General features: G+C 31.6%; 99 protein-coding genes (2 of these 99 running past the window's edge). 58 read left to right on the top strand and 41 right to left on the bottom strand.

Annotated elements, in window-relative coordinates; all coding sequences use genetic code 11:
• The 4 genes from Q0975_RS12330 to speB all read left to right on the top strand — a co-directional run.
• A protein-coding gene (locus Q0975_RS12330; RefSeq protein WP_299437042.1) for a proline dehydrogenase family protein crosses the window boundary here: on the top strand, nt 1-359 show its end. Its footprint begins 817 nt before the window's first position; 359 of the gene's 1,176 nt are visible here — the last part of the coding sequence; its start codon lies off the left edge, out of view; its stop codon occupies nt 357-359.
• A 68-nt stretch (nt 360-427) separates the two neighbouring features.
• Nucleotides 428-805 (top strand): VOC family protein, encoded by a 378-nt coding sequence (locus Q0975_RS12325; RefSeq protein WP_299437040.1) that lies wholly within the window; start codon nt 428-430, stop codon nt 803-805.
• A 60-nt stretch (nt 806-865) separates the two neighbouring features.
• Nucleotides 866-1,438, top strand: a complete 573-nt coding sequence (locus Q0975_RS12320) for a pentapeptide repeat-containing protein (RefSeq protein ID WP_299437038.1) — start codon at nt 866-868, stop codon at nt 1,436-1,438.
• A gap of 40 nt (nt 1,439-1,478) precedes the next feature.
• On the top strand, nt 1,479-2,255 hold the full coding sequence (gene speB, locus Q0975_RS12315; RefSeq protein WP_299437036.1) for an agmatinase: 777 nt from the start codon (nt 1,479-1,481) through the stop codon (nt 2,253-2,255).
• Between the two features lie 3 nt (nt 2,256-2,258).
• Here speB and Q0975_RS12310 read toward each other — a convergent pair whose 3' ends face one another.
• Nucleotides 2,259-3,758, bottom strand: coding sequence for a PLP-dependent aminotransferase family protein (locus tag Q0975_RS12310; protein WP_299437034.1), 1,500 nt, complete (start codon nt 3,756-3,758; stop codon nt 2,259-2,261).
• A gap of 246 nt (nt 3,759-4,004) precedes the next feature.
• Here Q0975_RS12310 and Q0975_RS12305 point away from each other — a divergent pair, with 246 nt between their 5' ends.
• Both Q0975_RS12305 and Q0975_RS12300 read left to right on the top strand, forming a co-directional pair.
• The gene (locus tag Q0975_RS12305) at nt 4,005-4,664 is read left to right on the top strand and encodes a pyridoxamine 5'-phosphate oxidase family protein (protein WP_299437032.1); all 660 of its coding nucleotides are present in this window, start codon (nt 4,005-4,007) and stop codon (nt 4,662-4,664) included.
• A gap of 30 nt (nt 4,665-4,694) precedes the next feature.
• Complete coding sequence (locus Q0975_RS12300) at nt 4,695-4,985, top strand: DUF1272 domain-containing protein (RefSeq protein WP_299437030.1); 291 nt, start codon at nt 4,695-4,697, stop codon at nt 4,983-4,985.
• Nucleotides 4,986-4,994: 9 nt separating this feature from the next.
• Here the strand turns inward: Q0975_RS12300 and Q0975_RS12295 are convergent, their stop codons facing one another.
• Nucleotides 4,995-5,177 carry a hypothetical protein gene (locus Q0975_RS12295; RefSeq protein ID WP_299437028.1) on the bottom strand — a complete coding sequence of 61 codons (183 nt, stop codon included), beginning with the start codon at nt 5,175-5,177 and terminating at the stop codon, nt 4,995-4,997.
• A 75-nt stretch (nt 5,178-5,252) separates the two neighbouring features.
• On the opposite strand from Q0975_RS12295, the gene Q0975_RS12290 reads away from it, so the two are divergent.
• Complete coding sequence (locus Q0975_RS12290) at nt 5,253-5,774, top strand: GNAT family N-acetyltransferase (protein WP_299437026.1); 522 nt, start codon at nt 5,253-5,255, stop codon at nt 5,772-5,774.
• Here the strand turns inward: Q0975_RS12290 and Q0975_RS12285 are convergent, their stop codons facing one another.
• The 5 genes from Q0975_RS12285 to Q0975_RS12265 form a co-directional block, all read right to left on the bottom strand.
• A complete protein-coding gene (locus tag Q0975_RS12285) occupies nt 5,775-6,149 on the bottom strand; it encodes a DUF4258 domain-containing protein (protein ID WP_299437024.1) in 375 nt (124 codons plus the stop codon).
• A 194-nt stretch (nt 6,150-6,343) separates the two neighbouring features.
• Entirely contained in the window at nt 6,344-7,543 is a 1,200-nt protein-coding gene (locus Q0975_RS12280; RefSeq protein ID WP_299437022.1) for an alanine dehydrogenase, read from the bottom strand.
• A gap of 162 nt (nt 7,544-7,705) precedes the next feature.
• Nucleotides 7,706-8,230: a hypothetical protein gene (locus tag Q0975_RS12275; RefSeq protein WP_299437020.1), complete on the bottom strand. Its 525-nt coding sequence runs from the start codon at nt 8,228-8,230 to the stop codon at nt 7,706-7,708.
• A gap of 376 nt (nt 8,231-8,606) precedes the next feature.
• Nucleotides 8,607-9,011 (bottom strand): tRNA (adenosine(37)-N6)-threonylcarbamoyltransferase complex ATPase subunit type 1 TsaE, encoded by a 405-nt coding sequence (tsaE, locus tag Q0975_RS12270; protein ID WP_299437018.1) that lies wholly within the window; start codon nt 9,009-9,011, stop codon nt 8,607-8,609.
• Between the two features lie 108 nt (nt 9,012-9,119).
• Nucleotides 9,120-10,670, bottom strand: coding sequence for a bifunctional response regulator/alkaline phosphatase family protein (locus Q0975_RS12265; protein WP_299437016.1), 1,551 nt, complete (start codon nt 10,668-10,670; stop codon nt 9,120-9,122).
• A 223-nt stretch (nt 10,671-10,893) separates the two neighbouring features.
• Here Q0975_RS12265 and Q0975_RS12260 point away from each other — a divergent pair, with 223 nt between their 5' ends.
• From Q0975_RS12260 to sucD, 8 genes are all read left to right on the top strand, one after another.
• Nucleotides 10,894-12,123, top strand: coding sequence for an HD domain-containing protein (locus Q0975_RS12260; RefSeq protein ID WP_299437014.1), 1,230 nt, complete (start codon nt 10,894-10,896; stop codon nt 12,121-12,123).
• A gap of 25 nt (nt 12,124-12,148) precedes the next feature.
• On the top strand, nt 12,149-13,177 hold the full coding sequence (gene lpxD, locus Q0975_RS12255) for a UDP-3-O-(3-hydroxymyristoyl)glucosamine N-acyltransferase (RefSeq protein WP_299437012.1): 1,029 nt from the start codon (nt 12,149-12,151) through the stop codon (nt 13,175-13,177).
• Entirely contained in the window at nt 13,170-14,573 is a 1,404-nt protein-coding gene (locus Q0975_RS12250) for a bifunctional UDP-3-O-[3-hydroxymyristoyl] N-acetylglucosamine deacetylase/3-hydroxyacyl-ACP dehydratase (protein ID WP_299437010.1), read from the top strand. Before lpxD ends, Q0975_RS12250 begins: the two co-directional genes overlap by 8 nt.
• A gap of 57 nt (nt 14,574-14,630) precedes the next feature.
• Nucleotides 14,631-15,413 carry an acyl-ACP--UDP-N-acetylglucosamine O-acyltransferase gene (lpxA, locus tag Q0975_RS12245; RefSeq protein WP_299252341.1) on the top strand — a complete coding sequence of 261 codons (783 nt, stop codon included), beginning with the start codon at nt 14,631-14,633 and terminating at the stop codon, nt 15,411-15,413.
• Nucleotides 15,414-15,461: 48 nt separating this feature from the next.
• Entirely contained in the window at nt 15,462-16,028 is a 567-nt protein-coding gene (efp, locus tag Q0975_RS12240) for an elongation factor P (protein WP_299437008.1), read from the top strand.
• A 34-nt stretch (nt 16,029-16,062) separates the two neighbouring features.
• A complete protein-coding gene (locus Q0975_RS12235) occupies nt 16,063-17,001 on the top strand; it encodes a UDP-3-O-(3-hydroxymyristoyl)glucosamine N-acyltransferase (RefSeq protein ID WP_299437006.1) in 939 nt (312 codons plus the stop codon).
• Entirely contained in the window at nt 16,994-17,401 is a 408-nt protein-coding gene (locus Q0975_RS12230; protein ID WP_299437004.1) for a nuclear transport factor 2 family protein, read from the top strand. Before Q0975_RS12235 ends, Q0975_RS12230 begins: the two co-directional genes overlap by 8 nt.
• A 168-nt stretch (nt 17,402-17,569) precedes the next feature.
• Nucleotides 17,570-18,442 carry a succinate--CoA ligase subunit alpha gene (gene sucD / locus Q0975_RS12225; protein WP_299437002.1) on the top strand — a complete coding sequence of 291 codons (873 nt, stop codon included), beginning with the start codon at nt 17,570-17,572 and terminating at the stop codon, nt 18,440-18,442.
• A gap of 88 nt (nt 18,443-18,530) precedes the next feature.
• Here sucD and Q0975_RS12220 read toward each other — a convergent pair whose 3' ends face one another.
• The gene (locus tag Q0975_RS12220) at nt 18,531-19,322 is read right to left on the bottom strand and encodes a hypothetical protein (RefSeq protein ID WP_299437000.1); all 792 of its coding nucleotides are present in this window, start codon (nt 19,320-19,322) and stop codon (nt 18,531-18,533) included.
• A gap of 2 nt (nt 19,323-19,324) precedes the next feature.
• On the bottom strand, nt 19,325-19,888 hold the full coding sequence (locus tag Q0975_RS12215; RefSeq protein WP_299436998.1) for a sigma-70 family RNA polymerase sigma factor: 564 nt from the start codon (nt 19,886-19,888) through the stop codon (nt 19,325-19,327).
• A gap of 113 nt (nt 19,889-20,001) precedes the next feature.
• Here Q0975_RS12215 and Q0975_RS12210 point away from each other — a divergent pair, with 113 nt between their 5' ends.
• The 10 genes from Q0975_RS12210 (at nt 20,002) to Q0975_RS12165 (ending at nt 40,622) form a co-directional block, all read left to right on the top strand.
• Nucleotides 20,002-20,397, top strand: coding sequence for a hypothetical protein (locus tag Q0975_RS12210; protein WP_299436996.1), 396 nt, complete (start codon nt 20,002-20,004; stop codon nt 20,395-20,397).
• 50 nt (nt 20,398-20,447) lie between these two features.
• Nucleotides 20,448-23,156, top strand: coding sequence for a CHAT domain-containing protein (locus Q0975_RS12205; RefSeq protein WP_299436994.1), 2,709 nt, complete (start codon nt 20,448-20,450; stop codon nt 23,154-23,156).
• A 292-nt stretch (nt 23,157-23,448) separates the two neighbouring features.
• Entirely contained in the window at nt 23,449-23,982 is a 534-nt protein-coding gene (locus tag Q0975_RS12200; RefSeq protein ID WP_299436992.1) for an OmpH family outer membrane protein, read from the top strand.
• A 13-nt stretch (nt 23,983-23,995) separates the two neighbouring features.
• Entirely contained in the window at nt 23,996-24,607 is a 612-nt protein-coding gene (locus tag Q0975_RS12195; protein ID WP_299436990.1) for a hypothetical protein, read from the top strand.
• A 4-nt stretch (nt 24,608-24,611) separates the two neighbouring features.
• Entirely contained in the window at nt 24,612-29,903 is a 5,292-nt protein-coding gene (locus Q0975_RS12190) for a hypothetical protein (protein WP_299436988.1), read from the top strand.
• Nucleotides 29,904-29,923: 20 nt separating this feature from the next.
• Nucleotides 29,924-35,236 (top strand): RHS repeat-associated core domain-containing protein, encoded by a 5,313-nt coding sequence (locus Q0975_RS12185; RefSeq protein ID WP_299436986.1) that lies wholly within the window; start codon nt 29,924-29,926, stop codon nt 35,234-35,236.
• Nucleotides 35,237-35,243: 7 nt separating this feature from the next.
• On the top strand, nt 35,244-35,915 hold the full coding sequence (locus Q0975_RS12180) for a hypothetical protein (protein ID WP_299436984.1): 672 nt from the start codon (nt 35,244-35,246) through the stop codon (nt 35,913-35,915).
• A gap of 382 nt (nt 35,916-36,297) precedes the next feature.
• Nucleotides 36,298-36,498, top strand: a complete 201-nt coding sequence (locus tag Q0975_RS12175) for a hypothetical protein (RefSeq protein ID WP_299436982.1) — start codon at nt 36,298-36,300, stop codon at nt 36,496-36,498.
• Nucleotides 36,499-36,555: 57 nt separating this feature from the next.
• Nucleotides 36,556-37,191, top strand: a complete 636-nt coding sequence (locus Q0975_RS12170; RefSeq protein WP_299436981.1) for a hypothetical protein — start codon at nt 36,556-36,558, stop codon at nt 37,189-37,191.
• A gap of 446 nt (nt 37,192-37,637) precedes the next feature.
• Nucleotides 37,638-40,622 carry a M16 family metallopeptidase gene (locus Q0975_RS12165; protein WP_299436979.1) on the top strand — a complete coding sequence of 995 codons (2,985 nt, stop codon included), beginning with the start codon at nt 37,638-37,640 and terminating at the stop codon, nt 40,620-40,622.
• Nucleotides 40,623-41,208: 586 nt separating this feature from the next.
• On the opposite strand, the gene Q0975_RS12160 is transcribed toward Q0975_RS12165, so the two are convergent.
• The 4 genes from Q0975_RS12160 to Q0975_RS12145 form a co-directional block, all read right to left on the bottom strand.
• A complete protein-coding gene (locus tag Q0975_RS12160) occupies nt 41,209-42,906 on the bottom strand; it encodes a sodium:solute symporter (RefSeq protein WP_299436977.1) in 1,698 nt (565 codons plus the stop codon).
• A gap of 184 nt (nt 42,907-43,090) precedes the next feature.
• Entirely contained in the window at nt 43,091-45,589 is a 2,499-nt protein-coding gene (locus Q0975_RS12155; protein ID WP_299436976.1) for a PIG-L family deacetylase, read from the bottom strand.
• An 89-nt stretch (nt 45,590-45,678) separates the two neighbouring features.
• Complete coding sequence (locus tag Q0975_RS12150) at nt 45,679-46,980, bottom strand: hypothetical protein (protein WP_299436974.1); 1,302 nt, start codon at nt 46,978-46,980, stop codon at nt 45,679-45,681.
• A 117-nt stretch (nt 46,981-47,097) separates the two neighbouring features.
• Entirely contained in the window at nt 47,098-47,307 is a 210-nt protein-coding gene (locus tag Q0975_RS12145) for a helix-turn-helix domain-containing protein (RefSeq protein WP_299436972.1), read from the bottom strand.
• Nucleotides 47,308-47,419: 112 nt separating this feature from the next.
• Here Q0975_RS12145 and Q0975_RS12140 point away from each other — a divergent pair, with 112 nt between their 5' ends.
• A complete protein-coding gene (locus tag Q0975_RS12140; RefSeq protein ID WP_299436970.1) occupies nt 47,420-47,779 on the top strand; it encodes a hypothetical protein in 360 nt (119 codons plus the stop codon).
• Nucleotides 47,780-47,880: 101 nt separating this feature from the next.
• Here the strand turns inward: Q0975_RS12140 and Q0975_RS12135 are convergent, their stop codons facing one another.
• Nucleotides 47,881-50,052, bottom strand: coding sequence for a DNA mismatch repair protein MutS (locus Q0975_RS12135; RefSeq protein WP_299436968.1), 2,172 nt, complete (start codon nt 50,050-50,052; stop codon nt 47,881-47,883).
• A gap of 145 nt (nt 50,053-50,197) precedes the next feature.
• Between Q0975_RS12135 and Q0975_RS12130 the strand changes: the two genes are divergently transcribed.
• Nucleotides 50,198-50,863: a uracil-DNA glycosylase gene (locus Q0975_RS12130; RefSeq protein ID WP_299436966.1), complete on the top strand. Its 666-nt coding sequence runs from the start codon at nt 50,198-50,200 to the stop codon at nt 50,861-50,863.
• 5 nt (nt 50,864-50,868) lie between these two features.
• Here Q0975_RS12130 and Q0975_RS12125 read toward each other — a convergent pair whose 3' ends face one another.
• The 3 genes from Q0975_RS12125 to Q0975_RS12115 all read right to left on the bottom strand — a co-directional run bounded on the left by Q0975_RS12125 (nt 50,869) and on the right by Q0975_RS12115 (nt 53,539).
• Nucleotides 50,869-51,042: a hypothetical protein gene (locus tag Q0975_RS12125; RefSeq protein WP_299436964.1), complete on the bottom strand. Its 174-nt coding sequence runs from the start codon at nt 51,040-51,042 to the stop codon at nt 50,869-50,871.
• Between the two features lie 1,000 nt (nt 51,043-52,042).
• On the bottom strand, nt 52,043-52,633 hold the full coding sequence (locus Q0975_RS12120; protein WP_299436962.1) for a hypothetical protein: 591 nt from the start codon (nt 52,631-52,633) through the stop codon (nt 52,043-52,045).
• Between the two features lie 54 nt (nt 52,634-52,687).
• On the bottom strand, nt 52,688-53,539 hold the full coding sequence (locus Q0975_RS12115; RefSeq protein WP_299436960.1) for a substrate-binding domain-containing protein: 852 nt from the start codon (nt 53,537-53,539) through the stop codon (nt 52,688-52,690).
• A 156-nt stretch (nt 53,540-53,695) separates the two neighbouring features.
• On the opposite strand from Q0975_RS12115, the gene Q0975_RS12110 reads away from it, so the two are divergent.
• Nucleotides 53,696-53,842, top strand: a complete 147-nt coding sequence (locus Q0975_RS12110; RefSeq protein ID WP_158597073.1) for a hypothetical protein — start codon at nt 53,696-53,698, stop codon at nt 53,840-53,842.
• Here Q0975_RS12110 and ppk1 read toward each other — a convergent pair.
• From ppk1 to Q0975_RS12085, 5 genes are read right to left on the bottom strand one after another with little or no spacing between them, the layout of a single operon-like run.
• Nucleotides 53,831-55,900, bottom strand: a complete 2,070-nt coding sequence (gene ppk1 / locus Q0975_RS12105; RefSeq protein WP_299436958.1) for a polyphosphate kinase 1 — start codon at nt 55,898-55,900, stop codon at nt 53,831-53,833. The genes Q0975_RS12110 and ppk1 overlap by 12 nt on opposite strands.
• A 44-nt stretch (nt 55,901-55,944) precedes the next feature.
• Nucleotides 55,945-56,829 carry a nucleoside phosphorylase gene (locus Q0975_RS12100; RefSeq protein WP_299436956.1) on the bottom strand — a complete coding sequence of 295 codons (885 nt, stop codon included), beginning with the start codon at nt 56,827-56,829 and terminating at the stop codon, nt 55,945-55,947.
• Between the two features lies 1 nt (nt 56,830).
• On the bottom strand, nt 56,831-57,784 hold the full coding sequence (locus tag Q0975_RS12095; protein WP_299436954.1) for a DUF1835 domain-containing protein: 954 nt from the start codon (nt 57,782-57,784) through the stop codon (nt 56,831-56,833).
• 16 nt (nt 57,785-57,800) lie between these two features.
• Entirely contained in the window at nt 57,801-58,130 is a 330-nt protein-coding gene (locus Q0975_RS12090) for a translation initiation factor (protein WP_299436952.1), read from the bottom strand.
• 8 nt (nt 58,131-58,138) lie between these two features.
• Nucleotides 58,139-59,089 (bottom strand): 2-oxoglutarate and iron-dependent oxygenase domain-containing protein, encoded by a 951-nt coding sequence (locus Q0975_RS12085; protein ID WP_299436950.1) that lies wholly within the window; start codon nt 59,087-59,089, stop codon nt 58,139-58,141.
• A gap of 292 nt (nt 59,090-59,381) precedes the next feature.
• Here Q0975_RS12085 and Q0975_RS12080 point away from each other — a divergent pair, with 292 nt between their 5' ends.
• The 14 genes from Q0975_RS12080 (at nt 59,382) to Q0975_RS12015 (ending at nt 76,285) form a co-directional block, all read left to right on the top strand.
• Entirely contained in the window at nt 59,382-61,379 is a 1,998-nt protein-coding gene (locus Q0975_RS12080) for a dehydrogenase E1 component subunit alpha/beta (protein ID WP_299436948.1), read from the top strand.
• Nucleotides 61,380-61,635: 256 nt separating this feature from the next.
• Entirely contained in the window at nt 61,636-62,634 is a 999-nt protein-coding gene (locus tag Q0975_RS12075) for an SDR family oxidoreductase (RefSeq protein ID WP_299436946.1), read from the top strand.
• 38 nt (nt 62,635-62,672) lie between these two features.
• Nucleotides 62,673-63,953, top strand: coding sequence for a nucleotide sugar dehydrogenase (locus Q0975_RS12070; RefSeq protein ID WP_299436944.1), 1,281 nt, complete (start codon nt 62,673-62,675; stop codon nt 63,951-63,953).
• A gap of 50 nt (nt 63,954-64,003) precedes the next feature.
• On the top strand, nt 64,004-65,545 hold the full coding sequence (locus Q0975_RS12065; protein ID WP_299436942.1) for an oligosaccharide flippase family protein: 1,542 nt from the start codon (nt 64,004-64,006) through the stop codon (nt 65,543-65,545).
• A gap of 9 nt (nt 65,546-65,554) precedes the next feature.
• Complete coding sequence (locus Q0975_RS12060; RefSeq protein ID WP_299436940.1) at nt 65,555-66,835, top strand: hypothetical protein; 1,281 nt, start codon at nt 65,555-65,557, stop codon at nt 66,833-66,835.
• A gap of 29 nt (nt 66,836-66,864) precedes the next feature.
• Nucleotides 66,865-67,830 carry a polysaccharide pyruvyl transferase family protein gene (locus Q0975_RS12055; protein ID WP_299436938.1) on the top strand — a complete coding sequence of 322 codons (966 nt, stop codon included), beginning with the start codon at nt 66,865-66,867 and terminating at the stop codon, nt 67,828-67,830.
• 15 nt (nt 67,831-67,845) lie between these two features.
• Nucleotides 67,846-68,805 carry a class I SAM-dependent methyltransferase gene (locus Q0975_RS12050; RefSeq protein WP_299436936.1) on the top strand — a complete coding sequence of 320 codons (960 nt, stop codon included), beginning with the start codon at nt 67,846-67,848 and terminating at the stop codon, nt 68,803-68,805.
• Between the two features lie 42 nt (nt 68,806-68,847).
• Entirely contained in the window at nt 68,848-69,957 is a 1,110-nt protein-coding gene (locus tag Q0975_RS12045; RefSeq protein ID WP_299436935.1) for a glycosyltransferase family 4 protein, read from the top strand.
• Complete coding sequence (locus Q0975_RS12040) at nt 69,954-71,069, top strand: glycosyltransferase family 4 protein (RefSeq protein WP_299436933.1); 1,116 nt, start codon at nt 69,954-69,956, stop codon at nt 71,067-71,069. The genes Q0975_RS12045 and Q0975_RS12040 overlap by 4 nt, the downstream gene beginning before the upstream one ends.
• Before the next feature lie 2 nt (nt 71,070-71,071).
• Nucleotides 71,072-71,644: a serine O-acetyltransferase gene (locus Q0975_RS12035; protein WP_299436931.1), complete on the top strand. Its 573-nt coding sequence runs from the start codon at nt 71,072-71,074 to the stop codon at nt 71,642-71,644.
• Between the two features lie 86 nt (nt 71,645-71,730).
• Nucleotides 71,731-72,825, top strand: a complete 1,095-nt coding sequence (locus Q0975_RS12030) for an EpsG family protein (protein WP_299436929.1) — start codon at nt 71,731-71,733, stop codon at nt 72,823-72,825.
• A 21-nt stretch (nt 72,826-72,846) separates the two neighbouring features.
• Nucleotides 72,847-73,737: a glycosyltransferase family 2 protein gene (locus tag Q0975_RS12025; RefSeq protein ID WP_299436927.1), complete on the top strand. Its 891-nt coding sequence runs from the start codon at nt 72,847-72,849 to the stop codon at nt 73,735-73,737.
• A complete protein-coding gene (locus tag Q0975_RS12020) occupies nt 73,737-74,879 on the top strand; it encodes a glycosyltransferase family 1 protein (RefSeq protein ID WP_299436925.1) in 1,143 nt (380 codons plus the stop codon). Before Q0975_RS12025 ends, Q0975_RS12020 begins: the two co-directional genes overlap by 1 nt.
• Before the next feature lie 2 nt (nt 74,880-74,881).
• The gene (locus Q0975_RS12015) at nt 74,882-76,285 is read left to right on the top strand and encodes a hypothetical protein (protein ID WP_299436924.1); all 1,404 of its coding nucleotides are present in this window, start codon (nt 74,882-74,884) and stop codon (nt 76,283-76,285) included.
• 71 nt (nt 76,286-76,356) lie between these two features.
• On the opposite strand, the gene Q0975_RS12010 is transcribed toward Q0975_RS12015, so the two are convergent.
• The gene (locus Q0975_RS12010; RefSeq protein WP_299436922.1) at nt 76,357-78,342 is read right to left on the bottom strand and encodes a right-handed parallel beta-helix repeat-containing protein; all 1,986 of its coding nucleotides are present in this window, start codon (nt 78,340-78,342) and stop codon (nt 76,357-76,359) included.
• A 463-nt stretch (nt 78,343-78,805) separates the two neighbouring features.
• Here Q0975_RS12010 and Q0975_RS12005 point away from each other — a divergent pair, with 463 nt between their 5' ends.
• The 10 genes from Q0975_RS12005 (at nt 78,806) to Q0975_RS11960 (ending at nt 89,060) form a co-directional block, all read left to right on the top strand.
• Entirely contained in the window at nt 78,806-79,960 is a 1,155-nt protein-coding gene (locus Q0975_RS12005) for a glycosyltransferase family 4 protein (RefSeq protein WP_299436920.1), read from the top strand.
• Between the two features lie 409 nt (nt 79,961-80,369).
• The gene (locus Q0975_RS12000) at nt 80,370-80,975 is read left to right on the top strand and encodes a sugar transferase (RefSeq protein ID WP_299436918.1); all 606 of its coding nucleotides are present in this window, start codon (nt 80,370-80,372) and stop codon (nt 80,973-80,975) included.
• Between the two features lie 23 nt (nt 80,976-80,998).
• Entirely contained in the window at nt 80,999-82,096 is a 1,098-nt protein-coding gene (locus tag Q0975_RS11995; RefSeq protein ID WP_299436917.1) for a hypothetical protein, read from the top strand.
• 24 nt (nt 82,097-82,120) lie between these two features.
• Nucleotides 82,121-83,617, top strand: a complete 1,497-nt coding sequence (locus tag Q0975_RS11990; RefSeq protein ID WP_299436915.1) for an AMP-binding protein — start codon at nt 82,121-82,123, stop codon at nt 83,615-83,617.
• 20 nt (nt 83,618-83,637) lie between these two features.
• Entirely contained in the window at nt 83,638-83,883 is a 246-nt protein-coding gene (locus Q0975_RS11985; protein ID WP_299436913.1) for an acyl carrier protein, read from the top strand.
• Nucleotides 83,884-83,888: 5 nt separating this feature from the next.
• Nucleotides 83,889-84,494: a sugar transferase gene (locus tag Q0975_RS11980; RefSeq protein ID WP_299436911.1), complete on the top strand. Its 606-nt coding sequence runs from the start codon at nt 83,889-83,891 to the stop codon at nt 84,492-84,494.
• Nucleotides 84,495-84,536: 42 nt separating this feature from the next.
• The gene (locus Q0975_RS11975; protein WP_299436909.1) at nt 84,537-85,181 is read left to right on the top strand and encodes a NeuD/PglB/VioB family sugar acetyltransferase; all 645 of its coding nucleotides are present in this window, start codon (nt 84,537-84,539) and stop codon (nt 85,179-85,181) included.
• A gap of 3 nt (nt 85,182-85,184) precedes the next feature.
• The gene (locus Q0975_RS11970; RefSeq protein ID WP_299436907.1) at nt 85,185-86,765 is read left to right on the top strand and encodes an FAD/NAD(P)-binding protein; all 1,581 of its coding nucleotides are present in this window, start codon (nt 85,185-85,187) and stop codon (nt 86,763-86,765) included.
• A 49-nt stretch (nt 86,766-86,814) separates the two neighbouring features.
• The gene (locus Q0975_RS11965) at nt 86,815-87,906 is read left to right on the top strand and encodes a GNAT family N-acetyltransferase (protein WP_299436906.1); all 1,092 of its coding nucleotides are present in this window, start codon (nt 86,815-86,817) and stop codon (nt 87,904-87,906) included.
• A complete protein-coding gene (locus tag Q0975_RS11960) occupies nt 87,903-89,060 on the top strand; it encodes a GNAT family N-acetyltransferase (protein ID WP_299436904.1) in 1,158 nt (385 codons plus the stop codon). Before Q0975_RS11965 ends, Q0975_RS11960 begins: the two co-directional genes overlap by 4 nt.
• A gap of 3 nt (nt 89,061-89,063) precedes the next feature.
• Here Q0975_RS11960 and Q0975_RS11955 read toward each other — a convergent pair whose 3' ends face one another.
• Together Q0975_RS11955 and Q0975_RS11950 are read right to left on the bottom strand one after the other, a co-directional pair.
• Nucleotides 89,064-90,032 (bottom strand): hypothetical protein, encoded by a 969-nt coding sequence (locus Q0975_RS11955; protein WP_299436902.1) that lies wholly within the window; start codon nt 90,030-90,032, stop codon nt 89,064-89,066.
• Nucleotides 90,033-90,067: 35 nt separating this feature from the next.
• On the bottom strand, nt 90,068-91,519 hold the full coding sequence (locus tag Q0975_RS11950; protein WP_299436900.1) for an MBOAT family O-acyltransferase: 1,452 nt from the start codon (nt 91,517-91,519) through the stop codon (nt 90,068-90,070).
• 674 nt (nt 91,520-92,193) lie between these two features.
• Here Q0975_RS11950 and Q0975_RS11945 point away from each other — a divergent pair.
• The 4 genes from Q0975_RS11945 to Q0975_RS11930 all read left to right on the top strand — a co-directional run bounded on the left by Q0975_RS11945 (nt 92,194) and on the right by Q0975_RS11930 (nt 98,486).
• Entirely contained in the window at nt 92,194-93,327 is a 1,134-nt protein-coding gene (locus Q0975_RS11945) for a DegT/DnrJ/EryC1/StrS family aminotransferase (RefSeq protein WP_299436898.1), read from the top strand.
• Nucleotides 93,324-95,252: a nucleoside-diphosphate sugar epimerase/dehydratase gene (locus Q0975_RS11940; protein WP_299436896.1), complete on the top strand. Its 1,929-nt coding sequence runs from the start codon at nt 93,324-93,326 to the stop codon at nt 95,250-95,252. The genes Q0975_RS11945 and Q0975_RS11940 overlap by 4 nt, the downstream gene beginning before the upstream one ends.
• Nucleotides 95,253-95,335: 83 nt before the next feature.
• The gene (locus Q0975_RS11935) at nt 95,336-96,127 is read left to right on the top strand and encodes a polysaccharide biosynthesis/export family protein (RefSeq protein WP_299436895.1); all 792 of its coding nucleotides are present in this window, start codon (nt 95,336-95,338) and stop codon (nt 96,125-96,127) included.
• Nucleotides 96,128-96,134: 7 nt separating this feature from the next.
• Nucleotides 96,135-98,486 (top strand): tyrosine-protein kinase, encoded by a 2,352-nt coding sequence (locus Q0975_RS11930; protein WP_299436893.1) that lies wholly within the window; start codon nt 96,135-96,137, stop codon nt 98,484-98,486.
• Here Q0975_RS11930 and Q0975_RS11925 read toward each other — a convergent pair.
• From Q0975_RS11925 to Q0975_RS11905, 5 genes are all read right to left on the bottom strand, one after another.
• A complete protein-coding gene (locus Q0975_RS11925; protein WP_299436892.1) occupies nt 98,483-99,217 on the bottom strand; it encodes a CpsB/CapC family capsule biosynthesis tyrosine phosphatase in 735 nt (244 codons plus the stop codon). The two genes, Q0975_RS11930 and Q0975_RS11925, sit on opposite strands and share 4 nt — an antisense overlap.
• A gap of 173 nt (nt 99,218-99,390) precedes the next feature.
• Nucleotides 99,391-100,125 carry a head GIN domain-containing protein gene (locus Q0975_RS11920; RefSeq protein ID WP_299436890.1) on the bottom strand — a complete coding sequence of 245 codons (735 nt, stop codon included), beginning with the start codon at nt 100,123-100,125 and terminating at the stop codon, nt 99,391-99,393.
• Nucleotides 100,126-100,146: 21 nt separating this feature from the next.
• Nucleotides 100,147-101,247 (bottom strand): hypothetical protein, encoded by a 1,101-nt coding sequence (locus tag Q0975_RS11915; protein ID WP_299436888.1) that lies wholly within the window; start codon nt 101,245-101,247, stop codon nt 100,147-100,149.
• Nucleotides 101,228-101,791, bottom strand: coding sequence for a hypothetical protein (locus Q0975_RS11910; RefSeq protein WP_299436886.1), 564 nt, complete (start codon nt 101,789-101,791; stop codon nt 101,228-101,230). Before Q0975_RS11910 ends, Q0975_RS11915 begins: the two co-directional genes overlap by 20 nt.
• A complete protein-coding gene (locus Q0975_RS11905) occupies nt 101,788-102,339 on the bottom strand; it encodes an RNA polymerase sigma factor (protein WP_299436884.1) in 552 nt (183 codons plus the stop codon). The genes Q0975_RS11910 and Q0975_RS11905 overlap by 4 nt, the downstream gene beginning before the upstream one ends.
• A 218-nt stretch (nt 102,340-102,557) precedes the next feature.
• Between Q0975_RS11905 and lon the strand changes: the two genes are divergently transcribed.
• Both lon and Q0975_RS11895 read left to right on the top strand, forming a co-directional pair.
• Nucleotides 102,558-105,008 (top strand): endopeptidase La, encoded by a 2,451-nt coding sequence (gene lon, locus Q0975_RS11900; RefSeq protein WP_299436882.1) that lies wholly within the window; start codon nt 102,558-102,560, stop codon nt 105,006-105,008.
• A 719-nt stretch (nt 105,009-105,727) separates the two neighbouring features.
• A complete protein-coding gene (locus Q0975_RS11895; RefSeq protein WP_299436880.1) occupies nt 105,728-106,942 on the top strand; it encodes a class I SAM-dependent rRNA methyltransferase in 1,215 nt (404 codons plus the stop codon).
• A 104-nt stretch (nt 106,943-107,046) separates the two neighbouring features.
• On the opposite strand, the gene Q0975_RS11890 is transcribed toward Q0975_RS11895, so the two are convergent.
• From Q0975_RS11890 to pulA, 11 genes are all read right to left on the bottom strand, one after another.
• Nucleotides 107,047-107,454, bottom strand: coding sequence for a DUF2541 family protein (locus tag Q0975_RS11890; RefSeq protein WP_299436878.1), 408 nt, complete (start codon nt 107,452-107,454; stop codon nt 107,047-107,049).
• A gap of 273 nt (nt 107,455-107,727) precedes the next feature.
• The gene (locus Q0975_RS11885; protein WP_299436876.1) at nt 107,728-108,888 is read right to left on the bottom strand and encodes a serine hydrolase domain-containing protein; all 1,161 of its coding nucleotides are present in this window, start codon (nt 108,886-108,888) and stop codon (nt 107,728-107,730) included.
• 150 nt (nt 108,889-109,038) lie between these two features.
• On the bottom strand, nt 109,039-109,491 hold the full coding sequence (locus Q0975_RS11880; RefSeq protein ID WP_299436874.1) for a DUF1801 domain-containing protein: 453 nt from the start codon (nt 109,489-109,491) through the stop codon (nt 109,039-109,041).
• 7 nt (nt 109,492-109,498) lie between these two features.
• Nucleotides 109,499-109,921, bottom strand: coding sequence for a hypothetical protein (locus Q0975_RS11875; protein ID WP_299436872.1), 423 nt, complete (start codon nt 109,919-109,921; stop codon nt 109,499-109,501).
• 9 nt (nt 109,922-109,930) lie between these two features.
• Nucleotides 109,931-110,539, bottom strand: coding sequence for an RDD family protein (locus Q0975_RS11870; RefSeq protein WP_299436870.1), 609 nt, complete (start codon nt 110,537-110,539; stop codon nt 109,931-109,933).
• A gap of 594 nt (nt 110,540-111,133) precedes the next feature.
• Nucleotides 111,134-111,886 (bottom strand): methyltransferase domain-containing protein, encoded by a 753-nt coding sequence (locus Q0975_RS11860; protein WP_299436866.1) that lies wholly within the window; start codon nt 111,884-111,886, stop codon nt 111,134-111,136.
• On the bottom strand, nt 111,877-112,614 hold the full coding sequence (locus tag Q0975_RS11855; protein ID WP_299436864.1) for a DUF2071 domain-containing protein: 738 nt from the start codon (nt 112,612-112,614) through the stop codon (nt 111,877-111,879). The genes Q0975_RS11860 and Q0975_RS11855 overlap by 10 nt, the downstream gene beginning before the upstream one ends.
• Before the next feature lies 1 nt (nt 112,615).
• Nucleotides 112,616-113,005, bottom strand: a complete 390-nt coding sequence (locus tag Q0975_RS11850; RefSeq protein WP_299436862.1) for a DoxX-like family protein — start codon at nt 113,003-113,005, stop codon at nt 112,616-112,618.
• Nucleotides 113,006-113,146: 141 nt separating this feature from the next.
• Nucleotides 113,147-113,692, bottom strand: a complete 546-nt coding sequence (locus tag Q0975_RS11845; protein WP_299436860.1) for a hypothetical protein — start codon at nt 113,690-113,692, stop codon at nt 113,147-113,149.
• A gap of 155 nt (nt 113,693-113,847) precedes the next feature.
• Nucleotides 113,848-114,297 (bottom strand): GNAT family N-acetyltransferase, encoded by a 450-nt coding sequence (locus Q0975_RS11840; RefSeq protein ID WP_299436858.1) that lies wholly within the window; start codon nt 114,295-114,297, stop codon nt 113,848-113,850.
• Nucleotides 114,298-114,368: 71 nt separating this feature from the next.
• Nucleotides 114,369-115,343: the final stretch of a type I pullulanase gene (gene pulA / locus Q0975_RS11835; protein ID WP_299436856.1), read on the bottom strand. Its footprint extends 1,011 nt past the window's final position; only the last 975 of its 1,986 coding nucleotides appear in the window; the start codon falls outside the window, past its right edge — the gene reads right to left on this strand; the stop codon is at nt 114,369-114,371.

Raw genomic sequence — 115,343 nt, 5'->3', positions numbered from 1 at the left:
CTGATCTTAATTTTAATACGACTCTAGAATACATATTACAGAATCTAGATGATATTTCGGTGTTTATTGGAACTCATAATGAAGAAAGCTCTTACCAAGCCATAGAACTAATGAGAAAGCAACAAATAGTTAAGAGTGATCCCAGAGTATGGTTAGGACAGCTTTATGGTATGAGTGATCATATTAGTTTTAATCTAGCTGCAGAAGGGTATAATGTTGCTAAATATTTGCCTTTTGGACCGGTTAAAGATGTGATGCCTTATTTGATAAGAAGAGCAGAAGAAAATACTTCTGTGGCAGGACAAACTACTAGAGAATTAGATTTATTGTCTAAAGAAAGAAAAAGAAGAAAGTTATAATAGTTGGCAGTTTTAAGTAAGCAGTTTTTTTCTGCTGACTGCATACTGCTAATTGCGAACCAAAAACCATGAACCTAAACCAAGTAACTGTTCCATCTGTAAATGTAGAACGATCTATTTCTTTCTATGAGAAGCTTGGTTTACAACTTATAGTAAAAGCTTTGCCGCATTATGCACGTTTTGAGTGTATGGAAGGAGATGCTACTTTTTCTGTTCATCAAGTAGAGAAATTACCGGAAGGTGATGGTGTTTACGTATACTTTGAAACGAAACGGTTAGAAGAAGAAGTAGAACGGTTAATAGCGGACGGAATTCACTTTGATCAATTACCGAAAGATCAAAGTTGGTTATGGAAAGAAGCCAGACTAAAGGATCCTGACGGAAATCAAATCATTTTATATTATGCAGGAGATAATCGTAAGAATCCGCCTTGGAGGGTTAATTAATACTTTCTCTTGCCATTTTAGTGTAAATGGAAATTCATAATAATACATATTCTCTATTTAATGAATAACTCAATAGTCGACCAAACTTTTACTGATCAAGACTTTTCGAATAAGAAATTAACTAATAAAGAATACGATAGCTGTACGTTTACCAATTGTGATTTTACGGAAGCAGATATATCGGTAGTTACATTTTTAGAATGTACGTTTACAGATTGTAATTTTACGAAAGTAATGATGAAACAAGCAGCATTCAGAGATGAATGTGTTTTTGAAAATTGTAAGTTATTGGGGGCAAATTTTAGTGGTTGTGACGATTTTATGTTTTCTGTAGAATATAATGGATGTATGCTGGATTATGCCTCTTTTTATGGGTTCGAACTTAAGAATACTCGATTTATTGATTGTAAACTTACTGGAGCAGATTTTACTGAGGCTATTCTTACCGGATCAAGTTTTAAAAATTGTGATTTTACCAATGCAGTTTTTGAACGAACGAATGCGGAAAAAGTAGACTTTAGTACAGCATTTAATTTTGATATAGATCCTACTCAGAATAGACTAAAGAAAGCTACGTTTTCTAAAGAAGGACTAATCGGGTTGTTAAGGAAGTATGATTTGGTTATAAAATAGATATAGCGCGTTAAGTTTAATTATAAAACTGATATAATAGATGAATAAAATAGTTGTACAAGGAATACAGTTTGATGATAAGTCTTCATTTCAGAAAGGTCCAAAACTAGCGCCACCTATAATCAGAGAGATTTTACATTGTGGATCTCTTAATTTATGTGCTGAAAACGGAGTTAGTATAGATATTCCAAGTATTGAGGATAAAGGTGATTTCGAAATTACTGAGTATTTTGATATTGAAAAAATCACGAAAAAACATCTAGATACCCACGATAAGATTCTTACGCTAGGTGGAGATCATTCAATTATATTCCCTGTTATTAAGGCGTATCACGATAAATATAAGAAGTTTGATATTTTACAGATCGATGCACATGCAGATCTTTATCATGAATATGAAGGGGATAAATATTCTCACGCTTGTCCTTTTGCAAGAATTATGGAAAATGGGTTTGCTGCCAGATTAGTGCAGGTTGGTATTAGAACATTGAATCCACATCAAGCAGCTCAAGCAGAAAAATTCAACGTAGAGATTCATCAGATGAAAGATTATGATATATCATTGATACCGAAATTTGAAAATCCATTATATATTTCTTTGGATATGGATGGGTTTGATCCTGCTTTTGCACCAGGAGTGTCACATCATGAGCCTGGAGGATTATCATCACGACAAGTAATCGACTTAATACAAAGTATAGAAACTGAAGTAATCGGCGCTGATATTGTAGAATATAATCCTACTAGAGATTCCCAAAATATGACCGCATTTTTAGCTGCAAAAATGATGAAAGAGATTCTGGTAAAAATGATGTAAAATTTATGTTTTAATACTATTCATTGCACGTACCAATTTTTCCACTACTTCCTCAATTTCCTCTTCGTTTAATGCGGCAAACCCCATTCTGAAGCCATTATGACCGGAATTGTCATTGTCATAGCGTCTCCAATCATTTATGAATGTCAAATTTTGTTTCTGCGATGCTACCATTACTAAGTCCCAATGATATGGTTTCTTTAATTTTACCCAAAAAGCCATTCCGCCCTTTGGGATTTCAAATTCAAAAAAGTCAGTAAGTTTTTCCATTAATAGCTGGCAAAACAAATCTCGGCGTGTTTTATAAATCCTTCGTACTTTATTACTATGTCGTTGTACATCTCCGTTTTGAATCATTCTTGCTAATGTCTGTTCTAATAAAGTATCTCCTTGTCTATCTAAGATACGTCTTAATCTTGCAGCTTCATCAACAACCTCTTTTGGAGCAATAAAATACCCAACTCGCAATGCAGGAGCAATAATCTTTGTGAAACCACCAATATATATTACATTTCCCTGAGAGTCATTACAAGCTAATGGTAGGATAGGAGCATTGTTGTAGTGAAAGTCATAATCGTAATCATCTTCTATGATTGCAAAATTATATTGCTGTGCTAAATCCAATAAATGCATACGTCGTTCTGCAGATAATGTCACTGTAGTAGGATGGTGATGATGAGAAGTCACGTATACAGCACTAATTTGATTTTTTTTGCAAACCTTTTCAATTTCATTAGTGTCAAGCCCTTGTTTATCAACAGCAACTCGTTTTATAATGCCGTCAGCTTCTATAAAAGTATTGTCGGCAGTCATATAGTTAGTATTCCCTGTAATAATAATTTTTTTATTGTTTAGTAATAATTGACTGGCTAGGTAAATACCCATTTGACTTCCTCTGGTAATCAAAACATTGTCTATGTTTATTTTTAAACCTCTGGTTTGATTTAGATAGGTAACTAATGCTTTGCGTAGTTCTATATTGCCATAGATGTCGCCATAGATAAGTAGTTTTTTGTGATGTGCTTTTTTAGTAATATTTCTATAGATTTTGGCAATATCATCAATGGGAGCTAATCGATGATCAGGAACTCCATCATCTACTTTTAGTGTGGCTTGAATAGTTTCTATCCCTTTTCTGATAAGATGTCTTCGCTTTTTAAACGTAAAACCTGCAGTATCTTTTGCTTCCAGAAGAATAGAAGAATCCTGAAGTTTTTTAGGTTTAATAATTGGCAAATCCTGACTTACAAAAGTTCCTTTTGCAGGAATACTTTCTATCCAACCTTGTGATATTAGTTCGTCATAAGCGGAGACTACCGTTTTACGATGAATAGCAAGATCGTCTGATAGTTTACGTGATCCAGGAAGTTTTGTGGAAGGAGCTAGCTTACCGGATTTAATAAACCCAATCATCTGATCACATAGTTGTAGATAGAGGTGTCTATTGGATTTTCTGTCTAAATTAATATTGCTTTTAAAAGGAAATATAACTGGACTACTCATAATGTAAAAACTGGATTAGTATAGCACGCCATAAAACTACTAATTTTGAATTTAATCGAGAGTATGTATTGGAACTTCGTTATGAAACTGAAAAATGCTATAAATACAGACATTTTATAAGTTTTAGCATAGCATCGCTATGGTTAAATTTAAAAACGTAGCGTAGCGACTTTATTTGAAGTAGTTTTAAGTTATAATAGATTTTCTAATACATAATCTCGGTTTTAATCAAAAAACGAACAAGTAATGTCAGAATATCAAGTTACAGCACTCAATAAAGTAATTCGGGGTTCCAAGCGAGCAAATTATGATGTAGAAGAAATTAATAAAATTCTGGATGATGCTTTTTTATGTCACGTTGGGTACGCTTGGCAAAATACCGCGATTGTAATACCAACTGCTTATGGTAGAGAAGGAGATACTATCTATATTCATGGATCTCTAAAAAACAGGATGATAACTAATTTATTAGAAGCAGGAAATGCTAGTATTTCTGTTACTCACCTTGATGGTTTAGTATTAGCTCGTTCTGCTTTTCATCATTCGGCTAATTATCGCTCGGTGAATGTTTTCGGAGAAGTTCGTAAAGTAGAAGATCCCAAAGAAAAGATGAATGCTCTAGAATGCATCCTAAATCATATGGTTCCGGGACACTGGGATAATGTTAGACAACCCAATGATAAAGAGTTTAGTGCTACATTAGTGATGGCAATCAAAATTGATACAGCTTCTGCTAAGGTAAGGGCAGAAGGGGTTGTTGATGAAAAAGAGGATCATAGTTTACCTATTTGGGCAGGTGTAATACCAATTAAACAAACTGTTAGTGATCCAATTTCTGAATCTGATTTGATAGAAGGAGTTCAGGTTCCTGATGCAGTATTGAAGTATATAAAAAGTAGAAGTTGATTTTAATTCAAGAATAGTAACTTTATAACTATGTTAGAAATAAGACCTACCTGTGAAAATTGTAATACATCATTGCCTAATGAAAGTAAGGATGCGATGATATGTACGTTTGAATGTACTTTTTGTAAAGATTGTGTGGATACCGTTTTGTATAATGTATGCCCTAATTGTGAAGGAGGCTTTACCAAAAGACCTACACGACCTTCTCATCTATTGGAGAAATATCCTGTTAGCACTAAAGTAATTTATAAACCGGTTGATCAGGATACATTTAAAGAGCTACTTGAAAGACTTAGAGATACAAACCCGAGGGAGCGATAGTAAAATGTATTAGGATTGAGACTTCTTTTTTTCTTTAGCTTTTTGTTCTAGATAGACACCAATGATTGCAAGAATAAGACCTAAACCTAAAGCAATAAACTTAATAATATGAAAATCACTTAAAATAGTCATTCCTAATATTGTGAGTAATCCTCCGAGTGATGCTATAGTAGTTCCAGTGCCGTCTTTCATTTAATTTGATTTTAATGTAGTGTAATGTATATGTGTTTAGTTTTTCTTTTTTGTTACAAATATGATATATAAAATATGAGCGATATTAGCATACGTATAGCGACAATAGATGATGTCTCTAATATTTCTTTTTTAGGAAAGAAGACTTTTGATCAAGCTTTTGGGCATCTTTTTAGAGATCGAAATGATCTAATAACTTATCTGGAAAAGACATTTTCTATAGAAAAATTAAAAAACAGTATTACAAAGTCGCATAATGTGTATTGGATTGCTTTTTATGGAGAAATAGCTGTTGGTTATGCTAAAATCCAATTAGGGACACAATCAGAATTTATTGATTCTAAGCAAGTATGTAAGCTTCAGAAACTTTATATTCTAAAAGAATATTTATCTAATGGAATCGGAGCTCAATTAAATCAATTAATATTTGATAAAGCGATACGTAATACTAGTGAATACATCTGGTTATCCGTTTTAAAATCTAATGAACGTGCAGTAGCTTTTTATAAACGAGATGACTATAAAATTGTTGGAGATCATCCTTTTAGTATAGGTAAAGAGGATTTTGAGTTTTGGGTGATGAGTAAGAAGCTTTGATTACTTCATGATTTCTAAAGTATTCACTCTAGCTATAGAATCACAATTAGCAATAAGTAATCCAATAGTTTTTTCTTTAGCTTCACCTTCTATAAAATACGTGTTACAAGAATCTAATTCAGTATTGCTTTTACCAAAATCTACATCTCCTGATTTTAGAATATTAGAGATATCCGCAGTATCTATACTATAGTTTTGCATAGCAGTTAATGCTTCTTCAGAAAATACGCGCTCCTTAATCCTGATGTTTTTAAGTACTCTAGCGGTAGGAGTGTAGTCACAAGAGGCTTTTTTTCCTCCTAGAAAAAAGAATAATAAAAATAATCCAATGATAAACCCAAAAAAGTAAAATCCCAGTCGATGCGCTAGTTTCATGTGCTATAAAAATTCAGTGCTCAAAAGTAAATAAAGTTTTTTAGTTTGATAGTATAGTAGGTGAGTTTTTGAGTTAGTGAGTGTGTGAGATTTAGATTGTTAAATATAAAATATATACAGTATTGTATTGTTGGGTTTTATGGGAATACAAGACCCTTTGTTTCTTTGATACTTAGTAAGTTTGTAACTCCTTTTTACAAAATAAGCAAATTAATATCTCTATATGATAAGTCAAACCAATCCGCGATAGATTTACTGGTTAGAATTCCGTGATAGAAATACAAGCCACTTTTTAGCCCGCGATCAAAACGTACCGCATTTTCTATACCACCTTCATCTCCAATCTGTAATAAATAAGGAGTAAAGATGTTGCTAATTGATAAAGAAGATGTTTTAGCGTAGCGAGATGGAATATTGGGTACACAGTAGTGAACTACTCCATGTTTTTCAAAAGTAGGATGATCATGTGATGTCACCTCACTGGTTTCAAAACAACCACCCATATCAATACTAACATCAATAATTACGGAGTCGGTTTTCATACGTTCCACCATCGTTTCTGATACAATAATCGGTGATCGATTCTTTCCTCTAACCGCACCAATTACAACATCAGAACGTCTTAGCGCTTTTAATAAGTTTTTGGGTTGTATCGTAGACGTGTATAAAGGTCTGCCTACATTAGTCTGCAAACAACGTAGTTTGGTAATAGAATTATCAAACACTTTTACATTAGCACCTAAGCCGATTGCTGATCTTGCAGCAAATTCTCCAACGGTACCTGCACCAATAATAACTACTTCCACAGGTGGTACACCACTGATATTACCCATCATTAATCCAGAACCATGGGTAGCACTGCTCATGAGTTCTGAAGCAATTAATACGGCAGCAGTACCAGCAATTTCACTTAATGCACGCACTGCAGGATACGCTCCATCAGCGTCTCTAATAAACTCAAATCCTAAGGCAGTAATTCTTTTTTTAGCGAGCTCCTGAAAATAGTTTTTGGATTGTGTTTTGAGCTGTAACGCAGAGATTAATACAGTTTGTGGGTTGATATGTGCTAATTCTTCTATAGAAGGTGGCTCTACTTTAAGGATGATAGGACAACCAAAAACCTTAGTTGTATCATTTGTTATTTCTGCTCCAGCCTCGCTATACTCTTGATCTGTAAAACTAGCTCCGATTCCTGCATTGGTTTCAATCAATACTCTATGACCGTGGGCTGTTAAGGCAGCCACAGCATCAGGAGTAAGACAAACACGTTTTTCCTGATAACTGGTTTCTTTTGGGATACCTATAAAAAGTTTGCCTTTTTTACGTGCTACTTCTAACATTTCCTCCTGTGGCAGGAGTTGCTCTTTGGTAAAAGGAGAGGTTGGGTTGCTCATTTGTGTGATATTCTGTATCTCAAATTACGAATAAAAAAGAATAGCATGCAAATTATGTAGCAGGTGAGTTACTGAGTTTATGAACAAATGGATAAGAGCAATATGTTTAAAACTTTCTTTCTCTTAATATTTTAAATATAAACCTTAATAACTCTTTGTTAACTATCGAAATCGGTTCCACCAGTATTTTTTATTTGATTTACTAAATGTGGTTAATTCAGATAAATCAATACCATGAATTTTATCAAAAACCTTAGTTCGAATTGTATATACAATACTTAATATAATTATTACAACTGGGATTAAATAATAAAAATGGTTACTATCTATTTGTTCGGAATCTTCCAAAATAATAAATACTAGTTGAAAAGAATACAATGAAATCGGGATAAGAATGACCAAATACCACCAATGCCTGCAGGTAAAAAACCAAATAATAAATAGAGTTAATGGGATAAACTTACCAAGTACAATCCATACAAATACATTAACACTTTCATAATATTTGCTTTGGTACGTGAAAAATGAATTTTCCCAGATGGCTCCATCTGGGAAAATATCATTAATATAAAATAAAAAAGGTATTGTTGCTATAAAAAAGACTAATAAACTACTTGCTCCCAGGTATTTTAATTTTTTTCTTTGGGGCTGACTTTGGGGGTGTTTTTCCTTGGATGATGTTGTCATTTTGTGTGGTTGAGGTAATGGGTTGTGTCTGGTTTTTTTCATCTACATCGGAGATCATGTAGGTTGCTAGGGTAAAGAAAAAGCTAAAAATGATAGTTGTTGTGATTTTCATCGTTATAGGGTTTAAATTAGTTATGGCCCCAAACATAGATGAAATTCATCTGGATGTTCCAATCAAAAAAATTGTAATTTTGCAAGCTGTAAGGCGCCACTTTTGTTACTGTTAAAAAGTATAGCTGGTACGTGATTTCTGTCAAAATTCATATTTTCATCGATTAAGTACTAGTAAAAATCAACAATAAAAATAACTTATTATTGTTGTAAGAAAAAGAGTAAATCTGTTAAATTTTGCCAAAACTCTGTTTTTAACATATTTTTACCCTAATGTAAGTACTCTTTTACCATCGTCGAGGAGCTCGATTTTAATTTTAACACTATTTTCTGGTAATAAATTAGCTATTTTTTCTGGCCATTCTATGAATATCCAAGCATCCGTATCTAGGTATTCTTCGAATCCAATATCATAAGCTTCTTCTTCATGCTGTATTCTGTAAAAATCAAAATGATAGATAAGATCTGTTTCTCCTTTATATTCATTGACTAAAGAGTAGGTAGGGCTAGATATTATATCGGTTACACCTAATTGTTTGCAGATTTCTTTGATTAAAGTTGTTTTACCAACACCCATTTCTGCATTAAACAGTAAGGTTTTGTTACTAGCGTTATCGATGAGTTTTTGTGCAGTCTGTGCTAGATCTTCTAAGCTATATGTGATGTTCACTACAATATGATTTAAAATGACTTAAAACTATAAATGAGTAGGAGTATATAGCTTACAATAAATTTGTTACCACATACTCCTTATGACTCTATTTCTTATTTAAGATATTTACCTCGGTTTTAATACTACAAAAGGGATTATCATTTCTTCCAAAGATACGCCTCCATGCTGATACGTATTTCTGTAATAACTTACATAATGATTATAGTTATTAGGATATGCAAAGAAATAATCTCCTTTTGCAAAGATAAAGGAACTACTCATATTTATAGAGGGTAGGTGTATTGTTTTGGGATTCGTTGCAGCTAGTACCTCTTTATTTTCATAAGTAAGACTTTTACCTGTTTTGTATCTTAAATTTAAGCTGGTATTCTTATCACCAATTACTTTAGAAGGATTTTTTACATTAATGGTTCCATGATCTGTTGTAATTATTAATTTGAAACCCATCTGCTGGGCTTGCTGAATCATATCTAATAGCGGAGAGTTTTTAAACCAACTCTGAGTTAAGGATCTATAAGATTTGTCATTAGAAGCAAGCTCTTTGATCACTTCCATTTCTGTTTTACTATGCGATAGCATATCTACAAAATTGTAAACAACCACAGTTAGATCGTTGTCTTTTAGTCCTTTAAAGTTTGCTGCTAATGTTTTACCAGATCTTTCATTAGTGATTTTATAATATTCGTGCTTGATATTTAAACCTAGTCGTTGTAATTGAGCAGTAAGAAAATCATTTTCATACATGTTTTTACCACCTTCATCCACATCATCCAACCAAAGGTCTGGATGTCTTTTTTTCATGTCTGCTGGCATAAGCCCAGAAAAAATGGCATTACGAGCATATTGAGTAGCTGTTGGCAGAATACTACAATATGATATTTCTTCTTCCTTTTTGTAATAATTATTTACAATAGGTTCAAAAGCTTTCCATTGATCATATCTTAGATTATCAATAACAATGAATAGTGTAGGCTGATCTTTACTGATTTCAGGAACCACTTTTTGTTTGAACAATGTGTGAGACATGATCGGTGTATCCTCATCACCATTAAACCAATCTGGATAATTCTTATCTATGTATTTACAGAACTGCGAATTAGCTTCTACTTTCTGAGACTCTAGAATCTCAAACATACCTGTATCTTCAATATCTTCTAGTTGAATTTCCCAATATACCAATTTTTGATATAACTCTACCCATTCCTCATATGAGTTTACCATAGCCATATCCATTGCTATTTTTCTAAACTCCTGTTGATAGTTAGATGTAGTTTTTTCAGAAATTAACCTCGAGTGATCTAAATTTTTCTTTAAACTTAGTAAAATCTGATTTGGATTTACTGGTTTAATAAGGTAGTCGGCAATTTTACTTCCAATGGCCTCTTCCATAATATATTCTTCTTCACTCTTAGTAATCATTACTACAGGAAGGCTATCATTTTTCTCCTTTATTTCTGCTAAAGTATCAATACCTGAAAGCCCAGGCATATTTTCATCAAGAAATACAATGTCAAAGTTCTCGTCTTCTAAAGTCTCTAAAGCTTCAGTACCGCTCTGACATTTGGTCACTTCATAGTTTTTCTTTTCTAAGAATAATATATGGGGTTTCAGTAAATCAATTTCATCATCTACCCAAAGTATTTTTATATTGCTCATTATGCGCTATTTTTTTTATTCGTTATTATAGATGATTATGATAGTTATGTATAACACCGGTTATTAATCGTATAATCATCAATTATCTCTTTTAATTGACTGTTTCTTTTCTTAGTTATTGCAGTTTCTTTTATAAAACATACAAGATATAGTATAATTCATATTGCTTAATTCGTAATTCTGAATTCATACGTATATATTTGTTAACAAAAGTATAGTAAACTTGAAAAAAAGAAATAAACTTAAAATATTAAACGATCCAATTTACGGTTTTATTACCATACCTAATGAACTAATTTTTGATCTTATAGAGCATCGATATTTTCAAAGGTTACGAAGGATATCCCAAATGGGGCTTTCGTACTTAGTATATCCAGGTGCCCATCATACCAGGTTTCATCATGCATTGGGATGTATGCACTTAATGCAGAATGCTGTGCGAGTCCTTCGTTTTAAGGGAGTTAGTATTTCTTCGGAAGAAGAGGATGCTTTGTGTATTGCTATATTATTGCACGATATTGGACATGGGCCTTTTTCTCATGCTATGGAACATAGTATTGTGAATGAAGTAACCCACGAATCCATTTCTTTAATGTTCATGGAGAAAATCAATAAAGAATTTAACGGTAGTTTAACGCTTGCCATACAAATTTTTAAGGGTGAGTATCATCGTAATTTTCTTTATCAGCTAATTTCTGGTCAATTAGATATGGATCGATTGGATTATCTAAAGAGAGATAGTTTTTATACTGGTGTTGCAGAAGGAAATATAAATAGTGAACGTTTAATTACCATGCTTAATGTAGTAGATGATGAGTTGGTGGTAGAAGAAAAAGGAATATACTCTGTAGAGAAATTTTTGTTAGCAAGACGTCTTATGTATTGGCAGGTATACTTGCATAAAACAAGTCTGGTGGCAGAAAGTTTATTGATACGAGTATTGAAAAGGGCAAAAGAATTAGTTGATCGTGGTGTGCATCTAAATGCTAGTAAGGCACTAAAGTTCTTTTTAGAAAATAAGATAACAGCAGATAATTTCACCATTGAGGTTTTAGAAACTTTTTCAAAGTTGGATGATTATGATATTATATCGGCAATGAAAGAATGGACAACATCAGAAGATTTCGTTTTGCGAAATCTATCTAATATGATTATTGATAGAGATTTATTAAAAATAAAGATAAAAAAGAAAAGTTTTGGTGAAGAAAAAATAAGAAAACGTGTTGATGAATTTAAGACAAAGTATGAAATTTCTGAAGAAGAAGCTCGTTATTTTGTTTTTACAGGAACGATTTCTAACCAAGCATATCATCAAAATAAGCAGAATATAAATATTTTATATAAATCGAGCAAAATAGTTGATATTGTGAGTGCTACGGATCAATTTAATTTAAAGGCGCTGTCAAAACCTGTAACTAAATATTTTATATGTTACCCAAAGCACATAGATTAACACATTTTTTATACTTTTGTCGCTAATGATTTTTACAGCCACACAAATTGCAGGTATTCTAAATGGTGAAGTCGAAGGAGATGAAACCGTAGAAGTATCAAAACTAGCAAAGATAGAAGAAGGGACACAAGGCTCGTTAACGTTCTTGTCTAATCCCAAATATACCCCATACATATATTCTACGGATGCGTCAATTACGATTGTAGATAAAACATTTGAAGCAGAATCTAATATTAAGACTACTTTAATAAGGGTAGAAGATGCTTATAAAGCATTCTCTCAATTATTAGACTACTATAATATGGTGAAGCTTAATAAAACGGGCGTTGAACAACCTAGTTTTATTTCCGAAACAGCTAAATATGGTGAGAATTTGTATTTAGGTGCATTTTCTTATTTAGGAGATAATGTAAATATTGGTAAAAATGCAAAAATTTATCCAAACGTATATATAGGAGACAATGTAACGTTAGGAGATAATGTTGTTGTTTTTGCTGGAGCCAAGATATATTCAGAATCAATTATTGGTGATAATTGTGTTATTCATAGTGGAGTTATTGTAGGAGCAGATGGATTTGGGTTCACACCTAATGAAAAAGGAGAATATAGTAAAGTTCCACAAACAGGAAATGTTATTATCGAGTCTAATGTAGATGTTGGAGCAGGAACTACTATTGATAGAGCTACGCTTGGGTCAACGATTATTCGTAGAGGAGTAAAGCTTGATAATCAAATTCAGATAGCTCATAATGTCGAGATTGGGGAACATACCGCAATAGCTGCTCAGACAGGTATAGCCGGATCTACCAAAATAGGAAAGCATTGCTTAATTGGAGGTCAGGTAGGTATTGCAGGACACCTTACAATAGGTAATGGAGTTAGAATCCAAGCACAATCCGGTATTGGAAGAAATATAAAAGACGGAGAGGCTATTCAAGGATCTCCGGCATTAGGGTACTCTGATTATAATAAATCTTATGTACATTTTAAAAATTTGCCCAAAATTGTAGATAGAGTATACAAACTTGAGAAAAAGATAGATGACAATGATTAGTGCCGTTGCAAATAAACAAAGAACCATTCAAAAAGAAGTCGAACTCAAAGGAGTAGGGCTTCATACTGGAAAAGAAGTTACACTTACTTTTAAACCTGCACCCGAGAATCATGGATATTCTTTTTGTCGTGTAGATTTAGAAGGAAATCCGATTATAGAGGCGGATGCTAATTATGTAGTAAATACACAAAGAGGCACAAATCTAGAAAAGAATGGTGTAAGTATTCAGACATCAGAGCATGTACTTGCAGCTTGTGTTGGTTTAGAAATCGATAACCTTTTAATAGAACTGAATGCTTCAGAACCACCTATTATGGATGGTTCCAGTAAGTTTTTTATAAAAGCTTTAGAAGAAGCTGGTATTGAAGAACAAGAAGCAGAAAGAGATGAATATATTGTAAAAGATGTGATCTCTTATACAGATGAGGAATCTGGAAGTGAAATTATAGTGATGCCATCAGATGAATATCAGGTTACAACTATGGTTGATTTTGGGACTAAGGTGTTAGGAACCCAAAACGCGTCGTTAAAACATCTTTCAGAATTTAAAGAAGAAATAGCGGATGCCAGAACATTTAGTTTTTTGCACGAACTAGAAATGTTGCTTGAACACGGTTTGATTAAAGGAGGAGATTTAAATAATGCTATAGTTTATGTAGATAAGGAATTAAGTCCTGATACTATGGAGAAACTAAAAGTTGCATTTGGTAAAGAATCCATTGCGATAAAACCTAATGGGATATTAGATAATCTAACACTTCATTATCCTAATGAAGCGGCAAGGCATAAACTACTAGATGTAATAGGTGACCTTGCGCTTATAGGTACTCGTATTAGAGGGAAAATTATAGCGAATAAACCTGGACATTATGTAAACACTCAGTTCGCCAAAAAACTTTCTAAGATTATAAAAATCGAAAAACGAAATAAGGTTCCGCAGTTTGATTTGAATCAAGAGCCTTTGATGGATATTAATAAGATTATGTCTATGCTTCCGCATAGACCACCATTTTTGTTGATTGATAGAATCTTAGAAATGTCTGATAGTCATGTAGTAGGAATGAAAAACGTGACAATGAATGAACCGTTTTTTGTTGGTCATTTTCCAGGAGCACCTGTGATGCCTGGAGTAATGCAGGTAGAAGCAATGGCACAGACAGGAGGAATATTAGCATTAAGTACTGTTCCTGATCCAGAAAACTATTTGACTTATTTTATGAAAATAGATAAAGTTAAATTTAAGCAACAAGTATTGCCTGGAGATACACTAATATTCAAACTAGAATTACTAACCCCAATAAGAAGAGGGATTTGTCATATGCAAGCTTTTGCTTATGCTAATGGAAAATTAGTTACAGAAGCAGAACTTATGGCACAAATTGTTAAATCAAAATAATTGTTTAGTATACTATATAAAAACTATATTGTATCTGAAAACATCAAAATATAATACATGAATCAGCCTTTAGCATACGTTCATCCTGGAGCAAAGATTGCAAAAAATGTAGTGATCGAACCTTTCACTACCATACATAATAATGTAGTTATAGGAGAAGGAACCTGGATTGGTTCTAATGTTACTATTATGGAAGGTGCTCGTATCGGTAAAAATTGTAGTATTTTTCCCGGAGCAGTAATTTCTGCTACTCCGCAAGATAAAAAATTCAATGATGAAGATACGACCACAGAAATAGGAGATAACACTACTATACGAGAGTGTGTAACTATCAATAGGGGTACTACAGACAGAATGAAAACCAAAATCGGTAAAAATTGTTGGATAATGGCGTATTGTCATATCGCACATGATTGTATCGTAGGAGATAATTGCATCTTTTCTAATAACAGTACACTTGCTGGACATATCAATGTAGGAGATTATGTGGTTTTAGCTGGTATGGCTGCGGTTCAGCAATTTTGTAGTATCGGTAATCATGCTTTTGTAACTGGTGGTTCTTTAGTTCGTAAAGATGTACCTCCTTATGCAAAAGCGGCTCGTGAACCACTTTCATATGTAGGAATAAATTCGATAGGATTACGAAGAAGAGGATTTACGACAGAAAAAATAAGAGAAATACAGTCGATTTATAGAATATTATACCAAAGTAATTATAACAACTCTCAGGCTGTTGCGATTATAGAGGCAGAGATGGAAGCTACTCCAGAACGAGATGAAGTATTGGAGTTTATAAAAAACTCTCAGAGAGGTATTATGAAGGGATATTTTTCTAATTAGATACTATTATTAGAAAAAAGACATAACAATAAGTAATAAAAAATAACAATGGCAAGTACTAGTGATATTAGAAACGGATTGTGTATTAAGTACAATCACGATATATTTAAGATTATAGAATTTTTACATGTAAAACCAGGAAAAGGCCCTGCTTTTGTTCGTACAAAATTGAAAAGTGTAACCACTGGAAAAGTAATTGATAATACATTTTCTGCCGGACATAAAATTGATGAAGTTAGAGTAGAGACTCATAAGTTTCAGTTTCTTTATGCAGAAGGTGATACATATCATTTTATGAATACTGAAGATTATAATCAGATTACATTAGAGAAATCTTCTCTTGATGCACCGGGATTGTTAAAAGAAGGAGCTGTGGTTACTGTAATAATAAACTCTGAAGATCAAATGCCACTTTCTGTAGATATGCCAGCAAGTGTAATCTTAGAAGTAGCCTCTACAGAACCTGGAGTAAAAGGAAACACAGCTACCAATGCTACAAAACCTGCTATTGTCGAAACTGGAGCTGAAGTAATGGTTCCTCTTTTTATAAATGAAGGAGATAAGATTAAAGTAGAGACTGAAAAAGGAACATATAAGGAACGTATTAAAGAATAATTCAGGAATTATATGCTGAATTTGTAATTATAAAATGAAATTTCCTCAAGCACACACGCTTAAACAAATAGCTACCATAATATCTTCAGAATTTGTGGGTAGCCCTGATTTTCCTGTACTAGGAATGAACGAGATTCACGTGGTAACTCCAGGTGATATAGTTTTTGTTGATCATCCTAAGTATTATGACAAAGCTTTAGAAAGTCCAGCAACCGTTATACTAATAAATAAAAAGGTGGATTGCCCTGATGGAAAAGCTTTACTTATTTCTGATGATCCTTTTAGGGATTTTAATACGTTAACTACGTATTTTAAACCTTTTGAAAAGGCAACTTCAATAATATCAGAAACATCTCAGATAGGAAACAATACTGTTGTCCAACCTGGTGCCTTTGTTGGAAATAATGTGGTCATTGGTGATAATTGTTTGATTCATTCTAATGTAAGCTTATATGATGGAACTGTTATCGGAAATAATGTAACCATACACGCGGGAACTGTATTAGGAGCGGATGCTTTTTATTATAAGAAAAGGCCAGAAGGTTTTGATAAGTTAATTTCCGGAGGTAGAGTTGTTATAGAAGATAATGTTGATTTAGGATCTTTGTGCACCATTGATAGAGGAGTAACCGGAGATACAACAATCAAAGAAGGATCAAAAATAGACAATCAAGTACATATAGGCCATGATACTGTCGTAGGAAAAAAATGTTTGATCGCTTCCCAAGTTGGAATTGCTGGTTGTGTCGTGATAGAAGATGAAGTTACCTTATGGGGACAAGTAGGAGTGACAAGTGGTATAACTATAGGAACAAAAGCGGTTGTTTCTGCGCAATCCGGAATAAGTAAATCATTGGAAGGAAATAAAAGTTATTTTGGTACGCCTGCGGATGATTTTAGAAAAAAATATAAAGAAATTGCTGCCATTAGGCAAATACCCGAAATAATAGAAAAATTAAAGAATAATGAGTAAAACAGCAAAAGAGGTAGTTCAATCCTTTTATCAAACGGATTTGATTCACAATATAGAAGCCTTTTCTGAATATTTACATCCGGAAGTTGAGTTAAACTGGAATAGTAGTTTTGGTTACAATAAAAAAAGTTTTGAAGACATCAAGATGATGTTTAAAGAAATGTCTCGTTCTTTTGAGACTTTTAGATGTGAAATAAGCCATCTTTTAGAAGAAAACGGAATGGTAACCATCCGATATACATATGTTGCTAAAACTATAGAAAGACCTGATAAAGAAGAAGCTATCGCCCATTTTATTGCTATATGGGAATTAAAAGATGGTAAATTATATAGAGGGTATCAGATTAGCCAACAAGGAGATAATACTCCAGAAAACATAAAATCATTTCTTAATAAGTAGTTTTTTATAATAAAGAAATTAACTTAATTTTTTTCTAAGAGGAATAGAACTTATGTAATGAGAAATTAAAAAATTAAAAAATAGATTTTTTTTGATTTTTCATTTTAACTATCGTGTTCAAAAGCGTACTTTTGAAACTGCTAAAAAAAATTAAAAAATCATAACGCAATGAGTGTTCTAGTAAATAAGGATTCTAAAATAATAGTTCAAGGTTTTACAGGTAGTGAAGGTACTTTTCATGCAGGTCAAATGATTGAGTATGGTACTAATGTTGTTGGAGGTGTAACTCCAGGTAAAGGAGGACAAAAACATCTTGATAAGCCAGTTTTTAATACTGTAGCAGAAGCAGTTAAAGAAGTTGGTGCTGATACTACTATTATTTTTGTGCCACCTGCATTTGCTGCAGATGCTATTATGGAAGCTGCTGATGCAGGAATTAAAGTAATAATAACAATTACTGAAGGTATTCCTGTAGCAGATATGATTACGGCTTCTAGTTACATAAAGGATAAAGGATGTCGTTTGATTGGTCCTAATTGCCCAGGAGTAATTACTCCAGGTGAAGCAAAGGTTGGAATTATGCCAGGTTTTGTATTCAAAAAAGGAAATGTAGGTATTGTTTCTAAATCAGGAACATTAACATATGAAGCTGCTGATCAGGTTGTAAAACAAGGATTAGGTATTACTACTGCTATCGGTATTGGAGGAGATCCAATTATTGGAACTACTACAAAAGAAGCTGTAGAATTATTAATTAACGATCCAGAAACAAGTTGTGTTGTAATGATTGGAGAAATTGGCGGACAGTTGGAAGCCGATGCTGCAAGATGGATTAAAGAAAGTGGTACTTCTAAACCTGTTGTTGGATTTATTGCTGGAGAAACTGCTCCTGCAGGACGTACTATGGGACATGCTGGTGCAATTGTAGGTGGAAGTGAAGATACTGCAGAAGCTAAGAAAGCAATTATGAGAGAATGTGGAATTCACGTAGTGGATTCTCCTGCAGAAATTGGTAAAAAAGTAGCTGAAGTATTAGGCTAAAAAAGTAAATAGCGTTTTTCAAGAAATAACGCATGAACTTAATAAAACTAAAAAATCCATTCACCTAAAGACGAATGGATTTTTTAGTTTATAATTGTTCTAAAAGCTCTAAAGCTTCTTTAGATTTATAGTTGTTAGGTATCTGTGCTATTTCGGATAGAAGTTCCTTCGCTTTTTCTACCTTATTTTGTTTGATATATAATAATGCCTTAAACCATTTTCCTTTGGGAGCATCCATAAGTCCGCTATTGATAAGATTATCAAAAGTCTTTTCTGCGTTATCAAATTCGTCTAATTCCATTTGGGAAATTCCCATATAAAGATATAAGGTTGCTTTGTTTTTTTGAATAGTAGGAAGTTTTTTCTCTAAAATATCTAATGATTGATCATACTCCTTAGCTTCAAATAATTTTTGCGCTTGGATAAGTGATTTTTGGTCATTATTTCCTCGGTCTACCAAAGAAGGTAGTTCTGATACATCTAGGAAATGTACATAAAGCTCATCAGATGATGTCTTAAAAGGCGAAAGTACCGTAAGGCCAATAATAACCAAAACGACTGCAATACCAGTATATAAAAGCCAAGATTGACTTCCTCTATTTTGTTTTAGTTGATATTCATGATTTACAGCGCTTATTGTATCGGTTAATACCTTAGTAGATTCATTTTTAAGTAGTTTTTCGTATTCTTCTACTTCTTTATGATTGGTGTTTTTACTAATGCTCCATTCAGTATCATTTAAATTTAGAAAAAGTTGTTCTTCAAAATTTACTTTTTCACGGAACCTTTCATCATGCTCCATTTTTTGCAACACCTCATTTCTTTCTTCTTCAGAAAGTGTATGCCTGAGAAAATTATGAATTACTATATCTTCTTCCATACTCATAATTTTTTGAGTGAATTAAAGCGTTGATCATCTTTAATTGTATTTGATAATTTTGTTTTGCATTTAAAAACACGTTGTCTTGCAACGGTTTCAGAACTATACTCCATGTTCTTTACGATTTCTTCATAAGAAGTGTTGTTGAAAAACATGGTAAGCACTTTTTTACAGTTTTCAGATAGTTTATTTAATTTTTCATTAAACAATTCCCATCTTTCCTGCTCTAAAATACTGAGTGCCATATCTCGTTCTTCAGTTACTAGTTCTATAATTTCGCTATTTGTTACCCTGTTTTTTCGGATTTTTAATTCTTTACGCCATAAATTTTTGCAAGAAGTAAATAAATAGGCTTCAAAGCTGCTGTTTATTTCAAATCTTTCCTTTCTGTATCTAACAGTAATTTGGATCAATGCTTTTTGAAAAATGTCTTCTGCATCTTGCTGATTACCTTTGTTTTGTACTACAAATTTTTTAACTCTTGGAAAAACTATAGTATATATTTTCATGATGCCTTTAGCATCATTGTTTAATAAACTGGTTAAGTATTGTGTTTTTTCCGTCATTAATTGGGTGTAAATCCGTAGCAAAAATAATTTTTTTATCTTCGCCTGGGTAACAAAAATCGTATTTTGGTAACCAATAGGGTGAAATTAAATTAATTTAAAAAAGTAAGATAATGATTAGACAATTTTTTTTGAATAAAGTTACAATTATTTGTACGATGATTTGTATGATTGGTTGCAGCACTGATTCAGTTACAGATGACTCTAGCCTTGAAGAATTAAATGAAGAAAAGCGTAGACCAACTGTAATAGTTGATAAAACAATGGAAGTTCTAATTATTTATGTTAGAGGAACGGACGAAGATACTAAAAGGGAACTAAGAGAAAAGTATAGAAAATCTAGACTTTTATTAGATGTTCAACTTTGTGATTTAGATGGTGTTGAGACCTGGACACTAGATCCAATAGAGTATGATAAGAAAAGACCAAAACCAGATTTAGATACCGATAATGAACCTGTAGATAAAGCTTTGTTGAGTGTAAATTGTTACACTTATAAAAGGGAATAATTTTGCTATACAATAAACAGCTGTTTATTAATATACTTTTCTTATGCTTTTTGCAGTCGATCGAGGCGCAGAATACATATGAATACTATGTATCATTATTTGATGATGATAGCATTGATATGTCCAAAATTCAGAAAACAGTTGATAGTATCATCAATGTGTATGATAAAAATGATGAGCAATTAGAAATAATTAAGATTGCTCATCATTTTTCTATAGAATATTATAAACGTCGGTCATATGACGAAGCTATTATATATGCAAAAAAAGAAATAGCTATATATGAGAAACTAGGTATATTAGACTATAAATATGCAAAAGCATTGTATAATCTTGCTCTTTATTATTCTAGATTGGATAAGTATAAGGATTCATTTGTCTATCATAAAAAAGTAATCGCATTAGATAAAGATGAATATAGTACTGCAAAATCCTTTTGTGAAATAGGAAGGTATTATAGAGAGATTGGTGATTTTTTTAAATCTAAAGATTATTATTTGCGTGGGATTTATCTATTAGAAAAATTGGATAAAAAACAACTTTTAGTTAGAAAATATATCGATTACTCTCAAGTATTAAGTGAAATTGATACTGGAAGTAGTTTAGATTTACAATTAAAAGTTTTGGATAAAGCAAATAAACTTTTTGAAGAAGCTCCATCTAATTCATTCTATGGGTTACGAAATTATATGAGTATGAATAATGGCTATGCACATTATTATAATTCCTATGCAAGATTTAATTTTAGTAAAGCAAAAGAATATTATTACAAAAATCTAAAAGAAGCAATAGAAGTTGAAGATTCTTCTGCAGTAAACACCCTGTATACCAATTTGGGAAATTTATATATTGAATCAAAAAATGAGATTCAAAAAGATAGCGCACTCTATTTTTTGAATACGGGTTTAAGATATTGTACTGATGAAGAGGAAAAAGCTGATATCTATCATAACTTAAGCAATTATTACTTGGTAAAGAAAAAGTATCTAAAGGCATTAGATAATATTCAAAAAACTTTTACAGCAAGTATTCATATTGATTCGAATATTACTACTTTACCCAGTTTGAAGGACTTAGAAACTTCAAGTAATAAGGACAATGTCTTGTCTGCATTGATTCAGAAAGCAACTATTTTTATAGAATTATATCAAAAAGAAAATAATAGGAATCATATTGAACTTGCGCTTGCTAATTTGTTGTCTGCTGATGAATTGGTTAATATTCTTCTAAAAGATAGTGCAGAAGAAGGATCAAGATTATATTGGAGAGAAGAAGCTTCAGAAATATATTTAAAAGGAATGTTGGTTTGTGAAATTCTTAATGATCGAGAAAAAGGATTCTATTTTTCAGAAAAAAAGAAAGCACTACTCTTAACGGAAGATATTCTTGAGAATACAGAAAAAGTACAATTACCTAATGACGTTTTAGATAAGGAAAATGAACTTAAAAGACAGATCTTGGATCTGGAAAAACGTATTGAAAATCAAAAATACCAAGATAGCTTAAGATTTTTAGAGAATAAACGATTTGAATTGAAACAACAATATCAAGAACAAGAAGATTCTTTGAAGATTTTGTTTCCAGAATATTACAAAGAAAAAGAAACTACAAGTATTGTTGGTTTAAAGAAAGTTCAAGAAACTTTAGATGACGAGAGTGTTATTATATCTTATGTTTGTAATCAGGACGAAGATGATGATTCTTATAGTGTTTTGTATGCAGTTTTTACTTCTAAAACCCAAACAGAAATCATTAGAATAGGAGCGTTAAGTGAGATGAAAAAACTGATTAGAAACTATAGAAGTCAATTATCCAAGCCTTTTGAGACTGAAGAAGACCGATTAAGATTTCAGGAAATAGCTTCAGAGCTATATACTTTATTGATTCCAAAGGACAAAATTACCATGTCTTTGGATCAAAAACATCTAGTGATTATTCCTGATGGGACATTACAATACATTCCCTTCGAATCCTTAATAGTGGATAAAAATACAAATAGATACCTCATTGAAGACAACGAAGTAAGTTATGCGTATTCTATGTCTTTTTTGGAGCATAATGCTACTGTGAAGCGAGCATCTTCGAAGGATTTAGTAAGTTTTGCTCCTGTAAATTTTACGCACGATGATCTTGAAGATATTAGCAATAGTAGTAATGAGATAGAAGGTATCACTAAGCATGTATTAGGAGATAATTATAGAGAAAAAGAAGCTTCTAAACAGAATTTTTTGTCTAATACAGAAGATTACAAAATAATTCATTTGGCTACACATGCCAATTTTTCTGATAACCTTCAGATAGCTTTTCATGATACTAATTTGGAATATCATGAGCTGTATACTTCAAGAAATCAAGCAGAATTGGTAGTGCTAAGTGCTTGTAATACATCTTTGGGAGAAATAGCAGAGGGTGAAGGAGTAATGAGCCTGGCAAGAGGTTTTTTCTATGCGGGTGCGAATACAGTAATCTCATCGTTATGGAATGCCAATGATAAATCTACCGCTCAGATCATGGAGAGTTTCTATAATAATTTAGAAGAAGGTCAGACCAAATCCAAAGCACTGCATAATGCCAAAATAAACTATCTAAAATCTGCATCTTTATCAGACGCATCTCCACATTATTGGGCAACATTTGTGCTGATTGGTGATTCAGAGACTGAGTTGTTTCCTTCAAACATGCTCTTGTATGGAATTCTTTTATCTCTTCTTTTAGTGCTGATAATCAGTTTTCTAGTATTCTTTCTTAAAAAAAGATAATTTTCATGTGGGTAGTAAAAGTTAGTCACTTTTCTTTTCTTTTTGTGTCATAAATATATCAGATAAAATAAATTATTTAAAAAGCTTTTACAAAAATGTAAAGGCTTTTTTTAATTGTAAATATTTGATTTATAGTTATTTGGTTATTGTTAAAAAAAATATAATTTTTTTGGGTAACAAATTATGGGTTATGGTAACAAGACAGCATAATTAGTAAAAGTTGTCTTTTGGCAGTAGCAATACTTTCTATAAAGACAATATATAACAGTGTGATTTACCTTAAAATAAAACTATGAATAAGTTGTCATTACCCATTTCTGTTTTAGCATTAGCTTTCGGAATTTTCTCATTTTTTCACTTTCAATCATCTTCAGAACAGGTGTATGTAGATGTCAATAAGTTACTTGACGGATATAAAAGAACCAAAATAGTGCGTGCAACTTTTGAAGAAAAAGCAAAAACGCTTAATGCTAATGTAGATAGTTTGATGACCGACTGGCAAAACGAAATTAAAACGTATGAAAAAGAACGTTCTCAGTTATCTAAAAAAGAACTAGAGCTTAAACAGCAATTGTTAGGAAACAAACAACAACAAATTAATAATTACCAACAAGCTATTCAAAAACAAATCCAGGAAGAGGATAAAAAATCTACGCAAACAGTGATTAATGATATTAATGACTATGTAAAAGAATACGGAAAGAAAAATGGATACAAGATCATTTTTGGGGCGAGTGGCTCAGGAAATGTTATGTATGCCTCTGAAGCTGCGGATTTAACTCCAGAAGTATTGGAGGGTTTAAATACGGAGTTTGATGGTAAATAAAAAGGTACTCATCATGTATATGAAATTAGGAATTCTATTATTTCTGGGAGTGTTTTTATATGGTTGTACAAGTGGAACCTTCACTACTGAAAAAGAGCTACTAGAGTATATAATGGTTGAAGAAAATGGGTTTACTCAAAATAAGACGGTTAACGGGTATGATTTTCAGTTAATCTATAAACCAACAGATCTTTTAGTAGAGCAAGAAATAGGAAATCTTATTACAGATGCTAAAGTCAAAACATTAAGAGAGAAATATAATAAACACCTCTATTTTATTTTGAGCATGAGTAAAAATAACCAAGAATTACTTAATGAAAAGGCTGGAGATAGAAACGAGTTTGGAGCTATGGTAAACCAGCTAGCATTTGGGATGAATGAAAAAGTTCATTTATATACGAAAAGTAAAGATACAATAGCGCTGGTAGATTTCGTATACCCAAGGCTGTATGGCATGAGTAGGAGTACAAGTATACTATTTATCTATCCAAAAGAAGATAATAAATTAAAAGAAGAAACTTTGAGTTTTACGATAGAAGATTTAGGGTTGTACACAGGAGAAGTCAAGTTTAAAGTTGACACTAACATTATAAAAAATGAACCACAATTATCATTTAAAAATTAGGTTAATGGGAATATTACAGAAGTTTAAAAAGGTATTATTGACAGTTATAGTAATGATTTTTTTCATTTATAGTATAACTGGATATGCTCAAGGAATAACATCTCCGGATGCTAGAGGTTTTGAACCCATAGATGTTAATGGAGTAGTAAATCTATTATCTGGTGATATGTCATATTCTATACCTGTATTATCTATTGGTGGTTATCCTGTTTCACTTTCTTATCATTCAGGAGTTACTACTGACCTTGATGCATCATGGGTTGGTTTAGGTTGGTATTTAACACCAGGAGCAATTAACAGAAGTGTTCAAGGTATTCCAGATGATTGGAAATCAGGTGTAGGAATTAACTTTACATCTTATCATACAGAACAAGAATATCATTCTATTGGAGTAAGTTATGGTGGTTTTGATGGTATAGTTTCTTCTGGGACTGAGTTTAGTTGGGGTGAAGGAAAAGGATTAACCGTAACAATGTGGGATAGATTTTTTGATAAAGCATATGTAAGAGATTCCAGAGGAAGAGGTGATCAGGTTAAAACAGGTTATGGTATTAATGGAGGGTATTCTCAGAATATAACGAAAAGTACTTCCGTAGGGTTAGGCGCTAGTTATAACACACATACAGGTGACACTTCGTACAACATAAATGTAGGAGGAAAAACGGATACAGGAGCTGCATGGAGTGTTGGGGCATCGTTTAATGACAACGGTTATACTATTGGTGGAAGTTACGCTGGTTATGGTGGAAGTTATGGCCAATCTTCAGATTCCTTTTCTCAAGGAGATTATAGCATTGATACACAATCAGATTCATTTGGAGCTAGTGCAGTGTTAGGTGTTGGTGTTTTAGGTGTTGCGTATACAAAGAAGAAGGTTGATATTCATTTAAGAAAGGGTCAAGAGAATAGAGAATGGGGGGTGTTATATGGTTGGGATTATAACAATCTTGCTAATATTGATATAATAGCTGATGAACAAGGAAGTTTAAATGATTATCAAAATAGACAATTTGGTTATGATGCGTATTCCACAGAAATTCCTCAGGCTGAAGAAACGTTTTTGGCAGATTATTCAAAATTAATCGAAAAACCAAATTTTACTTTCGCAGGATATGATAATTATGGAGTAAGCGCTCAAGGAATTAGCGGTAAAATTACACCTAGAATATTAGATAATATATCCATTTTTTCTAAGGGAGTGAAGACACAAAATGCAAATGGACAAGATATTCATGCGTTTTGGCATCATGGGAATGTTTCTGATGCTTCTCAACGTCATTTTGGACAATCACATAATAGTGTCAACACATTAAATTTTTATTTTGATGGTCACTTTTCTAGTAAAGAATTAGTGGAGCCAAGTACAATATTAGGCTCAGGAAATAATCTTTCAGATCATGTGACTCAAGGTGGCTTAAATTTAAGTAATTCTTATACAGATGATAATGTATCAGGTAGAGCAAAGTCTCCAAATTTCATTGAAACATTTACTAATAACCAAATAACTAGTAATTATGCAACTAATGTTAGAGGTTTGATAATCCCCTCAAATTTAAATAATACAGATAGAGAAAATGATATTCATTTTTCTCCAAATGGAATAGGTGCATATAAAATAACTTCAACAGATGGTAAAACCTATCATTATTCATTACCTGTTTATCATTTTGAAAGAATACAACGAAATTTAATTGAGACCAGTGATGCTGCCAATGTTAAAGAGAACAGGCAATATACTCCTTTTGCAACACACTGGTTATTAACAGCTGTTACGGGTCCAGACTATATTGATTTTAATAATAATAACAGAGTAGATGAAGAGGATTATGGGTTTTGGATTGAATTTGAATATGGTAAATGGTCTGATGGATTTGTCTGGAGATCACCATATGAAGATGGTGTTATGGATTATTACACAAATTTAAAAGGCGAAGTTGAAACAAAAGATAAAGGGCATTACCAATTTGGTAGAAAACAATTGTATTATCTAGATAAAATAAAGTCAAAAGAACACACAGCTATTTTTGTTAAAGATATACGTTATGATGCTGTTGGAAAAAATTTAGGCTTTTGGTTTAATAGTAATGTTACTTCTTCAGGGTATTTAAGTACTACTGGGGAAAATTCTGGTATGAATCATACTTCAAATATTCATGTTAGAGAAAGGTCTGTAAATTATGCACGAGAATATTCTCTTAAACTTGATAAAATAATCGTTTTAAAAACCGAAGACGCTAATTATTTAGTCAAAAATGGTTCTGGATCTCTAGGGAGTGGTTTGTCAAACTATACAAGAGATAGTTGGCATTCCCCACAATGGGAATCACCATATTTTGCTGAAGCATATGGAAGTAGTTATAGTTACCGTATTCATAATGAATCACTTGTATTTGATGTTAATGATCTGTCAAATACCTTTATTTCAGAAAACGCATTAAATGTAATTGACTTCTCATATAATTATGATTTGGCACCCAATTCACCATCTTCAAAAGGGCTTCCTGCTGGTTTAACAAATGTAAGTCACCCTTATGGTAAACTAACATTAAATGAGATAAGAATGAATGGGAAAGGCAATAGTGAAATAATGCCTCCTTATAAGTTTGAGTATTACTTAGAAACAATGGAGAATTTATCTTTAGATGGAGCACATGGTAATAATACAGTTCCTGAATTTGTGGATTACAAAAATAGTGTCATTGACAATTGGGGCTTCTTAAAAGGAGAAGAAGCAGGAATACCAAAAATTAAGGCATGGAACCTTAAAGAAATAACGTCTCCAATAGGAAGTACTGTGGAATTTGATTATGAAGAGGATGATTATTGGACTGAAGCGTTTTCCCGTCGCTATTGGAAAGAGGGTTTAAAGTTTACATTCTATAATACTAATAATTTATACTGTGATCAAAATGGTGAAATTGAAATTAAAATAGAAAAAGATAATACGCTTTTGGGTAATAATGATTTTGACTTTAGAGATTATTTCTATTCTAATGAAAAGTTCTTTATAGATGTTTGGTATTCTAAAATGAGAAACTATCCAGGTAATGGTTATAGAAGAGCAGCAATAGATATTTTAAAGCAGAAAGCTCAGATACTAGAATTGTCTAGCGATGAAATGAGAATAAAAGTTACGGCTAGAATAAGAAATTGTGCAGATGGTTGGGAAGGTGTAAATAATATTTTTAATACTCCTATAGTAAAAAATGATATTGAATATTCACTAGGACAAAACAAAAATCGTTATGAATTAGCTTGGGTAGATGAAAATATAGCTAATAATGATAATGCTCATTCAATTATATATAATCTATTAGCTAGTAAAGTTCCAGAAGATGAAACAGGCGGGGGGTTAAGAGTAAAAGAAATAAAGGTGTCAGATGGTAATACAAGCTATAGAACACAATACGATTACTCAAATCCATATGAAATCAATAATAATAACCAGCCTAGATCTTCAGGAATTACTTCATTTGCTCCTGTTAAAGGACTTAAATATGTGCCTTATAGATCGGAACTTACACCACCTGGAGTTATGTACGAGTATGTAACCGTAAAATCTACAGCAGAAGACGGTTCCTATTATACAAAAAATAGATATCAGCATCATGTTCTAAAACCAGTGTTCAATATTTTTAATCCTGAAATAACAATGGAAACCAATGAGGCACAGTCTCCTCAGGAGGATAAATTATTTTGGGCAAAAGTAAATGAACAAGACATTACAAATGGAAAAGCTAAAACTGTAGACATACATGTAAATACAGCAATATTAGGACAACTTAAATCAATGGAGGTATATAATAGTAAGAATCATTTGATGTATAAAGTTTCTAATGAATTCACCAATGGAACCAATTTGGGTAATGAACCTGATAAAGGTCATATTAAAGAGTCCTTTAATTCTATGAAAACCATATTTACCACTAATTCAAATGGTACAGCTGTTTTAAATAGTAAAAAACTATTAAGTGTTTCTTCAAGGACAGAATATAATAATATGCTTAAGAAAACTGTGTTAATTGGTGGAAATAACAAATTCGAAACAGAATATTCAAACCCTGATCCCTGGTTAGGTAGTTTTAGAACTAGTAAAACTACTCAAGCGGATGGTTCATCTATATATAGTGAAAGAGTACCAGCCTATGCCAAATATCCGGAAATGGGTTCTAAGGTAGATAACCCATCAAATAAAAATATGTTAACTCAAGAAGCCATGTCTATTACATCTTGGTCTTATAGCGGAGGGGCATCAGGAGGATGGAAAACACTCAACGCCAATATAACAACGTGGAATAACTCATGGAATTATAGAGATTATAAAGGAAATGAAGAACAGCTAAATGATGTATGGCGTAAGCATAAATCTTTTGTTTGGAAAGATGATATCAATGTGGCTAATGGTAGTTACGTTACGAATGTTAATAAAAACAACAACTATTTTGATTGGACAACAGGGACTCCTACAAATGAAAAATGGAATAATGTATCAGAAACTACAAGGTATACACATTGGTCTTCTCCGATAGAAAATAAAGACATTAATGGTAATTATGTCTCATCTAAAATGGCTGAAAATCAAACTAAGGTTGTTGCTAGTGGTAACGCAAGTTATACAGAACTGTATGCTTCTAGTGCAGAATACAATATTGATGGCGAATATCTGGATCAAGATATTCAAGGAGCAAACTTAAGAGATGAAAGTGATGCACATACAGGACAGTTTTCTTTAAGAATCGGAGCAGGTGATAAAGGCTTTAAAACCAGAATGAGATCTGGTGAATACGCTAAGGATAATTATAAGATTTCTGTTTGGGCTAATTCTCTTAGAGCGGCAACTATGATGAGGCTTAATATTAATGGAAAGTCAATAGCGTTTAATGGAGAAATCGTACAAGCTGGAAGATGGTATCAATTTAATCATTATGAGTTTTTGGATGGCTCTGAGAATACTTTGTATTTAACACTTTCTGATAGGTATAAAGGAATTCAAATAAATATAGATGATTTCAGGATACATCCTGTCTATGCTAGTATTAATACCTATGTATATGATCAAAATACCGATGAGTTAACCTATGTTTTAGATGCTAATAATATGGCAACAAAATATGTTTATGATAATGCAGGTAGACTCTGTAGGTTGTTTAAAGAAGTAGAAGCCGATTTACCAGAAACTGATGGAGGATTTAAGTTAATCAATCAGTATAAATACAATTATAAAAACGGCGCTTCAAATGACTGTAGTTGTTGCGACGATAACAAAGTTAAACAGGTGAAAACTATATCTAAATAACAAACTAAAACAATAGACTGATGAAATTTAAATTTATTTACGTTCTTTTTTGTAGTTGCTTATTTTCTGTAACAGGTTTGTTAGCACAAGAAACACCACCAAGTCCCACAGATAACACTAATTGGATTAGTAGTATTAGTTATGATATTTCTGGGCAGACTTTACATAAAAGTGTTGGATTTTTTAATGATTATGGTAAACCTACTCAAAGCCAAAGTTGGGATGTGTCATCTGGAAAAGTTTGGGGTAGTGAAGTTCTCTATGATTATCAAGGCAGACCATCTTTTAGTACACTATCCGCACCTTTAAACAGTTCGGGGTTATTTACATATGATATTAATTTTTTGAAGGAAAATTCTGGAAATTATGAAACATCGGATTTTGACCAAGGTAGTTTTATAGAAAACCCAAAAACAGTTAGTACTTCTAGTAAATTGGGAGCGTATTATAATAACAATACGACAAATCAATATCAGGATAATACGAGCTATCCGTTTAGTAGAACTATTCATAGTAAACTTAATCCTGGTACTGTAAAAAAAGTTTTAGGAGGTAATAAGATTGAGGGTAATTGGCTTCAAACCTATACGTTTAGCATGCCTGCAGGGCAAGAACTCTCTAAATCACGTGCTTTTAATAATCCTAATTACGAGGATGTCATTACTACAAAAACCATAAGTAGAGATGCACATGGAATTGAAAATGTCGTTTTTACGGATAGTGATGGCAATGTATTGGCCTCGGCAAGAAGTGGAAATGAAGAAGGAGTCAATAACTACACAACTAACAATAGAATCATAATAAAAGAACAAGGTTGGGTAGATTTCCATATGCCTCAAGGATGTCAAAATATAGCATTATTAAATACAAATATTAGTACGACTACAACTACGACTACAACAACCTCAGGAGGTTCTAGTGGTACTTCTGATTGCTTTTCTAATGTAGATGGCACTATAAGTTCTGGTGATGACATTAATGATTGCATTGGTGCGCGAATTCAGGAGTATGAATCGAAAAAAGCCAATTCTAGAAAGAGCATAAAAGATAAAAAAGAGGAGTTTGCTGATAGTTTTGAACGTATTGAAATCTCATATGATAATCTACCGGAAGGTATTTATTATAGAGTATATGATTTAATTACAGAAGAAATCGTAATGCAGGTTAATCCTGGAGTGTATACTACTGCCCAAGGGTTTTACAGAGTAGAGCTAAGATATGGTATTATACATACGTTTCCAGCACCATGGAGCGGAACCTATCATATATCTTATGGTTTGAACGATAATCCTAGTTTGTTTGATCAAGAAAACAGAGAATATGGTGTGAGTCATTGCCAGAACTATTATGACTATGCATTGAATTATTATGATAAAGCTGGACGATTAACAAAATCTACACAGCCTAAAAGTTCTAATCTTAAAAGTGAATTTTCATACAATTCACTAGGGCAGTTATTGGAGACTAAAAGTCCGGATGAAGGTGAAGCTAAGTTTATTTATAGAAAAGATGGTCAAATACGTTTTTCTCAGAATATAAAGCAAGATGCGAATGATGAATTTTCATATACTAATTACGATCGATTAGGAAGACCCATTGAAAGTGGTGTATACAAGTCTGATGACATAGAGTTTTATTTAGCACCAGAAACTCCTGTAGATCCTTTCACTCCTGATCCTCCAACAATATCTACAATTACCTTAGCTTTTTCGGAATACATTCAGGTGATAAGTAGTCAACAAAGTTTATCTGCAACCTACAAAAAAGTGTTGGCTCCAGATGGATGGAATGCAGGATTTCATTCTGTAGAGACCATTGATGAAAACGGAAATGTATCATTCAAGCCTCTAATGGGACAAGTTCAAGTAGGTAATTATGATGTAGTAGTAGGATTATCACCAATAGATGCTGCTTTAGATTTAGGTTATCAAAGTATTACCTATGGAATTAATTTAAAAAACGTAGGAGGTGTAAGTGCAATTCAGGTTTATGAAAATGGAGATTTTATTAGAGATGGAAGCAGTCAGATTATAAACTTTGGAACCTTTAGTCCATTAGATTCTTTTATGGTAGAAAGACAAGATGGAATAGTGACTTATAAAAAAAATGGAACAGTTTTTTATACAAGTGCAGGCAATTCTTCTGGACCTCTAGCAGTAGATGCTTCTTTTAACTACAATAATAATGCGATTAACGCAGTCTTTATTACAGAAACTCCAGTATTACCTCCAGTACCAATTGGGATCGATATACAGACATTGGTGAATGTACAGGATGGATTAGATGATAGAAATTGTTTCGAGCAGCATTTTACCTTGTATGATATGCCGGACAAATCTTTAGCTGATTATTTAAATAAATGTGGCTTATCCGAAAAAGAATACAAGCAAACATTTTTATCAGGTAATGTATCAAAAACCCAGACAAAATCTCCAGAAACAACCACAACTTGGTACAGTTATGATGTATACGGAAGAGTAGAGTGGATTATACAAAATATACCAGGCTTAGATTGTTTGAAAACAACAGATTATACCTATGATGCTATTACAGGTCAAGTAATACAAGTGGATTATCAAAGACATAGCAAAGATGAACGATTTATTCACAACTATGAGTATAATGTAGGTGGACAATTGATACGAGTTGCTACATCTATTGATAATGAAAATTTTGAAGAGCAGGCAAAGTATTTTTATAATGAGACAGGACAATTAATTAGAAAAGAATTAGCTGAAAATTTACAAGGTGTAGATTACGTATATAATCTTAACGGACAACTTAAGGCTATAAATCACCCTTCATTACAGACGAAAAATGATCCAGGACAGGATGGTGCCAATGGTTTTATTGCAGATGTTTTTGGTATGACACTTCAGTATTATAGAAATGATTATACAAGGACAAATACACCAACACCTATTGCCCAAGTAAATGCATCTAGCCCAAACCAGTTTAATGGCAATATACAAGCGGTACAGTGGCAGAACCAAGTAGGACAACCTAGTACCTATTCATATAGTTATAATAAAAACAACTGGTTAACTAATGCGAATTATAGAAACGAGAACACCAAAAATGCCGAAGATTATAAAGTTAGTAATATAACTTATGATGCTAATGGTAATATAAAAACATTAAAACGTAATGGTTTTACCGATGCCAATGGTACAAATGCGATGGATGATTTTACATATCATTACGGTAGCATTAATAATCAATTAAACCATGTAGAGGACACAAATGACAATACCAATGTAAACCGATATAACGATTTGAAAAATCAGGAGTCAGGTAATTATATCTATAATAGTATAGGGCAATTGGTAATCAATAAACAAGATAAAGTGCTGTATGCCTATAACGCTGCAGGATTGGTTACTAAAATTAGTGAATTAACTACTACAGATACCAATACGTATCATACACTTGCTTTTGAAGATTTTAATACAGCTGGTAGACATAGTAATTGGACGGTATCTGAAGGATTGAGGCATGTTTCTATAGCTAACCAATCTGATCAGGAAGATGTTTTTACAGGGTTACTACCACAAATTATAAACGGGGAACCAATTTCTCATGAAGAAGTCAATATACCGCCATATTGCGTAGATTTTGATAACAGCGACCCATATCAAGGTAGGTTACAGTTTAACTTTTATAATAGGGTACAACCCAATAATACCTATACGATTAAAACAGACTTTAAAACGGTAGCAAATGCGCATCATAAGCTAGAATTTGATGTATTGTTATTTCAAAAGCAATTATTGGGATCTGTTTTTAATGATGGTATCATATCTGATCAGGTAATTGATATGAATGCAGGTGTCACAATTACACTAAAGCAAGAAGATGGATCTATTATTGAAACCATAGTAATAAACCCACAGGATCATACCCATAGTTATTGCGATCGAATTGTAGATCATATTAATTTTGATTTTCTGGCTACAGGAGCTAAAGTGTATGTTATCATAGATATTAGTAATGATGGAGAGATCCCTAATGGTTTTGGAATATTAAATGCATACAATAAATTATATCAGAGTGCCGAGATAGATAATGTACATCTACAGGTAGCCAATAAGGAAAAAGTTGCTTTTTATTATAATGATCGAGGACAGCGTGTGCGTAAAGAATCATTTATAGGCAGTGAATTAATACAGACTATTTATGTAAGAGATATAGCAGGTAGTCCAATGGCAATTTATTACAGACCAGGACGCGCACAGATGAAACTAGAAGAACATCCAGTGTATGGTGCTGGTAGGATAGGTGTTTTTAAGAGAGATAACGGATCTCGTTCTGATGGTAAATACGTATATCAGCTTGCAGATCATTTAGGGAATGTAAGAGCTGTGGTGATGAAAGATGGTGACAATGCGTTGTCATTAACTAGCAAAACAGATTATTATCCTTTTGGGATGCCGATGCCCAATAAAAATATTGAAGGAGATTATCGATATGGGTATCAAGGAGAATTTGCTGAGAAAGACTCAGAAACTGGTTTAAACGCTTTTGAATTAAGACTTTGGGATAGTAGAATAGGTAGGTGGTTAACGACAGATCCTTATGGTGAGTTCTATAGTCCATATCTTGGTATGGGTAATAATCCAATCAGTAAGGTCGACCCTGATGGCGGATGTACTGACTGTGCAGACCCTCACCCAATAGCTAACTTTATTCCTGATGATGGGGGTGCACGTTCTTATGCTTATTATTATACAAGTGGTATTCAAGGTTTAGATGAGGTTACGCTTAATAGAAATAGTTCAAATTTGACCCAATTAAATCAAGCTAATTCAGCCGCATTATTAATTGCATTAACTGCAAATTTGGCTGAAACTTCGGCTGTTACTTTACCAACAATTTCAACACCTGCTTTAACAGGTGCAGCTACCGCTGCCGCTGCACCTGCTGCTGCATTTGGAATAGGAGTATTACCTTTAGCTGGTTTTGTGTATCTTGACCATGTATTACCAAATGGCAGAGCTCCAAGATATATGCCCACTGTAGGACCAATATCAACAACTGCAAGATATGACGCTAGATCAGTGCCTTTTTCTGGAGTTTATTCACCACCAGTAATACAAAGTTTTACTGTTAATGATGTTGCTTTGGTTGATTCTTATATTCATCAAATGGGTAAAGGAAAAACTGGAAAATGGGATGATGAATTGTCTCCATTATCAGATGAGGAATTAGCAGCCTTAATGAAGGAAGCGATAAGAAGTGGAGATAAAAAACTTAAAAAGAGAATAGAACAGGAACAAAAGAGAAGAGGACAAAGAAATAAAGGAAAAAACAGGGGTCGAGGAGATGTAAGGTAATTTTATTATGAAAGATATTTTAAAACTAATAAGTAAAGGAAAAGAGTTAGAAGCTAATCAAATTATAAAGCTGCTTGAAGATGAAATGATTAGAAATTATTTTATCACTAATTATTCATGTTTTAAATCTGATAGAAATTTTCATATTTACATTGACTATATCAATGTAAATATGAAAAAAAATATATCAATGGATCATAAAATGGAACTAATTGATTTAGCAATTAACATAGATTATTACTCTGTTAAATTCTATGATTATATAATAGATGATTTGTTAAAGCGAAAAAGTTATTTGTTAAAATTAAGTATTCTAGATTTTATGAATGAGTTTTATTATAAAGAAAAAGTTAATGTTAATTATTTAAATTTAAACAAATTATTAAGTAAAAGAACTTCAAATAATTTGGTTAAATTTCAAACTAATATAAACCTTTTTTTAGCTGGGGATTTAAACTTAAAATACTTTAAAAAAGTTTCAAAGACTTTGAATAAAGAAAAAACAGAACCATTTTATTTTTACAGGTATTTGAATACGATTAATTATTATAGTCAATTTTTAGATTTTTCAAATGTTATTGATATTGAGGAAATTATAAGTAATTCAAAATTTTTAAGTGAAGTTAGCAAAAAAGATTTAAAAGAAATTATAGATATGGGTAAGAAAAATACAAATTGACATTTCTTAGAAGAAATTCCCACGCTGGTGCTAGTTTGTAACTAGTACCGGTATGAGTAAGAAATAAAACATTTAAGAAATTACTCTGCTGCTCGAAGTTTATAACTTCGAAGCACATTGATTATAAAAACAAATAATAATAAAAAGCTCTTACAGAAATGTAAGAGCTTTTTGCTTTGATTATTAGTTTAATACTTTTTTAACAATAAAACCTAATTTTCTTGGGTAACAGAATCCTAATTATGGTAACAGGGCAGTATAATTAGTAAAAGGGATTCATTTTCTTTTTTCTGGTTATAAAACATTCTTTCGCGAAGAATAGACATAAGCTATGAGTGTCATTAAATGATCATAGTATTCATCATAATTTTAAATTTTAATCATGTTAAAAAACATTTCAAACTTAGGAAAGAGGCTAAATAAAAACGAGCAGAAATCAATTAAAGGAGGGTTATTACATGCTCCTTCAGAAGATGAACATATGTGTTTTTACAATGTAACGGTTGTTGATCCCGGTAGTGGTCTAGTAATCGGGTTAACACCTTGTAATTCACAAATTCATTCATTTTGCTGTGAAGAGTAATTCACGTTAAATTTCAGAAAAAAATAAAATAAAACTTAATTAAAAATACTTAATAAAATGAAAAAATTAAATCTCAATATACTTCAAAAATCAATCTTAGTATTCTGCCTATCAATATTTGTTATTAGCTGTTCTAAAGACGATAGTATTGAAACACAAGCATTAGAAAATGTATCGCTAGAAAAACGCAATTCTTCAGATTATAGTGTTTCATATGAGGATTATCATTTTTTGGTTAATGATAAAGGAGAGGCAGCAAAATATGAAGGAGGAAGATTCCAATATAATATGATTCCTTCAGAAGAATTCATGAATCAAATAACGTTTTCAGAACATAGAGGTATAAAAAGACTTGAACATGTTAAGACGGGAGAATTTATTGAAATAGTTAATCTTACAAAATCCGGTAGAGGATATACTTTTGATGTGATTACCAGTCTAGGGCATACGTTAAAAGGGATCAAATTAAGTACTAATAATAATCAAGTTGATGTTGCACAGAAATTTTGTTGGCCTTGTTTGATTCTACCGGTAGCTGGTATGATCGTAGAATTGTTAACCGATTCACCACAGGTTGAGTGTTCGAATGCTTTGAATCTATTAAACTGTCAAGCTCAAGGTCTTACCGGTTATATGAATTTCAATGAAGGAGGTCTTTTCTCAGGAGCTTCTTGTACAGTTTATTGTCAGTAAATAATAATTTTAAATATATAAATCATGTTAAAAAACATTTCAAATTTAGGAAAAACGTTAAGTAAAACAGAGCAAAAAACTATTAGTGGAGGAAAGCTTGAACAAGATCTTTGTTTACCAACTTGTGGGTTTATGACTTGTTTAAATAGTCATGGAAGGTGTGCTCATGCATCATTCGATGAATGGCAGGCTTGTAGCTGGAATGATATTATTAATTGTTAGTAATTAAATTATTGTAATAGTTTAAAACGGGAAGCTTATCAATAGCTTCCCGTTTTTTGTATTATGATTCATGCTACTATAGTTTAAGAGGTTAATTTGAGTTTTTAAGTACATCAAATCCAATTATTGGACTGTTTGTGTTAAAAAAATCACAAAAAACGTAACACACGTTAACATTTTGCGTTTAATAGAACATTAAACATACATTAACTTAAACTATTTAAATGAAATCATTAAAATTTCTCTTACTATTAGCTATAGCCGTAGTGCTTAGTAATTGTAAGGATTCATCTAATCAAGATGCGACTTCTGATGAAGAACTAAAAGTCGAACAGCATACTGATGCGGCTGGTTTTTCTTATGAAACTGTTGCAAATGATCCAACAGGATTACGTTTGTACACATTGGATAACGGTCTAAAAGTGTACTTAGGAAAAAATCAAGAAGAACCAAAAATTCAGACACTAATAGCTGTGCGTGCAGGATCTACATATGATCCAGCAGATAATACAGGTTTAGCTCATTATTTAGAGCATATGGTCTTTAAAGGAACCGATAAAATCGGAACTCAGGATTTTGAAAAAGAAAGCGTTTTTTTAAAACAAATTTCTGATTTATATGAATCTCACAAAGCAGAAACAGATTCTGTAAAGAAAAAAGAGATTTATAAGAAGATAGATGAGGTTTCTCTAGAAGCTTCTAAAGTTTCTATTGCTAACGAATATGATAAAATGGTGGGTTCATTAGGAGCAGAAGGAACCAATGCTTTTACATCTAATGAACAAACGGTATATGTAAATAAAATACCAGCTAATGAGTTAGATAAATGGTTAACCGTAGAAAGTGAGCGTTTTAGCAAATTAGTGTTACGTTTATTTCATACGGAATTAGAAGCTGTATATGAAGAATTTAATAGAGGACAAGATAATGATGGACGTAAGCAGTATTTTGCTGTTTTAGAAGGTTTGTATCCAACACATCCATACGGAACTCAATCTACAATCGGAATATCAGAGCATCTTAAAAACCCTTCTATGGAAGCAATCCATGGATATTTTAATAAATATTATGTACCTAATAACATGGCAGTAATATTAGTAGGTGATCTTGATTTTGATGCTACAATAAAGAAGGTGAATGCTTCTTTTGGAGGATATGAAAAGAAAGAAGTTACGCATCCTACATTCCCAGAAATGGCTCCACTTACAGCTTCTGTTAAAAAAGAAGTATACGGACCTACAGCAGAATCTATTTATGTAGCGTTTAGAACAGAAGGAAAAGGAACAGATCAAGAAGTAATGGTTACTTTGATTGATTATATGCTTGCAAATTCTCAAGCTGGATTAATTGATTTAAATCTAAACCAAAAGCAATTAGTACAGAATGCATCTTCATTTACTAATTTTGATAATGATTATGGATTCCATTTACTATATGGTTCTCCTAAAGAGGATCAGACCTTAGATGAGGTTAAAGAGTTACTACTGGCACAAATTGAAAAAATCAAAAAAGGAGAATTCGAAGATTGGTTATTAGATGCTGTAATTAATGATTTACGTTTATCTAGAATCAGACAGTATGAAAATGCCTCTTCTACAGCATACGCATATTTAGATGCTTTTATCGGTTTCCAAGATTGGAAAAATAGACTGGTGATGCTAGATGAAATGAAAGAGATTACTAAGGAGCAGGTAGTAGCATTTGCAAATAATGTATATGGTAATAATTATGTAGAAGTGCATAAGATAAAAGGAGAAGATAAGAGTATTGTAAAGGTGGAAAACCCAGGTATTACACCTATCGAATTAAACAGAGGTAAAGAATCAACATTCTTACAAGAGTTTAATAAAACAAAAGCTCCAGCGTTAACTCCTCAATATGTAGATTATAAAGCTGCAATCAAAGAGAGTAAAACTAGTAATGGTTTAGCAGTATCTTATATAGAAAATCCAAATAATGATTTGTTTAACCTTAATATCATTTTTGATATGGGACAAGATCATGACCGTAAGGTATCACTTGCCGCTGGATATTTAGATTATTTAGGAACTGATAAATATACTCCAGAGCAGCTTAAGCAAGAGTTTTATAAATTAGGAATTAGCTATTATGTGAATTCTGCTAATGATAAGACGTATGTAGGTATTTCTGGATTAAAAGAAAACCTAGATGGTGGATTAGCATTATTAGAGCACTTATGGAACAATGCTGTGCCTAATCAAGAGACGTATAATAAATATGTAGATAAAATATTGAAAGGACGTAAGGACGGAAAAACTCAGAAGGGTAATATTTTCTGGAATGGTCTTATGAATTATGGTAAATATGGAGAGAATTCTCGTTTACGTAATATTTATACTGCATCAGAATTACAAGCTGTTAATCCACAGGATTTAGTAGATAAAGTAAAAGAATTACGTAATTTCAAACAACGTATTTTCTATTATGGTAAAGATCTAGATGCAGCAATTGCTTCTTTAGATAAAAATCATATCGTAGCATCTGAATTAGTAGATTATCCGGAGAAAACAACATATGTAGAAAAAGAAACTGGTGGTAATGTGTACTTTGTGGATTATGATATGGTACAGAGTGAAATGTTATTATTAGCAAAAGGAGCAGAGTTTGATCCTAAGAAAATGGCAGCTTCTAGATTATTTAACACTTATTTTGGTAGTGGATTATCTTCTATTGTATTCCAGGAAATACGTGAATCTAAATCTTTAGCATACTCGGCATTTTCTAGCTATAGTCAAGCTAGAGAAGCTGGAGAATCAGATTATGTAATGGCGTATGTAGGAACACAAGCTAATAAAATGCCACAAGCTGTTGATGCGATGATGGAGCTGATGACAGACATGCCTGAGGCAGAAGAGCAATTTAATCAAGCAAAAGAAGCTACCCTTAAAAAGATAGCTGCGCAACGTATTACAAAATCTAATATCTTCTGGACATACGAGAGTCTTAAGAAAAGAGGGATAGATAATGATAATCGTGAGGAGATGTATAATACTATTAAAAATATGACGCTTGCTGATCTTAAATCATTTTTTAATGATAACATTAGTGGAGAAAATTATAATGTATTGGTGATTGGTAATAAAAAGGATGTTAATATGAAGGCGTTATCTAAGTTAGGTGATGTTAAAGAAATGGATATCGACCACCTATTTAATTACGAAAAAGACAAAAAGGATATTAAATTGTAATTGGTCAATATTATATAATATTGATATTTAAAAATGATTCGGGAAGCCATTTAAATAGCTTCCCGTTTTTTTTGTTATAAACCATGATTTGATTTAGGAAACCTTATGTTAAACAAAGAAGTTTTCATTTAACGACAAGATTCAGTATAAACTTAGTCGAGAAGCAATCACCTTTGATTTACAGTACATTTCAACTTTGCTCAATATGACTGAATAGTAAATATTGTAGTTTTCAGACAGCCTCATTTTTTATTCTAAACGTGAGTTCCACCTAAGTCAAAATGTTTGAAAAACGTCAATTCGAGTGGTTTTTCAGAATGAAATGGAGAAAAATTGTATCGAGAATAGCTTTTTTGGATAGAAAATGACTATTCTCGATACAATCTTCCTTCGTCAGATCACTCGAATTGACGTGATTTTCTTACGTCGGATTTAAGTTCGTTTTTGGAAAATCTATGTCAGTCAGAGAATTTTCTTCCATAATCCCTAATATTTCGACTCAACTTAATACAAACTTTATCAAAAGGTTACTCTAAAACTCATTAAAGGAATTAAAGCAACTAAAAGTTATATGATACTTAGGTTATTATATAGTATCAAGTTTTGTCTTATTGGTTGGTAGGAATACTTGCAGCAAAATAGCTAGAAACATTACGATTCCACACCCTAGCGCATTAAGCCAAAGGAAAGGTAACCAGTCTTGCCACCAAACATAAATAATGATTGCTTGTGTGATAATTGCAGCAGTAAAAACTGCATTACTTTTCACAAATTTCACAAAGAAGGCTAGTAAAAATATACCAAGTACATTTCCATAAAATACAGAACCTATAATATTAACCAGTTGTATTAGATTGTCAAACAGGTTCGCAAAGCAGGCGACCAGAATCGCTAATAACCCCCAAATAAGTGTAAAAAACTTAGAAGCCGTAACATAATGTTTTTCACTTTTTTCTTCTCCTATATTACGTTTGTACAGATCAATTGCCGTTGTTGATGCCAGCGCATTTAACTCAGAAGCCGTAGATGACATAGCCGCGGATAATATTACAGCCAGTAATAGACCGATAAGCCCTCTTGGGAGATTGTTAAGTATAAAATGAATAAAAACATAATCTTTATCATTTGTTTCTACAACAGAATCTGCTTTTTTAATTAGTGTTTTAGCAGCTTCTCTAGTATTTTTTTCTGTTTGTTCTAATTCAATTATAACGTTTTTGGCCTCTAACTTTTGTTCGGTCCCTGTTTCTTTTAAAAATTTTTGGATAGAAATTTCTTTAGAATTTTGAATTTCAACAAGCTGATTCTCTAACTCTTTATACTCATCTGCATATTCAGAATTTTCTATGGCAATAGCTGCCGCAGGATTAAAGTTAAGAGGAGCAGCGTTAAATTGATAGAAAACGAATACCATAACTCCTACCAATAGTATGAAAAATTGCATAGGTATTTTTAGTAATCCATTAAATAATAATCCTAATTGACTTTCTTTAACTGATTTACCGGATAGATATCGTTGTACCTGACTTTGGTCAGTTCCAAAATAAGAAAGCATTAAAAATGTTCCTCCTAAAATACCAGTCCAAACCGTATATCTATTGCTAAGATCAAACGAAAAATCCAATACTTTCATTTTACCACTAGCACCAGCAATATCCAAAGCCTTAGAAAAAGTAACATCTTCTGGTAGGTAACCAATGATTAGAAAAAAGGCAATAAACATTCCCGTGAATATAATAGCCATTTGTTGTTTCTGAGTGACACTTACGGCTTTAGTTCCACCAGAAACAGTATAGACAATTACTAATACTCCTATAATGATATTTAAGGTGATAAGATCCCAACCTAATACAGCAGATAATATAATAGCAGGAGCAAAGATGGTGATACCAGCTCCTAATCCTCTCTGAATTAAAAAGAAAAAGGCAGTAATCGTACGTGTTTTTAAATCAAACCTGGTTTCTAAATATTCATACGCAGTATATACTTTTAATTTATGATATAGTGGAATAAACACCAGACATATAATGATCATCGCAATAGGTAGCCCAAAATAAAATTGAACAAACCCCATTCCACTATGAAATGCTTGTCCTGGAGTAGATAGAAAAGTAATTGCAGATGCCTGAGTAGCCATTACAGAAAGACCAATAGTCCACCATTTGGCTTCATTACCGCCACGAATATAATCCTGTACATTTTGACTACCTCTGGTTTTCCAAACACCGTATAATACAATAAACAATAAAGTTCCGGTAAGTACAATCCAATCTATAAGTTGCATATGATAGTTATCTGTTGTAAGTATAAAAGTTGTTATGAAATGTGAGTAACATATATCAGGACATTATGAAAAAGTAATTGTAATCCAATAGAAAAAAAATAAATATACTATGTTAGCAATTAAGATAATTGTATATAATTTTTTCCAGACTATTTTGGTACTTGAATCTTTCATAAGTAGTTGTTTATTTTCCTAAAGATAGCATATTTGCAAATAATCGATATGCCCCAGAAACTCCTGCAGGGAATTCTCTAAAGAAGCTTAGACCTGTGTATACGTAGTATCCTTTTCCGTATTTAGCGATCAATAGCGCACCTTTTTTCTCGGATTCACCTTTGTCATTTGCAGAAATGATTGGTATATATTCTTTAGACCATTCGTTAGGGAAATATAACCCACGTTCTTGAACCCAGCCTTCAAAATCTTTATTGGTGATTTTATTAGGAGTGTTCAATACAGGATGATCATTGGCTAACAACTTTATAGTCGCATTTTCATCAGTAACTCGATCTCTGGATAATTTTAATGGATAGGGGCCTAGATCTTCTTTTACTTTTAGACGATGACTGGTGTTATATTGAATGATAAGATTTCCTCCATTTTTCACATACTCCAAAAGATGTTTTTGTTTGAATTTTAATGCTTCTACTGTATTGTAAGCTCGTATCCCAACAACTATAGCATCAAAAGGTTGCAATGTCTTTTCAGAAATGGATTCTGGGGCAATCGTTGTTACCTGATATCCAATTTGTTGTAAGCTTTCGGGAACTACGTCTCCTGCACCTTCAATATATCCTATATTCTGACCTTTCTTGTTGATATCCAATCGAACCACCTTGGTTTCAGAAGGCAACACTACAGTCTGAAATGGTATATGTTCATAGTCAATCGTTACTACCTCATCAGAGTATGTTTTTTCTTGAAATTTTATTTCAGGCGAAATGTATCCTTCACTTTGATTTTGAGGAGCGGTAAGTGTAAAAACAACTGTTTTTTCTTCACCTTTTTGAGTTAAATTGAAATTAATCGTTTCTGGAGAAACTTTCCAACCTTCAGGGTGTTTGAGAGAAACGGTTCCATTTGTATTAGGTTCTGCCGATTTTATAATAACAGGAATCTGTTTAGCAGGACCATTTGCATAAATGATCACTTTATCCTTTATACTAGCAGAAATAGCAGGTATTACCTCAAAAGGTTTATATACTTCACCTTTTACAGGATCATTAGTTTTGTAAACAACATCTTTTTGGTAAGGAATAATGGCTCCGTTTATTTCTAGATAGAATATAGCTTCAGTTTGATGTTTAGTTTCTGGTGTACCTATCAGTTTTCTATCCGTAACATTATACATTCCTAGTGTTCCCTTACTATTTAACCAATATGGGGTCGTGTATTGTATATTCGAAACTATTTTTCCTTTCAGTTCATAATTTTTTCTATTGTTATTTTCAAGAATCGTTTCCGGGTTTTCTGAAATTCCAACTGTCAAAATATCAATTGATTTTAGGCGGATAACTACATTACTTCGATTGATAGCTTCAACTTTAACGGTTACCTCACTATTCTCAGTAGTATAAGATTCTGTAGCTACAGCTTCTAAATAGAGCCCCGTAGTTGCAGTAATAATATCTTTTATTTCTTCAGTTTTTATTGTTTTCCAATGAGGATCTTCTAGCTGTTGGATTAATTGATACGCTTTTATTAACTGGTTAACAGAAGCAGCAGGGTTTCTAAAGTCAAAATTTTTCTCTACTTGATATAAGATATCACCAATAGCTTTTCCTCCTTTAACCCGATTCCATGAAGTATCAATTCCTTCAAAAATGTTGGTTTTGTCTTTAGGTAGCTCTCCTTTGATTAACTCAATATATTCTGTCTGTGATCCTCGTGTTCCTGTACTTCCAAAACCTTGTGATTTATGTTGACTACGACTTAGGGAAGCTATTTCTGTATTAGAAAGTCCTAAATCTGGATAGTAAACACCTGTATCAAAGTTTAGAAGATTAGATTTGTCGGCTTTTTCAAAGTTTTCTCTACTTCCGTAAAACCACCATGAAGTATTAAAGAACAACCTTTTGGGTTGCCATGTTTTTACATATTGTAATTGTTCTGGATATATGTTTTTATCAGCTACCATATCAAAAGCCTCTACACTAAGCATTGCAGAAGATGTATGATGACCATGAGTGCTTCCTGGAGTTCTATGATTAAAGCGATTTACAATAACATCTGGTTGAAACTTTCTGATTGCCCAAACTACGTCGCTTAAAACTTCTTTTTTGTCCCAAATTGCTAAAGTTTCATCAGGATGTTTGGAGTACCCGAAATCATTCGCACGAGTGAACATTTGTTCCCCACCATCTGTATTACGAGCAGCTAATAGCTCTTGTGTTCTTATTACACCAAGTAATTCTCTTATTTCTGGTCCTACTAAATTTTGACCTCCATCACCACGAGTAAGAGATAGATATGCAGTTCTTGCCTTTACTTGATTAGACATATAGGAAATTAACCTTGTGTTTTCATCATCTGGATGTGCTGCAACATATAAAACAGAACCTAAAAAGTTCAGTTTTTTGATTGCTTCATGAATTTCTACAGAATTTGGTTTCTTAGGTTGTTGTGCTTCAGCTATGTGTAAAAACACAATACTGAAAGTTATTACAAAAAGTAATTTTCGCATAATATGGGTTTAATACTAATTTCGAGTGATTCGTCAAATATAAAAAGATAAAATTCTCAGTATTTAGGTTTAAGGATACTTTAACAGGACTATCTGGATCTATAGATTAACCCAATTAATGAGCCTAAAAGAACTGTGATTGCTATAGTTGGTTTTGGTCCAAAAGCAACCAAACCTATAAGTAAACCTGTGACTCCTCCTAATGCACTGGCAATAAAACGTCCGCTATTTTTCTTTTTATTAATAACATAAATCATAGCAATAGAAAGGGTCATTCTAAGTGCTGCTCCCACAATAGTAATATCAACAACACTTTTCCAGAATAGCGCAGTAACATAAGCTATAATAACTGTTATCACGGTTGCATACCGCAAAGACCTTACTTTTTGATCTTCTTTCGATTTATAAACTAGGTGAGAGGATACCGCAAAAATAGAAGTATCCGCTGTACTCATTAAACCAGCAAAGAAAAGAACCAGTAGTATAGGGATCCAAGACTCACTGACTAAGTTTTGCATAGCAAATACAAACACAGTATCGGGATCTAAATTAGTATTTTGATTATAGACATATAAACCAATAAGTAATAACAAAAAAGCAATAAATAACACCGGAATTATAGCAAAACCCATTCCTCTTTTTAATGATTTTACATCTTTTGCGGCATAACAAAGTTGGTATCTGTCTGCTAAACCAAAAACGGATAATCCTCCATATAAAACCAGTCCTATGATACTACCAAGTTGTACATTTTTACCTGTTGAAGTTTCTAAAATAGTATCAAATTCTCTTATGTCAAGCATTCCGAAAATTAAAATACATAAGAAACCAATGATTATAATAGCTTGAATAATATCAGTGATGATTACTGCTTTAAAACCGGAGAATAAAACGTAAATTAACACCACAGAGGCTGTAATAAGCAATGCAATATCGTATGAAAATAGATCAAAAAAGGCGATCACTTTAGCACCTCCTGCTAAGGATAGAAGTACCCAAAAAAACTGAACAACAATAGTAATTCCATTAGTAATTAGGGAGGTGGTTTTATTTCCTGTAACGAATGCAGGTAAATCACCTTGTGTGTAAAAATTACCTTGTAATGATAAATTTTTGATTCTTGGAGCTGCCCAAAAAGCAAATAAAAGATAACCAATTACAGAGCCGATAGACATTGCAAAAAGTCCCCAACCGAACTTATAAGCATAGCCTGTGTATGTAATCAATGTACTTACACCAATTGCACCTGCAAATTTAGAAAATAGAATTGTCCAACTATTACGATTTCTTCCTCCAATTAAAAAATCCTCTTTACTAGAAGATCTAGAGATATATACGGATAAACCAATAATTAAAACTATATAAATAGACAAGTATAAGTAAATCTGCATATAAAATGATTTAGTGAGCATCAAAAATAATTAAAACCTTTTATTATAATGCTTTTTACTTTTAGTTGTTGTCGTTAAAGTAAAACTAGGAGTAGTGAAGGAAGTTTTTTTTGACTATTATTTCTTTTTATAATCCACAATATCAGTAATTTCTACACCCATATAATCCGCGATTCTCTGTAATCGTTCAAAATCCTTTGCTAGATTTTTTCTCTTTACTACATAATCTCCCGCCTGAGGGCTAATGCCTAATGCTTTAGAAATACCATATACAGTTTTAGCTCCTTTACTTTTTTTGAGTAGTCTTTTTAATTTCCTGTTAATCATTGTATTTCCGTATTACAAGAATTAAATATACAAATAAATTTTTATTAAAAAAATATTTGTATAATCAAATATTAATTGTATATTCGAATCATACAAATCAACACCACTAAAAATGAAACTCTTATTAGCAATCGCGATGTTTTGCGTAACATTTGGCAATGCCGCTTCTTTAACTACGAATCCAGTAAATGAGAAGGAAAAAAAGAAAAAAGAAAACAAGGAAGAGCGTATGGAGAACACCTTAGTCACAAGGAATTTTCATTCGATTAAGAAGTGGAGAATGACGGTAGAGTACACTAATGGAGATATTATTTCAAAGACTATTGAGATTGCTGAAGACAAGTCTTCTAGCGCTATGGAACTAGCGTTTGTAGAAGCAGAAAAATATATAAAGACCTTAAAAAAGGTAAAAAGTTATAACGTATCGCCGGTGTCTGGTAATTCTTTTGTATTGCTAGCAGGAGGGAAGTAATAATAATCGATTGAGCTTAACCTACTAAAAAGGCCACTAGTTAATTAAACTAGTGGCCTTATTGTTTATTTATTGAGTAGCGTTATGCTAGACTAAAGTATTTACTTTTTTCGTTCTACGAATTCTAACTGTTCGATTGTAACATTCGTGGTGAAAATTCCGTAATTGACTATAGCCTTTCCTTTTTCGATAGTATCTATTGTTCCTATTGATTTTCCATCAATCATTCGTACTCTGTCACCTATCTTGAGGATTACTTTTGGTTTTGCTTTTTCTAGCTTTTCCTCTTTTTTCTTTTCCTCTTTTTTCTTTTCTCTTATTACAGCTACCTTTTTCTCTACTTCTTTTACTATTTTTTCTTCTTTTACTTTTTTGGCTCTCCTTTGCTTAACGGTTTGTTTTTCTCTTTTAGAGTTTTCTACTTGTACAACCTTCATGAACTCATCAATAAGTTCTCTTTTCTTTTTATTGTGAAAGTATTTTTCACTTATTTCATTTAATTTTTGACCCAAATAGATCATACGTTGATTACTATCATATAATTCTTGATAGCTTTCTAACTTTAGTTGTAGTCGTTGATTGACCTTGTCTAATCGTTCTTTTTCTTCTTCGGCTTTTAGTTCCTTTGTTTTGAGAGAAGATGTTGTTTTTTGAAGCTTTGATCGTTCTTTTTGAAGGTCTGCAATACTCTTATCAAAACGAATTTTTCCTCGTTCTACTTTCTTTTTAGCTTTATTAATTAAGCTATATGGAATACCATTTTTTTGAGCCACTTCAAAAGTAAAGGAACTTCCGGCTTCTCCTAGATACAATTTAAATAATGGTTCCAAGGTTTTAGCATCAAAAAGCATATTCGCATTAGTCATATTTGGTAATTCATTAGCCAACATTTTTAGATTGGCATAATGGGTAGTGATTATACCATAAGACTCACGCTCATAAAAGACTTCTAAAAATGCTTCAGCTAATGCGCCTCCTAGTTCTGGGTCACTACCTGTACCAAACTCATCAATAAGGAATAAGGTTTTATTATTACATTTCCTGAGAAAGTAATTCATGTTTTTTAATCGATAACTATAAGTACTTAAGTGATTCTCTATAGATTGATTATCACCAATATCTGTAAGTATGCTATTGAATAAACACATTCTGCTATATTCATGAACAGGAATGAGCATACCACTTTGAAGCATAATCTGAAGTAGTCCTACAGTTTTTAATGTAATACTTTTTCCACCCGCATTAGGTCCAGAAATAACAATAATTCGATTGTTTTTATCTAATGAAATTGTTTGAGGGTGTGTCTTTTCTCCTTTTCCTTGATTATTTAAGTAAAGTAATGGATGATATGCATCTTTTATCGTTAATTCTCGATCCTCAGTTATTTTCGGTAATACTCCGTTTAATTTATGTGCATATTTCGACTTTGCAGCTACAATATCAATATCACTAAGGTATTCTTGATATTGTTCTAATAATTCCGAAAATGGTCTTATTCTATTGGTAAGATCTTTAAGTATTTTAACGATTTCTTCGCGCTCTTCATACTGTAGATTACTAAGCATTCTGCTATATTGTAATGTAGCTTCGGGTTCAATGTATACGATACTTCCTGTTTTAGAATTACCCATTATCGAACCTTTTACTTTACGACGATACATAGCTTTAACGGCTAGCACTCTTCGGTTGTCAACAACACTTTCTTTAATATCATCTAGATATCCTAAACTGTTATATCGGGTAAGATCTCTTCCAAAACTCCCATTTAATTTCCCTTGTATTTCATTGATTTCTTTTCTTAAGACACTAAGAGTAGGAGAGGCGTTATCTTTAATTTCACCAAACTTATCTACAACAGTTTCAATAAGATTGATAACTTCTTTAGTGAAAGTAACTTCAGTGGATGTCTGGTAGAGTATAGGATATAATTCTTTGAACTTTCTGAAAAAGCTTAATAAACCATTAGACGTTATACTAATAGAAGTTATCTTTTTAAGATTAAATGCTTCTAAGAAAGTGTTTTCAATGCCTAATAATTGTAATTCTTTATCAATACTATCAAATCCGTGATTTGGTATCTTAGAATCGTTTAGATAGGAGGATTTATATTCGAATACTTGTTGTAATGAAATATGTAAGTCTTCTTTCGTACTTAACGGAACGATTTGTAAAGCTTTCGTTTTTCCGTAGTCAGTATTACATAAATCAGCTACATGATCAAGTACTGTATTGAATTCTAAATCTTTAAGTGTTTTTTCGGAAATACGGATCATGCTGTTGTTCCTAATTATAGGAGATATTCTTTTTCTGTTAATTTCTTTATTATAAAACTCAATATGAGTTTACTTTTAAAAAAGTATTTGTTATAATTTTATAGCGAAGCAAATGTAAACAATTGCATATTTTTTTGATACTAACATGGATGTAAATATTGATAATAGCTGGAAAGAAAAACTTTCTGATGAGTTTGAAAAACCATATTTTAAAGAATTAACTGACTTTATTAAAGAAGAATATACGACTGAAACCTGTTTTCCTGAAAAAGCTGAAATTTTTGCTGCATTTGATTATTGTAGTTTTGATGATGTAAAAGTTGTTATAATAGGCCAGGATCCTTATCACGGAGTTGGTCAAGCTCATGGCTTGTGTTTTTCTGTGAATGATGAGATTGCAATACCTCCTTCATTAATTAATATTTTTAAAGAAATCGAGTCGGATGTAAATATTGCTTTTCCATCTACTGGTAATCTAGAGCGTTGGGCTAGGCAAGGAGTTTTACTTCTTAATGCTACATTAACAGTAAGGGCTCATAATGCCGGATCGCATCAAGGTAAAGGTTGGGAAAAGTTTACGGATGCTGTTATTCAAACTGTTTCTGCAAATAAAAACGACGTAGTCTTTCTATTATGGGGCGGTTTTGCCAAGAAAAAAGGACGTAAAATTGATAATAAGAAACATTGTATTCTAAACAGTGGACACCCATCGCCTTTAAGCGCCAATAGAGGATATTGGTTTGGAAACAAACATTTTAGTAAGACAAATGAATATCTTATCAAGACGAATCAATCACCAATTCAATGGTAGATTAACTACGCAGCTTTTGCAATTTCAGCTGTCTTGGTCTTATTAATAGTATCCTTGGTAGTTGTAGATTTAATTCTTTTTGCTTTGCTTTTATCAGCATCAACAGATTGAATACTAAATTTTAACAAAATAAAATTAAATGCTATTAGCCCTACCAGAATTAACAGAAACGTTACCATAATTGATTTGTTAGTTAACTATTAGATGCAAATACCTAAAAAAGGTTGCGTGCATATTCATAATTGGTTTATTGGGGTAGGCTCGGCAAATGTACAAAATTATTTAAATCTTTTTATACGGGAAATCAACAAGATATGTGATTTAAAGATATCTTAGAGATTTATCTTATTTAATTAATGATACAAAATAGATTTATTAAAAACTTGTAAATATGTCATGCTTTCCTTTAATATATAACGTTTATAGAATCCGAAACCCTACCTTTAGAATCGATATCCTAGTGATAAATTTGGGTGAACGAGTAATTCAGGACTATTTTTACTAAACAAATTGTAAGCAATCGCTATTCCAAAATCAATAAAAACACCATTTTTTAATACCTTTTTTATTTCCTATACCTATCCCTAAAGCCACGTCAGTAAAATCAACATCTTCTGATACAGGATTATTATTTCTAAAAGTATTTACCTTGCCGGAAGAAATCATTGTAAACCCTTGAAGATAAAATCTTCTTGCAAATCTTTTTTCAACATAGTATTTAATATTAGGAATGGCTAAGAAATTCGTTTTTGTTGTAATGTCAATATCCGAATTATCAACAGCATCCTAGTTACCATATGCCTTAAAAAAAACTTATGCCTATAGTTACATTTTTATTAAGTACCCTATCATAATTTATATTTATGCCTACGACAATCGCAAAATAATGTAGGTTTATGCTTAGATCATTATTTTTTTTTGAGTTTCACGTTTTGGTAGATTACTTGTTTTTTCCTGAGAAACCATAGTTTGCACAATTAATAAAACAAGAATTATAATTGAGTTTTTTTTTACAACACCATTTTATTGTCGTAAAAAATATAGCCTAAACTTATTTATCTATAGATTTTATACCTGTAAACATACTGGTTACTCAAATTGGATTAGTGTAATTTTGTTTGAGGTAAGTATATGAAGGTAATCATAGCAAAGTATGATTGATCATTTGGTTAGACAATTTTAAAATCTATATCCTAAATATAGATTTGGTCTTACTATAATTTCTGGACTTTTATCATTAAATAAATTTCGTCCAATACCAAAACCTATATCAAGAAAGAAACCGTTTCTGGTAACAAATTTACCACCTACAGCAAAACCTAAAGCAAAATCGGTGTATTCTTCTACGATATCTCCGGAACTAACAAAATTTCCTAGATCATCATAGACTACTACATAATTGTCATGATCGCCAGAAGATAACATTCCGAATGCTTCTACGTAAAAACCTCTAGCAATTCTATTGCCAAAGAAATACTTATAACGAGCTGTTACAGCCAATTCCTTATCAAAAATTCCATCTCTATCAATAACGTCATCATCATTATCGACATTATCACTAAATCTATAGAATACATCAAAACCTAGGGTAGTATTATTTGTTAAGATTCTTTCATATCCTATATCTAAAGCTCCAAAAGCAATTATATTGATAGGGCTTAAGCTAATTTCATTTTTATTAATATCTCTTGGCGGTAGATTGGATTGGTCTTGTGCTAAAGAAATTTGGAATGAGAATAAAATAATAATCGCTATTAATGTCTGTTTCATAATATATAAGTTGTTTTCCTATTAAGTAAGATGAGTAAACAAGAAAAAGGTTGCTTACATCTCAAAAATTAAATTTTTAGAATCAACTACCTTGCCAATTATGTCTAATTTATATAATTGATCTTGAACTTCACTTAATGTTTTATTATGAATTAAAGATTGACTCCATTCCGTGATCCTTAACCATTCTCTAATATCCTCTAATTGTTGTTCGTATCGATGGGAGAGTGTTTTATCTATACTTGGGATTTGTTTAAAATCACTGGTAGTAGTATTGATAGTTTCTAAAATGCTTTTTATTTGCTCGCTCTTAGTTTCTAAAATTTCTTCTCTTACCGCAATGACAAAGCACGGCCAAGGAGTGGGACAGTCTGCTACACGACGAAAAGTTTTATTATCTACTAATGGTTTGGTTGTAAAATGCTCCCACATAAAATAATCTGCATTCCCTTTTGTCAAAGCTTCTACAGCACCATCTAGATTTTTTATTACTTCAAATTTTAACGAAGTCGTATCCCAATTATTTTTTTGCGCATTTATATAAGCCATTAAATGAGATCCTGATCCATATCTACTTATAGCAGCCGAAGTATTCTCTAGATCACTTAAGGTGTTATATTTAGAATCATGCCCTACATGAATGCCCCATATTAATGGAGATTCTATATATGTTTGTACAATTTTAGAAGGATTACCAGCAATGATATCTTTTACAATTCCTTCTGTAAGTATAATGGCTATATCAATATCCTTGTTTCTAAGAGCTTCGCACATAGCTCCAGTTCCTCCAGGAAAATCTTTCCATTCTAGTTGTATGTTATTTTCAAGATAAGCACCTTCTTCAATTGTTAAGTGCCATGGTAAATTGAAGTGTTCGGGAACGCCTCCTATTTTTATAGTATGCATGCTATTATGGTATAAAATATATGATAATTGTGTATTTCGTCGATTATATTTGTTTTTTATCGTCAAATAAGAATTATTATCAGTACCTTTGAAATATTAATCTGATAATTACGACTATATTTGAAGTAATTAAAACCAAATAAAACAATATTTGCTATGAAAAAGAATTTTTTAAGAAATAAAAGTGCTCAAGTTAAAGTTGCTAAATTAAAAAACAACACGTTGGAAAACGGAATTGTGGTATTTATCGCTTTATTGTTAGCTACTAATTTTTTAATAAGTTTAAAAATATTATTTGGTTAGTATATTGATAGGAGCATGTATCTTTTTAAGATATTCTCTTATTTTATGTTGAGATTGTATGGACGGTTTATCGTCCATTTTCTTTTTGTAGCTATTAGTTTCATTTGCATCTTGGATTCTTGCCTTTACATTATCATTTAGTTGTATATCCAAAATTGTTTTTAACTCTTTTTTGCAATCTTTATCTAAAATGGGAACTAAAACTTCAATACGTTTATCTAAATTACGCGTCATCCAATCTGCGCTACCAATAAATATCTTTGAATCCCCATTATTATTGAAATGATATATTCTTCCGTGTTCTAGATACCTATCAAGAATACTAGTTATTTGGATGTTCTCACTAATGTCCTTTAAACCAGTAATTAAACAAGTAAAACCTCTTACTAATAGTTTGGTTTTAACACCAGCATTACTAGCATCATATAGTTTATTAATTATCTTTTTATCTTCTAGGCTATTTAATTTGGCTGTAATACCTGAAGTATTACCATTTTTTGAATTATAAATTTCTTTATCAATAAGTTTTTCAAATTGTATTCTTGTTGTAAAAGGAGATACCAATAAATTTTTGGGTTTAGGTAGTATCATTTTGCCGGATAACACTTCAAAAACTTCGGATAGTTCTTTAGTAATTAATTTATTCGCTGTAAATAAACCGTGATCACAATAAATTTTGGATGTTTTGGCATTAAAATTACCAGTACCGATATAAGCATAGGATACTTCTTTGTTATTTTCCTTTCGTTTGACAAGAAGTATTTTAGAATGTACTTTTATTTTTGGGTAACTATAAAAAACGGATGCTCCTTTTTCTTCAAAAATCTTCCCCCATTTTAAATTGTTCTTTTCATCAAAACGTGCTTTGGCTTCTACAAATACGGTAACTTTCTTACCATTTTCTAAAGCTTTTAATAAGGAGGAGGTAAGCTCAGATTCTTTTGCAACGCGATACAAGGATATTTTTATCTCTGTAGTTTTAGGATCTTCGGCTGCTTGATTAATAAAGTTTTGAACATAATTAAAAGACATATATGGAAAATGTACTAATTGATCTTTTTTAGAAATTACTTCAAAATAGTTGCTGTTTTGCTCAAATTCTTTGTGTTTTATTTCCGTTGCTTTGGGATAATGTAAAGAGGGATTATTTGTGGGGTCCGGAAAACTAAAGAAATCACTAAAATTGTGATACTTTCCACCCGGCATCATATCGATTTTGCCTAGTCCTAAGGACTTACGAATCTTACTTTTATATTCTTTAGGTAATGCAGCATCAAATAATAAACGAGTTGGTTGCCCATCATAACGTTGCGAGAGGGATTCTTTTATTTTTTCTGCCAAAACACCTTCAAACTCATCGTCTATATACAATTCTGCATCTCTTGATAATTTTATTTGAAAACACCCTTTTATTTTTTGACCATCAAAAATTTGATTTAAATTAAGTCGAACTATATCATCCAGAAAGGTAATATGCGTATTTTGACCATCAGAGGGAAAGCATACAAACCTTTCTAAAGTATCTGAAGGTATATTTACAATTCCAAATTGATCTTCTTTTTCAAATGTTAGTAAATAATATAGTTTATTGTTTTCAAGAAATGTAGAGTTTACTTTCGATAAATCAATAATTTCTGGATTAATTAAGGGTAGGATTTTAGAAATAAAATACTCGGTTGCATATTGATGTTGATCAAAATCATATTGATGTTGATCAATTAAATGGATATTATGTTTAGCAAGTTCTGGAATAAGGCTTTTAACGAATATACCACCAAATTTTCCCTGTTGAATTTTTACTTGCTTTAGTATTTCTTTAACCTGTTTATTGGGTTTTAAAGCAAGTTTTTTTCTTAGTTTTCTATCTATTCTTTTTATTTGTCGCAATCGAGAAACTCTTACTCTAAAATATTCATCTAAATTAGTAGAGAATATTGCTAAAAACTTTAACCTTTCATATAAAGGGTTTGATTCGTCTTCAGCTTCTTGCAAGACACGTTCATTGAAACTTAACCAATTTACGTCCCTATCATTATAGGGGTACTTTTTTAAATCCATATTTAAAGTTAAGTTATCTAGAATGGTTTGATTTTAACAAAAGGTTAAATCAAATCCATATAGCTCGCAATTTTATCTAAAGTATACTTGATAAGGTTATCAACAGCTTTTTTTGGGTCATTACTGAACTGTCCTGTTGCTCTATTTGCTATCATTGCATTCATGGATACAGCACGATGACCAAGAAGTTTTGCCATTCCATATATACCAGCGGTTTCCATTTCTAAATTTGTTATCTTTTTATCTGCATACCTGAAGGAAGCGAGTTTTTCATTTAACTCAGCATCCGATGTGGCTAACCGTAAAACCCGTCCTTGAGGGCCATAGAATCCAACATTGGTAACTGTAAATCCTTTTCTTGTTTGGTCACTTTGCATATGTCTTCCTAGTTTTTTATCAAAAGACACTACGTATGGAGTTGATTTATCGTTGTCCCAATCTAGGTGTTGTATCAAAGGTTCTGAAATTTGCGGGAACTGAATATTTTTACTTTCATAAAAATGTAGCAAACTGTCGAATCCAATTGCAAGTTGGGAAACTATGAAGCTATCGATTGAAATTTCTGGTTGTATAGCTCCTGAGGTTCCAATTCGAATAATATTAAGAGAAGTATGCTCTTTTTTGACTTCTCTTGTTTGGAAATCGATGTTGACTAATGCGTCTAATTCATTAAAAACAATATCTATGTTGTCTGTGCCGATACCGGTAGATATTACGGTAATCCTTTTTCCTCTATATGTACCAGTTTGAGTATGAAATTCTCTCTTACTGATTGTGTATTCTATAGTATCAAAATATTGAGTAACCTTACTTACTCGATCTGGATCACCAACAGTTATTATAGTGTTGGCAAGGTGTTCCGGTTTTAGGTTTAAATGATATATACTACCATCTTGATTGAGGATAAGCTCAGATTCGGCTATAGGCATATTATAATTTTAATAAATTATGTGTTTCATCATTATATAAGTAGTCATATTTTTTAACTCCTCCATAATGCCAATCCAACATTTGTGTGTTATAAAAATTCTTTTTTTGTTGTAAAGCAAGTTTCCCTCTTTCGGATAATAAAAGACGGTCTTTAGTTTGATCAAAAAATTGAAAAAGCCTAGCTAAAACCCGCTTCATCTGCATGTCTCCATATCCATAAAATCCTTGATATTCAAGGGCGTACCCCATTAATTGTTTTATGTTTTTGATTTCATAGGTGTCAACCATTTCCAGAATATTGTGCTCTAGTGTGTTAAGGCCAGTAAGCATGTTAGGGAACCTTTGTAAATGTGCTCTCAAGCATATTGACAAATAATCAAAAGATGATTGTTTTTTGATCTGTCCTGCTATCTTGTTTGGGTTCGATTCGCAATATAGCGTCCAAATGTGGGAGGCTAGTTCTAGATCATTAATGTTTAATAAGACTTTATTTGCGAAGTGCTTTTTTAGTTGGCCATCTGATAACTCGCATAATCCTAGGCATTTTTTAGCGTTTTCAACTCGACCGCTACACACTAGATAAATAGGAATGTTCTTTATTTCTTTTCGAAGCAATAAACTGATGGCAGCAATCATATTAATATGACAAAAGAGGTCATATTCAAACCAAAGTATGATTTCATCATACTTTTCCAGAGTATTTAATTTATCTAACTGGGTTACAAATTTTTCCTCATAATCCTCAGAAGGAATTCTGTAATATTTATTAAGAAAAGCCTTTCGTTTTTCAATAGCTTTATTCGTTTCAATTCTTATATCCGTTGGTCCTTCGCAAAGCATTTCTCGCCATACTAAGAATTCTCCATCTACAAGATTAAGTTCTTTTAAACGATCAGTTAAACTATCGCCATTGGTAATATGTAATGTTTTAGCCCCCAAGTATATGTATTTCAATTTTGTTTGACAGATGTTATCCGCCAACTCGTTTTACTTTGAATCCCTTTGTTTTGAGGATATCCATTATTTTATCCCGATAATCTCCCTGAATAATAATGCGTTCATCTTTAAAACTACCTCCAACACTCAATTTTGTTTTTATTTCTTTGGCAAGCTTCTTAAAATCTTCATCAGCACCGGTATACCCCTCTAATATAGTTATAGGTTTCCCTTTTCTTTTTTCGTATTTACAGATAATTGGATCATCTTGCATCCAAATATTATCATCTTTTTTCAAATCTTTTTCCTCTTCAATAGGTTCGTGATCAGGAAATAAGTTTTTTAGTTGATCTTTTAAGTCCATCTATAAAATTACTTCTTAATCAATCCAATTTCTACTAATCGCTGATGCAGAAAATCTCCAGCAGTAATATCTTCATACTGTTTTGGATTATCTTCTGTAATACATTCTTCCAGACAATCTAATTTCATATCACTTCTTGGGTGCATAAAGAATGGAATAGAATATCTAGGGTTGTCCCATTGTTCTTTTGGAGGATTAATTACCTTATGTATAGTAGAACGTAATTTGTTATTGGTATGGCGTTCTAGCATGTCTCCAACATTAATTACTAATTCATCTTCTTGTGGTATAGCGTCTATCCATTCTCCATCTTTTCGTTGAACTTGTAAACCACCAGTAGAAGCTCCCATTAATAAAGTAATTAAATTAATATCTCCGTGCGCTCCCGCGCGGACAGCACCCTTAGGTTCTGACGTAATAGGAGGATAGTGGATAGGGCGTAAAATACTATTACCGTTGCTCGCCCAATGATCAAAATAATGTTCATCCAAGCCAATATATATAGCTAAAGCTCTTAATACATAGATTCCAGTTTTTTCAAGCATTCTGTATGCTTCCATTCCGGTCTGGTTAAAATCCTTTAGTTCGTCTACAATTACGTTAGGAGGATATTCTTCAATTAAATTTGCATCAGTATCTGGTTCTTGTCCAAAATGCCAAAACTCTTTCAGATCTCCTTCTTTCTTACCTTTTGCGTGTTCTTTTCCAAAAGAGATATATCCTCTTTGTCCACCTAATCCTTCAATTTCATATTTCTGTTTATCCTCTAACGGTAATGCAAAAAAATTCTTTATTTCTTTATATAATTGTTCTACTAAGGTTTCACTTAAAAAATGATTTTTTAATGCAACAAAACCTATCTCTTCATAGGCTTTCCCTATTTCATCAACAAACTTCTGTTTACGTGATGGATCATCCGATAAAAAATCAGAAAGATCTACACTTGGTATATTATTCATGGTTCTTTAATTTTCTTTAACTAAAATAAATGTATTTGATTAAATACACATCATAGATGATATCTTTTTTTTAAATATAGTGGATAAGTGTCAAAATAATTATTTTTTCACATATTATCACTAAAGCTTAGTAAATTTAGTTAATTCATATAATTGTTAGGGTTAAATTAACAACTACTTAATATTATTGTTATTTGGTTGTTTTTTCTGAAATAAAAATAATTACTTTTACTTTGCTATTTTCCATTTAGGAAAACTATTGAGTATTAAGATTTATTGATTTTTGAACAGTATGGCAGAAGAGAAATTGTTATTTGATTTTGATAAAAAAGGGTATAGTGATGAGCTATTAATCTCTTTGTATGTCAAAATGTTAAAACCGAGATTAATTGAGGAAAAAATGCTCATACTACTTCGGCAAGGAAAAATTTCTAAATGGTTTAGTGGTATAGGTCAAGAAGCTATTTCAGTAGGAGTAACGGCTGCATTGTATAAGAATGAATATGTTTTGCCGATGCATAGAAATTTGGGGGTTTTTACTACTCGTGATGTTCCATTGTATAGACTTTTTAGTCAATGGCAAGGTAAAGCCAATGGCTTTACTAACGGCCGTGATCGTTCGTTTCATTTTGGTACACAAGAGTATAATATCATAGGTATGATTTCACATCTTGGACCACAGCTAGGAGTGGCCAGTGGAATAGGGTTAGGTAATCTTTTGAAAAATAATAATAAAGCCACTGCTGTATTCACTGGAGAAGGAGGAACTAGTGAAGGTGATTTTCATGAAGCGTTGAATATAGCTTCAGTTTGGAGTTTACCTGTACTTTTTTGTATTGAAAACAATGGATATGGATTGTCTACTCCAACAAGTGAACAATACAATTGCAAGAACCTTGCAGATCGTGGTGTTGGATATGGTATAGAGTCATATATAATTGATGGTAATAATATTTTGGAGGTTTATGATAATGTCAATAAACTAGCAGAAAGTATACGACAAAATCCACGACCTGTTTTATTAGAGTTCAAAACTTTTAGAATGCGTGGTCATGAAGAAGCTAGTGGTACTAAGTATGTTCCAGAAGCATTGATGGAACAATGGGCATTAAAAGATCCAATAGAAAATTATAAGGAATATCTTATAGATAATGGGATTCTTTCGGAAGCAGATGATCTTCAGAAACGATTAGCTATTAAAACTGAAATAGAAGAGCATTGGCAAAGAGCTAATGAGGAAGAGAAAATTCAAGTTGTTTTAGAAAAAGAACTGAAAGATGTCTACAAAACATTTGAATTTAAAGAAATTCTACCTGGAAGATCTACAAAAGAACTTCGACTTATTGATGCAATTTCAGATAGTTTAAAAGAAGGAATGCGCAGATATACTGATCTTGTTATTATGGGACAGGATATTGCTGATTATGGAGGTGTTTTTAAAATCACTGATGGTTTCGTCGAAGAATTTGGAAAAGATAGGGTTCGTAACACTCCTATTTGTGAGTCTGCTGTAATTTCTACTGCATATGGATTATCTGTTAATAGTACAAAAGCAATTGTAGAAATGCAGTTTGCTGATTTCGTTTCTTCAGGATTTAATCCTATTGTAAATTTATTGGCTAAATCGCATTATCGTTGGAGTCAATCTGCGGATATAGTAGTAAGAATGCCTTGTGGAGGTGGCGTTGGTGCTGGACCTTTTCATAGTCAAACTAATGAAGCTTGGTTTACAAAAACTCCTGGTTTAAAGGTAGTATATCCTGCTTTTCCAGCAGATGCAAAAGGATTGTTAATGACATCTATTGAAGATCCTAATCCAGTATTGTTTTTTGAACATAAAGCATTATATCGTAGTATTAGGCAAGAAGTGCCAGAAGGATACTATACTATACCTTTTGGTAAAGCTTCTGTACTAAAAGAAGGAAACGAAATAACGATTATCAGTTATGGAGCAGGAATACATTGGGTATTGGAAATATTAGAAAAACATGCTGGAATTAAAGCAGATGTTATTGATCTAAGAACTTTACAACCGCTGGATATAGAAACAATTACAACTTCTGTAAAGAAGACAGGTAAAGCTATTATTTTGCAAGAGGATTCGATGTTTGGAGGTATAGCTTCGGATGTTTCAGCATTGATTATGGACCATTGTTTTGAATATCTTGATGCTCCTGTAAAAAGGGTGGCAAGTATAGAAACTCCAATTCCTTTTGAGCCGAGCTTAGAATCCCAGTATTTGGCTAAAAGTAGATTTGAAAAAGCGTTGATTGATTTATGTACGTATTAATACCTGTTTTTATTCCGAAAACGTTTTTTGTTAATAAAAATGAGTAAGAAGTTATGTTATTGATTTACATTGTTTTATCTTTTTTTTAATCGATGAATTGATTTTTTTATGGGTCAACGGAACATTAGACGTTTTATTAAGGGTTAAAATCCCCTTTGATATAAGTTGTGTTTTCTATTCTTAAATCTTAATTTCGCGCAGTCTATGTGATAAACATAGTGTAAGGGATTAAAAATCAAGGGTTAATATAAAATACATGAACACTAATCAATTAGAACTATTAAGTTCTTCTACTGTTTTGGTTACAGGAGCAGCAGGCTTTATTGGGTCAAATCTATGCGAAGCATTACTTGAAAAAGGTAGTAAGGTAGTAGGTTTAGATAATTTTTCTACAGGACACAAGAAGAACTTAGCCGCAATTATTAAAAATTCAAATTTCACATTTATTGAAGGTGATATTCGAGCTATAGAAGATTGTCATAAAGCATGTAATGGTGTAGACTACATATTACATCAAGCTGCTTTGGGGTCGGTGCCGAGATCAATAAATGATCCAATTACCAGTAATGATGTAAATGTTGGAGGCTTTCTTAATATGCTGGTAGCTTCCAGAGATGCCGGAGTTAAGCGATTTATATACGCAGCAAGTTCTTCTACCTATGGAGATTCAAAAGCATTACCAAAAGTGGAAGACAAGATTGGAAAACCATTATCTCCATATGCTATTACAAAGTATGTAAATGAGTTATATGCAGATAATTTTAAAAGAACGTATGATCTAGATACTATAGGGCTACGATATTTTAATGTTTTTGGACGTAAACAAGATCCAAATGGAGCATATGCAGCTGTAATTCCTAAGTTTGTTATGCAATTTATGGAGCATGAATCACCAGTGATTAATGGTGATGGATCTTTTTCCAGAGATTTTACATATATCGATAATGTAATTCAGATGAATTTAAGAGCTATAGTTTCGGATAATGAAGAGGCTCTAAACAATGTATATAATACTGCTTTTGGCGAAAGAACTACTTTGAATGAATTAGTAACTTTATTAAAGGAATATCTTTCGGAATTTGATTCAGAAATCGCAAATGTAGATGTTAAGAAAGGTCCAGAGCGTAAAGGTGATGTGCCACATTCTTTAGCTTCTGTAGATAAAGCTAAAACACTTCTTGGATATGATCCAAAGTTTGATATGAAATCTGGATTAAAAGAAGCTGTAAAATGGTACTGGGATAATTTAAAGTAGCCTTAGATAACTGATAAATAAACTAAATAACCACAGAGATGCAAGATATTAAAATAGGAATCATCGGTTTAGGATATGTAGGACTTCCTTTAGCTAGGCTGTTTGCAACAAAATTTCCTGTAATTGGTTTTGACATTAATAAAAATAGAATTGAAGAATTAAGAACAGGAACAGATTCTACCTTAGAAGTTGAAGATGAAGTTTTACAATCCGTATTAAAGAATAATTCTCAAATGGATCAGGGATTATATTGTTCTGATAATTTAGAAGATATAAAAGATTGTAACTATTATGTAGTTACTGTTCCTACTCCTGTAGATAAAAATAATAGACCTGACCTAACCCCATTATATAAATCTAGTGAAACTGTAGGTAAAGTTTTGAAAAAAGGGGATATCGTAATTTATGAATCTACCGTGTATCCAGGTGTTACTGAAGAAGAATGTATTCCGGTCTTGGAAAAAATTAGTGGATTGAAATTTAATGTAGATTTTTACGCAGGATATTCTCCGGAACGTATTAATCCAGGAGATAAATTACATACTGTAGAAAAAATTCTAAAAGTTACAGCAGGTTCCACACCAGAGATAGGGAAGAAAGTAGATGCACTATATGCTTCTGTAATTACAGCGGGTACCTATTTAGCTCCTACTATTAAAGTTGCTGAAGCTGCTAAGGTAATAGAAAATTCACAGAGGGATATTAATATAGCTTTTGTGAATGAGTTAGCTAAGATTTTTAACTTGATGAACATTGATACCAATGAAGTCTTGAAAGCTGCAGGTACAAAATGGAATTTTTTACCTTTTAAACCAGGTTTGGTAGGCGGACATTGTATTGGGGTTGATCCATACTACTTAGCACAAAGAGCACAAGAGTTTGGGTATCATCCTGAGATTATTCTGGCAGGACGAAGATTAAATGATAGCATGGGACAGTATGTTGCTTCTGAGGTTATTAAATTGATGGTAAATCATGATATTAAAATCAAAGGCGCTAAGGTGTTGGTGCTGGGGATTACTTTTAAAGAAAACTGCCCAGATGTAAGAAATACAAAAGCAGTGGATGTAATAGAAAACCTAAAAAGCTTTGGTACAAATATCGATATTTATGATCCTTGGGCAAATCCTTCAGAAGTAGCACATGAATATGGCTTGGAAACTATAACTGAATTACCAAGATCAAAGTTTGATGCTGTTGTATTGACTGTGGCGCATAAAGAATATTTGGATATTGATTTAAAATCATTGCTTAAGCCTAAGGGTGTTTTGTATGATGTAAAAGGTATATTAAAAGAAGAAGTACACGGAAGATTGTAAGGGGAACAATTTTTACTATATAAGACTAACAACTTTTTAAACCAACCACATTGAGCCAATTAAAAAAAGGAGCTTTACTTACGTATTTAAAGATCTTCTTGATTAATGTTATCGGGATTGTTATTACACCTCTGATTGTTAGTTATCTAGGAAAGGATGAGTACGGAATATTTAATGCTATCGGAGCTTTGATAGGTACTATTGCCTTGCTGGATTTTGGATTAACAAATACCGTAGTTCGTTTTGTAGCTAAGTATCGTGCTGAGAAAGATAAAGAAGGAGAGGAAAATTTTCTAGGAACTGTTAGAATATTATATTTAGCTGTTTCTACACTAGTGGTTATTTCAGGAACCATATTTTACTTCTTTATTGATTCGTACTTTACGAAATTCAATACAGAAGAGCTGAGAATTGCTAAATTAATGTTCGTAGTTTTAATTTTTAATTTAGCTATTCAACTTCCGGGAATGATATTTACAGGTATTTGTAAAGGATACGAAAAGTTTGTATTTCCAGAATCCGTAGGGATTATTAGATATCTTTTAAGATCCTTAACGATTGTTGCCGTTTTGTTTTTTGGAGGAAGAGCGATTGCTTTGGTTATTGTTGATACAATATTCAATATTCTTACTATTTCAGTATCTGCATATTATGTATTGGTTAAGCTTAAAGTAAGATTTAAATTACATAAATTATCTAAAAGCTTTATACTTCAGATTTTTAAGTACTCGAGCTGGATTTTTCTGTTCGCAATTGTCAATATGCTTCAATGGAAGTCTGGTAGTTGGGTTTTAGGAGCTATTAGTATACCTAAAGTTTTAGGAATATATGGATTAGGGATTACATTAGGAACCTATTATGGAGCATTTTCTACAGCGATTTCTAGTGTTTTTTTACCAAGGGCAACGCAGATGTCTGTAAATAATGCTAGTGGTGAGGAATTGACCGATATGATGATTAAATTAGGAAGACTGTCTTTTATCATATTGATGTATATTTTTGGAGCTTTTATGTTGTATGGAGAACAGTTTATCAATCTTTGGGTTGGCGGAGGAGATTCTTCTACAGATGGTAGATATGGTATAGAAGAGTGTAGACAGATTTATATGATTGCTCTTATTATCATGATTGGATATACACTCCCTTTATTACAAGCATTTGGAAATTCTATACTGGAGGCTAAAAATAAATTGTCTTTTAAAGCTATTCTTTATCTTGTCTTTATGATTTTAGGAGTAATACTAGGTGGTTTCTTAGCAATAGATTATAGTGCCGTCGGAATGATTGTAGGATTGGTTGCAGGATGGATCATTGTACAAAACGTTATGAATTTTTACTACCATAATAAGATAGGATTAAATATTATTCGTTTTTTTAAAGAGTTATTATATAAAACGCTAATCGTAGTTTTATTAGTAATTGCTGTAGGTTACTTTATTAATTATATTCCTGGAGAAGGATGGTTTAATTTTATAATAAAAGGGATTTCATATACCGTTGTTTTTGTCTTTACGATGTATTCTATTGGTATGCTAGAATATGAAAAAGAATTATTTAGAAAACCTATAGTTTCTTTATTGAAACGAAAATAAATTAAAGGAATGGATACAGTAAAGCTACATTCAATTACATATTCAGAAGAAGGTCGAAAGATCAACTACGAGTATTCTGTTGGTTCTAATATCCAGAAACTGTTTGTAGAAAACGAATCTTTTTATACTAAATATCAGATAGATGTTAGTGTTACTCCAGCAAGTATTGCAGTAATTCCATTTTTATCTAATGTATTACCAATGGCTTGGTTTGCTGGTTTTTATATCGAGGTAGATGAAGTAGATGAAGATTTTTACAATGCACAGGAGAAAATAAAACTGGAGTTTGCTAAAAGAGACCCTGCTAATAGTTTTGAAGGTAAATTGATTGCAAAGAAATTAGTAAAAAACTCTCTTGATGGTTCTAAATCTTCCATGCTTTTTAGTGGAGGAGTAGATGCATATGCTACCTATATTAGGATCTATGATAGAAAACCTGATCTAATTACACTTCACGGTGCGGATATCACTATAAAGGATAAAGATCAATGGAACGATTTCACCGGTTTTATAGAAAGTGAAGAGCTGCTTAATGATAATAATAAAGAATATATAGAAACGAACCTTAGGGATTTTTATACCTATCAAGTAGAGCTTCTATTGAAAGATATTGGATGGTGGGGAAAAGTACAACATGGATTGGCTTTGGTAGGATCAATTGCTCCATTATCATATGTAAATAATTATGGTTCAGTACATATTGCATCTTCTTATACGGATCATATAGATATTGATTGGGGATCTACACCAGATATTGATGAGAAAATAACTTGGGGATCTGGTTTCAAAGTGTTTCATGATGGTTATGAATTGAAGAGGCAAGATAAGGTAGACTTAATTGCAAAATTCGCTTCTGAGAAAAATAAGAGATTTAGATTAAGAGTATGCTATTCTGAAAAAAGAACAGAATTCAATTGTAGCTATTGTGAGAAATGCTTCAGAACAATACTTGGTCTTATTTTGAATAACCAAAACCCAAATGAGTACGGTTTCAAAGTTGATGGAAGTGTTTATGACAAGATTTATCAAATATTGCATATAGGTTCTGGTAGCAAGGGAGTACAATATTTTTGGTGGGAGCTTATGGAAAAAGCGAAAAATGTGGATACTTTTTTTGTTTTTGAAGATATAGATGCTGAAACCAAACAGATGAATGATTTTAGAAACGGAAAAGTTGATCAACTGTTAGAAGAAAAAATTAATAATGCGAATAAGGGAACTAATAGATTAAAGTTTATCATCAGAAATAAGTTTCCTTGGTTGCAAACGATATATAGAAAATTCAAATAGAATAAAAAACTAGGTAAATTGTAGAATTCATGAAATACGGACTACTTACATACGATGAGAATAAAAATTTCTTCAATGTTGGAGATAATATTCAAAGTTTAGCGGCTAAGCAATATTTACCAAAAGTTGATATGCTATTAAATAGGGAGCGATTAGGGGATTATAAAGGTGATCCTATTAAACTAATAATGAATGGATGGTTTACTCATAACATTCATAATTGGGTTCCATCAGAGAATATAGATCCTGTATTTGTATCCTTTCATATGAATAATACTGCAGCTCCAGCAATGTTAAGTGAAAAAGGCATTGCTTATTTAAAGAAGCATGAACCTATAGGATGTAGAGATCAATTTACTGCTGATACCCTTAAGTCGAAAGGGATTGATGCATATTTTACAGGCTGTCTTACACTGACATTAGATAGTTATAAGGTGGATGATTCTGAAAGAGGAGATGATATTTATATCGTAGATCCCTTATATAGTTACCCAAGAGCAGAAAAAGTATTTTACAATACTAAAATTACGATAAAGAATATTCTTAATGGATCTGCTTTTAAATTAGGAAAAAAAGATACCCATGTTAAAAAGTTTATCAGTAAAGAAGTATTAGATACTGCCACATTTATTAACCAAGAACCACCATCTAATACATATACAGATGAAGAGAAATTTGCAATGGCAGAAGATCTTCTAAGTAAGTATGCAAAAGCAAAACTAGTAATTACTTCAAGAATTCATTGTGCATTACCTTGCTTAGCAATGGGAACACCAGTAATTTTTGTTAATGGATTTGATAGTTTTGTAGACTCTTGCCGATTTGACGGTATTCTGGAATTGTTTAACAGAATAGATATCGATAGTAAGACAGGAGCATATACTTCTAATTTTGGATTAGAAGGTAAAATAACCAACGACACCATTGTAAAAAACCTCGAAAAACACCACGATCTTGCCAATGCATTAAAAGAAAAAGTAACAAGTAAAATCTAATCAACCACACAAACGATGAAAAGGGTATTCAAAAAACTGTTAAAAGAAAAATTCTTTACAGCTCCAAAAAAAATGCAACAGAAACATACAGCATTTTCAAAAGAGCAATTAGAAGAATTAACAAAGTCGCTTAAAGAGAATTATATAGATAGGGGTAATACTAAAAGTAGATTATCGAAGGAAGAATATAATATGGCTATAAGCGGGCAGCTTTTTGAACGATTATATTATAATAGAAATCGAATTGCTCCTTGGTTGCATAGTGTACAAGATTTAAATGGTGCAAGTATTCTAGAGATTGGATGTGGAACAGGGATTTCTACATTAGCCTTAAGTGAACAAGGAGCGAAAGTAGTAGGAGTAGATGTAGATGCTGGTGCATTAGCCGTAGCAAAGGATAGAATGAGAATTGCTGGCTATGAAGCAGAATTACATCACGTAAATGGAGAAGAAATTGAAGAGAATTTTAAAGATAAAAAATTTGATTTTATTATTTATTATGCGGTTTTAGAACATATGACTGTGAGCGAACGATTAGAGTCGTTAAAACAAGCTTGGGGTATGTTATCTAAAGGAGGATATCTTGCAGTTATTGAAACTCCAAATAGATTGTGGTATTATGATTCTCATACAGCAGCATTGCCTTTTTATGATTGGCTTCCTGATGAATTAGGATATTATTATTCTAAGTTCTCAAGCAGAAAGAATTTTAAAGATTCTTATAGAGAATTAGATGATGAAAGTATGATGAAATTCCAAAGATGGGGAAGAGGAGCTAGTTATCACGAGTTCGAAGTGGCTATTGCCCCACTAAAAGAATTAAACGTAGTAAGTAGCTTAATGAAATTTGAAAAATCGGCGTTTCTCAAAGTTGGTTTTAAAGGGTTGCGATATATTAAATTTTTAAAATCACTCAATAAAAATTTGACTAGCGGTTTCTGTTACCCTTATTTGGATATTGTCATTAAAAAATAATCAGAACAAAGAAGCTTACCTATTATTCTAAAGTAAATTTTAATGAAACTTGTATATATTGTCAATCGTATAGATGGTCCAGGGGGACTAGAAAGAGTGCTTTCGATTAAGGCAAGTACCCTAGCCGAAGATTATGATTATGATATTCATATAGTTACTTTAAATCAAGAAACAAATGAGCTTTTCTATGATTTCAGCGCTAAGTTATCCTATCATAATGTAAGTGCAAAAGGAAATCCTCTAACAAGAATGTATAAATATGCGTCTGGTTTACGCAGCGTAATTAAAAAATTAAATCCAGATGTTATCGCAGTATGTGATGATGGTTTAAAAGGTTTTTTTGTTCCTTTAGTGCTAAGAAAGCCATGTCCAATGATTTATGAAAGACATGTTTCTAGAAGTGTTGAAATTAAGAAAGGAAAACGATCACTGACTAAAAGAATGAGTACAGCTATTAAATTTAGCTTCATGAATTTTGGAGGTAGATATTATGATCATTTTGTTGTGTTAACCAATGGAAATCTTAAAGAATGGTCTTTTAAAAACCTTAAGGTTATTCCTAACCCTTTATCATTTTATCCAAAAGCAAAGAGTACGTTAGAAAATAAAAAAGTATTGGCTGTCGGGAAACATAGTTTTCAAAAAGGATATGATAGATTATTAAAAAGCTGGAAAAAAGTTATCGAAAAACATTCAGATTGGACATTAGATATTTATGGCACTATTAGCAAAGCAGAAGGTTTAGCTGCATTAGCTGACAATCTAGGTATATCAAAAACGGTGAATTTTTATCCACCAGTAAAAAATATTGCAGAAAAATACGAACAAGCTTCTATATATACGATGTCTTCTAGGTTCGAAGGTTTTGGTATGGTACTAACAGAAGCAATGGCGTATGGTGTTCCTTGTATTTCGTATGATTGTCCTTATGGACCGTCAGATATAATTACGGATAAAGTGAATGGACTTTTAGTTGCCAATGGGGATATTGATGCCTTTTCTGATGGAATAATTTCTTTAATTGAAAATGAAGAAAATAGAAAGTCCATGGGAATTAAAGCAAAAGAAGCTGTAAAAAAATACCTGCCAGAAACTATTGCTAAAGAATGGGATGACCTTTTTACGAGTTTAACCAATACTTCTTCAAAATGAAAATAGTCTTTATCATTGATCAAGTATACTTACACGGTGGAATTGAAAGAGTGCTTTCTATTAAGGCAAATTATTTTGCAGCGCAAGAGAATACCGAAGTTCATATCATTACTACAGAACAAAAAGAAGAAATACCTTGTTATACTTTTGATGAAAAGATAATTTTTAAGGATTTAGGAATTAATTATAATAGGCGAAAATCATATTTTCATCCTAAAAACCTAAAAAAGTTACCTAAACATATTTCACGAACTAAATCTGCAATAAAAGAAATAAAACCAGATGTAGTTGTAGTCTGTAGTCATAGTGTAGATACTTATTTTGTTCCGTTTATTATGAAACGGATACCAAAGGTTAAAGAGTTTCATTATTCAAAATTTATTGAAAAAGATAAACGTGAAAACCCAAGTCTTTTTAAAAAGTTCTTTTTCAAATTTGCGGATTATGTAGAATCGAAATATGATAAACTAGTTATTCTGAATAAGGATGAGGCTAGTTTTTATAAAAGTAATAACACTGTTGTTATTCCAAATCCATTAACTTTTTATCCAGATACAGTATCAGAACTTTCGAGTAACAAGGTGATAACAGCCGGAAGAATTGCTGCAGTAAAAGGATATGATATCTTAATAGATATTTGGAAAAGGATTGCAAATATTAGAAAAGACTGGGAACTTCATATCTTTGGTAGTGGAGAACCTGGTTACGTAAGAATGCTTCAGGATAAAATTGATACCGAAGGTATTGGCGATACCATAAAATTAATGGGATCTACGAATAAGATTAAAGAAGAGATGTTACAATCTTCGATTTTTGTGATGACCTCACATAATGAATGTTTTCCTTTGGTTTTATTAGAAGCACAAGCTTGTGGTTTACCGATTGTATCCTTTGATTGTCCTTATGGTCCAAGAAATATTATAAATGAAGAAATGGGTATTCTGGTCCCAGCTTATGATAATGATACATTTGTTAATGGACTTAATGAATTAATGAATAATCGAAATAATATTCAGGAAATGGGTAAAAAGGCTAGGAAAAATGCAAATAAATATCAACTTGTTAGCGTAATGAATCTTTGGCAAAAAATGTTTGTTGATTTAATAAATTAGGAATGAGATCATTAATTTTAAATATTTATAAGATTTTTTTGTTGCCTCATGTGATTGTTTATCAAATGAGTAAAAACAAAGAGGTTATTGATAGGGATATAGAAAGATGGGCATCAGCAAAAGGAGCAAAAGGAGGGAAGGTATCTTTGCTTTTAAACTTTTTGGCTAATTCTCCAGACTTTAGAACCTTGTTTTATTTTAGAAACAGAGGTATCGTATCTAGTATGTTAAATATATATTGTAAAAAAGAAAAGTATTTTAGAATTGATATGAGTACGAAGCTTGGAGGCGGAGTGCTGACGGGACATCCATATAGTACAATTCTGAATGCAGATTCAATAGGTGAGAATTTATACGTGAATCATTTGGTAACAGTGGGAGAAGTGAATGGTAAAAGACCAACAATAGGAAATAACGTATCGATTTATACGGGAGCTATTATTATTGGCGATATCAAAATAGGTAATAATTGTTCTATTGGAGCAGGATCTGTTGTGGTTAAAGATGTTCCGGATAATTGTGTAGTAGTAGGAAATCCTGCTCGCATTATTAAACAAGATGGAAAACGGGTATAATCTCGATTTTAGATCAAAAGGAAAGAATAAATCAAAAAAGTGAAGCAGAATAGCAATAACATAATAGTAAAAAAACGCTAAGTAAGATGAATACTTTTGTGCCTTTAGAGTTTTACTATCCGTTGTATATTAACTTATGCTTTTTCTTGGTTGTTTTTACTTTATTGCACACAAGAATCTTAGAAATTAGTGAGAAAAAAAATGTCATATTTATAAATTTCACAGGATATTTTTTATTGATTTTCCTAATTCTACATATCGGTCAGCGACCTATTAGTGGGATATTCGGTGATACGGTTAATTATATAGTCACATTTGATAGGTATAGATTAGGAGGAGAGATTCCGGAGGTGAATGATTATGGTTGGCATGTATTTATGAAAACCTTAGCACAGATCGTTTCTGCACATACCTTTTTTACGATTTGTGCATTCATTTACATATTTCCACTCTATAAGATATCCAAGACATTATTTGGTCAATATTGGTATTACTCCTTTTTGATGTTTATTGTTTCTTTTTCATTTTGGACCTATGGAGTGAATGGTATGCGAAACGGTGCGGCAACATCGCTTTTTTTATGGGGATTGTGTTATCATAGAAATAAAGTTGTAATGGGGTTGTTTTTTATCGCAGCGACTTTTTTTCATAAAACATTGTTTCTGCCAATTTTTGCTTACATCATCACAAACTTTTACAACAATCCAAAAACATTTTTTAAAGGATGGCTTTTTTGTATTCCTCTGTCTCTGGTGATGGGGAGTGTGTGGGTTACGCTTTTCGCTAGTTTAGGTTTTGGAGATGATCGACTTACAGGATATTTAACATCAGAGGTCGATGCTAGTGCGTTTGCCAGTACAGGATTTCGCTGGGATTTCTTGTTTCATAGTGCTTTTGCGGTATTTGCTGGATGGTATTTTATTTATAAAAAGAAATTTGAAGATAAATTTTATTTTCAACTTCTAAATACGTACCTGATTTGTAATGGATTTTGGATTTTGGTAATTAAAGCAAATTATTCTAATAGGTTTGCTTACTTATCTTGGTTTATGATGGGGATCATCATTATATATCCTTTCCTAAAAAAGAATTTTTTTAAAAATCAACATTTTATGATCGGGAAAGTAGTGGTAGCTTATTTTTCGTTTACATATATGATGTATTATTTATATTGGGGATAATCACTAACAACAACTTAATTAATGAAAACTATAACCGTATTTACACCTACTTATAACAGGGCTTACTGTTTGCATAAGTGTTATGAGAGTTTAATAAAACAGTCTAATCAAGATTTTGTTTGGTTAATCATAGATGATGGTTCTACTGATGATACAGAAACGTTAGTAGCATCTTGGATTAAAGATGAAAAAATTGATATACAGTATCATTATCAGAAAAATCTGGGAATGCATGGTGGTCATAATGCAGCATATAGACTTACGGAGACAACACTGAATGTATGTGTTGATAGTGATGATTGTATTGGAGAAGAGGCGATCGAAAAAATTCTTGTTGCTTGGGAAAAAATAAAAGATAAACCAGAATATGCTGGATTGGTAGGATTAGATGCTGATCCCGAAGGAAAAATAATAGGTACAAAGATTCCTGAGCATATAAAGGAAACTACATTGTATGATTTGTACAATGTGCACAAAGTATTAGGAGATAAAAAATTAGTGTACAGAACAGAGGTCGTTAAAAAGTATCCAGCGTATCCTATTTTTGAAGGAGAACGTTTTGTTCCACTTGGGTATTTGTACCAGTTAATTGATCAGGATTATAAACTGCTACCAATTAACGAGGTATTATGTGAGGTTGAATATATGGAAGATGGATCAAGTATGAATATCCTGAAACAATATAGAAGACATCCTAAAGGTTTTGCTTTTTCTAGAAAAAGTAGAATGAAACTAGCTAAAAACTTTAAGGATCAATTTAAAAATGCAATACATTATGTTTCTAGTGCAATATTTACTAAAAATGGATCTTTTATAAATGAATCACCTAAGAAGTTGACTACCATTTTAGCGATACCATTTGGCATACTATTAAACTTGTACATACGATATAAAACAAAAGGAGAATTTTAATGGCAGCTATACGTGTTTTACAGGTTTTTACAATCCTGAATAGAGGAGGAGCGGAATCTATGATAATGAATTATTATAGAAAAATTGATAGAAACAAGGTGCAATTTGATTTCTTAGTTCATAGAAAAGAGAAAGCCGCTTTTGATGAAGAAATAGAAAGCTTAGGAGGTAAGATATATCGATTTGATCCAATTAATCCACTTTTCCCTGGAGATTACTATAATAAGCTACGATCTTTTTTTAAAGAACATAATGAATATTCAATCATACATTCTCATTTGAATACATTTAGCTGTTTTCCTTTAAAAATTGCTAAAGAATTTAATATTCCTTGTAGAATCGCACATGCTCATATTGCTATAGATGATGTTAGTTTTACTTCGCTTTTTTCTCAAAAGGAAAGAGTAAAAGAAACGTTTAAAAAATTAATCAAGCTTCAATTAAAAAAGAAGGTTAAAAAAGACGCTACTCATTTATTTTCTTGTGGAGATAAAGCAGGGAAGTGGTTATTCGGAGATAAAACTTTGTTTACAACAATGAATAATGCAATTGACACAGAAAAGTTTGCATACAATGCATCAGTTGCTAAACAGTATAAGGAAGAATTAAATGTAAAAGATCGTTTAGTTATAGGTCATGTAGGGAGATTTGCAAGTCAAAAAAACCATTCTTTTTTATTAAAGATTTTTTCTGAAATATTAAAAGAAAAATCAGATTGTGATTTAGTATTGATAGGGGATGGTCCGTTAAAAAAAGTAATGGAAAAGGAAGCTCAAAATTTGGCTATTGATAGTAGTGTACATTTTTTAGGTGTAAGGGCGGATGTACCTGAATTGTTTCAGATGTTTGATGTGTTTGTATTTCCTTCTTTTTATGAAGGACTTCCGGTTACCCTTATAGAAGCGCAAGCGGCAGGAATCAAAGTTTTTGCCTCTGATAGCATTACTAACGAAGTAAGTTTAACAGATGATATTGAGTTTCTTTCAATAGATAAGCCTGCAGAATATTGGGCTAAGAAGATATTGGAAATAGATGCTACTAAAAAGAATGATAATACAAAGAAGATAGTGAAAGGGAATTATGATATCGTTTCGAATACCCAAAAGATTCAGGAATTTTATAAAGAACAAGTAAGACTGTAGTTATGGGGAAAATGCAAGAAAAAATATATAACAGTTTACCATACCCTTTTAAATTCATATTACTTAATATAAAGGCTTTTCAGAATTCAAAACAACGGTATACTAAAGAGTTTGATACTTTTTTAAAAGAATACATTGATTTATGGAAAGCGGATAGAGACATTATTAATACATATCAAAAAAGTAGATTAGTACTTCTATTATCAGAAGCATTGCAATATTCTGATTGGTATAGTAAAATAATGAAGGAACTAGGAATCGATTTAAAGGATATTGAAGAAAATCCTTATGAAGTATTACAGAAAATGCCGATTCTAACAAAATCTGAAAGAAAGACAAATCCTGAACTATTGGTGAACAAAAATCGAAATACGGATGGAGTTGGATATACTAGTGGAACATCTGGTGCTCCTACGATTAATTATTTGGATACCGAATCTATTAATAGATCGTTTGCCCTATGGAGGAGATTTCATAAAGCGATTGGTCTGGAAACGAAAAGAGTAAAACAAGTTCGGTTTTCTGGTAGATTAATGGTAAAACCAAATACAAAAAAACCTCCGTTTTGGGTCTACAATTATTTCGAGAATCAATTACTAATGTCTACATATCATTTGACAGATGATAACTTATTTCATTATGTAAAAAAATTGAATCGTTTTAAACCGTTATTATTAGATGGGTATCCGTCGGCAATTTATATCATAAGTAGATTCATTAATCAAAACAACTTGACATTAAGTTTTACTCCTAGAGCCATTGCGGTTACCGCAGAAACTTTATATGATTACCAAAGGCTGGAGATTGAAAAAGCCTTTAATTGTCATGTATATAATCAATACGCTTCTAGTGAAGGCAGTCCTTTTATTACAGAATGTACACAAGGTAATTTACACCAGAATACTGATTCTGGGGTCTTCGAATTTATTAATGTAAAAGGAGATAAAGCAAAGCCAGGAGAAGTTGCTCAATTGGTAGTTACTAGTTTTACAAATTTAAAAACACCTTTGATCAGATATAATATAGAAGATACTGTATTACTTTCTGAGGAAGGAAAAACCTGTAATTGTGGTTGCGCCATGCCTATGATAGAAAAACTAACTGGCAGAGAAGATGATATTCTTTGGACTAAAGAAAAAGGATATGTTGGTAGGATGGATACGGCTTATAAAGGTTTAGAAGGTATTGTAAAAAGCCAAATTATACAGGAAACTCCAGAAGAGATTATTGTCAATTTAATTGCCGATCAGAATTTTGATGATTCGATGAAAGAAAAATTGGTACATAATCTTAAAGATAGATTAGGTCAAAATATAGACTATCACATAAAGGTTGTGGAAGATATTCCTCTAGGTCCTAGTGGTAAGTTTGATGCGGTCAAAAGAAATTTTAAAATAGAATTGTAAATCAAAAAATCCCAAATACCTATTATATTTGGGATTTTTTGATTTTATAAGATACCTATTACACGTTTATCTTATCTCGAAGCACAAGTGTTACCACTTAAGGTAATTGCATTAGGAGTGTCTGAATTATTATTAATACAGTCATACCTATCAGCTCCAGATGGTTCTAATATGTTGTTGTTAGTAATCGAAACATTAGAATGAGTTCCAAATAGACGAATACCATCACTATCATTAGGATCTATTTTTGTATTAGCAGAAATATCAATATTAGAAGAAGTTCCTAATTCAATACCACCTGTAACTTCATTATTCCTAAATGTAATTCCATTCGCATTATTAATGGTAATCTTTTTAGAATTTAAGAACTTGTTTCTTTCTACTGTGATTGAATACCCATTAGACTCTGCTGTATTATTAAATCCTGTAAGAAATAAATGGAATCCACCAGCTGTTACTTCATTGTCATTAATAGATGTATTATTTGCAAAGGTGTTAGTTGCACTAATCCCAGTACCATTTACGTTGATTGTATTGTTATGAAACATTGAGTCCGACGTATCTTTTAATTGTAGCCCGATTTCACCATTAGTAATTGTATTATCGTGTACATTAATATCATTTGTGTCAGTAGCAATACCTATAGCATAACCAGTTATATCATTATTAGCTATTTCATTGTCAAAAACTGTTTCACTATGACTACCTGCTGCAAAAATTGCAAACCTTTCGGCAGCCGCTGCGGATGCATTGAATCTATTATTAGTGATTTTTGTTCCTGAAGCTAATGATATGATACATCTTGTTTCAATATCATTATCATCTATAGTAATATCCTGACCAATAGTAGCTGCGGTAAATCCAACTCTACTATTAATCTCCGTATTTCTAGTAATAAGGATGTCAAAAGCTCTTTCATTTTCCATAAGGACACCATTAGCATCTCTTGTTCTAAAGGCTTCAATATTGATTGCATAACCAACTTCACCACCATCAGATCCAGACATCGGTTGTCCAACATTTGTAAATGTATTTCCTTCAATAAGAATATCGCTACCATCAGTAAGGGCGATCCCCATTCTACGAATGTTTTTAAAGTCACAATTAATAACTTTTATACCGTAAGTAGGAATATAATCGGGGTTAAATCTAAAACCTAAAGAATAAATTGCAAGAGCACCTTTAGAACCTTCTAGAAAATTAACACCATCAATAGTAACGTTTCTTCCTGAGTGTATATGAAGAAGATGAGTGCCATATAAACCAACATCATCAGCTGCATATATACGATCATTTCTATCACCAATTAAATGACCTCCAGAAACAGTAACATTATCTTCATCTCTAATTGCTAGAATAGCTCCGTTTGCAATTCTGGATCCAGCAGGAAACTGGCGTAGTTTAGTATTGTCAGACATTTTTAAGTGAAAGTTTGAAGGAACATTAATAGCTTCTACAGATGCATAAAAATTTTGATCAGAAGTTGTACTAGTTACTTTGGTAGTTTCAAAGAATGCATCAAAAACATTTGTTTCGAATGTCGTTCCACCCATATCTTTAATACGGAACATTAATTTCTCAAACTCAGCAGTATTTTTAAGAGCGATGTCTGAGTTAGTTTGTCCTTGTACAATATTTTTCCATCTAGAAGCGGTAAACTTAAAAGTAGGAGTCTTAAGCATTACATCTCCTTCAGTACCTAAATCAGAATTTAGAAGTCTTCCATCGATATATCCTCCAGAAAACACTAAGGTACCATTAAAAATATCTCCGCCTTCAAAATCAAAATTAACGTTGGCGGGCAAATTTATAGTAAGCCCTTCTAAATCCAATAAACAATCTATTGTTATTGTGGAATTGGCAGCAATACCTGAAAGGTCAAAATCACATGGCGTATCCGAAGTAACATCGGTTTCTTCTTCCTCTTCTTCTTCATTGTCCTCTTCTTCAATAATTTCTTCATCCTCTTCAGCGACAATCTCATCAATACTTTCTGTACTACAAGAAATGTAACAGAAAGTCATTAGGATTAATAGATAATAGGGTAACTTTTTCATTTGGTTGGGGGGTTATTTTTTTAGTTTCATTTTATTTTTGATGCTAGCATAACGGATGTTTATCGACGTTATTGTGTATTACGTCGAAAAAAAATGTTAAAATTTACAAAGTATAAATAATTGATATTTAAACACTTAAATAATTATGGTTTTACCGTAAAATATAATGAAGGTTTATCCAAAACCCAATTGAGAAGTATATAATGAGTTGTAAACTAAGAGGTGATATGAGTGATGCATGTGTGTAATGTATTTATTCCCTGAAATAATAGGAGTTTTTAATTTTTGTTGTAAGTTTTTTCCTTCTTTTTGTTGTGGTTCTAATCTTTCAATCTTACCATAAGCCTATGATTCATCCAATATATTGAATAATTATATGTTAAAAAAGAATTAGAATAAAAACTTTAAAAGGTGGTTATATCTATATATTTGCAATGAAAAACAGACATTTTTATTTATACAAGTGAAAAATAGGGGAAAGATTATTCGTGTCACTACTGTTCCTAGATCTCTAGGAGGATTGCTTCAAGGACAACTAAAATTTATGTCACAGTATTATGATGTAATTGGAGTATCTAGTAGAGAAGAAAATATTTTAGAAAGAGTTGCTAAACAGGAAGAAATTAATGTGATTCCGGTAGAAATGACTCGTAAAATAACACCGATTCAGGATTTAAAAGCGGTATATCAATTATATAAAGTTTTCAAAAAAGAAAAACCTGATATTGTACATAGTCACACTCCTAAAGCAGGTACTTTATCTATGTTGGCCGCAAAAATTGCAGGAGTTCCACATCGATTACATACCATAGCAGGATTGCCTCTATTAGAAGCAACTGGTGCAAAAAGAGTGTTGTTGGATACTGTTGAGAAATTGACATATGCTTGTGCTACAATGATTTATCCAAATTCTTTTGGGCTTAATGATATTATTTTGGAAAACAAATATACAAGCGCCAAAAAACTAAAGGTTATTGCTAATGGAAGTTCTAATGGAATAGATACTTCTCATTTTGATCCATCTCAATATTCAGATGCTGATAATACAAAGTTAAGAGAGGAACTGAAAATTGATGAGAATGACTTTGTATTTGTATTTGTAGGGAGATTTGTAAAGGATAAAGGAGTCAATGAACTTATAACATCATTTAAGAAATTAAATGATGAACATAAAAACACTAAACTACTATTGGTAGGTACTTATGAACGAGAATTAGATCCTTTATTGCCTGAAACTGAAAATGAAATAGATAATAATCCGAATATTATTTCTGTTGGATGGCAACATGATGTCCGTCCGTTTTTTGCTATATCGAATGCTTTGACTTTTCCTAGTTACCGAGAAGGTTTTCCTAATGTAGTAATGCAATCCGGTTCTATGGGATTGCCTAGTATTGTTACAGATATTAATGGATGTAACGAAATCGTTTCTGAAGAAGTAAATGGTGTAATTATTCCGGTGAAAAGTTCTGAGGCGCTCTATGATGCTATGAAGAAATTTATTTCTGATAAAGCGTATTGTCATCAATTATCTTTGAAGTCAAGAGAGATGATTTGTGAGAAATACGAACGAAAATATGTTTGGAATGCTATTCTAGAAGAGTATAGTCAGTTGTAGTTAATATCTTTTTCGTTATAGATTAAAACGATTCTTTTTCTTTTTACAAAAAAAGAAGACAAATAACTGCATCATAATTATTTGTATATAGTTTCATATATCATTATTGAATTCTCGTAAACAAAGAGCATTTAATAAATGAAGCCTTGATTTAAACAGTCCTAAAAACGATATTGAAATACATCTGATTTTTATTAAAAAAGTAGTTAATTTAAATTTAAAAAATAAAATATAGATTGTATATTTGCCTCCGATTCTAAATGTAGAATTATAGATATGATGATCACTGCATTCCCCTCGACAGATAAAAATCATTGTTCTACTGTATTTCCCCCATTTTTTAAGTGTAAAAGTATGACCTGGAATTTTTCCAAGGTTTAGGGTATTGTCATTTTTAAACTAGAAAAAGGTGTATAAATATTTTTTTAAAAGAGTTCTTGATTTTAGCATTGCTTTGGTTCTGTTGATACTGATTGCACCTGTTTTTTTGATATTGATCGTTTTTCTTGCTTTTGCTAATAACGGAAAACCCTTTTTTGTTCAGAGACGTCCTGGTAAGTTTGAAAAAATATTTAGTATCATCAAGTTTAAAACAATGAATGACCTGAAGGATAATGAAGGTAATTTATTACCTGATATAGATAGAATGACTATAGTGGGAACCTTTGTGAGAAAAACTTCTTTAGACGAAATACCACAGTTAATAAATGTATTGAAAGGTGATATGTCTTTAATAGGTCCAAGACCTTTAATAATAGAATATTTACCCGTTTATAATGAAACGCAGAAAAAACGACATAATGTAAGACCAGGAATTACAGGTTGGGCACAAATAAATGGTAGAAATTCGATTACCTGGAAAAAGAAGTTCGAGTATGATGTTTGGTATGTGGAGAATTGTAGTTTTTTATTAGATCTAAAAATATTAGGTCTTACATTAAAAAAAGTTTTGAAAAAAGAAGATGTTAATATGTCAAACGAGCTAACATCAGAATGGTTTAATGGTACGAACTAATTAGTTATTTTAGTCAGAAGAAAATGAGTAAAGATTTACAAGTTATAGGCTTAACAAAAAAAATGTTAAGTGAAGCTATTGATAAAAACACCTATTGGAAGAATGATCTTGCTCCATTACCAAAGAGTAAAGCTTTATGGTTAGTTGCTAATAATAGAATCACTGATGATGATTATTGTGGTGTAATTGGGTATGAAGGAGACAAGATGATCTCATTTATTTTTATGTTTCCGGACTTGTTAAACGTAAAGGATGGTACACCAAAAAAGGTATATTGGATGATATCGTGGTGGGTACATAAAACATATAAAGACACAGTGTTAGGTACCTATATCTATAATGAAGCTGTTAATCTTACAGGAAAACAAATATTGATTAAATCCTATGCGGAAAATGTCAATACTTTTTACGAGAAACAACCTTTTAAAGTAATAGCTTCGAGATTAAGGCATACTATATTTTTTAGTCTGGATGCTTCTATGTTGATAGGAAGGTTTAATTTTTTAAAATCTTTCAAGTTCATACTGGATCGAATAGATAGTTTTGTTGGAGCTATTATACGGTTTTTAAATAGATCTAAATTAAAGAACAATGTAAAAACACTTTCGTATGAGTATGTTAATCAACTAGATGATGATACTTGGAAGTTTATTAAACCTCTTTGTGATAACGACTTGATTTACAAGTCAAAAGAATATGTTGATTGGCAGATTAATGATAGCCAATATTTACAAACTCCTGTACCTGATAAGCATCCTCATAAATCTCTGCAAACAGGTATTAGTAATAATATTTATCTTCATAATCTGAAAATTATAAAAGAAGATAAAATCATTGGTTTTTTATCTTATGTTATAAATTATAATGAATTTAATGTTAAATATTTTTTGGTCGAGGATAATAAGAATTATGATTTGTGTGTAGATGCATTAATAGAAAATTTTATTAAGCAGAAAACAACATTCATATTTACAGATGATACAGAATTATCCGATAATATAACCAAAAGATATAGAACAATTTTCACCCATAAAGTAACTAAAAAAGGGTTAGCACATAATGAGACGGAGATTGATGCTGAGAATTTTGCTATGTTAAATCGTGATGGACATTTTTATTAAACCAAAGGTATAATTAACTGCAATATGGAATTTGTAAAAAAACTACAGGAATCAATAGAGAAACATTCAGATCACAATGTGTTGTGTATTAATGGTGCTTTTCATACATATAAAGAGTTTGCTTTAGAGATATCCAAAATAAGAGCAGCAGTAGTAAATGCTGTAGAAGATTCTGAAAAACTTATTGGTCTTGTCACCAATGATGATCTTCAAACGTATGCAGGTATCGTTGCACTTTGGTTAGAAGGAAAGGCATATGTTCCTGTTAATCCTGACGTTCCTTTTGAAAGAAATGCAAAAGTCTTTGAGCTAACAGAAACAAAATATGTAATAGATTCATCAGAATCTACCGACTATAATAACTATAAAGTTATTGCTTCTAAAGGATTAGTAGATGCAGAGATAAATCTTGTTCTTAAAGAATTTTCTGGTGATCAATTAGCTTATATCTTGTTCACCTCAGGTACTACTGGTTTACCCAAAGGAGTTCCTATTACTTTTGATAATGTGCAGGCTTTAGTAGGAGCAATTGATGCAGAACCAACATTCGATCTTGTTCCATCGGATCGATGTTTACAGATGTTTGAACTTACCTTTGATTTTTCGGTGGTAACGTATTTATTTCCTTTATTGGCAGGGTCTTGTATGTATACAATTCCTAAAGGAGCTATTAAGTATTTCTACATTTTTAAATTGATTAATGAAGAAAAGCTTACGGTTCTGACGATGGTACCGTCTATCATCAATTATCTGCGACCTTATTTTGGAGAAATAAACGCTCCTGATGTAAGGTATTGTAGTTTTGGAGGTGGTGCTTTACATGATGAAATCGCAAAAGAGTGGAGTGATTGCCTTCCGAATTGTAAAATATTCAATTATTACGGACCTACTGAGTTTACAGTATATAGTGGTTTTTATCCATATCATAAAGAAACAGATACTAAATCACATAATGGCATTATAGCTATTGGTACTCCTCAAAAAGATACATTGTATCTTGTGGTAAATGAAAACAATGAAGAAGTTGCTATTGGTGAAACTGGTGAATTATGCTTAGGTGGACCGCAAATAACACCAGGATATTGGAAAAATGAAGAACGAAATGCTCAAAGTTTTTTCACAAGAAAAGAAAATGATAAAAATATAAGATATTATAAGACGGGAGATCTTTGCTTAAAAGACGAAGAAGGAGACTTCTTATATGTAGGGAGAGCAGATTTTCAGGTAAAAATTAGAGGATATAGAGTAGAACTTGCAGAAATAGAATTTCACGCAAAATCTAGATCTGATAAAAAGGTGAATATGGTAGCACTGGATATTACAAATTCTCTTGGCAATGCAGAGCTTGGTTTGGCAATTGAATCCGAAGAATTTGATACTGAATATATATTTGACCATATGAAAAAGATGATGCCTAGTTATATGATTCCGATGCATGTGAGATTCATAAAAGAATTTCCGCACAGTATTAATGGGAAAATTGATAGGAAAGAGTTAAAAAAACATTTTAATATAAGCTAAACAACTAAAATAACCAATTAATGAATAGAGAAGAGATTTTATCTAAAGTGAGAACAGCATTCATTTCAGTATTAGAACATGAAAATTTCCAACTTTCCAATGAGACTACAGCAAATGATGTAGATGGATGGGAATCTATTACACATATGATGATTATTACAGAAGTAGAAAAAGCTTTTAGTATTAAGTTTAAATTAATGGATCTTATGAATATGAATAATGTCGGGGATTTAATTAATAGTATAGAATCAGAATTACAAGCGTAGATTTTATGTACAATTCATTTATAAAACGTTTGATAGATTTTACACTTTGTTTTATAGGTGTTCTTTTGTTATCACCAGTTATATTGGTGCTTATAGTGTTGTTGGCTATTGCCAATAATGGTAAACCGTTCTTTTTTCAATCACGACCTGGTAAAAATGAAAAAGTTTTTAAGATTATCAAGTTTAAAAGTATGAACGACAAAAAAGATGAAAAAGGAGAGTTGTTGCCTTTTGAAAAGAGAATTACAAAAACAGGAAAGTTTATAAGAAAGTATTCATTGGATGAAATCCCGCAACTGTTTAATGTTATAAAAGGAGATATGAGTCTCATAGGTCCAAGACCACTTTTGGTGAAATATCTACCATTGTATAATGATTTTCAAAAAAAGCGACATAATGTAAGACCTGGAATTACAGGTTGGGCCCAAGTAAATGGACGAAATACTATTTCTTGGGATGATAAATTTAAATTAGACGTTTGGTATACAGAAAACAGGAGTTTCAAACTTGACTTTAAAATTATTCTTATGACGGCTAAGAAAGTTTTGTTTAAAGAAGATATTAATAGCGGTGAAAATGTAAATATGCCTACTTTTACAGGTAATAATTAACCAAATAGAATAAGAAACCACTAAAAACTATATTATATTAAAGTGAAAAATGCTGTAATAATTGGTGCAGGAACCCAAGGACAGGTGTATGCTTCCTATCTTAAAGAGGCAGGTGTAAATATCATTGGTTTTATCGATGATAATCCGGAGTTGGTAGGTAAAGAAGTGATTAATATACCCGTTATCGGTAAGTATAAGGATTTGTTTTTGGATGAATTTAAAAATAAAATTCAAGATGTCTATTGTCCTATAGGAGTGAATGCAGTAAGAGTGGAGTATTTATCCACTTTAAAAAAAGAAGGATACGGTATTCCTGGTTTTTTACATCATACGGTGTCTATTGCACCAGATGTAACAATTGGTGAAGCTGTATATATGTTAGCAGGTAATATCGTGATGCCACATACAACTATTGGTAATTATATTATGATTAACATGGATAGTACCATAGCACATCACGTAACCTTAGAAGATGGAGTTTTTATGTCTTCTGGTGTTAACATAGGCGCTTTAATTAATGTTAGAAAAAATGCTTATGTTGGTATGGGAGTTACTGCTATGACAGGTGTTAAAGAAATAGGTAAAGAAACCTTAATAGGGGCAGGAACAGTAATTATAAAAGATGTTCCAGAATACACTACGGTAGTTGGTAATCCAGCACGCGTAATAAAAACAAAACAACCATAGTTTATGGATTTTGAAATTAAAACTAACCACACAGATATCGCCTTTATTGGTTCTGGTATCTCATCGTCATTTACTATTTTACATTTTCTTGATCAATTAAAAACCAATTCGATTAATAAGAAAATATCAATAACTATTATTGAAAAATATCCGGAATTTTATACAGGAATACCTTATGGTATAAGATCTGGTTTTTCAGTTTTATTAATTACCTCTTTAAAGAACTTTTTACCAGAGCCAGAATTAAGCAAATTTATTAAATGGCTTAACGAAAATAAAGAATGGCTATTAGAAGAGTTTAGATCTGAAGGTGGTGAATTATCTTCGGAATGGCTTTCTACGCACAAAGAAAAACTCAAGAATAATGAATGGGAGGATCTTTTTATTCCTCGTCGTTTTTTTGGTTGCTATATTGATCAGAAAGTCAAAAACAATATTGAGGCAGCTCAAAAAAATGATAGTATATCCATAAACTTCATCAATACAGAAGTAATTGATTTAGATAAAAAGAATGATGGATATGTGATGTCTCTTGATGATGGTCAAAAAATCATATCTGAAAAAGTGATTCTTTCTGTTGGTTCACTACCAACTGTTCAATTATGGAAAAAAGAGGATTTAATTATAGAAGATAATTTAATCTTTATTAATAATCCATACAAACCCAACCTAAAAGAAATACTAAAGAAAGTAGAAGTGTTCTTGGAGAGTACATCAGAAAAAAAATGTAACGCATTGATCGTAGGAGCAAATGCTAGTGGATTAGAAATGCTTTACAAATTAAATGATTTGGAAAGTATAAAATCTAAAATTAATAAGTTTACGTTGCTTTCTACTCAAGGATTATCTCCAGATTCTATAGTTGATGAGGAAAGAAAAAAGAAATATGCTCCGAAAAATTTACTTTCTCTAGTCGAGTGTGAAAATTTAACCGCGAAACAAATAGCAGAAGCTACTTACAGAGATTTAGACTTAGCTGACGAAATTAACTTAGGAGCAGCTTCTACAGTTGATATTATATCCAAAGCTTTTGGTTCTCTTTTGACAAAGTTAGATCAAGAAGAATTGAGAAAATTTGCTTGCCGATACGGAAATGATATAGGAAGAAGACAACGATGTGCAGGGTATCATTATTCCAAGACAATCGATAGGCTAAAAGAAGAAAACCGCTTTGATCATATTGCAGGAAGATTTGTGGATATTAAAAAGGACTCTGATAATAAATATTCATTAGAATATTTAGATACAAAATCCGGAATTAATGTAACTAGTGAAGATTCGATAAACATTGTTTTTAACTGTATTGGAAGTACAAATTTAGATGCTACAGATATTCCACCATTATTGAGCAAAATTGTAAATAAAAAATTGTGTGTCCCTAATGAGTCTAAAATTGGTTTTGATGTAAATGAGTCTTTAGAAGCATCAAGCAATTTGCATATTGTGGGACCTTTATTAGCGGGTAATATTTTTGAAGGAAAAGCAGTGTGGCATGTGGAGCATTGTGGCAGAATTATATGGTTATCACAAGTTTTAGCTGAGAAAATCTATAACTATTTTGATGAATATGTAGTAAAAAACTAGCAAATAAAATCAATCATTAAATAAAATCAATCATATTAAAACTTTTACATTGGAGGAAAATTACAGAATATTAATAAAAAATCTTGATGATAGTTCTGAAGTTGTGAAATATAAGTCACTTCTAAAAAAAGAGTGGAATAATAACGTTTATTATTCTATAGAACACCTTCGTCATTCTGAAAAAGATTCTGACGAATTGAGATGCTTTTTGTTTGAAAAGGATGGTGCTCCTATCATTCTGATGCCCTTTGTATTAAGGAAGATAAAAATAAATGAAAAGGACTATCCTTATTATGATGTTATTAGTCCTTATGGATATAGTGGCCCTTTATTTAATGAAAATGTAACCTCAAACGATCTTGCAGAATTTTGGAAACATGTAGATATTTGGTACAACGAGAATAATGTTATAACAGAATTTGTGCGTTTTAGCCTCAATGAAAATCATGAGAATTATTCGGGTTCTTTAATAAAAACACTGTCTAATGTAAAAGGTCGTTTATTAGATAATTTTGAAGATCAATGGAATGCATTTTTACCTAAAGTAAGGAACAACTATAGAAAAGCAATAAATTATGATTTAGATTTTAAAGTTTTTCATAAAGATCAAATAACTAAGGAAGTTATAAAAATATTTAATGATATTTATGTAGCTACTATGACCAGAAATAACGCGGATAGTATTTACTTTTTCTCTAGTGCATATTTTGAAGACTTGATTTTATCCAATTTGGATAATTTTTCTATCGTTGTTGTTTATTATGAAGGTATACCTATTTCTGTCGAACTTATTATAAATTATAAGGATGTAATTTTTGCATTTCTAGGCGGTACAAATGCGGAGTATTTTAGCTATAGACCTAATGACTTTTTAAGAGTAAAGGTAATAGAGTGGGCTGTGGAAAATGGTAAGAAACATTATGTCCTTGGAGGTGGAATGAAAGATGGAGATGGATTATACAAGAATAAGAAATCACTTTTCCCTAAAGATGAAGATGTGATATTTTGTACAGGAAGAAAAATAGTAAATGAGCAGTTGTATGATGAACTGTGCTTGTCTTCCGACAAAGAATATACAAATATTAAGAAAGAAGATCTAAAAAATTATTTCTTTCCTTATTATAGATTAAGTAATAGATGAGAAAAGAGCATATAGATTACTTTTTCGAACTTTTTGAAAAATGTTCAATCCCGAAACTATTCTCAGAGGTTCGTCCTTCAGAAAATGAAAAACCATTAATCAATCCTGATTATGATGATAACCTGGTGCATAATCCAGATACGATATATTCCGTTTTTTTTATACCAGACTATTTAAAACCAAGTCTTAAAAATGATAGGTTTGTTATAAAAAAGGTGGATCAGTTTTTTAAAGGGTATGCTATTTTTCTTGAGGGGTTTGCAAATGCTGATGCATATATAAAACATCGTTTTAGAAGCAATGCTAAAGCAATAAGGAGAAGAGTGAAACGATTAGAGTCATGCTTTCAGATTTCTTATAAAACCTATTATGGATCGATAGAAGAAGATGAATATGCTTTCTTCATGGATTCTTTAGAAAAAATGTTAATTAGAAGGTTTGAGCAGCGTAACGATGTAAGTCAAAGTCTTTTAAGGTGGGATCATTATAAAAAGATGTACTTTTCTTTAATCAATGAAAAAAAGGCATCGATGTTTGTTGCTTTTGAGGGTGATCAACCTATTATAGTTTCCTTAAATCATCATTTTCAGAACAGATTATTTAGTGCAATATCTTCTTATGATATTGATTATTCTAAATTTAGTTTAGGTAGTGTAGAGATTTATAAAAAGTTAGATTGGTTGATTGAAAATAATCACAAATCCTATGAAATGGGGATGGGGGATCTAAGTTATAAAAGAGAGTGGTGTAATCATATATATAATTTTGAACATCAAATTATCTACCCAAAAAAATCTGTTGTAGGATTCGTTAAAGGAAATATAGAATGTCTGAAAGTAAAACTTAAGGAGTTTGTATTTAAGGTTGCCTATGTTCGTTATAAAAAGTATAAAGCAAAACGAAAGGAAAACCCAGTTATTCCTACTGATGAATATCAGGTTTCTGCTATAGAGGAGGCGCTATATGACAAAGATCTTAAAATAGTGGATTATAATACTAAAGAATACAGTCCGTTAAGAAGAATTGTATTTGATTTCTTATACACAAGTATTGATAACGTTAATAATGTTAGAGTGTTAGAAGTTTCTGAAAAAGAAAAATCCTATTTAATTGTTGGAAGTGCTAAAATGCAAAAAGTAGTGTTTAATAGTTAGTTACTACTTTTTAATTTCTAATTCTTTAAGATATTCACTGATCGCTTTTGCAATTAAAGCTCTTCCGTTATTGTTCCAATGTCTATCATAGATCAAAGTTGTAGCTTGATCACTTTCTTCAAAGTGTTTTGAAAAGTCAATATAGTTAAAGTCGTTATTGTCTAGATAGGATAAGAAGAGGTTACTAGTAATTCGTGAATCTAGTAGTAATGTAAAACGATTTTTATCAAAGCCATATTTTTCAATTAAACTATTAAAATTCGCTAAGTATTTTTTTTCTTTCTTATTCTTAATCCGTAAAACTTCTTCTTTGTTTACATCTTGTTTTTTAATTGCAGGTTTTAAGATGTTGATTAGCTTATACATGAGTCTTTGAGGTGGGTCTAAAATGCCAATGCTTTTACAATAGACAAGTAGTTTACTTTTTTTAAGAAGCCTATTCATAGGCGATTCTAGTGCCAATCGTCCCATTATTACTTCATATTCTCCTCTTGTAAGATCATTAGAGAATTTTATTCCAAGAATTATATGATCAATTGCATCAAATTGTTCTTTGTAGGCGTTTACTAGATGCAACTGATCTGCAAAATCATATCCCGCATATCCATATTCATACACTTCGATTTCTGGTATAGATTTCTCTATTTTTTTACCGATAGAGTTATAGTAGTTTTGATGAAATCCTTCTATAAATGAATCTCCAACAAGAGCAACTTCAATTTTGTTTTTAGTAGGGTTAAATTCTCTATAAGAGTTATATCCTGAGTTGTTTATATGGTATTCAGAGAAATTTTGTCTTCTGTTTCCTGTAACAGAAAAACCATTCTGATTAGGCATCCATTTCTCTACTTTATGTTCATCTAGAATCCTGGTAGGAGTGTCTTTTCCTAAATGAAAAACACGTACTAATAATTCTAATGAAATAAGAACCAGAAAAACATATAAGCCGCTTTTTAGAATAAGTTTTTTCATTTTGTTTCAGTTCTATTTTGTATACTTTTAAAGTTTTAAAATTGAAAATAAATAAAAGATCTGTCGATATTATCATCAAAGAAAAGAAGCATCCCTAAAATTACTAAAGTATAGGCGACAAATCGTACTAGTTTTGATTTAAATTTAAAAGGGGATCGCTCATCTCTTCTGATTCTAAATTCATACAAAACAAATATCCCTAGTAATATAAAATAGTCTATCATACGGTATCCTAAAGGATGTTCGTATATTTCAAAACTAAAATTGGTATATATCTGTTTTAAAAAACCAAAAGCATCTGTTATTGATTCTGATCTGAAAAACACTCGGGAAAATGTTACCAGAGAGAAGGTGAGTAGTATCTGTAATATTTCCCTAAAAGAAGGAAACCAGCTATTTTCTGCTACAACATTATTCATGTAAATCCGATTACGTCCCATTAAGAAAACCGGAATATATAGAAGTGCATGAATTGCTCCCCAAGCAATAAAAGTCCAATTAGCTCCATGCCAAAAACCACTTACCAAGAAGATAATACAAATATTTCTTACAGATTTTAGTTTACTTACTCTACTACCTCCAAGCGGAATGTAAACGTAATGTCTAAACCAAGTGGATAATGATACATGCCATCGTTGCCAGTATTCTGCTACATTTCTTGAAAAACTTGGAAACTTGAAATTAGACATTAATTCTATCCCAAATAATTTAGCAGTACCAATAGCAATATCAGAGTATCCGCTAAAATCTCCATATACCTGGAAACTAAATAATGTAACACCAAGTATGAGAGTAGAGGCAGGATAGCTACCATAATTAGCAAAAATATCATCTACTATGGGGGCTATAGAATCAGCAATTACTACTTTCTTAAAAAGTCCCCAGATTATTAGTTTTAAGCCCTCAGTACATTGAGAATACTTAAAGGTTCTTTTTGTTGTAATTTGTGAGAGTAAATTAGAGGCTCTCTCAATTGGACCAGCCACTAATTGTGGAAAAAAACTTACAAACGTTGCAAAAGAAATAAAATCTTTAGTAGGGGTAAGTCTTTTGTAGTAAATGTCTAAAGAATAAGACATCGTCTGGAACGTATAAAAAGATATACCAACAGGAAGTATAATTTGCAAAGTCCATGAACTCTTTAGTTCATAGCCGAAAATGCTAATAAAGTCAACCCAAGAATCAACAAAGAAGTTGTAGTATTTAAAGAACCCCAAAAGCCCAATATTAAAAATTACGCTCACCCATAGCCATCTTTTTCTTTGCGAAGTAGAGTCACTATTGTAGATGTATTGACCTACCATATAATCAATAGTAGTGCTGGCAAGAATAAGAAACAAGAAACGCCAATCCCACATTCCATAAAACAAATAACTCGCTACTAGAATAAAAATATTCTGGAGTTTTAAGTGTTTGCTAAAAAAGAACCAGTAAATAATAAAAACTACCGGTAAAAAGATGAAAAAATCTAAAGAATTAAATAACATGCATCACCATTAATATAATATTAGGGGATTCGTTTATTTTTTTGAAGCCCGTAAATTTTGTTTATTTAATTTAATAAATCAAGAATTATTTTATTTTTTTCTAAAATTCCTTTTTTACAAGCCTTTCAAGGTATTATAAGAGCAAATTTGTAAGGGGCAAAAACCCTATTTATAAACAGGTGATTTCCTGCTGATTTATTAAATTTTACTAAGTATCATTGTAGTGTTATTTTACTTGTTGATTGAAGTAGGAAATTACGGCTAAATTATTGTTAAATGTTAGTTAAAAAATGTTAAAAAGTGTAGTTTATACAAGATTAGTTAAACAAAATGAATCCTTTTGTAGGTTTTTACTTGTATTTATAGTTGAGATATATAGTACTTTTCTTACGGTAAACCCCTTGTTTAAGGGTTTATTAGGAAGTAGTTATGCTGTTAAACGCCTTTTTTAAGTATTCTATCTAAAAAAATAGTTTTTCCGATGATATTAAATGTAACTGAACTATTTTAGCATCGGTTAAAGCAAGTAAGAGTAAAATACAATTTTTGGAAGTGCTACCCCCTTCTTCCTAACATTTTATTAGATTGTCATGAAAAAGAATGTCAGCAATTGTAACAATTTTGTTACAATTATTGAGGATAAAGTATTGTTCAATAATTAACAGGGGAAAATTATGAATACAGTAAAATCCAAGAAAATATGGCTTTCTTCACCACATATGGGGGGAACGGAGCAAAGTTATATTAAGGAAGCTTTTGAGACTAATTGGGTTGCACCATTAGGGCCAAATGTGGATGGTTTTGAAAAAGATATTGAGAATTATCTAGGGAGTAATTGTCATGCAGCGGCACTAAGTTCTGGTACCGCATCTTTACATTTAGGTCTTAAACTTTTAGGTGTAACACGAGGGGATGAAGTGTTGTGTCAAACTATGACCTTCGCAGCTTCTGCAAATCCTATTGTGTATCTGGGAGCAAAGCCAGTCTTTATTGATAGTGAAGCACAGACATGGAATATCTGTCCTGAACAATTAGAATTGGCTATAAAAGATAGAATCGCTAAAGGAAAAAAACCAAAAGCTATTATTGCTGTGCACTTATATGGTATGCCATATAATGTAGATGCGATTCACAAAATAGCATCAGAATACAAAATTCCTGTTTTAGAAGATAGTGCAGAATCATTAGGAAGTTCCTATCACGGTGTTAACTGTGGAACTTTTGGAGATATCGCGATACTTTCTTTTAATGGTAATAAAATTATTACTACTTCAGGAGGAGGAGCATTAGTAGCGAAAAAACTAGAACATAAAGAAAAAGCTATTTTCCTTGCAACACAAGCAAGAGATAATGCACCACATTATGAACATACTGAAATAGGGCATAACTATAGAATGAGCAATATTATTGCTGGAATTGGTAGAGGTCAAATGGAAGTATTAGAAAAACACGTAAACAATAGACGGAATAATTTTAATTTTTATAAAAATAATTTGGGAGACTCTACTGAAATTAAATTTTTGGTAGAGCCTACCGGTTTTCATTCTAACAGATGGTTAACCTGTATAGAAACTACTTCTTATGAATTAAGAGAAGGGTTAAGGTTAGCATTAGCCGAAGAAAACATAGAATCCCGACCACTATGGAAACCCATGCATCTCCAACCTGTTTTTGCGGATTGTGATGCTTACCTCAATGGAATTTCTGATGACCTATTTGATCGAGGACTTTGCTTACCCAGCGGGTCTAACCTTGAAGAAGAAGATTTATTTAGAATTGTATCGGTAATTAAAAATATATTGAGATGATAAAGGATTATATAATTAATAACTCGCATAAGCATGCATCTAAATGGCTTGTATTATCTATCGATATTGCAATTACTATTTTAAACTTCTTTTTGGCATATGTAGTTAGATTTGGTATTACACTGGATTTTGAGGTTACTAATTTGGTATACCAAATTCCAGTAATGACAATTTTAGCAGGGATTAGTTTTTTAATGATAGGTTCTTATAAAGGAGTTGTAAGACATACGGGTATGAGAGATGCTTATAATCTCTTTTTGGCTGTAACTGTTTTGATATCATTAAGCGGGGCATTGATGGTTTCTAGTAGGTTATCGTTAATACCTGAGCTTCTTAATATTCCTGTATCTATTATATGTGTTCATTATCTACTAAATATTATTACGCTTACCACTAGTCGTTTAGTATTTAAATATTGCTATCATTATATTAAATCAAAACTAGGAGATTCTTCTAGAGTTATGATTTATGGAGCAGGAGACTCTGGTTTGATTACATTAGCTGCAATCACTAATGATTCTCATAAATCTGTAACCGTAGTTGGTTTCATAGATGATAATCCACAGAAAGTTGGAAAAACAATCAATGGTATTACAGTATTTAAATCTAAAATCATTACACAGAATTATATTACAAAACATAATGTCACTGAGATCATTGTGTCAATTCCTCATATAGAAAAACAGCGTTTATCTGAAATTTCTGATAATTTACTTAAGCTATCAGTGAAGGTGAAGATTATACCAGCTATAAATGATTGGATTGATGGTAAATTAAATGTTTCTCAGATTAAGCCAATTCAGATTGAAGATTTATTAGATAGAGCTCCTATTGCTTTAGAAAATCAAAATATCAAAAAAGAACTTCAGGATAAAGTGATATTAATTACTGGTGCTGCAGGATCAATAGGAAGTGAAATAGTTAGACAAGCTTCTTTTTATGATTATAAGCATTTGGTGTTAGTGGATCAGGCAGAATCACCTTTATATGATCTTCAACAAGAACTCTTGAGTAAAGGAGTTAGTAATTTTACGCCAATTGTTGCTGATATTAGAGATCATCAACGTATTGAAACTATTTTTGAACGTTTTACACCTAATATGGTATTTCATGCAGCTGCGTATAAGCACGTACCATTAATGGAAAATAATCCTTGTGAAGCTATTAAGATAAACGTTCTGGGTACAAGGAAATTAGCAGATTTATCATCGGAGTATGGTGTAGATAAATTCGTTTTTGTATCAACGGATAAAGCAGTAAACCCTACAAATGTAATGGGTGCTACTAAGAGAGTTGCTGAGATGTATATAAAATGTCTACATAGAACAAGTAAGACTAAATTTATTACAACAAGGTTTGGAAATGTTTTAGGATCAAATGGTTCTGTAATTCCTTTGTTCAAAAAACAGATTGACAAAGGAGGACCACTTACAGTTACTCATAAAGATGTTACTCGTTTCTTTATGACAATACCTGAAGCTTCTCAATTAGTTATTGAAGCTGGAACAATGGGTAATGGAGGAGAGATTTTTATTTTTGATATGGGTGAGTCAGTAAAAATATTTGATTTAGCTCAAAAAATGATTAGATTATCTGGACTTAATTATCCTAATGATATTGATATAGAAATAACAGGATTAAGACCTGGTGAAAAACTATACGAAGAACTTTTAGCTGATACAGAGAATACCTTACCAACATACCATAAGAAAATCATGATCAGCAAATTTGATGACGCTGATTGTCCATTAGTTATGGATAAGATCGATGATCTATGTATTATGAATTTGTTCAATCAAGATCATAAAATTGTTGGAAAACTTAAGGAAATCGTACCAGAATTTATATCTAAGAACTCTGCCTTCGAAAGTATCGATATCAAGAACAATGAAACCAATAATAAGGAACAGAAAGTACTAGTTTAGTCTTCTTTTTAAAATAGTTATAATAAACGAGATTATTATTATACTTTTGTTCGTTGATTGAAATATCCTAAAGCATTTATAATATGCATTCATACAAATTTTTACTATTGTTGGTACTATCAACAATTATTTTTTCTTGTAAAACACCTACAGATGTTGTGTATTTTCAGGATTCTCAGAACTTAGAAAAAATTAACTCTACAAATTCATTTACTCCAGTTTTTAAAGTGGATGATGTTGTAAGTATTTTGGTCTCAGCTACTGATATGGATGCCGCAAGACCTTTTAATCTAATGCAAGGAGCTAGTTTACCATCTCCTACTGGAGATATTGGTGCCAGTTCTGGTGGAAATGGAGGAGTAGAGCCAACCTATCTTATTGATGAAGAAGGAAATATCGATTTTCCGGTATTAGGAAAATTAAAGATATCTGGTTTGACTAGGGTGCAGATCAAAGATATGCTGAAGGAAAAGCTAAAAATATACATCAAAGATCCTATTGTTAATGTTAGACTTAAGAATTTTAAAATTACAGTTATTGGTGAAGTAAGCCAACCAGGTTCTTTTACAATTCCTAATGAAAGGGTAACGATTATTGAAGCTATCGGTTTAGCAGGAGACCTAACTATTATGGGGAAAAGAGGTAATGTAATGGTGATTCGTGAAAATGATGGGGTTAATACCTATCATAAGGTAGATCTTACTTCTAAATCTATTTTTGATTCGCCAGTTTATTATTTGGCTCAGAATGATGTATTGTATGTAGAGCCTAATGATGCTAGAATAAAGGTTTCTAAAGGAAGAGATAATACGATTGGAATTGTTTTGAGTGTAGTAAGTGTAGGTTTAGCTGCATTGGCACTTATTTTAAGATAGAAAATTTATGATTTCTGATAATAATTCTGATAATAGCATTTTTGTAAGTCCTCCAAAATCAAGCTTCAATTTTAGAGATGAAATTCTAAAATATGTAAAAAATTGGTATTGGTTTGTGCTGAGTGTTGTAGTTTTTGGTACATTGGCATATCTGCATATACGATATACAATTCCACAATATAATGTATCAGGAACCATACTGATTTCTCAGGAAGAAAGTGTTAGTGAATCAGAATTATCGGCTTTTAAAGATTTAGGGTTATTGGATGATAGCCAAAATAAAATCGAAAACGAGATTCAGATTATAAAATCAAGAACATTACTTACCAATGTTGTTAATAACTTAAAGCTTAATGTTCAGTATTTTACAAAAGGGAGAGTTCTTGAGGCTGAGAATTATCCAAAATCTTTGATAGAAATTAATTTTTTGTCAGCGGATTCCGTTGTACATACTAAATCAAAGAGCTTTAGAGTACTTATCAATTCAGAAACTTCTTTTTCTTTTGTTGATAAAGAAGGAACAAAATTAAGTGATCATTCCTTCGGTAAAACAATAAATACAAGTGTGGGAGATATTGTAATAACTCCTAGTGTAGAAGGCATTGAATCTAAGAAAGGAACGGTTATTCATATTAAAATCACTCCTGTTAACATAGTCGCGCAAAGTTATAGAAACAAGTTATCGGTTATTACTATTGGTAAAGGATCTTCTATCGTTAAATTATCTCTAAATGATCCGGTAAAAGAAAAAGCTAAGGATATTATTAATGATTTGGTAGAAGAATATAATAAATCTACTATTGAAAATAAGAAACTAACTTCTGCTAGAACGGCTGGATTTATTAATGAAAGGTTAGAACTTATTTCAGGAGATTTATCCGAAGTTGATGATGAAGCAGCAGGATATAAGTCTAAATTTGGATTAACTAATGATGTATCTGCACAAACTCAGCGTGTAGCTGATATAGATTCCAGAAATATTCAAGAAATTAATAGACTAGAAACACAAGTAAGAAAAATCGAATCTACAAGACGTTTTGTTCTTAGTCAAGATGGTAAATATGATATATTACCTTCTACACTTGGATTTGATGATCCTTCTGTAACATCTACTGTAGCAAGATATAATGGGTTAATAAGACAGCGAAAGAGATTATTAAAATCATCAAGTGAACAAAATCCTGTAGTTGTAAATATAGATGAGCAAATTGGTTCATTACGACAAGGATTAATAGCAAGTTTAAACGGCGCAAAAAGCTCTATTAATATTAGTTTAAACAGTTTAAGGACTCAGGATAAATACTTTAGTGGGAAATTATATAATGCTCCACTAAGACAGAAAGAATTAACCGCAATAGGTCGTGAACAAGGAATTAAAGAGCAATTATATCTTTATTTATTACAAAAACGTGAAGAAGCAGAAATTACAAGTCATATAACATTGTCTAATGCGCGTGTAATTGATAGAGCCTCTACATTAGGTTCATATCCAGTTTCTCCAAATAAGAAAATGATCTTTTTTGGTGCAATATTTTTCGGGCTAGCATTACCGTTTTTAACTATTTATCTAAAGGATTTATTTAATACTAAGGTGAATTCTCGAGAAGATCTCGAAAGAGCACTTTCTATGCCAATTCTAGGTGCTATACCTAGAACTAAAAGTAAGAAAAGTAAAATTATTGTTTCCAGAAATAGTAGATCATCTGTAGCAGAAGCTTTTAGAATTCTTAGAACGAATTTAGGATTTTTAATGGCCGGAACTAATAAAGAAACAGGTAAGGTTATATTTGTAACCTCTACGATTTCTGGAGAAGGTAAAACGTTAGTTTCATCAAACTTGGCAAAAACATTAGCTATTTCTGGAAAGAAAATAGCATACCTAGGAACAGATTTTCGTGACCCTAAATTTCATAATTTCTTTGAACTTCCAAAAGGAAAAGATACTCCAGGTTTCACTAATTTCATTATGAATTTGGATATTAAACCTGAAGATGTAATATATGAACAAGGTGAAAATGATCCTCTTTTTGTAGTACCTTCGGGTGTTATTCCACCAAACCCTGCTGAACTTCTTATGAATGATAGGGTAAAAGAGATGTTTGAGTATTTAGGAGAGAATTATGACTATATAGTAGTCGATACAGCTCCTGTAAGTCTTGTTACAGATACTTTGTTAATTGGACATTTTGCAGATTTAAGTATCTATATTGTAAGAGAGAATTATTCTGACAAAAGAATTCTGCAGGTTCCTGAGAATTTCTATAGAGAAAAGCGTTTACCTAATATGGCAGTACTTCTTAATGCAGCTGGTGATAAAGTTGGTTATGGATACGGTTATGGATATGGAGCAAAAGATTAACTAAAAGAACAATTTTGTCTCATTAATTTAGAAATTTCTTTTGCGTACTTTGGTATAAATCCTTTTTCTAATGTTTCGAACTGTTGGTAATTATGTACATCTGAACCAGCAAAATCAAAAAGCTTTTCGGTAAGTAACTTTGCAGCCATGTTTTTTACTTTTTCTCCATAATATCCGGACATTGAAAGCAGATTAAGTTGAAATAAAAAACCAGATTCTTTTAATTGTATAAATTTATTAATATCATCTTTATAAAAAGAATACCGTTCGGGATGAGCCAGAATAGGAGTGAACCCTGCTAATTTAATTTCGAAAAGAATTTCATTTAAATTAATAGGAGGATTAAAGGTGGACATTTCTACTAAGAGATACCTTTGGTGTAAAGGGATAATATCTTTTTCTTTTATTCTTTTGTAAAATAAATCATCCAGCATATATTCAGCACTTGCCTCTAATGTTACGTTTATATCAAGAGAGGATAATGCTTTTTGCATTTCCGTATGTTTAGTTCGAATAGTCTCCGATGTATTTGGCCATACTTCTTGCATTATATGCGGTGTGGTAATGATTTTTTTAACCCCTAATTTTTCAAATTGTTCAATAATGTAAGCGGATTGATATACCGTTTTTACTCCATCATCTATGGCAGGTAATAAATGAGAATGAATATCCACATAGCCTTCTGGCAGGATTTCTCTAAGATGAATTTCTTTTTTTGATAAAAATTGCAAGGTGTTCGTTCTTGTTTTGGGGTCAACTAAAGATATGAACTTTAATTTAATATGAGTGTTTTTTATAACTTACTACAAGTTACTTACAAAAGTAAAGATTATTAGACGTAAAAAAAACTGCCTAAGAAGTAAAACCTCCTAAGCAGTTTTCGGATTATTGAAATATGCTTCTTTTAATGTCCTGTAATATCTCCTGATCCAGAAACTTTTTTATCTTCTTTTTCTGGATTTCCTTTATAATCAATATCTCCAGAACCGGTTACACGAGCTTTTAAGGAATGTGTAGATGTTAATTTGATATCTCCAGAACCAGTAACTGATGCATCTACATTCTTTGCTCTTAATTCATATGCTCTTACATCTCCAGAGCCAGTGACATTGAATTCTAGGTTTTCTGTCGAACCTTTTAATGTTAGATCTCCGCTACCAGAGACAGAACCTTCTAATTCATTTGCTTCTACATGTAAGCGAACATCTCCTGAACCTGAAACTCTTGTCTCAAATGAATTTGCCTTAATAACATCTTCCGAATAGATGTCTCCAGATCCTGATAAACTTACCTTAGAAATATCCTTAAAAGGTACGGTAATAAGTATTATCTTATTTCTACTTGGCTTAAGATAATAGTTCTTCTCCACATAGATTTTTAATATATCACCTTCAACTTCTGTAACGATATGTTTGATTAAGTTACTTTCTGCTTCGATTTTGATGTTTCCTTCTGTTCCTGATACCAATGCTACATCAAGACTACCTTTTAATTTTACTTGATCATAACTAGATAGATTTCTGGTTTTGGTTACGACATTACCATTTCCTTCTACTTTGTTGCCGTTTCCCCACCATTGAGCGTGCAGCGAGGATACACTTAGTAAGGCTATACTTAAAATTACTGTTACTGTTTTCATAATTGATTGAATATTTGATGATTAATTTTTTCTTAGTTTCACACTACCATAACTGGTAGAGATATTGATTAAATTCCCACTATTTTTTTGACCGTGATATCCTTGATAGTCTTTACTAGAATTTTGCTTGTTCTTTTTCATAACATTGATATCGTCGCTGAGAGTTATACCTCCATATGATGTTTTGATGTCAAAATCAAAATTTAAATTAGAATCATATCCTATACTTACACCAGTGTAATCGGTTCTTATGGTTACATTTTTTGTTGTAGACTCTAAATTTTTAATGTTAATAGAACCATAATCAGAATTAATACTTACCGAATTACTTACATTACCAATATCGGTGTCAAGATAATCTCCATTTCCTTTAAAAAACCCAACATTGTCTACTTTTAAACTTCCATAATCACAGTTATAATTAAGCCCCTTAACGGACTTTATCTTGGATTTTGTATAATCAGCATTTAGCATTATTTCGCCACCTTTTTCTAAGGTGAAATCAGAATAATCGGCGTTGATTTTTCCGTTTTTCATATACCTTATGGTACTATTATTTGTGTAATCGATGTTAACGTAATTCTCATTCCCTAATAACTCTCCAATAATTATCTGTCCATAGTCACAGTTTATTTTTGCACTACCTTTAATTTTGTCTAGTGTAATACTTCCATAATCATTGTTAAGATCAACGCTATTGGTAGCAGGAACTTTAACAGTGTACTTAATTTCCATTTTTAAATTATTTCCACCCCAACCATCAGAGAATTTGGACCACCAAGATTTACCATCTTTGTCAAAGGTTGTTTTAGCACTTACTAATTGAGAAGAAGCTTCAAAAACTACATCGATACTTTCTAATTTTTTGATTACTTTTTCTTCATCATTTCCATTAACTTTAATGTTAATTTCCATTACAATTCTGTTCTGATCCCAAGAAGTTATATCGAGGTTTCCATAATCATTTCTTATTTTTAATAAAGCATCACTATCCACAGAAAATTCTTTATTAAGAGATTTTTCTTTAGTATATTTTCCTTTCATCTTGGTATCCCCATTTCCAAAGGAAACGAAAGGTACAAGAAATAATAAACAGATTATATTATAGTATATTGGTTTCATTTTCTGATAATTTTAATTTGTTGACGTTGTTAATTTTTTCTAACACTTCTTCTAGTAATGAAGCACGTTTCTGAAAGTTTTTAATCATCGCGCTGATTACTCTTTTATCATTGCTACTTTCTACTAGATCTTTTTTTAGAATTTCATAACTCAATTCTAATTTTTCTAATTGTTTCATCGCATCTTCAACTAGTTCGGTTGTTTCTGCCGATGAATTTTTGTCTATTTCTTCTAACTGCGTTTTAATAGCAACTGTAAAGAAATTTTGGGTGTCCTCCATTTGTGGAGAAACACTTGCTAAATCAGCTTCATCATGCGTTTTAAATATAGGAGCTACAGATACCATACCTATGAGTATTGCAATAGAAGCAGCTATAGCTAATGGTCTAATCCAATTTCGCTTCTTAGGTTTTAGGGGAACTACTTTGTTTTGTTCCTGTAATTTTTCTAAAAAACGTACTTTATGATCAGCTGATGGTTCAAATACATCAAGTTGATTTTCCATGCGTTCAAATAATTTTTCTATTTCATCTTCGGTTTTCATGCAACTAGTAATTTTTTTCGTAAACTTTCTTTCGCGCGAGAAATGAGTGTACGACAATTGGAATATGATATATTCAAAATTTCACAGATCTCCTCGTAATCATAGCCTTCTATTAGGTGTAATGATAAAGCAGTACTATAACTTTCTTTTAGTTCTTTTAATGTATCTAAAACTGCATTTGCCTTAACACTAGTCAAATCCTCTCTTACAACCCCTTCTGTTTCATCTGTAAGTGCATATTCTACGGTTTCTAAAGGGACCTCACCATAAATAGTACGCTTACGAGATATTGTAAGACTCGAATTGACAACTATCCTTTTTAACCAGGATCCAAATACTTTACCATCTTCTAGCATCGATAACTTTGTAAATGCTGTTAAGAAAGCTTCCTGCATAATGTCTTCAGCTTCTGCTGAATCTTTTATAATCCTAAAAGCGGTATTATACATTGCTTTATAGTATCGATTATAAATTTCCATCTGCGCTCCCTGATCGCATTTACGGCATCTTTCTACGAGTTGCTCGGTATTTAGTTTGGTTAGTGTCAAAAACTTCAGTTTACTTTATATAAAGATATAGATTGATATGTTTTGTTACAGTTTTAAAAATATTTTTTTAAAGTTTATGGCATAACAATTGACTTATCTAAGTAGAATCAGGTATAAATGACTTATTTTGTTAATATTATCTATTCTAAATTCAGTTTTATTAAATTTTTAAAGCATGTTATTTTGACTTAATGACAAAATGACTTTGATATATACTTATGACGAAATCCAAATTAACAACTCTTGACAGTTTGTCATTTCAAGGAATAAATGAAGACGCAGAATTAATACCTTTAATGACACCTGAAGATGAAGAAGAAATACATAAAGAAGAATTACCAGAGACGTTACCTATATTGCCATTAAGAAATACAGTGCTATTTCCTGGTGTGGTAATCCCTATTACCGCAGGACGAGACAAATCAATAAAACTTCTTAATGAAGCTAATAACGGTAATAAGACTATTGGTGTAGTATCTCAGAAAGAAGAAGAGGTAGAGAATCCAACATCAAAGGATATAAATAAAGTTGGTGTAGTGGCTAGAATCTTAAGAGTTCTTAAGATGCCTGACGGAAATACAACAGTTATTCTGCAAGGAAAAAAGAGATTTAAAATTGATGAAATTTTAGAAGAAGAACCTTATATCAGAGCAAAAATTTCTGAGGTACCTGAAACTAGACCTTCTACAGAAAATCAAGAGTTTAATACAATTATTGATTCAATTAAGGACCTAGCTCTAGAAATTATTAAAGAAAGTCCTAATATTCCATCTGAAGCATCTTTTGCAATAAAAAATATAGAGAGTAATTCTTTTCTGATCAACTTTGTTTCTTCAAACCTTAATTTGCCAGTTGATGAGAAACAAAAAATACTGGAAATTGATGATATAAAAGACAGAGCACTTGCTACGTTGAAATATATGAATCTGGAGTTTCAGAAATTGGAACTTAGAAACGATATTCAGAATAAGGTTCAACATGATATGAGCCAACAACAACGAGAATATTTTTTGCACCAGCAAATGAAAACAATCCAGGAGGAACTTGGAGGAGTTTCTCATGAAGATGAAATAGAGGAAATTTATGCTCGTAGTATAGATAAAAAATGGGATGAGGATATAAAGAAACATTTTGATAAAGAATTGTCTAAAATGCGTCGTATGAATCCTCAGGTAGCGGAGTATTCTATTCAACGTAATTATCTTGATTTATTTCTTGATTTACCATGGAATGAATTTAGTAAAGATAAATTCGACCTGAAACGTGCTAAGAAAATTCTAGATCGTGATCATTATGGTTTAGATGAAGTAAAAAAACGTATTATCGAATACCTAGCTGTTCTGAAGCTTCGTAATGATATGAAATCCCCAATATTATGTCTTTATGGGCCTCCTGGAGTTGGTAAAACTTCTTTAGGCAAATCAATTGCAGAAGCATTGGGTAGAGAATATGTACGTATTTCATTAGGAGGATTACGTGACGAAGCAGAGATTAGAGGGCATAGAAAAACATATATCGGAGCTATGCCTGGTAGAATCATTCAAAGTCTTAAAAAAGCAGGAACTAGTAATCCTGTGTTTGTTTTAGATGAAATTGATAAACTTTCTGTTGGTAACCAAGGAGATCCTTCTTCTGCATTGTTAGAGGTCTTGGATCCTGAGCAAAACTCTGAATTCCACGATAATTTCTTAGAAATGGGATTTGATCTTTCTAAGGTAATGTTTATTGCAACCTCTAATAGTCTGAATACCATACAACCGGCATTACGTGATCGTATGGAAATCATTAATGTGACAGGATATACCATAGAAGAAAAAGTAGAAATAGCAAAACAACACTTACTCCCTAAACAATTAGTTGAGCACGGATTGGATAAATCTCATCTTAAAATTGGAAAAGCTCAATTAGAAAAAATTGTAGAAGGATATACAAGAGAATCAGGTGTTCGTGGTTTAGAAAAACAGATTGCAAAAATGGTGCGATACGCAGCTAAGAACATTGCAATGGAAGAATCATATAATGTAAAAGTTAGCAATGACGATGTTATTGAGGTACTTGGAGTTCCTAGATTAGAGCGAGACAAGTATGAAAATAACGAAGTGGCTGGTGTGGTAACAGGTTTAGCTTGGACAAGTGTTGGAGGTGATATTTTATTTATTGAATCGATTCTTTCTAAAGGGAAAGGTAACCTTACCATTACTGGAAATTTAGGGAAAGTAATGAAAGAATCTGCTACCATTGCAATGGAATATATCAAGGCAAATGCAGATGTATTAGGGGTTAATCAAGAGATTTTTGGTAATTATAATGTACACATTCATGTTCCTGAAGGTGCAACACCAAAAGATGGACCAAGTGCGGGAATAACAATGTTAACTTCATTGGTGTCATTATTTACCCAAAGAAAAGTGAAGAAGAGTATTGCTATGACAGGTGAAATTACCTTAAGAGGTAAAGTATTACCGGTAGGAGGGATTAAAGAAAAAATCCTTGCAGCAAAAAGAGCACATATTAAAGAAATATTACTTTGCGAAGACAATAAAAGAGATATAGACGAAATAAAACCTGAATATCTTAAAGGACTAAAATTTCATTATGTAAAAGAAATGAGTGAAGTATTAGAACTAGCATTGACCAAAAGCAAAGTAAAGAATGCTAAGAAATTATAGTCATTTTTTTTTTTTGACAACTCTTTTTTAGCCGGTTCTTATATTTGAAAGAAAAATTAATTTGAATTTTTTAAAAAATAATTAATAGCTGGAATGTACTGTTTTTATTGGTTGTTTCTGGTTTTTAGATACTTACTTTGAAAATAAATAAAATAAAAATGTAACAAAATCTAACAATGTTCGTCATATAGGTGTAAACAGTAAAGAAATCAACAATATCTTTTACCAGATAAACCAAAAGTTGAATAAATACTGAAAAGAGGGTTTATCCTGATACATCTTAGGATAAGTGCTTTTTAAGAAAAGTATTTATTTTTAACTGGCAATCAAAAAGCGAGATTTACTTTACTAAATAATTACAAGTTCGAACGATATCTTTTAAGCGTTTATCCTGATACTACTTGGGATGAGCGCTTTTCTAATTTTATAAGGTAATAGGACTATTTTACTCCACTTTTTTTGAGGTTTACACGCAGCCGTAAGTTATATAAATACCTTACTTTTAACTTGTAAACCAGACTTGATTTGAAATTCATGTTTTCTATGACCAACGAATGTATTACACGTGAAAAATCTCTTAAACCTAAAGTAAGATGTCAGGCCTGTTAAAGGTTTGTATTCTAAAAAGTTTTGGTTAAACGGGATTGTTTGTATAAACAGTCCCGTTTTTATTTGTTATAATTCTCATAAGCTAAAAAATAGTATTATTCTTGCATATTATGAATATAGTTCCTGATATCAAGACTCAAAGAATAGCAATAAAGCTTAAACCTTCTGCAGAAAAGATGGTTAAGCGTGGACATCCATGGATTTTTGAAAAGAGTATTCTTAAACAAAGTATAAAAGGTAAGGCAGGTGACTTAGCAATAATATACGATAACAAAAAGAATACAATATTAGCTATTGGATTATATGACCCATATTCTCCAATAAGAATAAAAATTATTCAGTTTAAAAAAGCTGCGCAGATCAATAGTGAGTGGTTTAACAATAGAATCACACAAGCGAAATCAATAAGAAAACCTTTATTAGAAACAGCTACTAATAGCTATAGGTTATTGTTTGGGGAGAATGATCAAATGCCAGGTTTTATAGCTGATGTTTATGATTCGGTTTTGGTTGTAAAACTGTATTCGCATATTTGGTTTCCTTATCTAAATTGGATTGTTCCTCATTTGATACAGCAATCAGGATGTAAAACTGTTGTACTGAGATTAAGTAGATCTTTACAAACCGAAAGCCAAACATACAATTTAGAGGATGGTAGTATAATTTATGGAAGCTTAGAAAAAGAAGTGGTCGTTTTTAAAGAACATGGTGTATTATTTTCTGCTAATGTGATTAAAGGACATAAAACTGGATATTTTCTGGATCACCGACATAATCGTAAAAAAGTAGGAGATCTTTCTAAAGGAAAGACTGTGTTAGATGTGTTCTCGTATGCAGGAGGTTTTTCCGTCCATGCCTTAGCAGGTAAAGCAAAAGAGGTTGTAAGTATAGATATCAGTAGACAAGCTCTAGAAATGGCAAAGGATAACGCTTCTTTAAATACGCATTCAGGAAGACATACTATAATGGTTGCTGATGCTTTCGAAGGGTTACAGGGCTTAATTAGCAAGAAAAAGAAATTTGATATTGTGGTAATCGATCCACCTTCTTTTGCCAAAAGGGAAAGTGAAATTAACAAAGCGAAAAATAGTTATGTTAGACTTGCTAAACTAGGAGCACAATTGGTACATAAAAAAGGAATTTTAGTTTTAGCTTCTTGTTCATCAAGAGTAGTGGCAGAGGAGTTTTTTGAAATTTGTGAAGATAATATTTCCGGTTATGGAAGAAGTTTTACACTACTTGATAAAACGTATCACGATGTAGATCATCCAGTTAGTTTTCCTGAAGGAGCATATCTTAAGTGTGCATATTATCAATTAAATTAGGATTGAATAATAAAAAAGATACTAGATCTAAGTCTGGTTGAAGTGGTATAAATTTACGTATGATGTACTCCAACCAATGTAGACTTAGATGTATGTTTTAATTTCTAGTGTTTTCCAAAAACATGAACTTTTGCACGTTTTCTTGATAAGTTCTTAGTGTCATAAAAAAAAGTAATATCTCTTATAATTCGTTTATTACCTTTTAGGTCAATAACTCTGGTAGTTCCGCCTTTTGCAAAGTTCTTTTTTACTTTAATTACTTGTTTCTCTCCATTACCATATTGTAGAACAATTCTGTGCATATTTAGGGAGCCATTGGTAACCTTTAGTTTTAATTTCTTAAATGTACCATCTTTTGCAGTAACCTTAATTACATCTCTATCTACTTTATAATTTACAGTTCTGGTACCTAAATGTTCCCATTTTATAACGTTTGTTGTAAAGCTACTTCCTATTAAGAAAATAACTACTAAGAAGGGTAATGCTAGTTTTTGGATTCTTATACTTTTCATACTACAATGTTTTAATGTTTAGTAGTAAGACCAGATAAACATAAAAAGGTTTAATTATAGATGTGATAATTATGTAAAGTAAACGACCTTTTGCTAACTAATCTGTGATATTGTCCAGATATCGTACCTGATTGGTTAATATAAATGTCGTTTTTGCAAGCTAGGTATCATATGGCCAGTAGCACAACAACTAATATTTTAAATTATTGTAGCGACTATTATATCATGACCTTGATGTGTTAATAGTATTAAAAAAATCTATCTTATTGATGTTTAATCCTTACTGTGGTTTTTTCTTATTTCATTAGTTATTACTTCTATTATATTCCATAGTTTTCCACCAGTTTGAAAATGTCCTTGGTTACTAATAATAGAAATTCCCAAACCTATTTCTGGATATATAACTAACCAATTTTGAGTTCCGTTCGCTCCTCCATGATGACTTAAAAACTTTCCGAAATCTTCATCTTTATTGATTATCCAGAAATATCCAATTTTATTATCAGGATCTCCAAATATTATTTCTTTGTCATAGAGAGTTTGGTGAGTTTTCTGAACTGGTTTATTCTGTTTATCTAATTGTAATTTTATGTAATTCAATAAATCAACTATTGTAGATTTCCCAGCTCCTGATGCTCCCCACAAACTGGTACTCATATGCGGAGCTATTCTACCACTACCTCCAAAATAGCCATTTGCTAAATTTTCCTTTTGTTTTCTATTTAGACGTATTCTGGTATTTGGCATATTAGCTTTTTTACAAATAGTTTCAATAAGAAGTTCATCAAATGATTTATTGTAAATTTGTTCCAGTATATATGCGGCCAATTCTGTATCTGCATTTGAGTAAGCGAACCTAGTTCCAGGAGCGGCAGTTATTGATACGTTTTCTAAATCTTTAAGGAATTTTGATTTTGAATATGCCTTCTCAATTTCTGCTAGTTTAAATGGTAGTTCATCATCCATATTTGTAAACAAATCATTTATGTTTTCTGGAAGGAACCTGGGTAGTTCACTTGTATGAGTGAGTAGATGTTTAATTCTTATTGGGTTGGTTTCAAATTCTAAATTTTTATATTGTTTTCCAATATATTTTCGGATATCATCTTCAATTGATAGCTTTCCTTCAATTTCAGCTTGAGCAATAATGGTACCTACAAAAGTTTTAGTTACAGAAGCAATTTCATAAATGGTTTTATTGGTAGGTTGGTTTTTTTGTCCCTTGTCTAATTCACCATAGTGCTTGGTTATTTCTTTTCCATTATAATAGATACCTATGGACAAAGAGTTTATCAAAGTATCTTCCAATAAGGCTTCAACATTCCCGTCAATTTGATTGATAGAAATATCTTTCAAAAATTGTTGTTCTTGCTGTTGTTTTTTTGTGCCACAACTTATTAATGTTATAACTAATATGCCCAATATAAATCTCATTTATTTTATTTTTTTGTTATTTCTAATAAGACTTAATAGATATGCTGGTGAATCAAAATATAACTAAGTCGCATACATTCCTACTCAGGTTTTATAAGTTTTTAGACTAAAATCACTGAGTATTATAAATATACAACTTACGAATTGTCATTATTTAGTATTGGTTTTTATTTTCGAGATTGTTTGTCCGATAGATTTAGTTGGTTTGCCCATGTCTTCGATGGCAAAATCAATTGCCAGTTTAACCAAATCTTTTACTTTGTCATTTCGATAATCCCTTATTTCTTTTACAGGAATATGTCTGATTAGTTTTCCTGTTCCTGTAAGTAAGTTGTGTTTGTCGGTAAGTAAAGTGCCCTTGTTAAAACCTAAATTCAAATGATTGTTATAAATAGGTATCATACAAAAGCCATCCGACATTTTTTCGGAAATAGAATATAAAGATGTTAGCGCGTGTGTGTGATATAGTAATTCATTAGTATCTGGATATAAATCCATTATAAAGGCTCTCAAGTCTTTATATAGTTCTATCAAATTCTGTTCTTTTAATTCTAAGAAACGAAGAAAATCTGGATGTATCTTATTTTGTTGGTTCTTCGTCATTTGTTTTTTACTTTTTTTGAATAGAGATAACAGGTTTGAAGTACAATAGAATGAAAGATACTATAATTAATCCTATTATAGAAAAAAGGATATCGAATGGATCATATACATTATTACCACCTAGATTATGTATTTTAAACTCTTGAAGCAATACATATAATCCGGTAACTAGAACAGCAAATAGATATACGTGATTTTCCGTAATATTAGAACTCGTTTTAAGAAATCTCTGCTTACCTAAAAGCCCTATGTTAGTAATCAATAAGCCACCTACAATAGCCTCACATAGATTTGGAAATGACAATACGAAAACATTAAGAAACTCTGGAAAATCGTTTTTAATCACATAAGGTCTTAAAAAAAACTTGTTACATATGAATATTACAAGTACTATGAACATAATTCTTACATTCCTTCTAATATCTTTCATAGGTTTTTTTTATTCTGTAGCATCCTTAATAACACTGGTTTTTGACAGATAATCGTGAATTCCATTTTTTGTAAACAAAAAGGAGATTCTATCAAAAGGAATCAACCTATAAAAAGTCCGTGCAATAATATCCGAATTATCAGGCTTTTTCCCATCTAATTTTACAACTTTTGTTTTTGTTATAAATTTACCAATTGTCTTTTGAAATTTGATTTCCATTATTGAATGGTAAGCAAAAAAAGTTCCAAATATTATAATTAAATTAATCATTATAATTATAAAACTATTAGTAGTAGTGATAATAGGTGCAATAACAAAACCAAAAAAGTAGAAAGCTATAATTATAAGGATATAGCAAATAATGGAGTCAATTAATAAATTTAGAAAACGAATTCCAGAACTAACAATGTTTGAATTGACATTTTCTTTAGCAATTTTTTCTGTGGCTGCTTTTTCTTTTATTTCCTCAAATCGACTACTATCAATAGTGCGTGTTTTTATTTCAATTTCCGCTGCTTCGATTGCTGTAGGATTATATTTCCCTATATCTACAGTCAATATTTTTATTAATTCCTCGTCAGTCCGTTGAGACATAACGTCTTGAAATTCGTTTTCCATTCAATTCTTATATTAATGATAACGTTATGAGTATGTATCCTAGCAGAAGGAAATGTTATCTTGTTTTTTGATTTTTCTTATACATTGGTTACTAACTTTTACTTTTTGAAAGTATTGTGTCTTACTTAAAAGGGCAGTTTCTATTGGATTGCTCTTTAAATTGCTAATATCATCTATTATTATAGATAGTTTTTGTTTTCAATTATAAAAGTTAAACAGAAATATTGAACTAATATATGTCCAAAATATTGAAAACAAAATATGTATTGAGGTTTCTAGTTTTTTACCTTTCCAAAGGTCAGTCGAATATCCGAAAAACTGTATAAATAATCGAATAGTCCAGAATATACCAAGCCCCAGGGATATTTTTTTTCCAAGATTAGTTTCAATTAGCTCGTTTGATGATGTCAAACAGAGTATCCCCATAAGAAACACTATAATCGCAATAAAAAGCGTATGTATAGTCATCATTTGACGGTTTATTAAACTCAAAGATTTAAGCTCCTTTCCCCAGTTAAAATACTTCGGAAAGATACTATGAACTAATGCCAAAACAATTAAAAGAACACCAATTATATGTATATGAATTTGCATTTAGGGGCAGCTATTAAAGATTGACATGAAAGGTGTAAATTTTTGCTCTGTACATTTTGAAAAACCAGCCACGTTAAAAGCATTTTTCCAAGTTGTTTTTGAAAAGAAATGAGTAAATCCTACGGAAAATGCTATGAAGTTTGGGAAATCTCGCAAATGCTCTATCATTATTATATTGGCATTGGATTTACAAACTCGGTGACATTCTTTTAAAAACTGGATTTTTTCGTTTTGAGAACGAATTTCGTGTGCAGCCGATAATAAAAAAATCAAATCGACAGAATTATCTTTTAGTGGAATAGAGTTTGAAATGATTTGTTGTGTATTTGGATAAACCAAACTCACTTTTCTAGCTCTTATTATAGCTGGTTCGGTATGCTTTTCTGAGTTATAAAAATCAAAAACTTTTAAATCGGATTTGGGGAAATGGTTTTTGATTATAAAACTTGTTTCATCAAAGCCAGCATTAATATTTAAAATTTGTTTGTCTTCGGAATCGGTCAGATTAAAACGTTGCAACCAATCGAAGTTATAATAGCCCGAAAAATCATAAACGTAAGCTGAAACGATTAACGGCATTATTAAACCATATAAAAAAGCTAAAATAATAATCCAAAAGAAAAGATTTGACCAACTAAAGACCAAATAACTTGTGATTATTATAGCTAACGCTATCAAGCCAAATACATAAAAGTGCCTGTTGAAGCTTAAAATATTTAATACTCCTTGAAATTTCCTTCTTTTTATTTCCATAATTCAATTTTGCCTTTTTTCCACTGGTAAGGTATATTTCTAATTACAAAGGCATTTGCTAATACAGGTTTTTCAAGTTTTATGGTGTTCAGGAACTCAAAATTGTAATCAATTACTTTAACTGGACTTGGTGTCCAGTTTTGTCTTACTCCTTCAATGATTAATACTTCTTTGGTTTCTTTATTATAGGTAAAAGTAAAAGGTAATGGTCCAGCATATCTTCTTGCTTCTTTCCAGTTTGCAAATGGTGAGTTTACAGGTAAAGAAACGTCTTGTCCTATGTTATCTAATGTAAGTTTAAAGTTTGATTTAATTGAAGATAATTCTCTTGTTTGATCTTTCTCAGATTGCGTTATGTCAGTTGTTGTATAATTGTAATGGGTAAATATGTTGCCCATAAATTCCATTTTCTTTTTGTTAGTTTCGGATTTTAAAATATACAAACCGCGTAAGTTTTTTCCTTTATTGGAAGTGTAACGTATAAAAATGCGGTAGCCAATCAAAAAAAAGTTATTACCCATAAACTTAGGAAATCCTTTTGGTCGTAAATCTTTTGTTTGCACCATTGCAACTGCCACAAACGCCCATTTGTCCTGAAATGTATCAAGTTGTAAACATTCGGGTATTAAATTTTGTAGTTGCTCCTTTGGAACAGCGAAAGTTAAAACTGTTGAGCTTTCAAAAAATGATTCTACCGCAAAAGGATGGTTTTTCAAGAATGAAAGCATATCAAGTTTGTTCAGTTAGGTTTTTGTTCAAGTAAAATTCGTTGAAATATACAACGACTATAAATACAAAGGCAAATAAAGAATTTAGTTTTCCCCAAAGTAATAAGTCCGGTACGAGAATAAACTCTAAAGTATTCATTACTCCGACTATTAGGATTTGAGTTACTGCATTTAATCTTGACTTAAATTTGCTTAAAATCCAAATAGCCATTACTATTTCTGAAAGACCAATTAACATTGTTAAAACTCTAGAATAATCAGCTCCTAAAATTTGGGCAACAATTTGTTCGTGTCTCGGAACAAGATTTAAAACTTTACAAAATAATCCGTTTGCAATCCAAATTGATGCGATGCAAAAGGTCAAGATTTTGTGAATTGTTCTAATAGTCATTGTTTAGTAGGATTTTGTTCAACTTGAAGGTAACTGCCTAGGCTATGATGCCGCCGTGGAACCATCCACACGATTATTCCGTCAAAATCGAGCCGTTTTATTTATAAATTAAACATTGATTTAGTTTTTTGCCACAATGAATTATAACCATTGTTGCCAGTATGTGCTTTCTTTTTTATAGTCCAATTTAAGTATTGCTTCAGTAAGGTACTCTTCCTGATTCTGTTCTGTCATAAATTTCTCAATTCGATTAACAAAAAAGTTATCTAAAATATTTAATTCACTCGCATTCATTCCACCATTTCCATTCTTATTTAAGTTTTTCAATATTGGTAGATTTGAAATTAGCTCAAATTTATCTCTAAAAGACATAAAGTTTTTTCTTGTTATAAGTAGTTCATAAGTTCCCAAATAATTCGGTTTAATTTCTGGATGTAAATCCCAGATTTTTTCCAATTCATTATTCTCAAATTTATATCCATTCCGATTTCCTTTTCCATAATACTTTGAATTTCTTATGTCATTTATTGTAGGCTTCTCTTTTGCTTTAATTGTTGTAGCGGAAAAGTTGAAATAGTAAGGACTTCTTGATTTTTGAACACTGGAACAAAATAATACACGATAAAATCCGTCAGAAGCTTTAAATGATAGGAAATCTCCAAAATTTATGTCCTTAAGTTTATTCATAATCCGTTTTAGGCATTACTGGAAACGTTTTGTGCGTGGTTCGTTGCTATGCTACTAAGATAGAGAAAAGTGCGTAACCTAAGTTCAGCAATAAGGAAACTCCGAGTAGGAATTTCAGACAATGAACTATACTTGGTGTTGTGTGCCGCTTTTTATTATAATTCTAATTTATAAATTCTAGACTCCTCATTCCATGGGTGATATCCTTGACCAATATATTTGAATCCATATTTTTCATAAAACCCGATGTGATCAGTGCATAAGTATAGATTTTCAAATCCTGATTCTTTAGCGTCAACCTTAGCTTTTTTAATTAATAACGAACTATAAGCATTACCTCTATGTTTTTGTTCAATAAATACAGCACAAACCCAAGGATATAAATCCATTCTACTTATAAAATCATTTGGAATTAGTCCAGCACAACCTATTACTTCATCATCTTTTTCTAATAAATACCATTGTGGAAGGGGATTCGTTGCGTTAATACAATGATTTATGGAATCTTCATATATTTTCGGCAATACACTTTTCCAATTACTTTGAAAATATTCTATTGCCTCGTTTTTTCTTTCTGGATTTTCTCTTACCGATATAACCTTCATTTCTTTATTCAGAGATTTTTTTGTGGCATACAACCTTCAAATATATGTAATAAAGATATCTATAGTGTATGTTATTCTTGAAATAGTACCATCATTGATATTGGAGGCACCGTAATCTTATCCTTTACATTCTTAGTTCCTTCCAAATCAAAAGAATCACCTAAAACAGCAATTTTCCAAACTCCTTTTGGTCTATAAATCACAGCTTCAGGATTCGCATTATATACTACATAAATGTTTCTCCAACGATCACCATTAGCATTATTACTAATCTGATAGCTGATCAATCCATTTTTATCTTCTTTAAACTCTAGATTAGTTCTAACGGCATTCGCGTCAGTCATTCTAAAAGCTGGATGTTCCTTTCTAAGCATAATAAGATGTTTATAATACTCAACTACATCTGTATATATCTTTTTTCTGTTCCAATCTATCTGATTAATGCTATCCGGTAGATTATAGGAATTATGTTCTCCATTTTTAGTACGTAACATTTCTGCTCCAGCATGGATAAAAGCAATGCCTTGCGAAGTCATAACAATTGCATTAGTCAATTTTTGCATTGCAATTTGTTCTTCTTCAGTAGCATCTATTCTAGAGATTTTTAATTTATCATATACCGTATGGTTATCATGACAGGAGACATAGGATACAGATTGCCATGGTTCGTTAGCCCAATGAGTTTTTGAATAATTTACTTTCGTATAATCAATTTGAGGATGCTTAATTGATCCTACAATTCCCATTTTAACGGATTCTTCTTCGTTCTTAGCGCCACTTACAAACCCTGTACTTTCTTCTTTAAAAACAGAACCTTTTAATCCATCTCTTAGATCATCACTAAAAGCAGAAATCTGTGGCATTTTCAGAGTATTCTTTTTTAAAGCTCTTTTTTCTTCGGGTAGGGGAGAATCTCCAGCAGTCCAGCCTTCACCATATACAAAAATATTAGGGTTTACAGTTTTTACCGTTTCTGCTACTTTATTCATAGTTTCTATATCATGAATTCCCATTAGGTCAAAACGAAAACCGTCTAAGTGATATTC

The organism is uncultured Aquimarina sp., from assembly GCF_947500065.1.
In the GTDB taxonomy this organism is placed as follows: Bacteria; Bacteroidota; Bacteroidia; order Flavobacteriales; family Flavobacteriaceae; genus Aquimarina.
This window is presented reverse-complemented; position numbering and strand designations above follow the sequence as displayed.

Coding starts and splice junctions, on each gene's coding strand:
- Q0975_RS12325 (WP_299437040.1), top strand. CDS start 428: ATGAACCTAAACCAAGTAACTGTTCCATCTGTAAATGTAGAACGATCT.
- Q0975_RS12320 (WP_299437038.1), top strand. CDS start 866: ATGAATAACTCAATAGTCGACCAAACTTTTACTGATCAAGACTTTTCG.
- speB (WP_299437036.1), top strand. CDS start 1,479: ATGAATAAAATAGTTGTACAAGGAATACAGTTTGATGATAAGTCTTCA.
- Q0975_RS12310 (WP_299437034.1), bottom strand. CDS start 3,758: ATGAGTAGTCCAGTTATATTTCCTTTTAAAAGCAATATTAATTTAGAC.
- Q0975_RS12305 (WP_299437032.1), top strand. CDS start 4,005: ATGTCAGAATATCAAGTTACAGCACTCAATAAAGTAATTCGGGGTTCC.
- Q0975_RS12300 (WP_299437030.1), top strand. CDS start 4,695: ATGTTAGAAATAAGACCTACCTGTGAAAATTGTAATACATCATTGCCT.
- Q0975_RS12295 (WP_299437028.1), bottom strand. CDS start 5,177: ATGAAAGACGGCACTGGAACTACTATAGCATCACTCGGAGGATTACTC.
- Q0975_RS12290 (WP_299437026.1), top strand. CDS start 5,253: ATGAGCGATATTAGCATACGTATAGCGACAATAGATGATGTCTCTAAT.
- Q0975_RS12285 (WP_299437024.1), bottom strand. CDS start 6,149: ATGAAACTAGCGCATCGACTGGGATTTTACTTTTTTGGGTTTATCATT.
- Q0975_RS12280 (WP_299437022.1), bottom strand. CDS start 7,543: ATGAGCAACCCAACCTCTCCTTTTACCAAAGAGCAACTCCTGCCACAG.
- Q0975_RS12275 (WP_299437020.1), bottom strand. CDS start 8,230: ATGACAACATCATCCAAGGAAAAACACCCCCAAAGTCAGCCCCAAAGA.
- Q0975_RS12265 (WP_299437016.1), bottom strand. CDS start 10,670: ATGAGCAATATAAAAATACTTTGGGTAGATGATGAAATTGATTTACTG.
- lpxD (WP_299437012.1), top strand. CDS start 12,149: ATGATTTTTACAGCCACACAAATTGCAGGTATTCTAAATGGTGAAGTC.
- Q0975_RS12250 (WP_299437010.1), top strand. CDS start 13,170: ATGATTAGTGCCGTTGCAAATAAACAAAGAACCATTCAAAAAGAAGTC.
- lpxA (WP_299252341.1), top strand. CDS start 14,631: ATGAATCAGCCTTTAGCATACGTTCATCCTGGAGCAAAGATTGCAAAA.
- efp (WP_299437008.1), top strand. CDS start 15,462: ATGGCAAGTACTAGTGATATTAGAAACGGATTGTGTATTAAGTACAAT.
- Q0975_RS12235 (WP_299437006.1), top strand. CDS start 16,063: ATGAAATTTCCTCAAGCACACACGCTTAAACAAATAGCTACCATAATA.
- Q0975_RS12230 (WP_299437004.1), top strand. CDS start 16,994: ATGAGTAAAACAGCAAAAGAGGTAGTTCAATCCTTTTATCAAACGGAT.
- sucD (WP_299437002.1), top strand. CDS start 17,570: ATGAGTGTTCTAGTAAATAAGGATTCTAAAATAATAGTTCAAGGTTTT.
- Q0975_RS12220 (WP_299437000.1), bottom strand. CDS start 19,322: ATGGAAGAAGATATAGTAATTCATAATTTTCTCAGGCATACACTTTCT.
- Q0975_RS12215 (WP_299436998.1), bottom strand. CDS start 19,888: ATGACGGAAAAAACACAATACTTAACCAGTTTATTAAACAATGATGCT.
- Q0975_RS12210 (WP_299436996.1), top strand. CDS start 20,002: ATGATTAGACAATTTTTTTTGAATAAAGTTACAATTATTTGTACGATG.
- Q0975_RS12200 (WP_299436992.1), top strand. CDS start 23,449: ATGAATAAGTTGTCATTACCCATTTCTGTTTTAGCATTAGCTTTCGGA.
- Q0975_RS12195 (WP_299436990.1), top strand. CDS start 23,996: ATGTATATGAAATTAGGAATTCTATTATTTCTGGGAGTGTTTTTATAT.
- Q0975_RS12190 (WP_299436988.1), top strand. CDS start 24,612: ATGGGAATATTACAGAAGTTTAAAAAGGTATTATTGACAGTTATAGTA.
- Q0975_RS12185 (WP_299436986.1), top strand. CDS start 29,924: ATGAAATTTAAATTTATTTACGTTCTTTTTTGTAGTTGCTTATTTTCT.
- Q0975_RS12180 (WP_299436984.1), top strand. CDS start 35,244: ATGAAAGATATTTTAAAACTAATAAGTAAAGGAAAAGAGTTAGAAGCT.
- Q0975_RS12175 (WP_299436982.1), top strand. CDS start 36,298: ATGTTAAAAAACATTTCAAACTTAGGAAAGAGGCTAAATAAAAACGAG.
- Q0975_RS12170 (WP_299436981.1), top strand. CDS start 36,556: ATGAAAAAATTAAATCTCAATATACTTCAAAAATCAATCTTAGTATTC.
- Q0975_RS12165 (WP_299436979.1), top strand. CDS start 37,638: ATGAAATCATTAAAATTTCTCTTACTATTAGCTATAGCCGTAGTGCTT.
- Q0975_RS12160 (WP_299436977.1), bottom strand. CDS start 42,906: ATGCAACTTATAGATTGGATTGTACTTACCGGAACTTTATTGTTTATT.
- Q0975_RS12155 (WP_299436976.1), bottom strand. CDS start 45,589: ATGCGAAAATTACTTTTTGTAATAACTTTCAGTATTGTGTTTTTACAC.
- Q0975_RS12150 (WP_299436974.1), bottom strand. CDS start 46,980: ATGCAGATTTACTTATACTTGTCTATTTATATAGTTTTAATTATTGGT.
- Q0975_RS12145 (WP_299436972.1), bottom strand. CDS start 47,307: ATGATTAACAGGAAATTAAAAAGACTACTCAAAAAAAGTAAAGGAGCT.
- Q0975_RS12140 (WP_299436970.1), top strand. CDS start 47,420: ATGAAACTCTTATTAGCAATCGCGATGTTTTGCGTAACATTTGGCAAT.
- Q0975_RS12135 (WP_299436968.1), bottom strand. CDS start 50,052: ATGATCCGTATTTCCGAAAAAACACTTAAAGATTTAGAATTCAATACA.
- Q0975_RS12130 (WP_299436966.1), top strand. CDS start 50,198: ATGGATGTAAATATTGATAATAGCTGGAAAGAAAAACTTTCTGATGAG.
- Q0975_RS12125 (WP_299436964.1), bottom strand. CDS start 51,042: ATGGTAACGTTTCTGTTAATTCTGGTAGGGCTAATAGCATTTAATTTT.
- Q0975_RS12120 (WP_299436962.1), bottom strand. CDS start 52,633: ATGAAACAGACATTAATAGCGATTATTATTTTATTCTCATTCCAAATT.
- Q0975_RS12115 (WP_299436960.1), bottom strand. CDS start 53,539: ATGCATACTATAAAAATAGGAGGCGTTCCCGAACACTTCAATTTACCA.
- Q0975_RS12110 (WP_158597073.1), top strand. CDS start 53,696: ATGAAAAAGAATTTTTTAAGAAATAAAAGTGCTCAAGTTAAAGTTGCT.
- ppk1 (WP_299436958.1), bottom strand. CDS start 55,900: ATGGATTTAAAAAAGTACCCCTATAATGATAGGGACGTAAATTGGTTA.
- Q0975_RS12100 (WP_299436956.1), bottom strand. CDS start 56,829: ATGCCTATAGCCGAATCTGAGCTTATCCTCAATCAAGATGGTAGTATA.
- Q0975_RS12090 (WP_299436952.1), bottom strand. CDS start 58,130: ATGGACTTAAAAGATCAACTAAAAAACTTATTTCCTGATCACGAACCT.
- Q0975_RS12085 (WP_299436950.1), bottom strand. CDS start 59,089: ATGAATAATATACCAAGTGTAGATCTTTCTGATTTTTTATCGGATGAT.
- Q0975_RS12080 (WP_299436948.1), top strand. CDS start 59,382: ATGGCAGAAGAGAAATTGTTATTTGATTTTGATAAAAAAGGGTATAGT.
- Q0975_RS12075 (WP_299436946.1), top strand. CDS start 61,636: ATGAACACTAATCAATTAGAACTATTAAGTTCTTCTACTGTTTTGGTT.
- Q0975_RS12070 (WP_299436944.1), top strand. CDS start 62,673: ATGCAAGATATTAAAATAGGAATCATCGGTTTAGGATATGTAGGACTT.
- Q0975_RS12060 (WP_299436940.1), top strand. CDS start 65,555: ATGGATACAGTAAAGCTACATTCAATTACATATTCAGAAGAAGGTCGA.
- Q0975_RS12055 (WP_299436938.1), top strand. CDS start 66,865: ATGAAATACGGACTACTTACATACGATGAGAATAAAAATTTCTTCAAT.
- Q0975_RS12050 (WP_299436936.1), top strand. CDS start 67,846: ATGAAAAGGGTATTCAAAAAACTGTTAAAAGAAAAATTCTTTACAGCT.
- Q0975_RS12045 (WP_299436935.1), top strand. CDS start 68,848: ATGAAACTTGTATATATTGTCAATCGTATAGATGGTCCAGGGGGACTA.
- Q0975_RS12040 (WP_299436933.1), top strand. CDS start 69,954: ATGAAAATAGTCTTTATCATTGATCAAGTATACTTACACGGTGGAATT.
- Q0975_RS12035 (WP_299436931.1), top strand. CDS start 71,072: ATGAGATCATTAATTTTAAATATTTATAAGATTTTTTTGTTGCCTCAT.
- Q0975_RS12030 (WP_299436929.1), top strand. CDS start 71,731: ATGAATACTTTTGTGCCTTTAGAGTTTTACTATCCGTTGTATATTAAC.
- Q0975_RS12025 (WP_299436927.1), top strand. CDS start 72,847: ATGAAAACTATAACCGTATTTACACCTACTTATAACAGGGCTTACTGT.
- Q0975_RS12020 (WP_299436925.1), top strand. CDS start 73,737: ATGGCAGCTATACGTGTTTTACAGGTTTTTACAATCCTGAATAGAGGA.
- Q0975_RS12015 (WP_299436924.1), top strand. CDS start 74,882: ATGGGGAAAATGCAAGAAAAAATATATAACAGTTTACCATACCCTTTT.
- Q0975_RS12010 (WP_299436922.1), bottom strand. CDS start 78,342: ATGAAAAAGTTACCCTATTATCTATTAATCCTAATGACTTTCTGTTAC.
- Q0975_RS11995 (WP_299436917.1), top strand. CDS start 80,999: ATGAGTAAAGATTTACAAGTTATAGGCTTAACAAAAAAAATGTTAAGT.
- Q0975_RS11990 (WP_299436915.1), top strand. CDS start 82,121: ATGGAATTTGTAAAAAAACTACAGGAATCAATAGAGAAACATTCAGAT.
- Q0975_RS11985 (WP_299436913.1), top strand. CDS start 83,638: ATGAATAGAGAAGAGATTTTATCTAAAGTGAGAACAGCATTCATTTCA.
- Q0975_RS11980 (WP_299436911.1), top strand. CDS start 83,889: ATGTACAATTCATTTATAAAACGTTTGATAGATTTTACACTTTGTTTT.
- Q0975_RS11970 (WP_299436907.1), top strand. CDS start 85,185: ATGGATTTTGAAATTAAAACTAACCACACAGATATCGCCTTTATTGGT.
- Q0975_RS11960 (WP_299436904.1), top strand. CDS start 87,903: ATGAGAAAAGAGCATATAGATTACTTTTTCGAACTTTTTGAAAAATGT.
- Q0975_RS11955 (WP_299436902.1), bottom strand. CDS start 90,032: ATGAAAAAACTTATTCTAAAAAGCGGCTTATATGTTTTTCTGGTTCTT.
- Q0975_RS11950 (WP_299436900.1), bottom strand. CDS start 91,519: ATGTTATTTAATTCTTTAGATTTTTTCATCTTTTTACCGGTAGTTTTT.
- Q0975_RS11945 (WP_299436898.1), top strand. CDS start 92,194: ATGAATACAGTAAAATCCAAGAAAATATGGCTTTCTTCACCACATATG.
- Q0975_RS11940 (WP_299436896.1), top strand. CDS start 93,324: ATGATAAAGGATTATATAATTAATAACTCGCATAAGCATGCATCTAAA.
- Q0975_RS11935 (WP_299436895.1), top strand. CDS start 95,336: ATGCATTCATACAAATTTTTACTATTGTTGGTACTATCAACAATTATT.
- Q0975_RS11930 (WP_299436893.1), top strand. CDS start 96,135: ATGATTTCTGATAATAATTCTGATAATAGCATTTTTGTAAGTCCTCCA.
- Q0975_RS11920 (WP_299436890.1), bottom strand. CDS start 100,125: ATGAAAACAGTAACAGTAATTTTAAGTATAGCCTTACTAAGTGTATCC.
- Q0975_RS11915 (WP_299436888.1), bottom strand. CDS start 101,247: ATGAAACCAATATACTATAATATAATCTGTTTATTATTTCTTGTACCT.
- Q0975_RS11910 (WP_299436886.1), bottom strand. CDS start 101,791: ATGAAAACCGAAGATGAAATAGAAAAATTATTTGAACGCATGGAAAAT.
- lon (WP_299436882.1), top strand. CDS start 102,558: ATGACGAAATCCAAATTAACAACTCTTGACAGTTTGTCATTTCAAGGA.
- Q0975_RS11895 (WP_299436880.1), top strand. CDS start 105,728: ATGAATATAGTTCCTGATATCAAGACTCAAAGAATAGCAATAAAGCTT.
- Q0975_RS11890 (WP_299436878.1), bottom strand. CDS start 107,454: ATGAAAAGTATAAGAATCCAAAAACTAGCATTACCCTTCTTAGTAGTT.
- Q0975_RS11885 (WP_299436876.1), bottom strand. CDS start 108,888: ATGAGATTTATATTGGGCATATTAGTTATAACATTAATAAGTTGTGGC.
- Q0975_RS11880 (WP_299436874.1), bottom strand. CDS start 109,491: ATGACGAAGAACCAACAAAATAAGATACATCCAGATTTTCTTCGTTTC.
- Q0975_RS11875 (WP_299436872.1), bottom strand. CDS start 109,921: ATGAAAGATATTAGAAGGAATGTAAGAATTATGTTCATAGTACTTGTA.
- Q0975_RS11870 (WP_299436870.1), bottom strand. CDS start 110,539: ATGGAAAACGAATTTCAAGACGTTATGTCTCAACGGACTGACGAGGAA.
- Q0975_RS11860 (WP_299436866.1), bottom strand. CDS start 111,886: ATGGAAATAAAAAGAAGGAAATTTCAAGGAGTATTAAATATTTTAAGC.
- Q0975_RS11855 (WP_299436864.1), bottom strand. CDS start 112,614: ATGCTTTCATTCTTGAAAAACCATCCTTTTGCGGTAGAATCATTTTTT.
- Q0975_RS11850 (WP_299436862.1), bottom strand. CDS start 113,005: ATGACTATTAGAACAATTCACAAAATCTTGACCTTTTGCATCGCATCA.
- Q0975_RS11845 (WP_299436860.1), bottom strand. CDS start 113,692: ATGAATAAACTTAAGGACATAAATTTTGGAGATTTCCTATCATTTAAA.
- Q0975_RS11840 (WP_299436858.1), bottom strand. CDS start 114,297: ATGAAGGTTATATCGGTAAGAGAAAATCCAGAAAGAAAAAACGAGGCA.